This window comes from Vibrio sp. 2304 (assembly GCF_033339475.1).
Classification (GTDB): Bacteria; Pseudomonadota; Gammaproteobacteria; order Enterobacterales; family Vibrionaceae; genus Vibrio; species Vibrio alginolyticus.
Genome location: NZ_JAWOUQ010000004.1, coordinates 152436 through 267778 on the forward strand (window position 1 = coordinate 152436; position 115343 = coordinate 267778).

Annotated in this window: 98 protein-coding genes, 1 tRNA gene, 1 pseudogene and 1 riboswitch (1 of these 101 only partly in view); of the genes and pseudogenes, 63 read left to right on the forward strand and 37 right to left on the reverse strand. The window is 44.6% G+C overall.

Translation table 11 applies throughout. The features are described 5' to 3' along the window. From rsxC to R7P64_RS10180, 5 genes and pseudogenes are all read right to left on the reverse strand, one after another. The coding region (gene rsxC / locus R7P64_RS10160) for an electron transport complex subunit RsxC (RefSeq protein ID WP_318123454.1) at positions 1–2234 on the reverse strand (2234 nt) is incomplete at its 3' end. An 8-nt stretch (positions 2235–2242) separates the two neighbouring features. Further along, positions 2243–2839 (reverse strand): electron transport complex subunit RsxB, encoded by a 597-nt coding sequence (rsxB, locus tag R7P64_RS10165; protein ID WP_005380760.1) that lies wholly within the window; start codon positions 2837–2839, stop codon positions 2243–2245. A gap of 3 nt (positions 2840–2842) precedes the next feature. Continuing rightward, positions 2843–3421: an electron transport complex subunit RsxA gene (rsxA, locus tag R7P64_RS10170; RefSeq protein ID WP_005380762.1), complete on the reverse strand. Its 579-nt coding sequence runs from the start codon at positions 3419–3421 to the stop codon at positions 2843–2845. 305 nt (positions 3422–3726) lie between these two features. Continuing rightward, a pseudogene (gene pflB, locus R7P64_RS10175) lies at positions 3727–6024 on the reverse strand (formate C-acetyltransferase). Between the two features lie 351 nt (positions 6025–6375). Further along, positions 6376–6451, reverse strand: a tRNA-Asn gene (locus tag R7P64_RS10180). 559 nt (positions 6452–7010) lie between these two features. On the opposite strand from R7P64_RS10180, the gene uvrB reads away from it, so the two are divergent. From uvrB to luxU, 3 genes are all read left to right on the forward strand, one after another. Further along, positions 7011–9041: an excinuclease ABC subunit UvrB gene (uvrB, locus tag R7P64_RS10185; protein ID WP_017636056.1), complete on the forward strand. Its 2031-nt coding sequence runs from the start codon at positions 7011–7013 to the stop codon at positions 9039–9041. A gap of 290 nt (positions 9042–9331) precedes the next feature. Beyond that, a complete protein-coding gene (gene luxO, locus R7P64_RS10190; protein WP_318123456.1) occupies positions 9332–10738 on the forward strand; it encodes a quorum-sensing sigma-54 dependent transcriptional regulator LuxO in 1407 nt (468 codons plus the stop codon). Then, positions 10735–11079, forward strand: a complete 345-nt coding sequence (gene luxU / locus R7P64_RS10195) for a quorum-sensing phosphorelay protein LuxU (protein ID WP_054576229.1) — start codon at positions 10735–10737, stop codon at positions 11077–11079. The genes luxO and luxU overlap by 4 nt, the downstream gene beginning before the upstream one ends. Before the next feature lie 138 nt (positions 11080–11217). On the opposite strand, the gene R7P64_RS10200 is transcribed toward luxU, so the two are convergent. Continuing rightward, positions 11218–12114, reverse strand: coding sequence for a YvcK family protein (locus tag R7P64_RS10200; RefSeq protein ID WP_005388931.1), 897 nt, complete (start codon positions 12112–12114; stop codon positions 11218–11220). Between the two features lie 175 nt (positions 12115–12289). Then, a riboswitch (molybdenum cofactor riboswitch) is annotated at positions 12290–12424 on the forward strand. Between R7P64_RS10200 and moaA the strand changes: the two genes are divergently transcribed. From moaA to R7P64_RS10255, 11 genes are all read left to right on the forward strand, one after another. Then, positions 12413–13402 (forward strand): GTP 3',8-cyclase MoaA, encoded by a 990-nt coding sequence (moaA, locus tag R7P64_RS10205; protein WP_017636052.1) that lies wholly within the window; start codon positions 12413–12415, stop codon positions 13400–13402. It overlaps the preceding riboswitch by 12 nt. A 101-nt stretch (positions 13403–13503) precedes the next feature. Next, on the forward strand, positions 13504–14016 hold the full coding sequence (gene moaB / locus R7P64_RS10210) for a molybdenum cofactor biosynthesis protein B (protein ID WP_005388935.1): 513 nt from the start codon (positions 13504–13506) through the stop codon (positions 14014–14016). A gap of 26 nt (positions 14017–14042) precedes the next feature. Then, positions 14043–14522, forward strand: coding sequence for a cyclic pyranopterin monophosphate synthase MoaC (moaC, locus tag R7P64_RS10215; protein WP_005380779.1), 480 nt, complete (start codon positions 14043–14045; stop codon positions 14520–14522). Further along, positions 14519–14776, forward strand: a complete 258-nt coding sequence (gene moaD / locus R7P64_RS10220) for a molybdopterin synthase sulfur carrier subunit (RefSeq protein ID WP_005388938.1) — start codon at positions 14519–14521, stop codon at positions 14774–14776. The genes moaC and moaD overlap by 4 nt, the downstream gene beginning before the upstream one ends. A 1-nt stretch (position 14777) precedes the next feature. Then, on the forward strand, positions 14778–15233 hold the full coding sequence (gene moaE, locus R7P64_RS10225) for a molybdopterin synthase catalytic subunit MoaE (protein WP_262644293.1): 456 nt from the start codon (positions 14778–14780) through the stop codon (positions 15231–15233). 531 nt (positions 15234–15764) lie between these two features. After that, positions 15765–17441: an ABC transporter substrate-binding protein gene (locus R7P64_RS10230; protein ID WP_017633862.1), complete on the forward strand. Its 1677-nt coding sequence runs from the start codon at positions 15765–15767 to the stop codon at positions 17439–17441. 128 nt (positions 17442–17569) lie between these two features. Next, positions 17570–18490 (forward strand): oligopeptide ABC transporter permease OppB, encoded by a 921-nt coding sequence (gene oppB / locus R7P64_RS10235; RefSeq protein WP_005380786.1) that lies wholly within the window; start codon positions 17570–17572, stop codon positions 18488–18490. Positions 18491–18505: 15 nt separating this feature from the next. Further along, positions 18506–19408, forward strand: a complete 903-nt coding sequence (gene oppC, locus R7P64_RS10240) for an oligopeptide ABC transporter permease OppC (RefSeq protein WP_017633861.1) — start codon at positions 18506–18508, stop codon at positions 19406–19408. A gap of 27 nt (positions 19409–19435) precedes the next feature. Continuing rightward, positions 19436–20407 carry an ABC transporter ATP-binding protein gene (locus R7P64_RS10245; protein WP_005380792.1) on the forward strand — a complete coding sequence of 324 codons (972 nt, stop codon included), beginning with the start codon at positions 19436–19438 and terminating at the stop codon, positions 20405–20407. Beyond that, a complete protein-coding gene (gene oppF / locus R7P64_RS10250; protein ID WP_005387265.1) occupies positions 20386–21399 on the forward strand; it encodes a murein tripeptide/oligopeptide ABC transporter ATP binding protein OppF in 1014 nt (337 codons plus the stop codon). Before R7P64_RS10245 ends, oppF begins: the two co-directional genes overlap by 22 nt. A gap of 167 nt (positions 21400–21566) precedes the next feature. After that, complete coding sequence (locus tag R7P64_RS10255; RefSeq protein WP_262638645.1) at positions 21567–22514, forward strand: glutathione S-transferase family protein; 948 nt, start codon at positions 21567–21569, stop codon at positions 22512–22514. A 114-nt stretch (positions 22515–22628) separates the two neighbouring features. On the opposite strand, the gene R7P64_RS10260 is transcribed toward R7P64_RS10255, so the two are convergent. The 3 genes from R7P64_RS10260 to R7P64_RS10270 all read right to left on the reverse strand — a co-directional run bounded on the left by R7P64_RS10260 (position 22629) and on the right by R7P64_RS10270 (position 26872). After that, positions 22629–23051, reverse strand: a complete 423-nt coding sequence (locus tag R7P64_RS10260) for a hypothetical protein (protein WP_005387269.1) — start codon at positions 23049–23051, stop codon at positions 22629–22631. A 343-nt stretch (positions 23052–23394) separates the two neighbouring features. Next, positions 23395–25539 carry a phosphate acetyltransferase gene (gene pta / locus R7P64_RS10265; RefSeq protein ID WP_005380805.1) on the reverse strand — a complete coding sequence of 715 codons (2145 nt, stop codon included), beginning with the start codon at positions 25537–25539 and terminating at the stop codon, positions 23395–23397. Between the two features lie 136 nt (positions 25540–25675). Beyond that, positions 25676–26872, reverse strand: a complete 1197-nt coding sequence (locus R7P64_RS10270; protein ID WP_005380807.1) for an acetate kinase — start codon at positions 26870–26872, stop codon at positions 25676–25678. 346 nt (positions 26873–27218) lie between these two features. On the opposite strand from R7P64_RS10270, the gene yfbV reads away from it, so the two are divergent. From yfbV to R7P64_RS10300, 6 genes are all read left to right on the forward strand, one after another. Beyond that, the gene (yfbV, locus tag R7P64_RS10275; protein ID WP_005380809.1) at positions 27219–27671 is read left to right on the forward strand and encodes a terminus macrodomain insulation protein YfbV; all 453 of its coding nucleotides are present in this window, start codon (positions 27219–27221) and stop codon (positions 27669–27671) included. Between the two features lie 329 nt (positions 27672–28000). Continuing rightward, positions 28001–28966 carry an ABC transporter substrate-binding protein gene (locus R7P64_RS10280; protein WP_017633858.1) on the forward strand — a complete coding sequence of 322 codons (966 nt, stop codon included), beginning with the start codon at positions 28001–28003 and terminating at the stop codon, positions 28964–28966. Positions 28967–29140: 174 nt separating this feature from the next. Beyond that, complete coding sequence (locus tag R7P64_RS10285) at positions 29141–30076, forward strand: ABC transporter permease (protein WP_318123458.1); 936 nt, start codon at positions 29141–29143, stop codon at positions 30074–30076. Beyond that, positions 30073–30867 (forward strand): ABC transporter ATP-binding protein, encoded by a 795-nt coding sequence (locus R7P64_RS10290; RefSeq protein WP_005387275.1) that lies wholly within the window; start codon positions 30073–30075, stop codon positions 30865–30867. Before R7P64_RS10285 ends, R7P64_RS10290 begins: the two co-directional genes overlap by 4 nt. 141 nt (positions 30868–31008) lie before the next feature. Then, positions 31009–32835, forward strand: a complete 1827-nt coding sequence (gene malZ, locus R7P64_RS10295; protein ID WP_318123460.1) for a maltodextrin glucosidase — start codon at positions 31009–31011, stop codon at positions 32833–32835. A gap of 174 nt (positions 32836–33009) precedes the next feature. After that, positions 33010–34470, forward strand: coding sequence for a sensor domain-containing diguanylate cyclase (locus tag R7P64_RS10300; protein WP_005387278.1), 1461 nt, complete (start codon positions 33010–33012; stop codon positions 34468–34470). Between the two features lie 50 nt (positions 34471–34520). On the opposite strand, the gene dusC is transcribed toward R7P64_RS10300, so the two are convergent. Further along, the gene (gene dusC / locus R7P64_RS10305; RefSeq protein WP_005380816.1) at positions 34521–35480 is read right to left on the reverse strand and encodes a tRNA dihydrouridine(16) synthase DusC; all 960 of its coding nucleotides are present in this window, start codon (positions 35478–35480) and stop codon (positions 34521–34523) included. Positions 35481–35650: 170 nt separating this feature from the next. Between dusC and R7P64_RS10310 the strand changes: the two genes are divergently transcribed. Continuing rightward, positions 35651–36268: a YecA family protein gene (locus tag R7P64_RS10310; RefSeq protein WP_005380818.1), complete on the forward strand. Its 618-nt coding sequence runs from the start codon at positions 35651–35653 to the stop codon at positions 36266–36268. Positions 36269–36347: 79 nt separating this feature from the next. On the opposite strand, the gene dsbB is transcribed toward R7P64_RS10310, so the two are convergent. Both dsbB and nhaB read right to left on the reverse strand, forming a co-directional pair. After that, complete coding sequence (dsbB, locus tag R7P64_RS10315; protein ID WP_017821379.1) at positions 36348–36884, reverse strand: disulfide bond formation protein DsbB; 537 nt, start codon at positions 36882–36884, stop codon at positions 36348–36350. A gap of 83 nt (positions 36885–36967) precedes the next feature. After that, positions 36968–38554 (reverse strand): Na(+)/H(+) antiporter NhaB, encoded by a 1587-nt coding sequence (gene nhaB, locus R7P64_RS10320; protein ID WP_005380822.1) that lies wholly within the window; start codon positions 38552–38554, stop codon positions 36968–36970. Between the two features lie 639 nt (positions 38555–39193). Here nhaB and fadR point away from each other — a divergent pair. Further along, positions 39194–40033 (forward strand): fatty acid metabolism transcriptional regulator FadR, encoded by an 840-nt coding sequence (gene fadR, locus R7P64_RS10325; RefSeq protein ID WP_005380824.1) that lies wholly within the window; start codon positions 39194–39196, stop codon positions 40031–40033. A gap of 110 nt (positions 40034–40143) precedes the next feature. On the opposite strand, the gene R7P64_RS10330 is transcribed toward fadR, so the two are convergent. Beyond that, positions 40144–40953: a hypothetical protein gene (locus R7P64_RS10330; RefSeq protein WP_262602151.1), complete on the reverse strand. Its 810-nt coding sequence runs from the start codon at positions 40951–40953 to the stop codon at positions 40144–40146. Between the two features lie 210 nt (positions 40954–41163). After that, a complete protein-coding gene (gene metG, locus R7P64_RS10335) occupies positions 41164–43239 on the reverse strand; it encodes a methionine--tRNA ligase (protein WP_053306621.1) in 2076 nt (691 codons plus the stop codon). Between the two features lie 162 nt (positions 43240–43401). On the opposite strand from metG, the gene apbC reads away from it, so the two are divergent. The 3 genes from apbC (at position 43402) to R7P64_RS10350 (ending at position 47576) form a co-directional block, all read left to right on the forward strand. Beyond that, complete coding sequence (gene apbC, locus R7P64_RS10340) at positions 43402–44478, forward strand: iron-sulfur cluster carrier protein ApbC (protein WP_005387292.1); 1077 nt, start codon at positions 43402–43404, stop codon at positions 44476–44478. Between the two features lie 180 nt (positions 44479–44658). Further along, positions 44659–45300 (forward strand): uridine kinase, encoded by a 642-nt coding sequence (gene udk, locus R7P64_RS10345; protein ID WP_005380833.1) that lies wholly within the window; start codon positions 44659–44661, stop codon positions 45298–45300. Between the two features lie 188 nt (positions 45301–45488). Continuing rightward, positions 45489–47576 (forward strand): AsmA family protein, encoded by a 2088-nt coding sequence (locus tag R7P64_RS10350; RefSeq protein ID WP_025767218.1) that lies wholly within the window; start codon positions 45489–45491, stop codon positions 47574–47576. Between the two features lie 62 nt (positions 47577–47638). Here the strand turns inward: R7P64_RS10350 and cobO are convergent, their stop codons facing one another. Beyond that, positions 47639–48244: a cob(I)yrinic acid a,c-diamide adenosyltransferase gene (gene cobO, locus R7P64_RS10355; protein WP_005380837.1), complete on the reverse strand. Its 606-nt coding sequence runs from the start codon at positions 48242–48244 to the stop codon at positions 47639–47641. A gap of 117 nt (positions 48245–48361) precedes the next feature. On the opposite strand from cobO, the gene R7P64_RS10360 reads away from it, so the two are divergent. Beyond that, positions 48362–48811 (forward strand): low molecular weight protein-tyrosine-phosphatase, encoded by a 450-nt coding sequence (locus tag R7P64_RS10360; RefSeq protein ID WP_025767219.1) that lies wholly within the window; start codon positions 48362–48364, stop codon positions 48809–48811. A gap of 60 nt (positions 48812–48871) precedes the next feature. Here R7P64_RS10360 and R7P64_RS10365 read toward each other — a convergent pair whose 3' ends face one another. Both R7P64_RS10365 and rne read right to left on the reverse strand, forming a co-directional pair. Continuing rightward, positions 48872–50431 carry a SulP family inorganic anion transporter gene (locus tag R7P64_RS10365; protein ID WP_005380840.1) on the reverse strand — a complete coding sequence of 520 codons (1560 nt, stop codon included), beginning with the start codon at positions 50429–50431 and terminating at the stop codon, positions 48872–48874. A 332-nt stretch (positions 50432–50763) separates the two neighbouring features. Next, positions 50764–53853, reverse strand: a complete 3090-nt coding sequence (rne, locus tag R7P64_RS10370) for a ribonuclease E (RefSeq protein ID WP_318123463.1) — start codon at positions 53851–53853, stop codon at positions 50764–50766. Between the two features lie 639 nt (positions 53854–54492). Between rne and rluC the strand changes: the two genes are divergently transcribed. After that, positions 54493–55437 (forward strand): 23S rRNA pseudouridine(955/2504/2580) synthase RluC, encoded by a 945-nt coding sequence (gene rluC / locus R7P64_RS10375; protein WP_021033985.1) that lies wholly within the window; start codon positions 54493–54495, stop codon positions 55435–55437. Positions 55438–55495: 58 nt separating this feature from the next. Here the strand turns inward: rluC and R7P64_RS10380 are convergent, their stop codons facing one another. Then, positions 55496–56077 carry a Maf family protein gene (locus R7P64_RS10380; protein WP_054729223.1) on the reverse strand — a complete coding sequence of 194 codons (582 nt, stop codon included), beginning with the start codon at positions 56075–56077 and terminating at the stop codon, positions 55496–55498. Between the two features lie 149 nt (positions 56078–56226). On the opposite strand from R7P64_RS10380, the gene yceD reads away from it, so the two are divergent. From yceD to R7P64_RS10455, 15 genes are all read left to right on the forward strand, one after another. Next, entirely contained in the window at positions 56227–56751 is a 525-nt protein-coding gene (yceD, locus tag R7P64_RS10385) for a 23S rRNA accumulation protein YceD (RefSeq protein ID WP_258656864.1), read from the forward strand. Between the two features lie 59 nt (positions 56752–56810). Continuing rightward, on the forward strand, positions 56811–56981 hold the full coding sequence (rpmF, locus tag R7P64_RS10390; protein ID WP_005396978.1) for a 50S ribosomal protein L32: 171 nt from the start codon (positions 56811–56813) through the stop codon (positions 56979–56981). Positions 56982–56991: 10 nt separating this feature from the next. Further along, positions 56992–58017, forward strand: a complete 1026-nt coding sequence (plsX, locus tag R7P64_RS10395; RefSeq protein WP_017633846.1) for a phosphate acyltransferase PlsX — start codon at positions 56992–56994, stop codon at positions 58015–58017. Between the two features lie 5 nt (positions 58018–58022). Beyond that, positions 58023–58973 (forward strand): beta-ketoacyl-ACP synthase III, encoded by a 951-nt coding sequence (locus tag R7P64_RS10400; protein ID WP_213876355.1) that lies wholly within the window; start codon positions 58023–58025, stop codon positions 58971–58973. 76 nt (positions 58974–59049) lie between these two features. Next, on the forward strand, positions 59050–59973 hold the full coding sequence (fabD, locus tag R7P64_RS10405) for an ACP S-malonyltransferase (protein ID WP_318123467.1): 924 nt from the start codon (positions 59050–59052) through the stop codon (positions 59971–59973). A 45-nt stretch (positions 59974–60018) separates the two neighbouring features. Continuing rightward, on the forward strand, positions 60019–60753 hold the full coding sequence (gene fabG, locus R7P64_RS10410; protein WP_031781117.1) for a 3-oxoacyl-ACP reductase FabG: 735 nt from the start codon (positions 60019–60021) through the stop codon (positions 60751–60753). A 246-nt stretch (positions 60754–60999) separates the two neighbouring features. Then, the gene (gene acpP, locus R7P64_RS10415; RefSeq protein WP_004406112.1) at positions 61000–61233 is read left to right on the forward strand and encodes an acyl carrier protein; all 234 of its coding nucleotides are present in this window, start codon (positions 61000–61002) and stop codon (positions 61231–61233) included. 93 nt (positions 61234–61326) lie between these two features. Next, entirely contained in the window at positions 61327–62577 is a 1251-nt protein-coding gene (gene fabF / locus R7P64_RS10420; RefSeq protein WP_005372948.1) for a beta-ketoacyl-ACP synthase II, read from the forward strand. Between the two features lie 107 nt (positions 62578–62684). Then, positions 62685–63500, forward strand: coding sequence for an aminodeoxychorismate lyase (gene pabC, locus R7P64_RS10425; protein WP_213876359.1), 816 nt, complete (start codon positions 62685–62687; stop codon positions 63498–63500). Then, on the forward strand, positions 63497–64513 hold the full coding sequence (gene mltG / locus R7P64_RS10430; RefSeq protein WP_213876361.1) for an endolytic transglycosylase MltG: 1017 nt from the start codon (positions 63497–63499) through the stop codon (positions 64511–64513). Before pabC ends, mltG begins: the two co-directional genes overlap by 4 nt. Continuing rightward, complete coding sequence (gene tmk / locus R7P64_RS10435) at positions 64510–65142, forward strand: dTMP kinase (RefSeq protein WP_005387350.1); 633 nt, start codon at positions 64510–64512, stop codon at positions 65140–65142. The genes mltG and tmk overlap by 4 nt, the downstream gene beginning before the upstream one ends. 24 nt (positions 65143–65166) lie before the next feature. Further along, entirely contained in the window at positions 65167–66129 is a 963-nt protein-coding gene (locus R7P64_RS10440; protein WP_213876363.1) for a DNA polymerase III subunit delta', read from the forward strand. Beyond that, positions 66120–66887: a TatD family hydrolase gene (locus R7P64_RS10445; RefSeq protein WP_213876365.1), complete on the forward strand. Its 768-nt coding sequence runs from the start codon at positions 66120–66122 to the stop codon at positions 66885–66887. The genes R7P64_RS10440 and R7P64_RS10445 overlap by 10 nt, the downstream gene beginning before the upstream one ends. A 444-nt stretch (positions 66888–67331) precedes the next feature. Then, a complete protein-coding gene (ptsG, locus tag R7P64_RS10450) occupies positions 67332–68762 on the forward strand; it encodes a PTS glucose transporter subunit IIBC (protein ID WP_005372959.1) in 1431 nt (476 codons plus the stop codon). A gap of 213 nt (positions 68763–68975) precedes the next feature. Continuing rightward, entirely contained in the window at positions 68976–69377 is a 402-nt protein-coding gene (locus tag R7P64_RS10455) for a hypothetical protein (RefSeq protein WP_005372960.1), read from the forward strand. Positions 69378–69445: 68 nt separating this feature from the next. Here R7P64_RS10455 and R7P64_RS10460 read toward each other — a convergent pair whose 3' ends face one another. From R7P64_RS10460 to R7P64_RS10470, 3 genes are all read right to left on the reverse strand, one after another. Next, a complete protein-coding gene (locus R7P64_RS10460) occupies positions 69446–69541 on the reverse strand; it encodes a MetS family NSS transporter small subunit (protein WP_005372963.1) in 96 nt (31 codons plus the stop codon). Beyond that, the gene (locus R7P64_RS10465) at positions 69538–71004 is read right to left on the reverse strand and encodes a sodium-dependent transporter (protein WP_005372966.1); all 1467 of its coding nucleotides are present in this window, start codon (positions 71002–71004) and stop codon (positions 69538–69540) included. Before R7P64_RS10465 ends, R7P64_RS10460 begins: the two co-directional genes overlap by 4 nt. Before the next feature lie 569 nt (positions 71005–71573). Continuing rightward, on the reverse strand, positions 71574–72164 hold the full coding sequence (locus R7P64_RS10470) for an outer membrane protein (RefSeq protein WP_054574791.1): 591 nt from the start codon (positions 72162–72164) through the stop codon (positions 71574–71576). A 127-nt stretch (positions 72165–72291) separates the two neighbouring features. Between R7P64_RS10470 and R7P64_RS10475 the strand changes: the two genes are divergently transcribed. Together R7P64_RS10475 and R7P64_RS10480 are read left to right on the forward strand one after the other, a co-directional pair. Continuing rightward, positions 72292–72384, forward strand: coding sequence for a YnhF family membrane protein (locus R7P64_RS10475; RefSeq protein WP_005372970.1), 93 nt, complete (start codon positions 72292–72294; stop codon positions 72382–72384). A 44-nt stretch (positions 72385–72428) separates the two neighbouring features. Continuing rightward, positions 72429–73580: a patatin family protein gene (locus R7P64_RS10480; protein ID WP_005385837.1), complete on the forward strand. Its 1152-nt coding sequence runs from the start codon at positions 72429–72431 to the stop codon at positions 73578–73580. Positions 73581–73687: 107 nt separating this feature from the next. Here R7P64_RS10480 and pyk read toward each other — a convergent pair whose 3' ends face one another. After that, positions 73688–75130, reverse strand: a complete 1443-nt coding sequence (gene pyk, locus R7P64_RS10485) for a pyruvate kinase (protein ID WP_005372972.1) — start codon at positions 75128–75130, stop codon at positions 73688–73690. A gap of 407 nt (positions 75131–75537) precedes the next feature. Here pyk and R7P64_RS10490 point away from each other — a divergent pair, with 407 nt between their 5' ends. Further along, entirely contained in the window at positions 75538–76755 is a 1218-nt protein-coding gene (locus R7P64_RS10490) for an ROK family protein (RefSeq protein WP_005372973.1), read from the forward strand. Positions 76756–77118: 363 nt separating this feature from the next. Beyond that, positions 77119–78072 (forward strand): chemotaxis protein CheV, encoded by a 954-nt coding sequence (locus R7P64_RS10495; protein ID WP_005372976.1) that lies wholly within the window; start codon positions 77119–77121, stop codon positions 78070–78072. A 72-nt stretch (positions 78073–78144) separates the two neighbouring features. Here the strand turns inward: R7P64_RS10495 and R7P64_RS10500 are convergent, their stop codons facing one another. The 4 genes from R7P64_RS10500 to R7P64_RS10515 form a co-directional block, all read right to left on the reverse strand. Then, a complete protein-coding gene (locus R7P64_RS10500) occupies positions 78145–81219 on the reverse strand; it encodes an error-prone DNA polymerase (protein ID WP_025767229.1) in 3075 nt (1024 codons plus the stop codon). A 27-nt stretch (positions 81220–81246) separates the two neighbouring features. Continuing rightward, complete coding sequence (locus R7P64_RS10505; RefSeq protein WP_206970736.1) at positions 81247–82650, reverse strand: Y-family DNA polymerase; 1404 nt, start codon at positions 82648–82650, stop codon at positions 81247–81249. Between the two features lie 4 nt (positions 82651–82654). Further along, positions 82655–83347: a translesion DNA synthesis-associated protein ImuA gene (imuA, locus tag R7P64_RS10510; protein WP_213973253.1), complete on the reverse strand. Its 693-nt coding sequence runs from the start codon at positions 83345–83347 to the stop codon at positions 82655–82657. 129 nt (positions 83348–83476) lie between these two features. Further along, complete coding sequence (locus R7P64_RS10515) at positions 83477–84223, reverse strand: YciK family oxidoreductase (RefSeq protein ID WP_213905694.1); 747 nt, start codon at positions 84221–84223, stop codon at positions 83477–83479. Between the two features lie 254 nt (positions 84224–84477). On the opposite strand from R7P64_RS10515, the gene sohB reads away from it, so the two are divergent. The 8 genes from sohB (at position 84478) to R7P64_RS10555 (ending at position 93596) form a co-directional block, all read left to right on the forward strand. Continuing rightward, on the forward strand, positions 84478–85539 hold the full coding sequence (gene sohB / locus R7P64_RS10520) for a protease SohB (RefSeq protein ID WP_005385819.1): 1062 nt from the start codon (positions 84478–84480) through the stop codon (positions 85537–85539). Between the two features lie 208 nt (positions 85540–85747). After that, positions 85748–86428: a (d)CMP kinase gene (cmk, locus tag R7P64_RS10525; RefSeq protein WP_021033981.1), complete on the forward strand. Its 681-nt coding sequence runs from the start codon at positions 85748–85750 to the stop codon at positions 86426–86428. Between the two features lie 110 nt (positions 86429–86538). Beyond that, on the forward strand, positions 86539–88209 hold the full coding sequence (rpsA, locus tag R7P64_RS10530) for a 30S ribosomal protein S1 (protein WP_005385817.1): 1671 nt from the start codon (positions 86539–86541) through the stop codon (positions 88207–88209). A gap of 213 nt (positions 88210–88422) precedes the next feature. Continuing rightward, positions 88423–88704 carry an integration host factor subunit beta gene (ihfB, locus tag R7P64_RS10535; protein WP_005385816.1) on the forward strand — a complete coding sequence of 94 codons (282 nt, stop codon included), beginning with the start codon at positions 88423–88425 and terminating at the stop codon, positions 88702–88704. Between the two features lie 277 nt (positions 88705–88981). Continuing rightward, positions 88982–89278 carry a LapA family protein gene (locus R7P64_RS10540; RefSeq protein WP_005376663.1) on the forward strand — a complete coding sequence of 99 codons (297 nt, stop codon included), beginning with the start codon at positions 88982–88984 and terminating at the stop codon, positions 89276–89278. 18 nt (positions 89279–89296) lie between these two features. Beyond that, positions 89297–90472: a lipopolysaccharide assembly protein LapB gene (gene lapB / locus R7P64_RS10545; protein ID WP_005376665.1), complete on the forward strand. Its 1176-nt coding sequence runs from the start codon at positions 89297–89299 to the stop codon at positions 90470–90472. Positions 90473–90556: 84 nt separating this feature from the next. Then, positions 90557–91258, forward strand: coding sequence for an orotidine-5'-phosphate decarboxylase (gene pyrF, locus R7P64_RS10550; protein ID WP_017821659.1), 702 nt, complete (start codon positions 90557–90559; stop codon positions 91256–91258). A gap of 499 nt (positions 91259–91757) precedes the next feature. After that, positions 91758–93596, forward strand: coding sequence for an extracellular solute-binding protein (locus tag R7P64_RS10555; RefSeq protein WP_005376669.1), 1839 nt, complete (start codon positions 91758–91760; stop codon positions 93594–93596). Positions 93597–93656: 60 nt separating this feature from the next. On the opposite strand, the gene R7P64_RS10560 is transcribed toward R7P64_RS10555, so the two are convergent. The 10 genes from R7P64_RS10560 to dsrO form a co-directional block, all read right to left on the reverse strand. Further along, positions 93657–93896: a hypothetical protein gene (locus tag R7P64_RS10560; protein WP_005376679.1), complete on the reverse strand. Its 240-nt coding sequence runs from the start codon at positions 93894–93896 to the stop codon at positions 93657–93659. Between the two features lie 206 nt (positions 93897–94102). Beyond that, positions 94103–94876 (reverse strand): hypothetical protein, encoded by a 774-nt coding sequence (locus R7P64_RS10565; protein ID WP_017633868.1) that lies wholly within the window; start codon positions 94874–94876, stop codon positions 94103–94105. A 110-nt stretch (positions 94877–94986) separates the two neighbouring features. Further along, positions 94987–95565 (reverse strand): membrane integrity-associated transporter subunit PqiC, encoded by a 579-nt coding sequence (locus R7P64_RS10570; protein ID WP_318123472.1) that lies wholly within the window; start codon positions 95563–95565, stop codon positions 94987–94989. Next, positions 95565–97211: an intermembrane transport protein PqiB gene (gene pqiB / locus R7P64_RS10575; RefSeq protein WP_213970712.1), complete on the reverse strand. Its 1647-nt coding sequence runs from the start codon at positions 97209–97211 to the stop codon at positions 95565–95567. The genes R7P64_RS10570 and pqiB overlap by 1 nt, the downstream gene beginning before the upstream one ends. After that, complete coding sequence (locus tag R7P64_RS10580; RefSeq protein ID WP_318123473.1) at positions 97204–98535, reverse strand: paraquat-inducible protein A; 1332 nt, start codon at positions 98533–98535, stop codon at positions 97204–97206. Before R7P64_RS10580 ends, pqiB begins: the two co-directional genes overlap by 8 nt. A gap of 301 nt (positions 98536–98836) precedes the next feature. Then, a complete protein-coding gene (locus tag R7P64_RS10585; RefSeq protein WP_318123475.1) occupies positions 98837–99889 on the reverse strand; it encodes a c-type cytochrome in 1053 nt (350 codons plus the stop codon). 8 nt (positions 99890–99897) lie between these two features. Then, on the reverse strand, positions 99898–100461 hold the full coding sequence (locus tag R7P64_RS10590) for a c-type cytochrome (protein WP_411979337.1): 564 nt from the start codon (positions 100459–100461) through the stop codon (positions 99898–99900). 277 nt (positions 100462–100738) lie between these two features. After that, entirely contained in the window at positions 100739–103831 is a 3093-nt protein-coding gene (locus tag R7P64_RS10595) for a tetrathionate reductase subunit A (protein ID WP_318123479.1), read from the reverse strand. A gap of 17 nt (positions 103832–103848) precedes the next feature. After that, positions 103849–104979: an NrfD/PsrC family molybdoenzyme membrane anchor subunit gene (gene nrfD, locus R7P64_RS10600; protein ID WP_318123480.1), complete on the reverse strand. Its 1131-nt coding sequence runs from the start codon at positions 104977–104979 to the stop codon at positions 103849–103851. After that, on the reverse strand, positions 104976–105743 hold the full coding sequence (dsrO, locus tag R7P64_RS10605; RefSeq protein ID WP_318123482.1) for a sulfate reduction electron transfer complex DsrMKJOP subunit DsrO: 768 nt from the start codon (positions 105741–105743) through the stop codon (positions 104976–104978). Before dsrO ends, nrfD begins: the two co-directional genes overlap by 4 nt. Positions 105744–105921: 178 nt before the next feature. Here dsrO and R7P64_RS10610 point away from each other — a divergent pair, with 178 nt between their 5' ends. From R7P64_RS10610 to R7P64_RS10630, 5 genes are all read left to right on the forward strand, one after another. Next, the gene (locus R7P64_RS10610; protein WP_318123484.1) at positions 105922–107754 is read left to right on the forward strand and encodes a sensor histidine kinase; all 1833 of its coding nucleotides are present in this window, start codon (positions 105922–105924) and stop codon (positions 107752–107754) included. Positions 107755–107779: 25 nt separating this feature from the next. After that, positions 107780–108382, forward strand: coding sequence for a response regulator transcription factor (locus R7P64_RS10615; protein WP_172563548.1), 603 nt, complete (start codon positions 107780–107782; stop codon positions 108380–108382). 102 nt (positions 108383–108484) lie between these two features. Continuing rightward, positions 108485–108883: a hypothetical protein gene (locus R7P64_RS10620; protein WP_005376702.1), complete on the forward strand. Its 399-nt coding sequence runs from the start codon at positions 108485–108487 to the stop codon at positions 108881–108883. A 65-nt stretch (positions 108884–108948) separates the two neighbouring features. Further along, positions 108949–111060 carry a protein-disulfide reductase DsbD family protein gene (locus tag R7P64_RS10625; RefSeq protein WP_318123485.1) on the forward strand — a complete coding sequence of 704 codons (2112 nt, stop codon included), beginning with the start codon at positions 108949–108951 and terminating at the stop codon, positions 111058–111060. Further along, entirely contained in the window at positions 111057–111572 is a 516-nt protein-coding gene (locus R7P64_RS10630) for a protein disulfide oxidoreductase (RefSeq protein ID WP_054729250.1), read from the forward strand. The genes R7P64_RS10625 and R7P64_RS10630 overlap by 4 nt, the downstream gene beginning before the upstream one ends. A gap of 49 nt (positions 111573–111621) precedes the next feature. Here the strand turns inward: R7P64_RS10630 and R7P64_RS10635 are convergent, their stop codons facing one another. Then, on the reverse strand, positions 111622–111843 hold the full coding sequence (locus R7P64_RS10635; RefSeq protein ID WP_005385790.1) for a hypothetical protein: 222 nt from the start codon (positions 111841–111843) through the stop codon (positions 111622–111624). Between the two features lie 425 nt (positions 111844–112268). On the opposite strand from R7P64_RS10635, the gene R7P64_RS10640 reads away from it, so the two are divergent. The 4 genes from R7P64_RS10640 to R7P64_RS10655 all read left to right on the forward strand — a co-directional run. Then, positions 112269–113081, forward strand: a complete 813-nt coding sequence (locus tag R7P64_RS10640; RefSeq protein ID WP_115386178.1) for a TIGR02594 family protein — start codon at positions 112269–112271, stop codon at positions 113079–113081. A gap of 2 nt (positions 113082–113083) precedes the next feature. Further along, positions 113084–113518 carry a hypothetical protein gene (locus R7P64_RS10645; protein ID WP_017633884.1) on the forward strand — a complete coding sequence of 145 codons (435 nt, stop codon included), beginning with the start codon at positions 113084–113086 and terminating at the stop codon, positions 113516–113518. A 227-nt stretch (positions 113519–113745) separates the two neighbouring features. Beyond that, a complete protein-coding gene (locus R7P64_RS10650; RefSeq protein ID WP_005385784.1) occupies positions 113746–114879 on the forward strand; it encodes an efflux RND transporter periplasmic adaptor subunit in 1134 nt (377 codons plus the stop codon). Next, positions 114872–115343, forward strand: partial view of a TolC family protein gene (locus tag R7P64_RS10655; protein WP_005385783.1) — the 5' end (the start) only. It continues 800 nt past the right edge of the window; the window shows 472 of its 1272 coding nt (coding positions 1–472); it begins with the start codon at positions 114872–114874; its stop codon lies off the right edge, out of view. The genes R7P64_RS10650 and R7P64_RS10655 overlap by 8 nt, the downstream gene beginning before the upstream one ends.

Below are 115343 nucleotides of genomic sequence, written 5' to 3' on the forward strand. Positions count from 1 at the left end.
CGAGCAATTGCAGCTGCAACTGCGGCTTTTTTCGGATCGTCGGTTTGCTCGGCAGGTGCGTCAGCTTCTTCCGCTTCGGTTGAGTCTGCTTGCTTCGCTTTGCGCGCTTTGGCTCGAGCAATTGCAGCTGCAACTGCGGCTTTTTTCGGATCGTCGGTTTGCTCGGCAGGTGCGTCAGCTTCTTCCGCTTCAGTTGAGTCTGCTTGCTTCGCTTTTCGTGCTTTGGCACGTGCAATCGCAGCAGCCACGGCGGCTTTTTTCGGATCGTCGGTTTGCTCAGTAGGTGCTTCAGCTTCTTCCGCTTCAGTTGAGTCTGCTTGCTTCGCTTTACGTGCTTTGGCACGTGCAATGGCAGCAGCAACCGCGGCTTTCTTCGGATCGCTGTCTTGCTGTGCAGACGTTTCCGATTCTACAGATTCAGTTGAATCTTCTTGTTGTGCTTTTTTCGCTTTAGCTCGGGCGATGGCGGCCGCAACTGCCGATTTTTTATCATCAGCGTTATTGTCTGGCGTTTCGCCTTGTTCTTTTTGCGCTTTACGTTCGCGAGCAAGACGTTTGCGTTCTTCGCGCAGTTTTGCCATTTCTGAGTTATCAGGTTCACTAGAGCCTGCTTTAGCTGCTGCAGCTTGTTTCGCCTTCGCTTTGGCAATGGCTGCCGCTACGGCGGGTTTTACTGCTGGCTCTGCTTTTTCTGTGGTTTCTGTCTTTTGAGCTTTCACTCGTGCGATCGCTGCTGCTATCGCATCATCGCTACCAGAAGACTTCATCTCTTTTCGGCGTTGATCGGCAGCTTTCTTGAAGCGATTTTCACGTTCTGCTTTTTCGCGTTCCATACGCGCTTTTTTCTCTTCAAAACGCAGTTTTGCTCGCTCTGCAGCTTCCGCTTCTTGTGTTCTAGTTCGAATTTCTGCTTTCGCTTGGCGGTAGTACTGTACGAGCGGAATTTCACTTGGACATACAAACGCACAAGCGCCGCACTCGATACAATCCTTTAAGTTTAATTCTTCGAGTTTGTCATACTCTTCAGCTTTCGCATGCCATTGCAGTTGTTGAGGCAGCAGCGAAGCAGGGCATGCTTCGGCACATTGGCTACAGCGAATACATTCCATCTCATACTGGTGCGGAGAGATCTCACGACGAGTCGGAGCAAGGATACAGTTTGCTGTCTTGGTAATCGGCACTTGGGAGTGAGGAAGGGTAAAGCCCATCATTGGCCCACCCATAATTAAACGCTGTAACTTCTTATCTGCTTTATAGCCAAACTCATCCAACAGTGCTTGTACTGGTGTCCCTAATAATGCCCAAACGTTGCGTGGTTGTTTGAAGGTTTTACCAGTGAGAGTCACGATGCGTTTTATCATCGGCTCACCGTCGATGACTGCGCGTTTTATAGCGTAAAGAGAACCAACATTCTGAACCAAAATACCAATATCGGCTGGAATCGCGCCACTTGGCACTTCTTTATTGGTTAAAATTTTGATCAGCTGTTTTTCACCGCCAGAAGGGTATTTAGTTGGGATAACGCGAATAACGATATCTTTGTTTATAGCCGCAGCTTCTAGCGCTTTGATTGCTTCTGGTTTGTTGTCTTCAATGCCAATAATCGTGAGCTTTGGTGTCAGGATATGTTCGACAATTTCGATACCTTGAATAAGCTCTTCGGCATGTTCTTGCATGAGCTTGTCATCAGACGTGATGTATGGCTCGCACTCTGCTGCATTAACGATAAGAATCTCGGTACGAGCAAAACCTGATTGGATTTTTTTTGCAGTAGGGAAGCCTGCGCCACCCATACCAGAAATACCAGCGAGACGAATAACATCAATCAGTGCGTCAGGGGTTTCTTGTTGGTAATCTGCGACGGGGTTTCTTTCACACCATGCATCGTTACCATCAGGCGTGATGACAGCGCACAATTCACTTAACCCAGAAGGGTGCGCGACAGTTCGTGGCTCAATCGCGGTGAGCGTACCTGATGTTGGAGCATGCACTGGAACCGTAAAGCCGGTCTCCGATTGCGTTAATGGCTGACCTTTTAATACGTAGTCACCTTCGGCAACCAGTAGGTTACCCGCTTTACCAATGTGCTGTTTTAGCGGCAATACAATTTCTGACGGGATAGCCGCATGAGCGAGTTCAGTTTTGTTGGACTGCTTTTTATTTTCTGCCGGATGCACACCACCTGGGAAATCCCAAAGCGCGCCTGTACGAATTTGTTCAATCAAAGACAACATGTGAAACCTTACTTAATTGAATCTTTCACGTTCGCTGCATTGTCGGCAGCATCCGTAATGTTAAGTACCGGAATGGAGTGAAGTTGCCACTTCCAGCTTTCTGTGGTCGTTGCCACAGGAATCATTTCAATACAATCAGTCGGACATGGGGCAACACACAAGTCACAGCCCGTACATTCGTCTTTGATTACGGTATGGACCGCCTTTGTTCCGCCTACAATTGCATCCACCGGACACGCCTGAATACACTTAGTGCAGCCAATACACATGTCTTCATGAATAAACGCAACGGTTGGAATTTTGCTGTCGAGATCGTGCGCAGATTCCTCTGGCTCAACACCCATTAAGTCGGCGAGCTTTTCGATTGTTGCCTGACCACCAGGTGGACATTTGTTTATGTGGTCGCCATTTGCAATTGCTTCAGCATAAGGGCGGCAACCAGGGTAGCCACATTGACCGCATTGAGTTTGCGGTAAAATGGCGTCGATTTGATCCACAATAGGGTCCGCTTCAACTTTAAAGCGAATAGAAGCAAAACCAAGTATCGCGCCGAAAATCGCAGCCAGAACCGCTAACGCGATAATCGCAATTAAAATCGTACTCATCGCTTACTTCACCAAACCTGTAAAGCCCATAAAGGCGAGTGACATTAAACCTGCTGTAATCATTGCTATTGATGCACCTTTAAAAGGTACAGGAACGTCGGCGGCGGCTATGCGCTCTCGCATGGATGCAAAAAGTATCAACACCAATGAGAAACCAACAGCGGCGCCGAAGCCGTAGATGATCGATTCAATAAAGTTATGGTTTTCATTAATGTTAAGAAGTGCCACGCCCAATACTGCGCAGTTTGTTGTGATCAGCGGTAAGAAAATGCCAAGCAAGCGATAAAGCGTCGGGCTGGTTTTGTGCACAACCATTTCGGTGAACTGCACCACAACGGCTATCACCAAAATAAAGCTCATGGTTCGAAGGTACTCAATACCTAGTGGACGAAGGATGTAGCTTTCCACTAAATACGCACACACTGACGCGAGCGTTAGCACAAAAGTTGTCGCTAAGCCCATACCTATTGCTGTTTCCAGTTTTTTGGACACACCCATGAAAGGACATAGGCCCAAAAACTTCACCAGTACAAAGTTGTTCACCAGCACAGTGCCGACCAACAACAAAACATATTCGGTCATAGTTATTACGTTCTTAAAATCCGATCTTGATATTATCGTGTTTTGTGACACCAATAACAACCAGTGAACGATGTGGTTTTACATACACGATGGAAAAATAGTCGTCTAATTGATGTATTTTGATGAATCAATAAGAAATTGAATCGTTTGCTGAATGTATTGTTAGCGAGAGGATACTACCTATTAATTTTCATCTAATGTGTGATTTTAAAAAAAGCCCGCCTCTCCCAGGTAGAAAAGAGAAGCGGGCAATGCATATTTACAAGCTAATTATTTAAATCTTCTGAGTGCTTGATGGACTATGTTTATATCTTACTTGTGAAAGTACGAGTGATGACGTCTTGCTGTTGCTCTGTCGTTAGAGAGTTAAAACGTACCGCATAACCAGACACTCGAATCGTCAACTGAGGGTATTTCTCTGGATGTTCAACCGCATCCAATAACATCTCTCGGTCTAGAACGTTGACGTTAAGGTGTTGACCACCTTCAATCGCAATGCCCTCGTTGCTTGCTTCGTGATGGAAGTAACCATCCATTAGCGCGGCTAGGTTTTTCTTCTGACTTAATTCATCTTTACCCAATGCGTTCGGCACAATTGAGAAAGTGTAAGAAATACCATCTTTAGCGTAAGCGAACGGTAATTTAGACACCGATGCCAGAGACGCAACTGCCCCTTTTTCATCACGACCGTGCATTGGGTTTGCACCCGGCCCAAAAGGCATACCTGCGCGACGGCCATCAGGTGTATTGCCCGTTTTTTTACCGTAAACCACGTTAGATGTGATTGTTAAAATCGATTGAGTTGGCACTGCTTCGCGGTAGGTGTGCATCTTCTGAATTTTCTTCATGAAGCGCTCAACTAGATCACAAGCGATGTCATCAACACGGGCATCGTTGTTGCCAAATTTTGGATAATCACCTTCGATTTCAAAATCAACGGCGATGCCATCTTCATCACGAACAGGCTTTACCGTTGCGTATTTAATTGCCGCCAAAGAGTCAGCGACAACAGACAGACCTGCAATACCACACGCCATGGTGCGGTGCACGTCGCGATCCATCAATGCCATCAGTGACGCCTCGTAGCTGTAACGGTCATGTGAGTAATGGATGATGTTCAACGCTGTGACGTATTGCGTTGCTAGCCACTCCAACATATTGTCGAAACGAGGCATCAAAGCGTCAAAGTCGAGAATTTCATCTTGAACTTTGTCCACTACCGGACCCACTTGCGCTTTCGATTTTTCATCGATACCACCATTGATGGTGTAAAGCAGTGCTTTTGCAAGGTTGGCACGTGCACCAAAGAATTGCATGTGCTGACCAACAACCTGCGGGCTCACACAACAGGCAATCGCGTAGTCGTCATTGTCGAAATCAGGACGCATTAGATCGTCGTTTTCGTATTGAACCGAAGAGGTATCAATCGACACTTTTGCAGCATATTGTTTGAACGCTTCAGGCAATTGCTCTGACCAAAGAATCGTCATATTTGGTTCAGGAGCAGGGCCCATAGTATGTAGCGTATGTAAGTATCGGAATGTCGTTTTAGATACTAGTGTACGGCCATCAACACCCATACCTGCCATGGCTTCGGTTGCCCAGATTGGGTCGCCAGAAAACAATGAATCGTATTCTGGTGTGCGTAGGAAGCGAACCATGCGTAGCTTCATGATGAAGTGGTCAATCATTTCTTGCGCTTGTGATTCATCAATCAAACCGTTTGCGATATCGCGCTCTAGATAGACGTCTAGGAAAGTCGAAGTACGGCCCAGTGACATTGCTGCGCCGTTTTGCGATTTAACCGCCGCTAGGTAGCCAAAGTAGGTAAATTGGATCGCTTCTTGTGCAGTTTTTGCAGGTAGCGACATATCAATGCCGTATTTCAGACCCATTTGACGAATGTCTTCAAGCGCTTGAACTTGATCGGCTATTTCTTCGCGAAGACGAAGTGTTTTCTCAAGATCGTTGCCTTGTTCTAAGAACGTTTGTGTTGAATTGTATTGTTCTTTTTTGTCTGCTTTTAAGAAGTCGATACCGTATAGGGCGAGACGGCGATAGTCACCAATAATACGACCACGGCCATAGGCATCAGGAAGACCCGTAATGATGCCGGATTTACGACACGCTAGGATTTCTTTGGTGTAAAGGTCGAAACACGCTTTGTTGTGAGTTTTACGGTATTCAGTGAAGATTTTTTCAACCGTTGGATCCAGCTAGCGGCCATAAACTTCGCAAGAGTTTTTGACCATGCGAATCCCGCCATTGGCGATGATTGCACGTTTTAGCGGTTGATCAGTTTGTAAGCCAACGATCTTTTCCAGCTCTTTGTTGATGTAGCCTGCATCGTGGGAAGTGATTGTTGAGGGCAAGTCTGTGTCAAAATCAATAGGGGCGTGTGTGCGGCTTTCTTGTTTTATGCCTTCAAGCACTTGGTTCCATAATGCTGAAGTGGATTCGCTAACCTCGGCTAAGAAAGACTCGTCTCCCTCATAGGGTGTATAGTTTTTTTGGATGAAGTCACGAGTGTTGACAGAGTTTTGCCATTCACCAGCAGTAAATCCAGCCCATGCATCTAGCATGTCAGTTGTCGGAATAGTCATAAGTAAATCCCTAAGTTATTGATAATTAGAATGGAGGCGACGAGTAGGACGGAACCATTCTTAACCCTTTTAATCGTATGGATTTATTTGGTATGAGTAAAATGAATGCTTTTCATTTTTTCAATGATTAAATTGCATTAATAATAGATTCAATTGGTTATGATTGTTTTTTGCTAGAAAAGAGACAGAATTAAATGTGTGGTGCTGTGAGAACACTATCTATGACAATGTTATGAGTTCTGTAATTTGAACTTATTTCGGTGTGATTTTATGACGCCTAGATTGGCTTAGATTTCATGGCGATTAAGATACAAAAAAAGCCGTGTCTTGCGACACGGCTTTTCTCTAATCTGGCTCCTCCTGCTGGGCTCGAACCAGCGACCTGCGGATTAACAGTCCGTCGCTCTACCAACTGAGCTAAGGAGGAATTGCTTTGCTTCAAAGCGGGACGAATCTTACCGAGCACTCAAACTACTGTCAACAGTAAAAAAATACATTTTTAGCAAAAAATATTGAGTTAAGGGCTTTACTTTTCTGTATGGCTTGCCAGTAAAGGCTCGAGGTTAGTTATCCACTAAATTTGTGGATAAGTATGTTGATGAGATCTGGGTAAAGAAAATTGATATGCAACTAAGTTTTTATTTAATGAATCTTTAGTCAGAGTTATGCGTAAAATAAGCAAATAAAACAGAGATTTATCGATGTTAATCAAAAGGTATTCAAAGTGGATAAAAATCAATCTTTTGGGGATAAGAAAGTTTTAAGCTAATTTTTGGGGAAAAGTTGTGGAAACTATAATGTGAAGAATGTGTGTAGCTCTTCAACTAGGGCGAAGTACTATATCAGAGTCACTTTTGTATGGCTATAGCATTCTAGACAAACAAGAAAATTTATTAACAATGATGGTTAAATTCTCGATAGACGTAGATTTCATTAGCTAAGGTGTATATATATACAGCCAAAGCGCAGTAAAATTGAGGAAGGGTATGAGTAAAGTCTATGAATTGGTCTCCGATTATCAGCCGTCGGGCGATCAACCAGGAGCGATCAATCAGTTGCTTGAGGGGCTCGATGCTGGGCTAGCACATCAAACCTTGTTGGGGGTCACAGGCTCAGGTAAAACCTTCACACTAGCGAATGTGATTGCTCAAGCCCAACGACCTGCAATATTACTTGCGCCAAACAAAACGCTTGCTGCTCAGTTATATGGTGAGATGAAGTCATTCTTTCCTAATAATGCGGTTGAGTATTTTGTTTCTTACTACGATTACTACCAACCTGAAGCGTACGTTCCGACCACGGATACCTTTATAGAGAAAGACGCTTCAGTTAACGCGCATATAGAACAAATGCGTTTGTCTGCTACAAAAGCACTACTAGAACGTAAAGATGCCATTATTGTTGCATCGGTATCGGCTATCTATGGCTTGGGTGATCCTGAATCGTATCTACAAATGATGCTGCACCTACGTCGCGGTGATGTGATTGACCAGCGCGATATGCTACGCCGTCTTGCAGAGCTGCAATACTCACGCAATGACGTTGCATTTGAGCGTGGCCAATTCCGTGTTCGAGGTGAAGTGATTGACATCTTCCCAGCCGAATCAGACCAAGACGCTGTGCGCGTTGAGATGTTTGACGATGAGGTGGATTGCATCAGTGTGTTCGACCCATTGACAGGCGTGGTCAAACAACGAGACTTGCCGCGCTATACCATCTATCCCAAGACGCACTATGTCACGCCAAGAGATCGCATTCTTGAAGCGATTGAAAATATTAAAGTCGAACTAGAAGTGCGCAAAAAGCAGCTTCTAGATAACAACAAGCTACTGGAAGAGCAGCGAATTAGCCAGCGCACTCAATTCGATATCGAAATGATGAATGAGTTGGGCTTTTGCTCCGGTATCGAAAACTATTCTCGTTATCTCAGTGGACGCTCGGAAGGTGAGCCGCCACCAACCCTGTTTGACTACTTACCTCATGATGGCTTGTTGATCATCGATGAATCTCACGTGACAGTACCGCAGATAGGTGCCATGTATAAAGGTGACCGTTCGCGTAAAGAAACGCTGGTGGAGTTTGGTTTCCGGTTACCTTCAGCTTTGGATAATCGTCCACTGAAGTTTGAGGAGTTTGAAGCACTAGCGCCACAAACGATTTTCGTCTCTGCTACGCCCGGAAATTACGAACTAGAAAAATCGGCGGGTGATGTGGCGGATCAAGTCGTTCGTCCAACAGGCTTGCTTGACCCTGAGTTGGAAGTTCGCCCAGTAGCGACCCAAGTCGACGACCTATTGTCTGAGATCCGTATTCGCGCTGCTAAAGATGAACGAGTTCTGGTTACAACACTGACCAAACGAATGGCTGAAGATCTCACCGAATACCTTCACGAACATGATGTTAAGGTACGTTATTTACACTCAGACATTGATACTGTTGAGCGTGTGGAAATTATCCGTGACCTTCGTCTTGGGGAATTTGACGTGCTGGTGGGAATAAACTTATTGAGAGAGGGCCTGGATATGCCAGAGGTCTCGTTAGTTGCAATTTTGGATGCGGATAAAGAGGGCTTCTTGCGGTCTGAACGCTCACTCATTCAGACCATTGGTCGTGCTGCACGAAACATCGAAGGTAAGGCGATTTTATACGCTGACCGAATCACCAACTCAATGAAAAAGGCGATGGATGAAACTAACCGTCGTCGCGAGAAGCAGGAAGCGTACAACGAAGAAATGGGTATTTCGCCACAAGCGCTCAAACGAAATATCAAAGACATCATGGAACTTGGCGATATCACTAAGTCTAAACGCCAGCGTAACACTAAACAGGTACCATTATCGAAAGTGGCGGAGCCTTCGCAAACTTACGAGGCACTGTCCCCTCAGCAGCTAGAAAAAGAAATCAGTCGACTGGAGGCAGCGATGTATCAGCATGCGCAAGATTTAGAATTTGAGTTAGCGGCACAAAAGCGTGACGAGATTGAAAAACTACGAGCGCAGTTCATCGCAAATAGTTGAACAAACTTACCGATTTAACTATCCAAGCATTTTAGGTCGCTTGTAAAAAAAGAAGCCAATAGGCAGTCGGGTCTATTGGCTTGTTTTGTGAACATATCGTTCACTAACAACGTCAGTTGGCTAGGTGACCCGAGGGGTCACTATTGTTACAGCATGGTTTGTGCCACTTTTTAAATAATTGATATTATTTTTGAATTTTTTCCTTTGCCCATAATTTAGCTAATGTTATTTGCAAAATGCAAAGCGTAATGCGATTATTGTTTAAAACACAACAAAATAATAGCTAGGTTATGCAACAAAAACCCGAAGGCCCAAAGTCTCGTTACCTTTTAATGGTCGAGGACACCGCATCTGTTGCGGCTCTGTACCGCTCATACCTGACACCGCTTGGCATAGATATCAATATTGTCGGCACAGGTAGGGATGCCATTGAGAGCCTAAATCATCGAATTCCAGATCTTATTTTACTCGATCTCCGTCTGCCAGATATGACGGGGATGGACGTTTTACATGCCGTTAAAAAGAGTCATCCCGACGTACCTATAATCTTTATGACAGCGCATGGTTCTATCGATACCGCTGTCGAGGCCATGCGTCATGGCTCACAAGACTTTCTAATTAAACCGTGTGAAGCAGACAGTTTACGTGTCACGGTTAACAATGCAATTCGTAAAGCGACCAAGCTAAAAAATGAAGCCGATAATCCAGGCAATCAGAGCTATCAGGGGTTTATCGGCAGTAGCCAAACCATGCAGCAGGTTTACCGTACGATAGATTCAGCGGCGAGCAGTAAAGCGAGTATTTTTATCACAGGTGAAAGTGGTACTGGTAAAGAGGTATGTGCTGAGGCTATTCACGCAGCAAGTAAACGTGGTGACAAACCTTTTATTGCAATTAACTGTGCTGCAATTCCAAAAGATTTGATTGAGAGTGAACTGTTTGGTCACGTAAAAGGGGCCTTTACTGGCGCTGCGAATGATCGTCAAGGGGCAGCTGAGTTAGCGGATGGCGGCACACTTTTTCTAGATGAGCTTTGTGAGATGGACTTGGATTTACAAACCAAGTTGCTACGATTTATTCAAACGGGCACATTCCAAAAAGTGGGTTCCTCAAAAATGAAGAGCGTGGATGTGCGCTTTGTTTGTGCCACTAACCGTGATCCCTGGAAAGAGGTACAAGAAGGTCGATTCCGTGAAGATTTGTACTATCGTTTGTATGTCATTCCTTTGCATTTACCGCCTTTACGCGAACGAGGCGAAGATGTTATTGAAATTGCATACTCACTGCTAGGTTACATGTCACACGAAGAAGGAAAAAGCTTCATACGTTTTGCGCCTGATGTCATCGAGCGATTCAACAGCTATGAGTGGCCGGGTAACGTTCGTCAGTTACAAAACGTGCTACGCAATATCGTTGTTCTAAACAACGGTAAAGAGATTACGTTGGACATGTTACCGCCACCGTTGAATCAACCGCTTGACCGTCCGTCGTCTGTGGCTAAATTAATTGAGCCGAAAGCGATGACCGCATCTGAGATTATGCCATTATGGATGACGGAAAAAATGGCAATCGAGCAAGCGATTGAAGCATGTGATGGCAATATTCCTCGAGCGGCGGGATACCTTGATGTCAGTCCGTCGACGATTTACCGCAAGTTACAGGCATGGAACGGCAAGGAAGAGCGGCAAAAAGTATGAGTGTAAATGTATTAAATCAGCAAAAAATAGATGAACTGTCGATGGAAATTGGCAGTGACAACGTACCTGTACTGTTCGATATCTTCCTAGGAGAAATGGATACCTATATCGAGAACTTATCCCAACTGCAGGGGGCAGAGCGATTAGCTTACTCAAAAGAAATCAGCCACGCGTTGAAAAGTAGTGCTGCGAGCTTTGGGGCAGATCGCCTTTGTGAACTGGCGATGTCCATAGACAAAAAAGCGAAAGCCGGTGAGTTGACTGCGGAGTCTGAGGAGTTAGAGGTTATGTTCGATCTTTTGCACGAAACTCGAGATGCTTATCGCTCTTGGCGACAGTAACTATTTATTCCTATTAACCATTTTTTCTTAGTAAACATCTGTTCTTACTGGATGCCTGAACTAAAACCCTTCGATGACAGAAGGGTTTTCATTATCAATAAACACCTTAAAAGAGGGCGCTAGCCAGGTAACGTGCTCTTAAATAGAAAGTTGTAGCTGATTTTCAATCGCTAGTTTGAGCTTGTTTCTATCGTGACGCCAGTCTCGGTTAGAGGAGGCGAGTGACTCCGTCACTACATTCCATTGACTTAAGACGTCTTGCTCGGTTTTCTCTGCTAGAACCACGTCTATTTTTCTTCCTTGACAGGCACGTTCACACCATTCTAATTTTTGAGCCATCGTCATACGTCCCGCTGGGCCGTATTCTGGACTCAGGTTAGCAACAAAAATGACTTTTGCTTTTGTGTTTGCTGCAATCGCTTTGCCGAGTTCAGGCAGCAATAAAGGAGGCATGATACTAGTTAAAAAACTGCCAGGGCCAAGAATAATCGCGTCCGCTTCCGCCAAAGCTGTGATGGCTTCTTTGGTAGCAGGCACTTCTGGTGAAAGATCCAAACGTCGCAAGTCTGCTTTCATTTCGTCGACATTTGTTTCTCCCGTAACCCACTTCCCATCTACGGATAACGCGGAAAGATCCGAAGGGTGTTCGGACATAGGAAGGATGTTAACGTCGACTTTTAACATATTGCGAATCAGATTAATGGCATCTAAAGGTCTGACCGATAAGTTATCGAGTGCAGTAAGCATCAAATTACCAAGATTATGACCATCAAGTTCGCCAGTGCCTTTGAAGCGATATTCAAACATCATAGAACTGATCGAAGGCTCTGTAATGAGCTGATTAATACAGTTACGTGTGTCTCCCCAAGCGATTCCTCCTTGGCAGTGACGAATTCTTCCTGTTGAACCACCATTGTCAGTCGTGGCAACAATCCCAGTTGCATTGCTGCCAAAATCTCGTAATGCGGCCAGCATTCGACCTAAGCCATGACCACCGCCAACAGCGACCACTTTTTTATCTGTGTAGATATTCATTATGTTCTTCTAATAATCTAATAAAAAACGGCTACAATTTATCTTAAGGAGTGTCTTAAAGGTACTCACTTAGCGGTAAATTGTGTCTCTAGAGAGTTTTTTATCACTCAAGTCTGGATTCCATTACAAATATTAAGTATTTTACACCGCAAAGCTATCAGAGATTTCATATCTCTGGTTGCCATAACTCCGAGCTCACTATTGCTAAGTCCTTGGATAAGCGTTTTGAGCCAGTGGCATACTGTCACAAGGGCATGATTGGAAATGGCCATGCCTCCCGTGTTTGGAAAGGTGTTCCGTGGCGCAACAATTCGAAGACAAATTTCATCGTAAGTTTTATTACTTGCGTCTGTCTGTGACCGACGTATGTAATTTCAAATGTACCTATTGCCTTCCTGATGGCTATAAGCCTTCGGGCAATAAAAACTCGTCTTTTTTATCTCTCCCTGAAATCAAACGGGTCGTAAAAGCATTCGCTGATTGTGGCACGTCAAAAGTGCGCATCACTGGTGGTGAGCCTAGCTTACGCAAAGATTTTACCGACATTATCCATTCAGTAGCGGCGACGCCTGGCATTCAAAAAGTTGCAACGACAACCAATGGCTATCGCATGGCAAAACAAGTCGCAGATTGGCGTGAAGCGGGTTTAACCCACATTAATGTCAGTGTGGATAGCCTTGACCCGCGTATGTTTCATCAAATCACAGGTGAAAATAAGTTTACTGAAGTCATGAATGGTATCGAACGTGCGTTCGAGGTCGGTTATGAGCAAGTAAAAGTTAATGTGGTGTTGATGAAAGATCTGAACCATCACGAGCTGCCAGCGTTTCTTAACTGGATAAAAGATCGTCCAATCCAACTGCGTTTCATTGAGTTGATGCAAACGGGTGAGATGGATGAGCTATTTAATAAGCACCATGTATCCGGAGTGGCAATTCGTAACCAGCTAATTGCAAATGGTTGGTTGCTGAAAGTGCGCTCGCATAATGATGGTCCTGCGCAAGTATTTGTTCATCCTGATTACAAGGGTGAAATAGGTCTTATCATGCCTTATGAAAAAGACTTTTGTGAAAGCTGCAACCGACTGCGCGTTTCGGCGATGGGTAAGCTGCACCTATGTCTGTTTGGAGACCACGGTGTAGAATTGCGTGATCTTTTGGAACGTGATGAGCAAGAGAGTGAGCTTATTGAACGTATCCAGGCGCAGTTACAAACCAAGTCGGTAAGCCATTTCTTGCATGATGGCAATACTGGTATGACGCCACACCTCGCGTCTATCGGCGGCTAACTTCATTCAATTTTTAGAGCGAGTTCACTGATAAGCTGGCTCTAACTTTTTCCGAATCGATACCAAGCGTATCAAAGCTAATTAAGAGAATAGGTGAACAAATGGGTCACGCTGAAAGCAAATTCCAACCTGCAAATATTGCCGTTCTAACGGTATCTGACACTCGTACTGAAGAAAACGATACCTCTGGTCGTTACCTTGCTGAACATGCTCAAGAAGCGGGTCACAACGTAGTAGACAAGCAAATTGTTATTGATGACATGTACAAGATCCGCGCGATTGTTTCTCAATGGATTGCTGATGAAAGCGTACAAGCGATCATGATTACTGGCGGTACAGGTTTCACCTCACGTGATAGCACGCCAGAAGCACTTAAGCCTCTATTTGATAAAGAAGTTGAAGGTTTTGGTGAGTTGTTCCGTATGGTGTCGTACGAAGAGATCGGTACGTCTACGATTCAGTCTCGTGCGATTGCTGGTTTTGCTAACCACACCGTGATCTTCGCAATGCCAGGTTCAACTGGTGCGTGCCGCACAGGCTGGACAAAAATTATTAAACAGCAGTTGGATGCAAGTCATCGCCCTTGTAACTTCATGCCACACCTATCTGTATAACCTTTCCTAAAAGCGAAGGAAAAACAATGACCCAATTTACACATATCAATGCTTCTGGCGAAGCAAACATGGTTGACGTGTCAGCAAAAACGGAGACGGTTCGTGAAGCTCGTGCTGAAGCATTTGTTCACATGGCCCCAGAAACACTTCAACTGATTGTCTCTGGCCAGCACCACAAAGGTGATGTATTTGCGACGGCTCGTATTGCTGGTATTCAAGCTGCGAAGAAAACCTGGGATTTGATTCCACTTTGTCATCCGCTACTACTCTCTAAAGTTGAAGTTCAACTGGAAGCTATCGAAGCAGAAAACAAAGTTCGCATCGAATCAGTATGTAAACTTGCGGGTAAAACTGGTGTGGAAATGGAAGCGCTCACGGCAGCTTCCGTTGCTGCTCTAACGATTTACGATATGTGTAAAGCAGTACAAAAAGACATGGTCATTGGTCAAGTTCGTCTACTAGAGAAAACGGGTGGTAAATCTGGTCACTTTAAGGTGGAATCATGATTAAAGTACTTTTCTTTGCTCAAACTCGCGAGCTGATTGGCATCGACAGTGTCGAGTTAGACGGGCCGTTTGAAACGGTTGAATCCATTCGTGCACATCTAGTGGAAGAAGGCACTAAGAAAGATGGCAAGTGGGATTTAGCGCTCGAGCCAGGAAAGCTACTTGCTGCAGTGAACCAATCCATCGTCCCTCTGGATACACAAGTAAAAGCAGGTGACGAAGTTGCGTTTTTCCCGCCGGTAACTGGGGGTTAAGATGGATTCTCGTGTTTCTGTACAAATTGAAGACTTTTCGGTTGAGCAAGAATATCAACGTCTATCTGAAGGGACGGCTGCCGGCGCTGTCGTTACATTCGTTGGTAAAGTTCGAGATATGAACCTTGGGGATAATGTCATTGGTTTACATCTAGAGCACTATCCGGGGATGACAGAGAAGAGCTTGAGCGACATTTGCGATCAAGCTGAGTCTCGCTGGCCACTATTAGGTGTACGCGTGGTTCATCGTGTCGGAGACATGGATAGCGGTGATCAAATTGTATTTGTGGGCGTTTCCAGTGCGCACCGCGGCGCGGCATTTGATGCGTGCGAGTTCATCATGGATTATCTGAAAACCCAAGCTCCATTTTGGAAAAAAGAGCGTACGACGAATGAAGATCGTTGGGTTGAGTCGCGCGACACCGATCATCAAGCTGCACAGCGTTGGGAAAAATAGAACTAACCCGCATTCTAGTGAAAAAAGCTAAGTGCTAATGGTACTTAGCTTTTTTTGTATTTATCTTCATTGTATTGCTCACTTTGTTTCAATATTTCCTATCTTTTGTCTGGTGATATTCTTCACAATAAAAGTTTTTTGCCCAATATATAAACAATTATTTGTTAGACTTGATTTGTCATAAATGTTAAATGATGTGTAAATATCTAGCATAAGATGCTAGTAAATGGTTTAAACTCAGATTAATCGAAAGTTTCGCCTGTTAAATGTCGCTTCTGGTCTTTATTTGGCTGGTGAATGCTTTGGGGTTGGAGTTTACTGCTAGATATGTGTGGTTTAGTCAGCATTATTGGTTTTTTTGCTACATTTTTATGGCAAATTACTTCAATGATTGCTAATGTGTGCCGCAGTCTTTGTAAGGTTTTAGACTTTTGTGCTCAGAAAGTGCACTAAAAAAATCTAAAACTCTGACCGTTCCAGGCCCTTACAAAGAAGTCATGGATGCTAACGAAAAAATTTGGAGTTTTACGCATGTATAAGAATAAAATCACGCGCGCTTTATTTATTGGTGCTGGTCTTTCTCTCGCTCTAGCTGGTTGTGGTGAAAAGCCTGCGGAGAAACAAGCTGCTGAGCCTGCTCCGGCTCCAGCCCCTGAAGCTAAATCTGATTCTAAAGAGCCAAAACTTGCTGCTGTTCAAGAATTGGTGCGTGGTAACGGTACAGAAGTTGCGACAATAGACCCTCATAAATCTCAAGGTGTTCCAGAATCCCACGTGATTCGCGATCTTCTTGAAGGCCTTGTAAACCAAGATGCGGACGGTAACACTATCCCTGGTGTTGCAGAATCTTGGGAAACTGAAGACAACAAAACATACACTTTCCACTTACGTGAAGACGCAAAATGGTCAAACGGTGATCCTGTCACTGCAGGTGATTTCGTTTACAGCTTCCAACGCGCAGTCGATCCAGCAACCGCCTCTCCATATGCTTGGTACATGGAATACACCAAGATGAAGAACGCAAAAGACATTGTTGCGGGTAAAAAAGATAAGAGCGAGTTAGGTGTTAAAGCGGTTGACGATCACACGTTAGTGGTTGAGTTAGATACTGCAGTACCATATTTTGTAATGATGATGGGCCACACGACAGTGAAACCTGTTCATCAAGCAACTGTTGAAAAGTTCGGCGATCAATGGACGAAGCCAGAGAACTTTGTAGGTAACGGTGCTTATGTTGTTGACAACTGGGTTGTAAACGAGCGTTTGGTTCTAAAACGTAACGAACAGTACTGGGACAACGAAAACACGACGCTTGACCAAGTTACTTTCCTACCAATCGAGAACCAAGTAGCGGAAATGAACCGCTTCCTAGCGGGTGAAATCGACTTCACGAACGAGCTGCCTACAGAGCACTTCAAGCGTCTGAAGAAAGAGCACCCACAAGAAGTGTCTGTAACCGGTAACTTATGTACTTACTACTACATCTTCAATACGAAGAAAAAGCCGTTTGATGATGTTCGTGTGCGTAAAGCGATTTCTTATGCTATTGACCGTAACATTGTGACCGATGCGATTTTAGGTCAAGGTCAAAAGCCAGCTTACTTCCTAACACCTGAAATTACGGCAGGTTTCAACCCAGAAATTCCTGCATACGGCAAAATGACGCAAGAAGAGCGTAACGCAGAAGCTGCGCGTCTATTGGAAGAAGCGGGTTACGGCGCAGACAACCCTCTTGAATTTAACCTTCTATACAATACATCAGAGAACCACAAGAAACTTGCGGTTGCACTGGGTTCAATGTGGAAGAAGACACTTGGTCTAGACGTTACGCTAGAAAACCAAGAGTGGAAAACTTACCTATCTACCAAAGATTCTGGCAACTTTGAGGTTGCTCGTGCAGGTTGGTGTGGCGACTACAACGAAGCTTCATCTTTCCTAACGCTGATGATGAGTAATAACACTACTGGTGGTATTCACTACGACAGCAAAGAGTACGATGCGATCATGAACAAAGCATTTGCTTCAACTTCTGACGAAGAGCGTCAAGCGCTTTACCTAGAAGCAGAGAAGTTGATGGCAAAAGATATGCCAATCGCACCTATCTACCAGTACGTGAAATCACGTCTACTATCACCGAAAGTTGGTGGCTTCCCAGTAAATAACGCGGAAGACAAGATTTACTCTAAAGATCTCTACATCACAGAGTAATTCGTAACTCGATAGAACTATAAAAATGAGGCTCTACATGTGAGAAATTGCATGTAGCGCCTATCTTTAGTCCAAAAGAATTGGACGACTTCTTTAATTTAACTGTCACAGACTGAAAGAGTGAGTTTATGCTTAAATTCATCGCAAAAAGGATATTTGAGGCGATCCCAACAATGTTGGTTTTGATCACCGTATCTTTCTTTCTTATGCGCTTTGCACCGGGAAACCCTTTCTCGACAGAGCGTCCATTGCCACCCGAAGTAATGGCAAATATCGAAGCTAAATATGGCTTGGATAAACCTGTATTTGAACAATACACCACGTATTTGACCAATGTTATCCAAGGTGATTTCGGACCGTCATTTAAATACCTTGATTACTCAGTAAACGAGCTGATCGCGGTTGCCTTACCTGTTTCGGCTAAAGTGGGCTTCATCGCCTTTATCTTTACTTTGATAATGGGGGTTACCGTCGGTACCATTGCTGCGCTCAAGCAAAATACTTGGATTGATTACACCATTATGTCGACTGCGATGCTTGGTGTGGTAATGCCATCCTTTGTATTAGCGCCTGCGCTTATTTACATATTCTCGCTTCACTGGAATATCTTCCCTGCGGGCGGTTGGCAAGATGGTAGCTGGCAGTATTTAGTGCTTCCTGTTATTGGTATGTCGCTACTGTATGTTGCTACCTTTGCTCGTATTACGCGTGGTTCGATGATCGAAACCCTAAACAGTAACTTTATTCGTACGGCACGTGCTAAAGGTTTAAGTTACCGTTATATCATTATCAAACACGCTCTTAAGCCGGCACTTCTCCCTGTTGTTTCTTACATGGGTCCAGCTTTCGTAGGTATCATCACCGGTTCCGTTGTTATCGAAACCATTTTTGGTCTGCCTGGTATTGGTAAACTATTCGTTAACGCTGCGTTTAACCGTGACTACTCGCTAGTAATGGGGGTAACCATTCTGATTGGTTTCCTATTCATTCTATTCAACGCGATTGTAGATATTTTACTTGCAATGATTGACCCGAAAATTCGCTACTAACAGGGACGTTTGGTTATGTTAACGAAAAAAGAAAACCTAGAAGCGATTGAGAAATTCTCCGAAAACTTGGAGATTGAAGGTCGCAGTCTTTGGCAAGATGCTCGTATCCGTTTCATGCGCAACAAAGCGGCGATGGTGAGCTTATTCCTTCTTGTCCTAATGACGTTGGCGGTTATTATCCTGCCAATGATCGCACCGTACACATTTGATGATACTGACTGGTACGCGATGCACGTTGCACCGAATGCTGACCATTGGTTTGGTACTGACAGCTTAGGCCGTGATTTATACGTGCGTACGCTAATTGGAGGTCGTATTTCGTTGATGGTAGGTGTTATGGGTGCATTTGTAGCGGTACTGATTGGTACGCTCTACGGCGCAGCATCTGGTTTCATCGGCGGTAAAGTTGACCGCGTAATGATGCGTATTCTAGAAATTTTATACGCGGTACCGTTTATGTTCCTGGTGATTGTACTGGTAACATTCTTCGGTCGTAACATCATGCTGATCTTCGTTGCGATTGGTGCTATCGCATGGCTAGATATGGCGCGTATCGTACGTGGTCAGACTCTTAGTCTACGTAGCAAGGAGTTTATCGAAGCGGCACATGTGTGTGGTGTAAGCAACTGGAAAATCATTACTCGTCATATCGTACCTAACGTACTGGGTATTGTAGCGGTATACTCTACGCTGCTTATCCCAAGTATGATTCTAACGGAATCATTCCTATCATTCCTTGGTCTTGGTGTTCAGGAACCAATGACAAGTTGGGGCGCTCTTCTACAAGAAGGTGCACAGACAATGGAAGTAGCAATCTGGCAGCTGGCATTCCCAGCAGTGTTCATGGTTGTGACGCTATTCTGCTTCAACTACGTTGGTGACGGCCTGCGCGATGCGCTGGATCCAAAAGACAGATAATTAAAAGATAAGATTAAGGAAGCAATGATGAGCTTATTAGATGTCAAAGATCTGCGCGTCGAATTCACCACGCAAGATGGTATCGTAACCGCAGTAAACGATTTGAACTTCTCTCTCAACCAAGGCGAAACCTTAGGTATCGTTGGAGAGTCGGGATCAGGTAAATCTCAAACCGTATTCGCAATCATGGGCCTTTTGGCTAAGAACGGTATTATTTCTGGTAGCGCAAAGTTTGAAGGCAAAGAAATCCTAAACTTACCAGAAAAAGAACTGAACAAAGTGCGTGCGGAACAGATCGCAATGATCTTCCAAGACCCAATGACATCACTGAACCCTTACATGAAAGTGAGTGATCAGTTGATGGAAGTGCTTATGCTGCACAAAGGCATGGGCAAAGCGGAAGCATTTGAAGAATCAGTACGCATGCTGGAAGCGGTAAAAATCCCTGAAGCGCGTAAGCGTATCACGATGTACCCGCATGAGTTTTCAGGCGGTATGCGTCAGCGTGTAATGATCGCGATGGCGTTGTTATGTCGTCCTAAACTGCTTATTGCCGATGAGCCAACAACAGCACTTGATGTGACGGTACAAGCACAGATCATGGACTTGTTGAATGAGCTGAAATCTGAGTTCAACACAGCGATCATCATGATCACGCACGACCTTGGTGTGGTTGCAGGTTCGTGTGACAAGGTGCTGGTGATGTATGCAGGCCGTACTATGGAGTACGGCAACGTAAACGAAATTTTCTACAATCCAAGCCATCCTTATGCGGAGGGGCTGCTGAAGGCGATTCCTCGCCTCGATACTGAGGGTGAAATTCTGCCGACCATTCCTGGTAATCCACCAAACTTGCTTCGTCTACCGCCGGGCTGCCCTTATCAAGAGCGCTGTCACCGTGTGATGGATCGTTGTAAGCGCGAGGCGCCAATTCTGACACCATTTGGTGATGGTCGTCAGCGTGCATGTTTTTCTGAATGGGAGGCTTGGAACAAATGAACGCAGTAGACAAAAAACTAATTCTGGACATTTCTGAGCTGAAAGTTCACTTCAGCATTGCCTCAAAGTCGGCATGGCCGTGGTCAAAGCCTTCGAGCCTGAAAGCGGTAGATGGCGTGAACGTTCGACTATACGAAGGGGAAACGCTTGGTGTAGTAGGTGAATCAGGTTGTGGTAAATCGACGTTTGCTCGTGCCATCATTGGTCTGGTTGAAGCTACTGACGGCCAAGTAGTTTGGTTGGGTCAAGACCTTACTAAAATGAAAAGCGTTCAGCGCCGTGAGACGCGTAAAGAAATTCAGATGATTTTCCAAGACCCATTGGCATCGCTGAATCCGCGTATGACTGTTGGTGATATCATTGCTGAACCTCTTGAGACATTCTATCCAGAACTGTCTAAGCAGGAAGTGAAAGATCGCGTTAAAGAGATGATGGCGAAAGTTGGCCTATTACCTAACGTGATTAACCGTTACCCACACGAGTTCTCGGGTGGTCAGTGTCAGCGTATCGGGATAGCGCGTGCGCTTATCCTTAAGCCTAAGATGATCATTTGTGACGAGCCAGTATCGGCGCTTGATGTATCTATTCAAGCTCAGGTGGTTAACCTACTTAAAGAGATTCAAAAAGAGTTAGGGCTTTCTCTGGTATTCATTGCGCATGACTTGTCTGTCGTTAAACACATTTCAGATCGCGTTTTAGTTATGTATTTAGGTAATGCCGTGGAACTTGGCGAGGCCGAGGCTCTGTTTGCTGATCCTAAGCACCCATATACGCGTGCGCTGATGTCTGCGGTTCCGATCCCGGACCCGGATATTGAGCGCAATAAGAAAATCCAAATGCTAGAGGGTGATCTTCCTTCACCTATCAACCCACCGTCGGGTTGTGTATTCCGCACTCGTTGCCCACAAGCAACCGAAGAGTGTGCGAAGACAAAGCCAACCATTTTAGGTAATGACGTTCACGCGGTATCTTGTTTACACGTTAGTGTATAAATTCAGCCTGTGACGGGCTTAAGCGCGACACCTTCATCGGGTCGCGCTTTTTTTATGTGTCTGATTTATACATTCGAATTTCTTGAACATGATGTCCTAAGTTCGATGATTCTCTGTTTGATAGGAAACGCTAATATAGACACAAACAGAACGAGAGGAGAGCAATCATGGGTAAGTTGGTTGAAGGTGTTTGGCAAGATGTCTGGTATGACACAAAATCAAATGGTGGCAAATTTGTGCGCGAAGATGCCGGATTCCGTAACTGGGTTAAAAACGACCCTGATGCGGAGTTTACACCAGAGTCCGGTCGATACCATTTGTATGTCTCTCTTGCTTGTCCGTGGGCACATCGAACCCTCATTTTCCGCAAGCTGAAAGGTTTAGAACCACATATTGATGTCACGGTCGTTTGCCCTGATATGCTCAGCCAAGGTTGGCAAATGGGGCTTCCTGAGCCATTGTTTGGTCACACGCGCATGTATCAAATTTACACGCAGGCCAAACCCGATTACACGGGCCGCGTAACCGTGCCTGTACTTTGGGATAAAAAGACCAATACTATTGTGTCAAACGAGTCGTCAGAGATCATTCGCATGTTCAATTCGGAATTCAATGCGTTAACAGGGAATCACGACGACTACTATCCAGATCATCTAAAACACGTTATTGATGAGTGGAACGATTTTGTTTATCCAAATGTCAACAACGGAGTGTATCGTTGTGGCTTCGCGACTACACAAGAGGCGTATGAAGAAGCGTTTGATTCTTTGTTTAATGCGTTAGATAAAATCGATGCTCACCTAGCTACGCATCGTTACTTAGCAGGGAACACAATTACTGAGGCGGATTGGCGTTTGTTTACGACTCTTATTCGTTTTGATGCGGTGTATGTGGGGCATTTCAAGTGTAACAAGCAGCGCATCGCAGACTACGAAAATATACAAGGCTACTTAAAAGAGTTGTATCAAGTAAAAGGCGTCGAAGATACGACGGATTTCTATCACATTAAACGCCACTACTACTTCAGCCACACTGGGATTAATCCGACGCAAGTTGTACCAAAAGGGCCTGATTTAGACCTAAATACTCCTCATGGAAGAGAAAGGATTGGCTAGTTTGCTGCTTCCATCGCAAATGAAAAAGTACTTAACGGTTAGCAATGCCGTTAAGTACTTTTGTGTCATCTAAATACCGGGAGTAGGAAGTTTACTTTTTCATTCATCGCCACCTTACTTAGCGCGTACGATGTCCATCACTAGCTTTCCGTCCACTTTTACAGGACCGTCCTCTTTAGCGCCGAGCGTATACTCAAACACACCAGTCTTCATGCCACCTTTCTCTCCGTGGACCATTAACATCAGCATATCGCCTGATTCTACTGGTTCCATCAAAATTGCATTTACGTTTTCATTCTTTCCCATTTTTAACGGAGCGTAGCCGATAACAGGACCAGGCTTCATTGATTCGTCTGTTCGGTGGACAACCATCCACCCATTGTCATCAGCATGAGCCATTTCAGCGGTCACCGTTCCTCCGGACATATCTTGATCGACGCCTTTAATACTCGAGGCGGAAAAGCTGAATGAAGAAAAACTAATCAGAAACGCAGCTAAACCAAACTTTATCAGTGATGTATTGATGAAATCCTTCATATATATTCCTTAGCAGTCAATGAGTTTGTGCATTGCAGTAGCTTTTACGTATTTCCTAGCAAAAAAGTTTAGCTAAAACGTAAATAATGCCGATAAATTGAACAGGGGCCGTGCTGCCTTGGAGCCAATGTATTTTGGGGAATGGGTCAATCGGTGTAAGAACAAGCGCGAGCATTGTCGATTAGGTGTGGTGGGGCGATAGGGAGAAAAGCTTTGCGCACCAGTAATTATAGGTTGTGCAGTGATTGGTATAAAAAACAAATAAGTGTTCTGGCCAGCAATAGAAAAAGCCCTCGACGAATCGAGGGCTTTGTATCTATATCTAACTAGATGTCAGAAGCGATTATTTAGCTTCTTGGTCTGCTTGGATAGCTGTTAGAGCGATGGTGTACACGATGTCGTCTACTAGCGCTCCACGAGACAAGTCGTTTACAGGCTTACGCATACCTTGCAGCATTGGACCGATAGATACTAGGTCAGCTGAACGTTGTACCGCTTTGTAAGTTGTGTTACCCGTGTTTAGGTCTGGGAATACAAATACTGTCGCTTTACCTGCAACTGGAGAGTTTGGTGCTTTAGAAGCAGCAACGTTTTCCATAATAGCAGCGTCGTACTGTAGAGGACCGTCAATGATAAGATCAGGACGTTTCTCTTGAGCCAGTTTTGTTGCTTCACGTACTTTATCAACGTCTGCACCCTTACCAGATTCACCAGTAGAGTAAGAGATCATTGCAACGCGTGGTTCGATACCGAATGCTGCTGCAGAGTCGGCAGATTGGATAGCGATTTCAGCAAGCTGTTCAGCAGTTGGATCTGGGTTGATTGCACAGTCACCGTAAACCAGTACTTGATCAGGCAGAAGCATGAAGAATACTGAAGATACGATAGACGCATTTGGTGCCGTCTTGATGATTTGGAACGGAGGAACGATAGTGTTCGCCGTAGTGTGAACAGCACCAGAAACTAGGCCGTCAACTTCGTCGTTCTCAAGCATCATTGTGCCTAGGAATACTGAATCTTGTAGCTTCTCACGAGCCACAACTTCAGTCATGCCTTTAGCACCGCGCAACTCAACTAGGCGAGCAACGTAGTTTTCACGAACAGCATCTGCATCAATGATGGTTACACCAGTACCTAGCTCAACGCCTTGTTGAGCCGCTACGCGACGGATTTCATCTGGGTTACCTAGAAGTACACAGTCTGCAATGCCGCGTTCAGCACAGATTGCCGCTGCTTTAACTGTGCGTGGTTCGTCACCTTCTGGAAGAACGATACGCTTACCTGCTTTACGAGCAAGTTCAGTTAGCTGGTAACGGAACGCTGGTGGGCTTAGACGACGAGACTTCTGAGTGCCTTCAGTCATAGACTCGATCCAGTTACCGTCAATGTGGCCAGCAACGTGTTCGTTGATGAACTCGATACGCTCTTTATCGTCTGCAGGTACTTCGATGCTGAAGCTCTGTAGGTTTAGAGACGTTTGCCAAGTGTTACCTTGTGCTTTGAAGATAGGTAGACCAGTGTCGAATGCTGGTTTACATAGGCCTTCGATTTCGCTAGGGATATCGTAACCGCCAGTTAGCAGTACTGCACCAATATCCACACCGTTCATTGCAGCAAGAGAAGCAGCAACGATAACATCAGGACGGTCTGCAGAAGTAACAAGTAGAGAACCCGGTTTGAAGTGCTCAATCATGTTTGGCAGAGAACGTGCACAGAAGGTGATGCTCTTGATGCGACGAGTGTTGATGTCACCTTCGTTGATGATATCTGCTTTCAGGTGTTTAGCCATGTCGATTGCACGAGTCGCAATCAGATCAATGCTCCATGGCACACAACCTAGTACACGAATTGGAGAAGTGTTGAAAATTTCCATCACTTTCAATTCGTTTTGTTTCGCGCTGTCTGCATCGTCAAAGATTTCAGATAGGTCAGGGCGAGTACGGCCAGCTTCGTCAACAGGAGCGTTTAGCTTGTTGATGATAACACCAGAGATGTTTTTGTTTTTAGTGCCGCCGAAGTTAGAACATGCTACTTCGATACGCTCTTTCAGTTGCGCAGGGTTATCAGTACCTGGAGTCGCAACTAGCACGATTTCTGCACCAAGTGTTGCCGCGATTTCCGCGTTTACTTGGTTTGCAAATGGGTGCTTACGAGTAGGTACAAGACCTTCGATTAGCGTAACGTCTGCGTCTTTGTTGATTTGGTTGTAACGTTCAACAACGGTTTCTAGCAGCTCGTCCATGTTGTCGTTACCGATTAGGCTTTCAGCAACAGACATCGCCATTGGTTCACCGATCTTCATATCGCTGTTACGACCAACGATAGTTGAAGTCAGATCTGGCTGATCACCACCTGAACGTGGCTGACAGATTGGCTTGTAGAAAGAAACTTTAACGCCTTTACGCTCCATAGCGCGAAGAACACCCATGCTAACGCTTGTTAGGCCAACGCCTGCGCTAGTAGGGATAAGCATAATAGTACGAGACATTCGTAGAGTACCTTTAGCTATTTGGGGGATAAAAGCTCAACTCTTATTCCATGAAGCTCGAAGAATAGGAGTTGAGCCCCTAAGAAATTCGTTTGAATGAAAATCTGGCTAGCCGAGTGGCTAGCCAGGAATTCAATTAAAGACCTGTCAGGCGAGCAGTGTCTTCAGCGATGACTAGCTCTTCGTTAGTAGAGATAACCATTGCAGGGATACGGCTGTTTTCAGTCGTGATAACGCCTTCGCCGCCGAAGCGAGCTTTAAGGTTAGCTTCGCTATCTACTTCGATACCGAAGATGCCAAGACGGTTTAGAACCATTTCACGGATAGGGCCAGAGTTCTCGCCGATACCGCCAGTGAAAGTGATTGCGTCTAGACGGCCTTCCATTGAAGCAGTGTAGCCAGCAACGTATTTAGCTAGACGGTGGCAGAACACGTCCATTGCGCGTGTTGCTTCTTCTTTTTGACCGTAGTTGTCTTCAACGAAACGACAGTCAGAAGTCACTTCAGTTAGACCTTGAAGACCAGACTCTTTAGTTAGCATCGTGTTGATTTGATCAACAGAGTAACCTAGAGCGTCGTGTAGGTGGAAGACGATAGCAGGGTCGATGTCGCCACAGCGAGTACCCATTACCAGACCTTCAAGTGGAGTAAGACCCATAGAAGTGTCTACAGATTGACCGTTCTTGATCGCACATACAGATGCGCCGTTACCTAGGTGACAGTTGATGATGTTTACTTCTTCAACTGGTTTGTTTAGTAGGCCTGCAACTTCACGAGTGATGAACAAGTGAGAAGTACCGTGCATGCCGTAACGACGGATACCGTGTTCTTTGTATAGGTTGTATGGAAGAGCGTATAGGTAAGACTCTTCAGGCATAGTTTGGTGGAACGCAGTGTCAAATACAGCAACGTTTTTCAGCTCTGGGAAGTTTTTCTTAGCCGCTTCGATACCGATGATGTGAGCAGGGTTATGAAGAGGTGCAAATGTTGCAGCGTCTTGAATACCTTTTAGAACTTCATCAGTAATTAGTGCAGATTGAGTGAACTGCTCGCCGCCGTGAACGATACGGTGACCGATTGCGCCTAGGTTAGCTTTAAGCTCTGGCTTAGAAGCAAGAATAGTTTCTACCATAAACGCTAGTGCTTCTTCGTGAGCTGCACCATTGCCTAGTTGAGCTTCGTGCTTGCCATCAAGTTTCCACTTGATGCGAGCTTCAGGAAGGTGAAGACACTCAGCAAGACCTGACAAGTGCTCGTCGCCGTTCTCGGCATCAACAACGGCAAATTTAAGAGAAGAACTACCGCAGTTTAAAACTAAAACTAGCTTAGACATGTATGACTACCTGTTATTCGTCTGATAAAAAATCAGTTAAAGAATGAAAAATTAATCACAAGAATAGCCGATACCCAGAAGGCTGCGTACTAATCCTGGTCAAAAATTGTTCTAATTCCATATAAAGAAATAGTGATGAACCCTTCCATCACTATGATGCGATCCGTGCAGATAGATATCTCGGAGTTGCTTAAATTGTAAATAACAGCAACAATGAGATTGAGGGTCTGCAAAGGATAGCGATAATAAGCAATGATAACAAAAAAAATTTGAAAGAATATTAACTTTCATCAATTTTTTGTACCTTCAGTTGAAATGTTCAACTATTTTTTAGTGAGAGAGCGGTATGAGTAATAAAGTCGGATTGATCCATAGCCTGAAAGATGGCCAGAATTACATGGAGATCTGGCCGGTTCGTAAAGAGCTAAGCGCCATATTTCCGGAACAGCGTATCATTAAGGCGACTCGCTTTGGCATTAAAGTCATGCCGGCCGTTGCTGCGATCAGCGTACTCACTCAAATGGCATTCAACAATTACCACGCGTTACCTCAATCCATTGTTGTCGCCTTGTTTGCGATTAGCTTGCCACTTCAAGGCATTTGGTGGCTTGGTGCTCGATCCAACACGAAATTGCCGCCTTCTTTGGCCTCTTGGTATCGGGAGTTGCATCAAAAAATTGTGGAAACAGGTTTTGCATTAGAGCCTGTCAAAGCTCGCCCTCGTTACAAAGAGCTTGCGATAATACTGAACCGAGCGTTTCGCCAGCTCGATAAATCGTCATTAGAGCGTTGGTTCTAATTTAAATTGTTTGAAATGGAGTGTGCACTGGCTGCTCCATTTTTGATCCTGCCTCTATTACCTACTTTGACGGTCGTTGATGAAGCGAGCGAAGCTTTGTTTACCAAAGATTCTTTCCGGATGAAGAAGTCCCCCGATCACAAATGTTGCTTTAGTGTTAAATCTTTCTTTTCTTTACTAAGACTTAGTAGTAATAATAAAAACAAGATGCGCAAGAAGTGCACAGTTATACGAACACAACAATACCGCCTTCAAACATTTGAATTCACGAGTCGATACACATATTGAAAGCTCGTGAAACAAGGACGAAGTCACATCAAGGAGTTATGATGAAAACGAAACGTTTATTAGCCACCGCCGTTCTATCTGCTACTGCTATTTTCTCTTCTACCAATGTACTGGCCGCCACTGCAACTGTCGCAGTTTCACAGATTGTCGAACACCCGGCGTTAGACGCGACGCGCCAAGGATTACTTGATGGTTTGAAAGCGAAAGGCTACGAAGAAGGCAAAAATCTAGAATTTGATTATAAGACCGCACAGGGTAATCCAGCGATTGCGGTGCAAATTGCCCGTCAGTACGTCGGCGAAAATCCTGATGTGTTAGTTGGCATCGCGACACCTTCGGCACAAGCCTTGGTGTCGGCTACTCGCTCTATTCCTGTTGTCTTTACTGCGGTAACAGATCCGGTTGGTGCGAAATTGGTTAAGTCGATGGAACAACCAGGCAAAAACGTAACTGGCCTGTCTGATCTTTCACCCGTTGCTCAGCATGTCGATCTCATCCAAGAAATTCTTCCTCAGGTGAAAAGCATCGGGGTTGTATTTAATCCCGGTGAAGCTAATGCCGTGACTTTAGTTGAATTACTAAAAGAAAGCGCAAAAGCAAAAGGCATACAAGTGGTTGAAGCGACCGCACTAAAAAGTGCTGATGTTCAGTCTGCGACTCAAGCGATTGCAGCGAAATCAGACATTCTTTACGCCCCAACAGACAATACAGTTGCAAGTGCTATTGAAGGGATGATTGTGGCAGCGAATCAAGCGAAGAAACCTGTATTTGGTGGCGCGACGTCGTATGTGGAAAAGGGTGCAATTGCAGGCTTAGGTTTTGACTACTACCAGGTTGGTGTACAAACCGCGGATTACGTGGCGGCGATTCTTGATGGTCAAGAACCAGGCAAGCTAGATGTAAAAGTCGCGACGGGCTCTGACCTTGTAATTAATGAAAGCGCAGCATCTAAGCTCGGTATCAAGCTGCCAAGTTCTGTGGTTGAACGTGCGACAAGCATGCAATAAGTAACGCTTTTTGGGGTTAAGCCTGTCACGTTGGTTGATAGAGGCTTGCCCCAAAACTGATACTCTCCAGGTTTCTCGTGTAAAGCATTCTGCTAGAGAAGAAGGGGAGTATACGTTAGAAGTCTTAAGTTCAGGTTGGTATTAGCCAGCCTGAGCATGCAGAAAGGAGCAGTTATGTCTGCATTTGCTTTTTTTGGCGCACTCGAAATTGGCTTGATTTATGGCCTAGTCGCTCTGGGTGTGTATCTTACGTTCCGTGTTCTCGATTTCCCCGATTTGAGTGTGGATGGCAGTTTTCCAATGGGAGCGGCGGTGGCTGCAACGGCGATTGTCGCTGGTATTAATCCTTGGCTTGCGACAATAATGGCGATGATAGCTGGTAGTATGACGGGGTGGGTAACCGCTTTTCTGGCTGTTCGGTGTGGCATTTTACACCTGTTAGCTTCCATTCTTACCATGATCGCTGCATTTTCAATTAATATTCGTATTATGGGCAAACCTAATATGGCGTTGCTTGGAGAGGATACGATTCTCACTCCGTTTGAAGCATTGGGCGATGCGATGTTTATTCGCCCTCTGGTTGTTGGGGTCTTAGTTCTTCTTTCCGCTTTCTTTGTCATTCGCCTGCTGAACAGCGACTTTGGTCTTGGTTTACGAGCCACGGGTGTGAATGCGCGTATGGTTTCTGCGCAAGGGGCGAGCACTGGCTTTTATACCTACTTTGGCTTGGCTTTATCCAACGGGTTTGTGGGATTCGCAGGCGCGTTGTTTGCACAAACGAACAGCTTTGCGGATGTGACCTCTGGCGTGGGCACCATTGTCGTTGGTTTGGCAGCTGTGATTTTGGGGCAGACCCTTATTCCCGGGCGCAAGATTTGGGTTGCGGTATTTGCGGTCATCATCGGTTCGGCACTTTATCGCCTTGCAGTGGCTTTCGCTTTGAGCTCTGGCATGTTTGGTTTACAAGCTTCAGACCTCAACCTTGTTACCGCAGTATTGGTGGCTGTGGCGCTTATTGCTCCAAAGCTAAAACAGAGCATGAGAGCGAAACAACGCGTTACTGATGCTAAACAAGCGGCATCAAAAAATGGTTCTGGGGAGGCATTATGATCGAACTAAATAATATTCAGGTCACGTTCAACCCTGGGACGATTTTGGAAAATCGTGCATTGAAAGGCGTCTCTTTAGAGGTTCCAGAGCATCAATTTCTTACCGTGATTGGTTCTAATGGCGCAGGGAAATCGACGTTGCTTGGTGCGGTGACAGGTGAGACGCCGATGATAGGTGGTCAGGTTATCATTGACGGCAAAGACGTCACCAAGCAGACGGTAGCCCAACGTGCGACGCAATGTGCCCGAGTGTTTCAAGATCCATTGGCCGGGACTTGTGGTGAACTGACGATAGAAGAGAACATGGCTCTAGCGCACATGCGTGGTAAAAAACGCAGCTGGGGGTTGGCGCTCTCTACTAAACGTCGCAAGCTGTTCCAAGAGCGAATTAGCATCCTCGGTCTTGGTTTAGAAGACCGCTTGGGCGATAGCATTGGGTTGCTGTCTGGTGGACAACGACAAGCCGTTAGCCTTGTGATGGCGACGTTATCGGAGAGTAAGCTGTTATTGCTTGATGAACACACGGCTGCGCTTGATCCTCGTATGGCGGCGTTTGTTATCGACTTAACTAAACGTATTGTCGATGAGTTCGATTTAACAGTGATGATGGTGACGCATTCGATGAAAGACGCATTAGCATGTGGCGATAGGACCGTAATGCTTCACCAAGGTGAAATTGTGCTTGATGTGGCTGGAGAGCAGCGCGCTAACATGCAAGTACCAGACTTGTTGGATATGTTCTCCAAAGTGCGTGGTGAAGAGCTGGCAGATGACAGTCTCTTGTTGAACTAAGCGGTATCCGACAAGTCACTACGCCTACTAAGTGTGATCCTCCTTGGGAAAATTGGCTGATATGTCAACTCGCAGGGAGGATTTCTTGTCTCTAATTCTTCAATAACATAGTGGCATATCCGATGACGAGGAGTGCCCATAATGAACCTGCCATTTATTTTTCATAGTCAAACTATTGATGGTTTAGCTTTTAATGACGAGCAAGTTACAGTCAGACTGAAAACCGAGACATTGGGTTTTGATTCCGTCTATGTGCGTATTGAGCCGGACAATGAAGAATATCTGGTCGACATGGCTCAAGTAGGAACGGCTGGTGAATTATTACTATGGGAGGCATCGTTTCGACCAAATCAAGATCGAGATGTCACACATTATGTGTTTAAGCTCCTCAAAGACGGACAACAATACTGGCTCGATGCACGAGGCGTACAAAAGCGTATTCCACCCAAAGAGTTCCACTTTAAGTTGAATGTAGAGCATCAACCACCAAACTGGGTCCAAGAGCAAGTTTTCTATCAAATCTTTCCTGACCGTTTTTCTGCTAGTAAAAGTGAGTCTGATATTCGCCACGCTTATGCTCAGTATGATTCTGCATCGATCGTCAAGCCGTGGGGAGACGCGGTAGGCTCTCACCAAAATACCGGGGCACGTGAATTCTTTGGCGGCGACCTCAAAGGTGTGGAGCAAAAGTTGGACTATCTTGAACAGCTCGGCGTTACTGCGCTTTATTTTAATCCGATCTTTTCTTCACCAAGTAATCATAAATACGACACCACTGATTACTTCACTGTTGACCCTATGTTCGGCACCAACGATCAGTTTGCTGAACTGTGTGAGAAGATTCGTGGTAAGAATATGAAGATTGTCTTAGACGCGGTGTTTAACCACACGTCAGTGCATCATCCTTGGTTTGATATCCAACAAAAAGGAGAAGGAGCATATGGCAATCCGCAGTCAAAGCTCCGTGATTACTACTTTTTCGAAGGCGAAACCAATCACTACATTGGTTGGAAAGGCATTGGTAACTTACCGGTTCTGAACTTCGAAAATGAACAGGTGCGCGACTACATCTACCAAAGTGAAGATTCTGTCATCAAGTATTGGCTGAAGCCACCGTACTTGGTTGATGGCTGGCGGTTTGATGTAATCCATATGCTTGGCGAAGGGGACGGCGCGAAAAACAATGCTCATTATGTGGCAGCGTTTCGTCATGCAACTAAGTCAGTAAACCCGAATGCTTATGTGTTAGGTGAGCACTTTTTTGAAGCAACGCAGTGGTTGCAAGGTGATCAAGAGGATGGGGCGATGAACTACTACGGTTTTGCTCATCCAGTCCGAGCTTTTATCGCACGACAAGACATTATGTACGATCCAATCAACATTGATGGTTTGGAGTTTAAAGTATGGTTGGACGAAGCCAGAGCAAAAATCCCATTTTCGAATCAGCTATCGCAGCTAAATCAACTCGATAGTCACGATACTGCTCGGTTTATCACATTGGTTGATGGTGATAAGCGTAAAATGAACATCGCGCTAGCAATGCTTATGACTTACGTTGGCACGCCTTGTATTTACTATGGGAGTGAAGTCGGTCTAGAAGGAGGGCTAGACCCGGATAATCGTCGTTGTTTTCCTTGGAATGAAATTGAAAGTTCACAATGGCTATCGCTTTACCAACAATGGGTCAAGATACGTAAACAATGTAAGCCTTTACAGTCGGGCTGTATTCAATGGCTGCATTGCACTAACAACCAGTTGGCGTACGCACGTGTACTGGGTCGTGAAGCAGTCGTTGTTATGATTAATCTCAGTGGTAATGAATGTTCAATCGATTTACCTATGTGGCAACTGGGCTTGGAGGTTAGCCAAGTTATATCGTTGTTAGATGACACAGAACAGGTTGATTATAAAGGTCATATCTCTGTCAATATGTCGGCACAGAGCTGCAAATTATGGCGACTAAAGTGACACCACACTCTATATTGATTAAACTCCTTTAATATATAAACGGTCTCAAACAGCGCGCACACATTTGTTTGGTCTCTTGTTATCTGGTGCTGCATTGCATGCGTCACCAGATAACGAGTATCAATTTAATAGCAGTCATAAGAGACTATTGACCTTTCATATGCATGGTACTCAATGGTAAACCAAAGGCGATTTAGCCTCTCATTTGTCATCTTTTTTCCTCTGGCGTTATTTGTAGTGGTTTTACTCGTGACAACGAAAAATTACTATGATGCGGTTAACCGCTATATCGATTCTGAGTATTCGCGTATCGAGCGTGCAATGTCTCGCGGTATTAAAGTACTCACGGCTTTAGATTACAGCTTCACCAACTATACCAATTACGCTAACCCACTGTTTGAAGAACATAATTCTTTAGTCAAAGAAGGGCTTTGTTATCTTTGGCCTATAGATGTGTTATTACTCGAAAGTGTTTATAGTGAAGGGTTACCTGCGGTTGACCTTGATTATATGATCGTAGGGGATGAAAGCTTATGTCAGCAAGGTTCAACGATTAACCAGTTAGCTGAACAAAAGGCGGGTTTTGCGCCGTCATTGTCATTTCTGCACGATATTGAATCGCACATTGTTGGAATCCATTACATTGACAAGCGCGGTTACGTTATCTCCTCACCCGATACCTACGCAAAAAATTTCACTAGAGAGCTTTTGTCAACGCTAAAAGCCCGACCTTTTTGGCAAAAAACCGCGCAAGATAAAGTGAACATTACCTTGGCTGGACCAGGGCCTGTGTTGGACTCGATGGAAGGTCAAGTCATTAGTATGACGGTACCCGTCTATGAGAAAGGAGAACATCAAGGTGTTTTGTCTATTGATTTCGACATCAATACGCTCATGGCTTCGTCGCTAGGTCTTGTTGGTCAGTTTCATTTGGTTTCCAATTTACAATCCATTCCTTCAAACAGTACACGAATCAAACCTGTCGAATTAGAGCGATTGAGTGCGAATCACAGCATGTACTACGAGTACAACCTTTGGGATGAAGCTAAGAACCTAGCGGTTTTTGAAAAATACAGCCTTATTGTCGCACTATTTATTTACGTGCTGAGTACCGTCGTCTTGTTCTATGTGAATATGCATAGCGAGCGACGTTACTTTAAAGAACTGGCAGCAAGAGACCCAATGACCAGTTTATTGAATCGTCGAGGTATGCAAACCGTGTGGCGTAATAAGATGACAAAAAAACAGGTTGCTTTGGCAGTGTTCGATATTGATAACTTCAAGAAGATCAACGACACCTATGGTCATGATGTCGGTGATTCTGCAATTCAGCTTGTTGCAAAATGTATACGTGAAAATATTCGCCATACCGATGTTGCCTCAAGGTTTGGTGGCGAAGAGTTCGTTTTAGCTATTTATGACGAAGATTCAGAAGGCATTAAACTCATTTTAGACAGAGTAAAAAAAGCCATAGATGAGCGCTCGATACGCGTAACGAAAGAAGGCTTTACGATCTCTGGCGGTGTGGTGTTTAGTAAAGAGAGCCGAGTAGAAAACTTTGATGAATTGTTTAAAGCGGCGGATGAAAAGTTATATCAAGCCAAAAGTACCGGCAAAAATAAGATCTGTTACTAGGATTTAGGTACAAAAAAGGACGAGATATTCGTCCTTTTTGTGTTCGGGAATTATGCAACCTGAGAGTTTAAGTCATCGCGGTAGCGTTGAATATGCTCAACAATTGGTGCGGCTTTGTTGAACGTTCTGATTTCTCTAAATAGGTCTTTTGCTTCAGGATAAGCCTGACGTAAGTAAGAGAACCATTGTTTTACGCGGTTTGGGTAATACAAGCCTTTATCGCCTTTCATCTCAAACTTGGAGTAATAGATGAGCAACTCAACCACCTCGGGCCATGACATTGGCTGGTGGTTATGTTTTACCATATTGCCTAAGTTAGGGATATTGAAAGCGCCTCGGCACACCATCAAAGAGCTAACGCCAGTCGTTTCAATGCAACGTTGACCGTCTTCATAATTCCAAATTTCGCCATTCGCAATCAGTGGGATATCAAAACGTTCACGAATTTGGTTGATGTAATCCCATTTTATCTCAGAAGCTTTATAACCACCTTGTTTAGTACGTGCGTGTACGGTCAATTCATTTGCGCCAGCAGACTGAATGGCATCGACAATTTCAAAGCAATCTTCAGGGTTCTCCCAGCCAAGACGAATTTTTGCAGTTACGGGAATGGCTTCTGGAACGGCTTCTCGACAAGCTTTAACAACACGGTGAATGAGCTCTGGATGTTGGAGTAGCGCTGCTCCACCTTTACTTTTGTTGACCATTTTGGCTGGGCAACCAAAGTTTATATCAATACCTCTGGCGCCAAGATTTGCCGCTTTAATTGCGTTCTCAGCCATCCAGTTTGGTTCTTGTCCCAACAATTGCACATGTACTGGCACACCAGATGCAGTCTGAGAACCTTGCAACAGCTCCGGGCATAAACGGTGAAATACATGATCGGGTAATAGCTGGTCGATTACGCGAACAAACTCCGTAACACACAGGTCATAGTCGTTTATCTCGGTCAGGATTTGGCGCATCAAATGATCTAAAACGCCTTCCATTGGGCCTAGTACAACTCGCATAGCTTGCCTAATACAGTTTGGTGGTAAAAAGGAGGGCGATTGTAGCGATGTAAGTTAAGTTTGTCATTAAAAGAGTCGAAGCGCCCAATGCAGTCAAACACACAACGTTAGGTTACGTGCTTTTGAGCTCTGAGGTATAATGCCGCCAAATTTATGGGAAACCAGATGTCATGCAATACACATTGATTGAAAAAGGTGAAGTTCACGTCGATGAATCTTGCCTATTTATCGAAGGCGCAGTGTTAGCTGCGAATCTGACGACAAAACCACTCGCTCCTGAAAAGTGGTTAGAGCCGCTATTAGGTGAGGGATTCAAAGCGATTCAACCAGCTGTGGAAGAGCAAATTCACAAGCAGCATAACCGAATTCAACGAAACGAATATTCCGTGCTAGAGCTAACAGGCAAAGAACCTGAACAACTTGCTGATTTTGCCGAAGGCTTTATGTCTGTTTGGCCAATGATTGAAGAACAGTGGCAAGACGTTGAGCTCAATGATGGATTACAGCGTATGCTGCAAGCATTACTGACCACTTTGATGCTGGCGATCGATGAGCCAGCAACGCAGCAACAGATGCGTGACGCAGGTATTGAAACGCCACCGGCCCTGACAGATTTAGTCGACCAGCTTGATTTAATGGTCGGTGAAGTCGCGCTGGGCGCGGATGAGTTGATGGTAGGCAATAAAGCTCAAAGCCTAAACCCATTCAAAGGTATCGGGCGCAATGATCCCTGTCCTTGTGAGAGCGGAAAAAAATTCAAGCAGTGCTGTGGTCAATCACGCGGCTAAGTCGAATCGCCGCGCTATCCACTTAACAAAAAGCCGACCAGATGGTCGGCTTTTTGTTAATTTTTACGCGTCAGTAGGATTAACGAATTGGATTAACGCGTTTTGCAGGGAAGAATTGTGCAATTACAATTAATGCCAAAGCGATTAAATTGCCTGCAAAAATTACGACTAACCATTGTGGCATTGATAAATCAAGGAACTGCCATACAACCTTAGAGCAATCACCATATGCTTCAAACATCCAAGGAACCCACTGATTGAGCGGAGCCCAGCTAGGGAATGTGACGAATAAATCGCAAGTCGCGAATGGTGATGGATTAAACTGGTAGTCAACGTGCTGCATCGCAAGTAACAAACCCTTGTAAGCACTTAATCCCCAGCCTATCAAACCTAGCCAGCGGAAAATTGGGTTCTTGGGTGCCAATATACCAACCATTGCAGCGACGCCCACTCCCATCATCGCGACTCTTTCATAAATACACATGACACATGGTGCAAGCATCATGACGTGCTGAAAATAGAGGGCACATGCTTCAAAGAAAACGACGAATAGCAGAAGCAGTAGCCACGATAAACGTCCCTTTGAAAACTGGTTAAGTGAATTTAAAATAGTCACGTTTTTGTTCCTGTCTGAAATAGAAAAAGCTCTGAATACTCAGAGCTTTTTATCGTGGATAAGTTTCCTAATCAACTCAAATTTTAGTGACCACCGGATACTACGGGAGTCAGATCACCACTATGAGGTAAAATCCAACCAGCTTCGTAGAAAGAAGCTGTTGCAGGCTCTAGGAAGAACATGATTCCCATCAGACCGACAATCGCAAGAACGACGGTGTAAGGCAGCGCCATGATAACCATTCGACCGTAAGACAGACGAATTAATGGAGCGAGAGCCGATGTGAGTAAGAATAGGAATGCCGCTTGACCGTTTGGCGTTGCAACAGAAGGCAGGTTAGTACCAGTATTGATTGCCACCGCCAGTAAGTCGAACTGATCACGAGTAATGAGACCCTCAATGAGTGCAGTTTTTACTTCATTGATGTAAACCGTACCAACGAACACGTTATCCGACACCATAGATAATAAGCCATTCGCCACATAGAACAGAGCTAGCTGAGTACCTTTATCTTCAACGGCAAGCACCGCATCGATGACTGGTTTAAACAGCTCTTGGTCAATGATTACGGCAACGATCGAGAAAAATACTGCAAGCAGTGCAGTGAAGGGCAGGGCCTCTTCAAACGCTTTCCCCATGGAGTGCTCTTCAATGACACCAGTAAATGCGGTCGCTAATATGATCACAGAAAGGCCAATTAAGCCGACAGCCGCTAAGTGCAAAGCGAGTGCAACGATCAACCAAACCGCAATAAGACCTTGAACCCAGAGTTTTGCGACATCTTGATTTGTTCGCGTTTTACGCTCTTCACGGTCAAAATCGACGAGGATCTGACGAACGTTATTAGGAAGCTTCGCGCCGTAGCCAAACACTTTAAGCTTTTCAACTAAAGCACAAGTGATGAGACCACAGAAAAATACAGGTAGTGTCACTGGAGACATACGGATTAGGAATTCACCAAATAACCAACCCGCTTGGTCTGCAATAATTAAGTTTTGAGGTTCACCAACCATCGTGGTTACGCCACCTAAGGCAGTACCTACACCAGCATGCATCAACAAAGAGCGCAAAAACGCACGATAGTTTTCTAAGTCATCACGCGTTAGTTCAGTGATCGTGTCATCTTGTGTATGGTCATGGTCACCGATAGGGTTACCAGACGCCACTTTGTGATAGATAGAGTAAAAGCCGATCGCCACGCTGATAACAACGGCGATAACCGTCAAGGCATCCAAAAATGCAGACAAAAATGCCGCAGCAAAGCAGAACGCGAGTGATAGTAGGGTTTTAGAGCGAATGCCAAGTAAAATTTTGGTAAAAATGAACAGCAATAGCTGCTTCATGAAGTAGATGCCCGCAACCATAAATACCAGAAGTAGCAGTACTTCGATATTTGCTACTAATTCGTGCTTAACTTGCGCAGGGCTAGTCATGCCGATAGCAATGGCTTCAATAGCAAGTAAACCGCCAGGTTGTAATGGGTAGCATTTTAATGCCATTGCTAGCGTGAAAATAAATTCAGCGACCAACAACCATCCAGCTACAAATGGGTTTATTAGGAAGAATACAATCGGGTTAATTATTAAGAAGGCTATAATGGCAACTTTGTACCAATCAGGCGCTTTACCAAGGAAGTTCTTGATAAAAGCGTTTCCGAGCGATATCGGCATGATAATTCTCTTTATAACAAAATTATGAATAGACACTACAATAGTGCTTAAGTATCTGTTTGTTAGACTTATTAACTAGTCTTTAAAAACAATAACTTAGTAAAACAACAATCCTTTGTTTATTGTAGTCTTGCCAAGTTACTTCCCCTGAACTCAAGCACCGCTCACTTTCGACCGCAAACTCTACACTCAGGCATTTATTAGTCAATAACAAAACGTGATGCTACCGACTAAAATGACTTTTTAAATGTAATAACGCGATCAAAACGGCGTTACTATACCATGAAAGTCTTAAAAAAATCCTCTTGGATTTTAAATGACGGTCAGTGACGAGAAAAGGCAAATTAAGAAAGAATATTAACTGTGATATACAAAGTAATTTTTCATATTTTGAATATAAAAATGTGACACGGTTGTCTTTATTTCTCCGAGATTTGTGAGCTGTTTAATTAAATGAAAATTCATATTTTACTGCTTTCGCTCGCATGTTAGAGCCTCTTAAATTGACACAACATATAGAGTATTAACTCTATATTATGGAGTCGTTTCCACTATTGATCGTAAATTTTCTCAAACCGCTAAGTAGTGGTATGATGAGTAGTATCGACCCTCAGAAATCAATATTGGATAAAAAGTAGAATGGTCATAAAGGCGAAAAGCCCTGCGGGATTCGCAGAAAAATATATTATCGAGAGCATTTGGAACGGCCGTTTTCCTCCAGGCTCAATTTTACCTGCTGAGCGCGAGCTGTCCGAACTGATTGGTGTTACTCGAACGACTTTAAGAGAGGTTCTTCAACGACTAGCCCGTGATGGATGGCTGACTATCCAGCACGGCAAACCTACGAAAGTTAACCAATTTATGGAGACCTCTGGTCTGCATATTTTGGATACTTTAATGACGCTAGACGTTGATAATGCGACAAACATTGTAGAAGATCTGCTTGCGGCACGTACTAACATCAGTCCTATCTTTATGCGCTATGCATTTAAAGCGAACAAAGAGAGCTCTGAGCGTACAATTAAGAACGTAATCGAATCTTGTGAAGCTTTAATGAATGCGGCTTCCTGGGACGAATTCATCGCTTCTTCGCCGTATGCTGAAAAAGTTCTGCAGAATGTGAAAGAAGATAACGAGAAAGATGAAGCGAAGCGTCAAGAAATCTTGATTGCTAAAACGTTCAACTTTTACGATTATATGCTTTTCCAGCGCCTAGCATTCCATTCAGGAAATCAAATTTACGGTTTGATCTTTAATGGTTTGAAGAAGCTCTACGATCGTGTCGGTAGCTACTACTTCTCAAATCCAGCTTCTCGTGAGCTAGCTCTGAAGTTTTACCATCAATTGCTCGAAACTTGTGAAAGTGGCCAGCGTGAGCAACTACCAGTAGTGATTCGTCATTATGGTATGGAAAGTGCGTTGATCTGGAACGAAATGAAAAAGCAATTACCAACGAACTTCACGGAAGACGACAGCTAAGCGCTGACAAGTTGAATAAACGAAAACCGCAGTGCCTTAGGCCTGCGGTTTTTTTGTTTTTATTTATAAGTCGGCGACGAACCAAGCACCAATAATAAGGTATGGAACGTTTATCCTGCTAGTGAGAGTCTGGGTAACGGTAGATATAATGACTCTACGACATCTGAAAGGACATGGTCGTAAGTATTGAAGATGGTCAATGACAAGTCCGATGTGACGCCATAAAGCTCTGCTTCTGTTAAGTCGACATGACTCCCTGTCACGTATTCATTTAGCGTCTGTATTGAGCGCGTGGAAGCAGGAGAGGTAATGCTAAGTGGAGCGATAACCGCTAGTTGGTTTAGCTTACGCATCATGACCGATGCATAATTTTTGAAACGCTCATTTCCGCCTTGCTCTCCTAAATCTTGAATGCTGATTCGTAACTGAGTCAGGGTCTCCAAGCTATCCATAATGTTTTGCCAGTTCATGTGATACTCATTATGCAAGTCATCTCTTTGCTCAACCGCTAGCCATGCGATGGTTACTTCATCCATCAAAAACAAGCAATGACGAATCAACTTACCATGCTCCATCTGGTTTCTTGCAACACTATGGGCATCCCATTGTTCAAGTAGTTTCCCTACTTTAATCTGTAATACGCGATACATGGGTTTGTTTTCAAACCGTGAGGTTTCGACTAAAAGATGCAGCTTGTTAGTCAGAGCATCATGAAGAGCGTCCAATTTTTGTTGATCGTTTTGTTGGAATTGAAGCGAGTAGTGAGTAGCAGCTCGGTGGTGTCTCAGAAGGTGAACAACATCTCGCAACAATGTTAACAGCTGATATTTGCGCGCATGTTGCTGCTCTCGTTTAGAAGATAAGTGATATATTCCAGCTAAAATAGCGATGGACAATAGTGTGGAAATCAAAACAAACATAACCAACTCCTTGTTAGTGTTTGGACCTAACAAGGAAGATTGCAGTTTTGATGCCACTAATTAAATTCTATTAAAACAGTAATTTAGGATTGTGATGGGAGAGGTGCTGTACAAGTTTGGTGCACAAATTCCCCAAAAGTGTGAATTCAGTCAAAAAAAGTCCCCGCTGAACTGGCGAGGACTTTTTAAATTTGATTGTAAAGCTACAACTTACATTACGCGCATGCCAGGTTGAGCGCCTTCGTGTGGCTCAAGGATCCACAGGTCACTACCACCAGGGCCTGCCGCTAGGATCATACCTTCAGACATACCAAACTTCATCTTACGAGGTTTTAGGTTTGCTACCATTACCGTTAGCTTGCCTTCTAGCTCTTCAGGTTTGTAAGCTGACTTGATGCCAGAGAATACCTGACGAGTTTCACCACCGATGTCCAATTGGAACTTAAGCAGTTTGTTGGCTTTTGGTACTTCTTCACAAGAGATGATACGAGCGATACGCATATCTACTGCAGCAAAAGCATCGAACTCAATCTCTTCAGCGATTGGTTCTTTGTCTAGCTCGGTTTGGCTAGCCTTGTTCTTTTCCGCTTCAGCTTTCTCTTTCGCCGCCATTTCTACCGCCGCATCTTCTTTAGACGCTTCGATCATCGCTTCAACATTCTTCGGATCGATACGGTTGAACAGTGCTTTGAACTTAGTGATCTCGTGGCCTGTTAGTGGAGCAGCGATGTTTTCCCAAGTTAGCTCTTGGTTTAGGAACGCTTCAGTACGCGCAGCTAGCGATGGCATTACTGGTTTCAGGTAAGTCATCAGTACGCGGAACAGGTTGATACCGACAGAACAGATGTCTTGTAGTTCCTGATCTTTGCCTTCTTCTTTTGCTACAACCCACGGTGCTTTTTCATCAACGTATTGGTTAGCTTTGTCTGCCAATGCCGTGATTTCACGGATTGCACGACCAAACTCACGCGTTTCGTAAAGCTCAGCGATACGGTCAGCAGCAGCAACAAATTCGTTGTAAAGTTCAGGCTCTGCAAAGTTGTCAGACAGTTTGCCTTCAAAACGTTTCGCGATGAAACCTGCGTTACGAGATGCCAGGTTAACGATCTTGTTAACAACGTCAGCGTTTACGCGCTGAGTGAAGTCTTCAAGGTTAAGATCTAGATCATCGATACGGCTGTTTAGCTTCGCAGCGTAGTAGTAACGTAGACACTCAGGGTCTAGGTGCTCTAGGTAAGTGCTTGCTTTTACGAACGTACCTTTAGACTTCGACATTTTCGCGCCGTTTACGGTTACGTAACCGTGTACGAATACGTTGTTAGGCTTGCGGAAGCCAGAACCTTCTAGCATTGCTGGCCAAAATAGGCTGTGGAAGTAAACGATGTCTTTACCGATGAAGTGGTACAGCTCTGCTGAGCTGTCTTTTTTCCAATACTCGTCGAAATCTAGGTCGTCGCGCTTGTCACATAGATTTTTGAAAGAGCCCATGTAGCCGATAGGCGCGTCTAGCCACACGTAGAAGAATTTGTTTTTCTCACCAGGGATCTCGAAGCCAAAGTATGGTGCGTCACGTGAGATATCCCATTGCTGCAAACCAGATTCGAACCATTCTTGCATTTTGTTCGCTGTTTCAGCTTGTAGCGAGCCAGAGCGAGTCCACTCTTTTAGCATGCTTTCAAACTGAGGCAGGTCGAAGAAGAAGTGCTCTGAATCTTTCATTACTGGCGTCGCACCAGAAACCGCAGATTTAGGATTGATCAGTTCTGTTGGGCTGTAAGTCTCACCACAGTTGTCACAGTTGTCACCGTACTGGTCTTCAGACTTACATTTTGGACAGGTACCTTTTACGAAACGGTCCGGTAAGAACATCTCTTTTTCTGGATCGAACAGCTGAGAGATAGTGCGGCTAGAGATAAAGCCATTTTTCTTCAACTCAAGATAAATGTGTGACGCTAGCTCACGGTTCTCATCTGAGTGTGTGCTGTGGTAGTTATCAAAGCTGATATCAAATCCAGCGAAGTCTTTTTGGTGCTCTTCGCTAACTGCGGCAATCATTTCTTCAGGAGTAATACCCATCTGTTGCGCTTTAAGCATGATTGGCGTGCCGTGAGCATCGTCAGCACAGATGAAGTTTACAGTGTTGCCGCGTAGGCGTTGGTAACGAACCCAAATGTCCGCTTGGATATGCTCAAGCATATGACCAAGGTGGATCGAACCGTTAGCGTACGGAAGGGCACAAGTTACCAGCATTTTCCTTGACGGAAAGTTTTTTGGATCGTTTGCCATACTTAATATTCGCTTTTCTTGATAGGTATAAATAAATTTTGATGGATAATACTACCCCATGAACTGACTAACTCCAAGGTGTCAAACTGCGGAATGCCTTAGTTTTTTTGGGGTTCTGGTTGAGCCTGGACGGTGGTAGCATGACATCTAAAAGGAGGGCTTATGCATCAGTTCACTTCAAAACAAGATTTTTGTCACTGGTTTAACCAATTCCAACATCTACATTTGGTGGAAAACTGGGCAGATATTCATGGCGCAATTTCGATTACGACACAGGGTTCTATTGATATAACGTTGCCATTCGCAAGTAATGAGCTTCAAACCGTACTGCATGACTGGATCAAACAGCAGCAAGCCTCGGGTAAAGTGGCTGAATTCCCATTTAATATTCGCCTTGGAGTTAAAGCTTTAGAAACTCAAGTGGCTAACTCGGTTAAGGGTGTTAAGAACATCATTGCCGTCAGTTCTGCGAAAGGTGGCGTTGGTAAATCTACTACCGCAGTTAACTTAGCGTTGGCGATTGCTCAATCTGGGGCGAAAGTGGGATTGTTGGATGCAGATATCTATGGTCCGTCTGTACCTATGATGTTGGGGCAAGAAGATGCTAAACCAGAAGTTCGTGATGGCAAGTGGATGGAACCCATTTTTGCTCACGGCATCTATACTCATTCTATCGGTTATTTGGTGGATAAATCAGAAGCGGCGATATGGCGCGGTCCAATGGCTTCAAAAGCATTGTCGCAGTTATTAACTGAAACAGATTGGCCAGATTTGGATTATTTGGTGATTGATATGCCGCCAGGTACAGGGGATATTCAATTGACTCTGTCACAACAAATTCCGGTAACAGGTAGCGTGCTAGTCACAACACCGCAAGATTTAGCCCTTGCCGATGCAAGGAAGGGAGCGGCAATGTTTAACAAAGTCCATGTCCCGGTTATTGGTGTTGTGGAAAACATGAGTTATCACATTTGTAGTCAATGTGGCGCGAAAGAGCATATTTTTGGTATGGGCGGAGCTGAAAAAATGTCGCAAGAATTTGGCTTAGCATTGTTAGGACAAATTCCGCTTCATATCTCTATGAGAGAAGATATTGACGCTGGCGTGCCAACGGTAGCAAGACGCCCAGAAAGTGAGCATGCAGGGTATTATAAGCAACTTGCCGATCGCGTATGTAGCACGATGTTTTGGCAAGGCAAAGCAAAACCAGATGCGATTAGCTTTACAATGGTGAACTAAGTTTACTATGCCTGTTGGTTGATAATTGCACATTTTAACGTTTGCTCGGAGGTTAATCCTCTGAGCAGGCAGAAACTTATGACTAAACCCTAATTCCAACTAGTAACTATGGGGTGAACTCCCTATAATCAGGCAGTTTATCTTTTTATGTGACTAGAAATCATCATCGGGTGCAAACTAATGTCTGATAATAATCAATGCGTCATCGTAGGTATTGCTGGCGCTTCTGCTTCTGGAAAAAGTCTGATCGCGAGCACTATTTATAATGAGCTTCGCGCGAAAGTAGGCGATCATCAAATCGGTGTCATCACGGAAGATTGCTACTACAACGACCAAAGCCACCTAAGCATGGAAGAGCGAGTAAAGACGAACTATGATCACCCGAGTGCGTTGGACCACGACCTACTGTGTGAGCACCTAGAAAAATTGGTACGTGGTGAAGCAGTAGAAGTGCCTGAGTACAGCTACACTGAGCACACAAGAACAATTAACACCACCACAATGACACCTAAAAAGGTGATCATTCTAGAAGGTATCCTTCTTCTTACAGACCCTCGTCTTCGTGATTTGATGCATGCGACAGTATTTATGGACACACCGTTAGATATTTGCTTGCTTCGCCGTGTTAAGCGTGATGTGGAAGAACGAGGCCGAACTATGGAGTCTGTTCTTAAGCAATACCAACAAACAGTACGTCCGATGTTCATGCAGTTTATCGAACCTTCTAAGCAATATGCGGACATTATTGTTCCTCGCGGTGGTAAAAACCGTATCGCAATTGATGTATTAAAAGCTCACATTGCAAGACTTTTGAAAGCTTAAGCCTATAGACGGCTATATCGCTTTATTTTTAGGAGAAGAAGTGGCACCTTAAGTGCCACTTCTTTTTTTGTTTTTAAATTAGTCAGTTGCAGGTTAAAACCAGACACTTTTCACGCTTTTGTGGAACTGTCAGCGGCAAATGGAGTCTGCGCTTATAATTGTAAAAACACTCGAGCAAGGAAAAACAAATGAAGAAACTGCTCTTAATTCTAGCAATACCGATTGTGGTCATTTTGGTCGCAATTTTAGCGTTAACCATCTTCGTCAATCCGAATCAGTTTAAACCCCTTATTGTTGAGCAAGCGCAAAAGCAAACGGGATTAGAGTTGGTGATTGAAGGGGATATCAGTTGGCAATTTTTCCCATCAATTGGCTTTGAGTTGGGACATACAGAATTGCGAAACCCACAAGGCTTTAGTAAACCCAATTTATTCAAAGTTGATACCGTTGGTGTAGACATCTCTGTTATGCCACTTTTTAGTCAACAGCTTGAAATTGGAAACGTCACGCTTGATGGTGCTGAGTTCTACATTGAAACCAAGAAAGATGGCAGCAAGAATATTGATGCATTGACGAAAGCCCAAACACAACAAGCAGAACAAGAGAGCAATGCTGCGCCTACGCAAAATGGTGAAACGCAAACTTCTGGTTCTGATTGGAGTATTAATCTTGCTGGCGTTACGGTTTCTAACGGTTCATTAGAAATGCAGGATAAGCAAGCCGGTAGTTACACCAAACTTTATGATATTTCATTAAACCTTTCCGAATTCGCTTTTGACAACTGGACAACGGCTGATTTTGGCGTGAAGGGCGAAATGAACGACCAAAAGTTCACCGCGAAAGGTCAGGCAGACTTTAAGCTAGAAAAAGGTTTGGCAAACTACGCGCTAAAGAACATCAACTTTGATGCGACATACTCTGACCCTGCCAATAAAATTGAATCGGCAACGATCGGTTTAGACACGTTTGAATTCGATAAAGTAAATAACCTGACTTATGCCATTAAGGGTGTCGCTGGTGGTATGAAGTTAGATATGCAGGGTGCTGGTCAACTTAGCGTGGACAAGGCTATCAGCAAAGTACAGTTGGATAAGTTAACTCTTAAATCGACTTTTGAGGGTGATGCTTTACCTCAGTCCCCGATGAAAGTCGACATGGTGTCTGATCTGTCTTTCGACCTAACGAAAAACCATCTGAGTTTTGTTCTAGAGAAGTTAACAGCGAATGCTATCGCCCTAGATGGTAAGGCAGATGTGACACTCGGTGATATTCCTAAAGTACGCTTTGCTCTCCATAGCCCCAATATCGATCTTGATGAGTTTTTAGGGTTAGATAAGCAAGCTGCCGAAGGTAATAAGCCTGCTTCTGGTGGCGAGAGTGCTCCTGCCGGACCTGAGGTTGAGCCTGATTTGTCTGCGTTGAAAACGTTAGATGTAAAGGGTGACATTACCATCGACAAATTCAAAGCGGCAAATGCGAAGATGGAAGCGGTAAAAACGAGCTTCACTGTAAATCGTGGCGTGTTTGAGCTTACATCTTTTAGTTCGAAGTTGTACCAAGGCTCAATCTCAGCGACAGCGAAGTTAGATGCACGCCAATCACCAGCGACTTACAGTGTTAAAAAGTCAATCAAAGGCGTGAAAGTTCAACCGCTACTTATAGACGTTGCTGAAAACGACAAACTTGAAGGGACAGGTAACATTGATGTGAATGTTACAGGTAAGAGTCTCACGCCTACCGGTATCAAGAAGAATCTATCTGGTACGGTTGTTATCAATTTTGCTGACGGTGCGGTGAATGGCATCAACGTTGCTCAGTTGATTCGTGAAAACTATGCGAAATTTAAAGGGCAAAAAGTTGAAGGCACCAATGAAGCTAAGAAAACAGACTTCAGTGCGATGACGGCGACATTGAAACTCAACAAAGGTGTTGTATCAACGGATAATATGCAAGCTCAGTCTCCATTGTTACGTGTTCGTGGTAAAGGTACCGCAAACTACATTAATGAAACAGTCGACTTTACTATCAGCACGTCAGTTGTAGGCAGCCTAGAAGGCCAGGGCGGTAAAGATATAGATGAGCTGAAAGACATCACGATTCCAATCAATGTGTCTGGTAAGTGGGCAGAACCTAAATTCAAGCTCGTATTCGATGATGTTCTGAAGCAGAAAGCTCAGAAAGAAATCGATCGTGGCGTAGAGAAGCTAACGGACAAAATCAAAGACGAGAAAACCAAAGATGCGGTCGATGGTTTATTGAAGAATCTTTTCAACTAACCGTGCGTGAAAATCAAAAGGGTTGGCATTTTGCCAACCCTTTTTAAATTACTCTGCGAGTGTTACCAATCGACGCCTTTGAGGGCTTTTACGCCAGATTCAAATGCGTGCTTTACATTTTTCACTTCAGAAACGGTATCGGCCATTTCAATCAGGGTTCGATGTGCGCCACGCCCAGTAATAATAACCGACTGCATTTTAGGTCGGTTGCTCAGCGCTTCGACCACTTCGTCTAAGTCGATGTAGCCGTAGCTCACCATATAAGTTAGCTCGTCAAACAAGATGACATCGATAGAGTCGTCTTGCAGCATGCGCTTACATTCTTGCCATACGCCTTGCGCTGCTTCGGTATCAGCGGCTTTGTTTTGAGTTTCCCACGTAAAGCCGGTTGCCATTACTTGGAATTCAACGCCGAGTTTCTCAAGTAGGTTGCGCTCACCGTTGTCCCAAGTACCTTTAATAAACTGCGCGACAGCACAATTCAAACCATGACCCACTGCGCGTGCGATCGTACCGAATCCTGATGTCGATTTACCTTTACCATTTCCGGTAATGATCAGTAGCAGACCTTTTTCCTCTTGAGCAGCAGCGATTTTTGCGTCTACCTGTTCTTTGACTTTTTGTTGGCGAGCTTTATGGCGTGCTTCTTTATTTTCTTCGATAGACATAATACTTCCTCAATTCCTTTTCGTGCTGTGCCCAAGTTAATTTGGGTTCATTGATTTATCTCGCTATGATAGACCAACATATCGTGAAGAAAAACCACCGATAATTCAGGGAATAAAATGAAGAAAATACTTGTTGTTTGTATGGGAAACATTTGTCGGTCACCAACTGGAGAGGCAGTGTTAAGAGCGAAAGCTCAAAAGCTAGGCGTTGAAGTAGAGGTTGATTCGGCAGGTACAATTGGCTACCACGCAGGAAACCGACCGGATTCAAGAGCGATGGCAGCAGGAAAGCAGCGAGGTTATTCTTTTAAAGGAATGCAAGCGCGCCAAGTCACCATTGATGACTTTGAAAAGTTTGACCTTATATTAGCCGCAGATAAAGCAAATTTGGCCGATTTATTGGATATTTGTCCGTTGAAGTATCGACACAAAGTATCGTTATTTTTAAGTCATTCTGAGTCAGGTTACGACGAAGTCCCGGACCCATATTATGGTGGGGAAGATGGCTTTGAACTGGTGCTTGATTTAATCGAAGAGGCATCAGACGCAATTTTGAAGAAGCTATAATCGCCGTGCTTGAAGACAATAGAAAAAGGGATGAGCTCAGCTCATCCCTTTTTATTCGTGTTAACCCGCTAGTATGTCGGTTGCGACTTTGTAGCTTGGGTCTTCCTTCACGTTAATTTCAACCAAGCTGCCAGCTTTGTCCAAAAGTTTACGACAATCTGGGCTTAGGTGACGAAGGTGCAGCGTTTTACCTTGAGCATTGTAACGCTCAGCCAGTGTTTCAATGGCTTCAATTGCAGAGTGATCTGTCACGCGAGAGTCTGCAAAATCGACAATCACATCTTTTGGATCTTCAGGCGCGTTAAACAACTCCAGGAAGTTAGCCGCAGAGCCAAAGAAAATAGGGCCGTGAATCTTGTACTCTTTTGAACCTTCCTCGTTTAAGCACGTGTCGGCATAGATGTGCTTAGCGTGTTGCCATGCAAACATTAATGCAGAAACGATAACACCAACCGCTACGGCAACAGCAAGGTCAGTAAGAACAGTAACAACGGTCACAAGAACAATAACGAAGAAGTCTTGCTTCGGTACGCGGCGTGCTAGCTTAAATGTTGCCCATTCGAATGTACCAATGACAACCATGAACATCACACCAACCAGAGCAGCGAGTGGGATCATTTCAATTAGCGAAGAAGCGAATAAGATAAACATCAATAGAGCGATAGCCGCAACGATACCAGATAGACGGCCGCGACCACCTGAGTTTACGTTGATCATCGACTGACCAATCATCGCACAACCACCCATTGCGCCAAACACAGAACACGTCATGTTTGCCATACCTTGACCGATACATTCGCGGTTAGATTGACCACGAGTATTCGTCATCTCATCTAAAACTGTCAGTGTTAGTAGAGATTCAATTAGACCAATGGCCGCGAGAATGATCGCGTATGGAAGAATGATTTGTAGTGTCTCTAGTGTAAATGGTACCGCAGGAATAGAGAAGGTTGGTAGTGAACCTGCGAGTGTTGCAGCTTCATCACCAGACATTGTACGCAGGAAGTCAACAACAGTGCGAGTTTCCAGATCCAAGCCAACCACTAAAGCCGTCACCGTTACGATCGCAACAAGTGAAGAGGGTACAGCTGTTGTGATTTTTGGTAGAAAGTGAATGATTGCCATAGTCAGCGCAACCAAACCAAGCATTAGCAGCATCTGGTCTTGTGGTAGCCAAGTAAGCATGCCGTTGATGTCTGGCGCTTTAAACTGACCCAACTGAGCTAGGAAGATAACAATAGCCAGACCGTTCACAAAACCGATCATCACAGGGTGAGGTACGATACGGATGAACTTACCCAATTTAAACATACCAGCGGCAATTTGAAGAATACCAGCGAGCATGATGGCTGCGAATAGGTACTGGACACCGTGAGTCGCGACAAGCGAAACCATTACGACTGCCATGGCACCTGTTGCACCAGAGATCATGCCAGGACGACCACCGAAAATGGAAGTAATAAGACCAACGATGAATGCAGCGTAAAGACCGACCATCGGATCTACGCCTGCGACGAACGCAAATGCGACAGCTTCAGGAACCAATGCTAGCGCAACGGTTAAGCCTGATAGCACATCATTTTTTACGGAGTGCTTAGAAAATTGGGGAAATTCGAACATGTTTGTTTTTAAGTTCTCTTTGCAATGAGTTAAACCCGACACATATTCGTATTTGCACAAGCCACTGGAAGGTTGAATTTTAATCAAACATTGCAGTGTAAACCGTAGTATTAAAAGAGCAGCATCAGAATGGTGTCGAAAACTTGAGTCGGCGCATGCTACCGAAAAGTGTGATTAAGTTCAAGAATGATACGAATAATGGCGTACAAATGTGATCACGAATTGGTATTTATATGAACAATTTTTTGGGCAAATATGAAGATAAAAAAGGCTACCAGATGGTAGCCTTTAATTTATTTATGCCGTTAAGCAGTTGAACGTAATGATTTAGCCTAGTTAAAGTTAGGCTTTGTCATCTCTGCCGATGCACGGTTTTTAGCCACTTGGCTACCAGCACCTTTAGCTTGGTAACGTTCGGTTTTGAACGGTGCTGCTGCAACCGTGATTTCGCGTAGCTCTTGAGGGCCAGGTGCTTTCGTCATCGGTGCGCTAGCGTTTAGCTTAGCCGCAACTTTAATGGCTTCGACTTTAGGCTCTGGTTTATCTACTGGCGCTTCGGCCGGAATCTCTTTTTCTGCTTCAACGATAGGCTCTTCAGTAGGTGCCGTTTCTACAATGGCATCAACCGGTTCAGCATGTTCAGTTACAGGAGTTTCAACGATAGGCTCTACCGAGGCTGTTTCTATTACTGCTGATTCAGCTTTTTCTGTGATTACTGTTTCCACAGCAGGTGCTTCCACAACGGGTGCTTCTACTACTGGAGCTTCCACTTTCGCTTCAACGGTTTCTTGAACCTTGTGTTCAACAACTGGCGCATCTGTTACGACAGGCTGCTCGCGACGAATAATCACTTTACCCATTGCCATTTCTGGACAAGCAAAGCCACCTTGGATTGCAGGTACTGCTGCTACAGCTTCTTCCTTAACTCGCTCTTCCTTCTTAGGTGCTGGTTTCGGAATGTAACGTGGCATTACTTTACCCATAGCCATTTCAGGAGAAGCGACACCTCCCTTACGTAGGCGGAATGGGTTAGGGCGGCGATCACGGCCACGGCGACGACGCTGGCCGCTTGCACGCAGGTGACGTGGTGAACGACGATTACGACGTTGCTTAGACTCTGCTTGCTTGTTGTCTTGCTGTGCCTCTACCGCTGCTTCTGTTGGCTTTTCAACTTTAGCTTCAACCGTTTCTTGAGTCTTAACCGCTGTTTCTTCGGCTTTCTTCTCAATAGCTTCTTGGTCCTTAACGCGTACAGACTTGTTCAATTTGCGACGTTGGCGGCGCTCTTTCACTTTTTCTGCTTTCGCATTTTGCTGCTTCGGTTTGCTCTCTTCTGGTTTTGTTTCAGTACGAGCTTCCGCTGCTAGCTGCAGACCTTTTTCCGCTACTTTTGCGTTTGCTTTCTGCTCTTGGGCTTTATCAGCCTGTTGAGCTTTAGGTTTACGCTTTTGGTTACGGTTTTGCGGTTTATTTGTTTGTTGTTGAGCTTCGTTTTGCTCATTAGCCTGCTCATCACGAGGCTTACGACGACGTCGGTTATCGCGATTGTCGCGGTTATCACGATTATCACGCTGGTTGTTATTGCGACGACGATCGTTGCGATCACGTTTGTTACGTCGATTATCGCGATTTGGTTTTTTCTCTTCCTGAGGTTTCTGTTCTTCTTTTGTTTCTTCAGAACCACCGAATAGGAAGCTACCAAGTGCTTTAAACAGACGGCTGAACAATCCAGGTTTCTCTTCTTGTTCAACGTTTTGTTCTTTCTTCTTCGCCTCAGGAGCTGGTTTAGCTGCTGGTGCAGGTGCGGTTTGAGACGGAGCAGCAAAGCCTTTAAGAACTGGCTCTTCAATTCGTTTTGGTTTTACGTCAACTTCCGCTGGCTCTTTACCTTCTGCTTCTTTCATTGCTTCCAGTTTCTTAGGAAGTAAGTAAGAAATCAGATCGAACTCTTCGCCTTCACGAACACGGATAACTTCAAAGTGCGGTGTTTCCATATCAGAGTTAGGAACAACCGTAATTTTCACTTCTTGAATGCGTTCGATATGGTTTACTGAACGACGTTTTTCGTTCAATAAGTAAGAGGCGATTGGCACAGGTACGACTGCAAGTACTTGTGCTGTGTTGTCTTTTAGCGCTTCCTCTTCAATTAAACGAAGTACAGAAAGTGCTAGAGATTCGTTGTCGCGAACGACACCAGTTCCGCTACAGCGAGGACAGATGTGATGGCTTGCTTCTGCAAGAGAAGGGCTCAAGCGCTGGCGTGACATCTCCAACAAACCAAAGCGAGAAATACGACCGATTTGTACACGAGCGCGATCAAGACGAACGGCTTCACGTAGACGGTTTTCTACTTCTCGTTGGTGACGAACTGGGGTCATATCGATAAAGTCGATAACCACTAAGCCACCCAAGTCACGTAGACGTAATTGGCGAGCAATTTCGTCGGCTGCTTCTAGGTTCGTGTTTAGAGCTGTTTCTTCAATATCGCCGCCCTTGGTTGCACGAGCAGAGTTGATATCGATAGACGTTAGTGCTTCAGTCGGGTCAATAACAATAGAACCACCAGATGGCAGACGCACTTCACGTTGGAAAGCCGATTCAATTTGGCTTTCGATTTGGTAGTGGCTGAATAGTGGAACTTCGCCTTCATATTTCTTAACGCGGTTAAGGAAATCAGGGCGCACCAATTGAATGTGCTCTTTTGCACGTTCGTAGATGGTGTTGCTATCAATTAAGATTTCGCCAATATCACGACGCAAATAGTCACGGATTGCACGAACGATAACGTTACTTTCTTGGTGGATTAAGAATGGAGCAGGGTTAGAGTCCGCTGCACCTTTGATTGCACCCCAGTGGTTAAGTAGTACATTCAAATCCCACTCAAGCTCTTCAGCACTCTTGCCAACGCCAGCAGTACGTACGATTAGGCCCATGCCCTGAGGCAGTTCCAAAGTACTTAATGCGGCTTTTAGTTGAGTACGCTCGTCACCTTCGATTCGACGAGAAATACCGCCAGCACGAGGGTTGTTAGGCATCAGAACAAGGTAACTACCAGCAAGAGAAATGAAAGTAGTAAGAGCTGCGCCCTTGCTTCCACGTTCTTCTTTTTCCACTTGAACGATAACTTCTTGGCCTTCCGTTAGCACTTCTTTGATGCTTGGACGACCTTGGTAGGTGTAACCTTCAGGGAAATATTCGCGGGCAATTTCTTTGAGAGGGAGGAAACCGTGACGCTCGGCGCCGTAATCAACAAATGCGGCTTCTAAGCTTGGTTCGATACGTGTGATACGTCCTTTGTAGATATTCGCTTTTTTAGATTCATGACCTGGACTCTCGATATCAAGATCGAAAAGTCGCTGGCCATCAACCAGAGCGACACGCAACTCTTCTTTTTGAGTTGCGTTAATTAACATTCTTTTCATTGAAAATTCTCGTTGTCTTTTCTTTTATATCTTTCTTGTCGACTTGCCACTGTTTTTTCGCTCTTTCACGGTGCCTGATCCCATGGCTTGTATTTTGCAGCCTCCCGGCTGGAAGGGGATGCTCTCGGGCACTTCAGTCATCACAAGCCTCTTGTGGTTTCTGTTGGAAACGTAGACTTGTGACCCGCTATTTGGGCGGTAGGTACTCAACGTGAATATGCGAGGAGTAGGGTGGCAAGAGTGTTGAATTCGATGTGTCTCACGCCAATGCTGCACTCGACCTTCAACGATCTACTCACATTGCTTGAGGATAAATGATTGGTAATGAATAAAATGTAACCAAACCTTCCTTAGCAGCTGTGAACTATAGCAGTGCGCGTGGCTATCAGCAATCTGCTTTCACGCAAACGATAGAAAATTTGCCGCTAAACTCAAAATTTCTAATTTATAACAGGTTGTTTCATAAGCAATTGAGATGTGCAAACTGTTCAGGACAGAAAACAAATTGAGAACTTGATTGAGAGTTTTAATAATTTAAACAAAAGCTTGGCGAAATTTAGACCAGTATGTGCCACCGAGTGTTTCTTTTACGACAAGAATAATGTGAAGTCGCACGAAATTGAGTTTACAATACCGCCCATGAACGAAATAAGAACAAAAGTCCAGTTCGTCGACATTGACGAAGATATGGCGGGTCAGCGCATTGATAATTTTTTGCGCAACCAATTAAAAGACATTCCTAAAAGCATGATTTACCGAATTGTGCGTAAGGGCGAAGTGCGCGTAAATAAAAAGCGTATAAAAGCAGAGTACAAGTTAAAAGCAGGCGATCTCGTTCGTATTCCACCGGTGACCGTCGAGAAAAAAGATGACGATGTCGCACCAAGTACGAAACTTAACAAAGTCGCTGAGTTGGAAAATATGATTATCTTCGAAGATGATCATATGTTGATTCTAAACAAACCATCTGGCACCGCTGTGCATGGTGGCAGTGGTTTAAAGTTTGGTGCGATTGAAGCGCTTAGGGCTCTGCGTCCTCAAGCTCGCTTTCTTGAACTTGTGCATCGTATTGACCGTGATACTTCAGGGATTTTGCTGGTTGCTAAGAAGCGTTCTGCACTTCGTCACTTGCAAGCCCAGTTTCGTGAAAAGACAGTAAAGAAGTTTTACTTAGCTCTTGTCATGGGGCAATGGAAAAGCAGTTGTAAGGTTGTGAACGCGCCACTGCTCAAAAACGAAGTGAACAGTATTGTTCGTGTTAACCCTAATGGTAAGCCGTCAGAAACGCGTTTTAAGATTTTGGAAAAGTTCGAACAAGCTACATTGATTCAGGCGAGTCCGATTACTGGTCGAACTCACCAAATACGAGTTCATACGCAATACACTGGTCACCCAATCGCTTGGGATGATCGCTACGGTGATCGTCGCTTTGATGCTTACACAGGTCAAGTTGGTTTAGATCGTTTGTTCCTACACGCGGCAAACATCAAGTTCCAACACCCATCAAATGATGAGTGGATGGAAATCAACGCACCGATGGAACCGAAACTAGAAAAAGTGTTGGCGGGTTTAAGAAACGCGTAACCATGTTTTCCTCGCGGATGCAAAAGGGAGCCTGTGGCTCCCTTTTATCGTATTTGGGTTAAAGGACATCGAGTCCTTGAACATGCAACATATCAATCAAATCAATCAATGGTAGTCCGACAAGTGTGTTCGGGTCTTTACCGACTAATTTCGTAAACAAGCAAATTCCCATGCCTTCGCTTTTAAAGCTGCCTGCGCAGTAAAAAGGTTCTTCCCTGTCGACGTAGCGTTCGATTTGTTCAAGTGTTAAATCTCTAAAGTGCACCTCGAAAGAATCAAAGCCGACTTCTGTATGGTTTGTGACGGTGTTATGTACCGCAAGACCAGTATAGAAAGTGATGACTTTTCCACTTTGAGCCAAAAGTTGATTTATCGCGTTATCTCTATTTAAAGGCTTGCCAACGATTTCACCATTAATGACACAAACTTGGTCACTGCCGATAACTAAACTTGCTTTATCCGTCTGGCAAGATATTGCTTTCTCTTGGGCCAGTCTCTGTACAAGTTCAGTTGGCGTTTCTTGGTCAAAAGGTGTTTCATCGCAATCAGGTGGTAAACAAACGAATGGTAGTGAGAGCTTTTCAAGCAGTTGTTTACGAAAAGGGGAAGTTGAGGCTAAAACCAGTTGGTAATTTTTCATTTTGAATTACAATTCGTGGGAGCATTTCCAATAGGATAATCGATCAAAAATGATTCTGGCTAATGCTCTGTATGTTAAGCGTAAAAAAGTACAACTTTTTTGCCTTTTTCTTTGACTAATTTTGATTTGGAAGATAATATTCGCGCCCTATGCAAAAGGTAAAAATACCGCGAACGGTTGACCCAGCTAAAGCTGCACAGAAACGATTGGATTACGATGGCATCATCCAAGCTAGTCTTTTCAAGCGCTTAGTGGAAACAACTGAAGGCGTAAAACGCGACGCAGAAGTCTCATTGTCATTTGGGATGGATGAACAGCGACTCGTTGTTATCTCTGGTAAAGCTAACATCGAAGTCGATTTAGAGTGTCAGCGTTGTAATGAGGTATTCGCACATGAGTGCGAAGTTGAATTCCTTTCTACTCCTTACTACGGTGAGAAAACAGAACAGGAAGCACCAGAAGTTTATGATTTGGTAGATCTAAATGAATATGGTGAATTAGACCTCATACAACTTGTTGAAGACGAGTTCATCTTAGCATTACCTCAAATTGCGATGCACGATGAAGCGGATTGTAGCGTTGATTCAAATAACATGGTTTTTGGTGAGATTCCTGAAGAAATTGAGGAAGAAAAACCGAATCCATTCGACGTTTTGAAAAGTCTGAAAAAGTAATAGGTGTGGTAGCCGATTCTTCTTCAGGTTTTTAACCCAATAGTATAGGAGTAGGGTCAATGGCCGTACAGAAAAACCGTAAAACTCGTTCTAAGCGCGGTATGCGTCGTTCACACGATGCGCTAACTACAGCTGCTCTATCTGTAGACGCGACTTCTGGTGAAACTCACCTACGCCACAACGTAACTGCTGAAGGTTACTACCGTGGTCAAAAGGTTATCAACAAGTAAGGTTGAACCTTTGCAAAGTATTACCGTTGCACTTGATGCAATGGGCGGGGATTTCGGTCCACGCGTAACAGTGCCTGCCGCCGTGCAGGCACTGTCTCATTTCCCAGAGCTAAAAGTGATTCTTATTGGTGATCAATCTCTGATCACGTCTCAATTATCTCAACTCGGTACCTCGACCAGTTCCCGCTTGACTATTCTTCACAGCGAGAAAGTTATCTCGAACTCAGAAAAACCTTCATTGGCGTTACGTAATAGCCAAAATAGCTCTATGCGTATGGCTATCGATTTGGTTTCTGAGCAGAAAGCGGATGCTTGTGTTAGTGGTGGCAACACCGGTGCATTAATGGCACTATCGCGTTTCATTCTTAAGTTACTTCCTGGCATTGAACGTCCTGCTTTAGTTTCCGCTTTACCGACGATTACCGGAAAGCGCACTTGGATGCTAGATCTGGGGGCGAATGTATCGTGCGATGCTGATAGCTTGTTCCAATTTGCTGTAATGGGCAGTGCATTAGCTGAAGAACACTTGGGTCGTCCTCCTCGCGTTGCTGTGCTCAATATTGGCGCAGAAGAGATTAAAGGTAACGATTTAGTCAAACGTTGCGCAGAAATGCTTTCTCAGACCGATGCGATTAACTTTGTCGGTTATATTGAAGGTAATCAAATTTTGCATGATGTTGCTGACGTCATTGTTTGTGATGGATTTGTCGGCAACGTATGCTTGAAAGCCAGTGAGGGAACAGCTCAACTTTTTATCGAAAAAATTAAAACCAGCATAATGGCATCAACGATAAAGGGTTGGATAGCTAGAAAGTTGTTTTCTAGGCTGTTTAATGAACTAAAAACACTGAACCCCGACCAGTATAACGGCGCAAGTTTGCTAGGATTGCGCGGCATTGTCATAAAAAGCCATGGAAGTGCGGATGTATCTGCGATTGTCAATGCACTTGGCGAGGCAGTACACGAGGTCAAACGACAAGTACCAAGCCGTATTAGCGATCGTTTGGAAGCGGTTTTACTCGAGAGGCATTATTAGTCTTCATGTATAGCAAAATTTTAGGTACTGGCAGCTACCTGCCATCTCAGGTGCGTACAAACGCAGATCTAGAGAAAATGGTAGATACAAGTGATGAGTGGATCGTTGCTCGCACGGGTATTAAAGAGCGTCGAATTGCTGCAGAAAACGAAACTGTAGCAGACATGGCATTCTACGCAGCTGAAAACGCTATCGATATGGCGGGTATTGATAAAAACGATATCGACCTGATTATCGTAGCCACAACGAGCAGTAGCCATACTTTCCCTTCATCTGCGTGTCAGGTGCAGGCAAAGCTTGGCATTAAAGGTTGTCCAGCTTTTGACTTAGCCGCTGCTTGTTCTGGTTTTGTGTACGCATTATCTGTTGCAGACCAACATATCAAATCTGGTATGTGCAAAAACGTACTTGTGATTGGTTCAGATGCTTTGTCTAAAACGTGTGATCCGACAGACCGTTCAACCATTATCCTATTTGGTGATGGTGCCGGAGCCGTTGTCGTAGGCGCTAGCCAAGAGCCTGGCATTATCTCTACGCATATCTACGCGGATGGCCAATTTGGTGATTTATTAAGTCTACCTGTACCAGAGCGTGGTAAAGATGTTGATAAATGGCTTCATATGGCTGGTAACGAAGTATTCAAAGTTGCGGTAACTCAACTGTCTAAACTCGTTAAAGATACGCTTGAAGCAAACGATATGCACAAGTCTGAGCTAGACTGGCTAGTGCCGCACCAAGCGAACTACCGTATTATTTCAGCGACGGCGAAAAAACTGTCAATGTCACTAGACCAAGTTGTTGTCACATTAGACAGACACGGTAACACGTCGGCAGCAACAGTTCCGACAGCGCTTGATGAAGCGGTTCGTGATGGCCGTATTAAGCGTGGACAAACGTTGCTACTTGAAGCATTCGGTGGCGGTTTCACATGGGGCTCTGCTCTGGTGAAATTCTAAGTTTCGCGAGAATTCAAAATTTAAGGTGCACTCACGTGCATCTTATTTCTTTTTACATTGCTTAAAGGAAAACAACATGAGCAAGTTTGCTATCGTATTTCCAGGTCAAGGTTCTCAAGCTGTAGGTATGCTTGCTGATCTAGGCGAACAATATGACGTAGTAAAACAAACATTTGCAGAAGCATCTGACGCACTAGGTTACGATCTATGGGCGCTTGTTCAAAATGGCCCTGCTGAAGATCTAAACCAAACTTTCCGTACTCAGCCTGCATTGCTTGCTTCTTCTGTCGCTATTTGGCGCGTATGGCAAGAGCTTGGTCTAGAACAACCAGCAAACCTAGCCGGTCACAGCCTAGGTGAGTACTCAGCACTTGTATGTGCGGGTGTTATTGACTTTAAAGAAGCCATCAAGCTGGTTGAATTACGTGGTCAACTTATGCAAGAAGCAGTACCAGCTGGTACTGGCGCAATGTACGCGATTATCGGTTTGGCTGATGATGCGATTGCAAAAGCGTGTGAAGACGCAGCGCAAGGCGAAGTGGTCTCTCCAGTAAACTTTAACTCGCCTGGTCAAGTCGTTATCGCTGGTAGCAAAGACGCAGTAGAGCGAGCTGGTGCGCTATGTAAAGAAGCTGGTGCGAAGCGTGCGCTTCCTCTTCCTGTTTCAGTACCTTCACACTGTGCACTTATGAAGCCAGCAGCGGAAAAACTTGCTGTAGCTCTTGAGTCTATCGAATTTAACTCACCACAGCTGCCAGTTATCAACAACGTTGATGTGGTTGCTGAGACAGATCCTGCAAAAATCAAAGATGCGCTTGTTCGTCAGCTACATAGCCCAGTTCGTTGGACTGAAACAGTTGAACTGATGCACGAACAAGGCGTAGAAAATCTTCTTGAGCTTGGCCCTGGTAAAGTTTTAACAGGTCTAACAAAACGTATCGTGAAAACGCTAACTGCAGCAGCAGTGAATGATATCGCATCGCTAGACGCTGCGAAGTAATCCATCAAGCGATAAATTTGCGATAAGAAAAGGAAACACAACATGATGAATCTAGAAGGTAAGATCGCGCTAGTTACCGGCGCAAGCCGTGGTATTGGCCGCGCGATCGCGGAACTTCTTGTCGAGCGAGGTGCTACGGTTATCGGTACTGCTACTTCTGAAAGTGGTGCGGCTGCTATCAGCGAGTATCTTGGTGATAACGGTAAAGGCTTAGCGCTTAACGTGACTGATGTCGAGTCTATCGAAGCGACATTAAAAACGATCAACGAAGAATTTGGTGTGATCGATATTCTGGTGAATAACGCTGGTATTACTCGTGACAACCTATTGATGCGCATGAAAGATGATGAGTGGAACGACATCATCGATACCAACCTAACGCCTATCTACCGCATGTCTAAAGCGGTTTTACGCGGTATGATGAAAAAACGTGCGGGTCGTATCATCAACGTAGGCTCTGTTGTTGGTACCATGGGTAATGCTGGTCAAACTAACTACGCAGCAGCGAAAGCGGGCGTGATTGGTTTTACTAAATCAATGGCTCGTGAAGTTGCGTCTCGTGGTGTAACAGTGAACACTGTTGCTCCTGGTTTCATCGAAACTGACATGACTAAGGCGCTAAATGATGACCAACGTGCGGCAACTTTGTCGAACGTGCCAGCAGGTCGTTTAGGTGACCCACGTGAAATTGCATCAGCAGTAGTTTTCCTTGCTTCTCCTGAAGCAGCGTACATTACTGGTGAAACTTTGCATGTAAATGGTGGCATGTACATGGTTTAATGCGACAGTTTATGCAAAATAAGCTATTTTACATTGTGAAAAATAGCCTATAGTTGCAGTTAACTGTCATGAACTTGTCATGCTTATGCGCAAGATTTGTGCATGATTTAAGTCAAAAATGTATTGAAATTCGGTTAAATTCGCTAATTTTGTGGTTTGACCAGCAAGGACCCCCTTGCAACTTTCAATAGTTCGAATAAACTACGGAATCATCGCATTAGGCGAAATCTGTAAAGGAAAAGAAAAATGAGCAACATCGAAGAACGCGTAAAGAAAATCATTGTTGAACAGCTAGGTGTAGACGAAGCAGAAGTTAAAAACGAAGCTTCTTTCGTTGACGATCTAGGTGCTGATTCTCTAGACACTGTAGAACTAGTTATGGCTCTAGAAGAGGAATTCGACACTGAGATTCCTGACGAAGAAGCTGAGAAGATCACTACTGTTCAAGCTGCAATCGACTACGTAAACAGCGCTCAGTAATTAGCTCTCCCAGGCGGTCTCCTAGACCGCCTGTGTTCTTTCTAACTTCTTCTATCCTCTCATAGAAATATTCAATTCCCGGAGAATTATATCGTGTCCAAGCGTCGTGTAGTTGTCACTGGCATGGGTATGTTGTCACCGGTAGGCAACACAGTAGAATCATCTTGGAAAGCCCTGCTAGAAGGTCAAAGTGGTATCGTAAATATCGAGCACTTTGATACTACGAACTTCTCAACTCGTTTTGCAGGTCTTGTTAAAGATTTCGATTGCACAGAGTACATGTCTAAAAAAGATGCTCGTAAGATGGACCTTTTCATCCAGTACGGCATTGCAGCGGGTATTCAAGCTCTTGATAACTCTGGCTTACAAATTACCGAAGAAAATGCGGCTCGAGTTGGTGTTGCTATCGGCTCAGGCATTGGCGGTCTTGACCTTATCGAAACTGGCCATACTGCATTAGTAGACAAAGGCCCTCGCAAAGTTAGCCCATTTTTTGTTCCTTCGACCATTGTAAACATGGTTGCAGGTAACCTATCTATCATGCGTGGTCTTCGTGGTCCAAATATCGCGATTTCTACCGCATGTACTACTGGCCTGCATAATATCGGCCATGCAGCACGTATGATTGCCTACGGCGATGCAGATGCGATGGTTGCTGGTGGTGCAGAAAAAGCTTCTACGCCTCTTGGCATGGCTGGCTTCGGTGCAGCTAAAGCGCTATCTACTCGTAATGAAGAGCCTCAAAAAGCGTCTCGCCCATGGGATAAAGGCCGTGATGGTTTTGTTCTAGGTGATGGTGCTGGCATGATGGTGCTTGAAGAGTACGAACACGCAAAAGCACGTGGCGCGAAGATTTACGCAGAACTGGTTGGTTTTGGTATGTCTGGTGATGCTTACCACATGACATCTCCAAGCGAAGACGGCTCTGGTGGTGCACTTGCGATGGAAGCGGCGATGCGTGACGCTAACATCACAGGTACTCAAGTAGGTTATGTGAATGCTCACGGTACTTCTACTCCAGCAGGTGATGTTGCAGAAATCAAAGGCGTGAAACGTGCTCTTGGTGAAGAAGGTGCGAAGCAAGTTCTTGTGTCTTCAACTAAGTCGATGACGGGGCACCTATTAGGTGCTGCTGGCTCTGTTGAAGCAATTATCACGGTTATGTCTTTGGTTGACCAAATTGTTCCGCCAACCATTAACCTTGATGATCCAGAAGAAGGTCTAGACATCGACCTTGTGCCGCATACAGCGCGCAAAGTTGAAGGTATGGAGTACGCTATCTGTAACTCGTTTGGCTTTGGTGGTACAAACGGTTCTTTGATCTTCAAAAAGTTCGCTGAGTAACGCTATCTAACCTAATTTAGATAAGCGAAACTTGTATTCTAACGGCTCGATGCTTAGCATTGAGCCGTTTTGTTTTATTTGTTGTCTGCTAATTTGAAGGTACGTGAATGTTTTGGGTAAATGGAGTTCCGCAAACGCATGTAGAGCTAGGTGATCGCTCATTCCAATACGGTGATGGAGGCTTTACCACCATCCTGACCCAAAATGGAGAGTTGGTTTACTGGCAGGAACATACTGAGCGCATGAGTGCTTGCCTTGACGCTTTGAAGATCTCTTCACCTGACTGGAAAGTTGTGCATGATTGGGCAAGCAAAGCGGTTTTATCTGACGCACGAGCGGGGGTGAAGATTCACGTTAGCCGCGGTATTGGCGGGCGAGGGTATAGCCCTAATGGGATTAAAGGCCCTATCGTGACGATTTCCAATTTTGCATTTCCTTCTCATTATTCATCTTGGCAAGAACAAGGTGTGGACTTGGGCGTTTGTAATACTCGTCTAGGGATTCAACCTTTACTTGCGGGACATAAGCACAACAACCGTTTAGAGCAGATTCTCGCCAAGGCTGAAATCGACAATACAGAGTTTGCAGATGCAATAACGTTAAATGTGCAAAACCATGTCATTGAAACTACAATGGCCAACCTTTTTTGGGTTAAAGGTAATAAAGTATTTACGCCGGAGCTGACCTTATCAGGCGTTACGGGCGTAATGCGTCGTAAGGTGCTTGAGTTACTTAAAGTAAGTCATATTGAAGTCATCGAGGGGCGTTTTATACTTCCAGATTTGCTGAGTGCTGACGAGGCTTTCATGTGTAACTCAATATTAGGTGTCGCACCTATTAGCAGCATAGTGACATCGAACTCTAAGACTATATTTCCGATAGGAAAATTGACTCAACGACTGCAAGGGAATTTAACTACGTGATTAAAAAACTGTTGGCTTTTGTTGTGCTGATCGCAGTGATAGGTGCAGCAGCTGTTTTTTATATAATTTCACAGGCTAAACAATACGTTGAAAAGCCTATTCTATTGGAACAACCTCAGCTGTTTACTGTAGAAAGTGGTACAAGCTTTCATCATGTCATGCGCGCCTTAGTTGAAGATGAGGTGATTGAAACATCGGAGTACATCCGTTTAATTCCTCACTTATATCCAGAATTGTTGCAGGTGCGAGCGGGTACTTACCAACTTGAGCCTGGTATGTCGCTTTCGCAAACATTGGAGCATCTGAATACTGGAAAAGAATACCAGTTTGCGATCACTTTTGTTGAAGGCAGCCGCTTTTCTGAATGGGTAGATCAACTAAAAAGTGCTCCTTATTTAAAGCATGATTTAACCGATCTTTCAGAAAAAGAAATGGCTGCGAAGCTCGGAATTGAGAGAGAAAAGCTAGAAGGGTTGTTTTTAGCAGAAACCTACCATTACACAGCGGGTGCGAGTGAAAGCCAGTTATTAAAACGAGCGCATCGAAAACTCAATAAAATACTGGATGATAGCTGGGAAGCTCGTCAAGAAAAGCTGCCATTACAGGACAAATATGAAGCCTTGATTCTCGCGTCTATCATAGAGAAAGAGACGGCTATTGATTCTGAGCGTGAGCGCGTCGCTTCTGTGTTTATCAACCGATTGAACAAACGCATGCGGTTACAAACTGATCCGACAGTTATTTATGGTATGGGTGACGCCTACGATGGCAACATTCGTAAGAAAGATTTGCGTACGCCGACACCATATAACACCTATACCATCAATGGTTTGCCACCAACACCGATTGCGATGGCTGGTGAAGCTTCCATTGAAGCGGCTTTGAATCCAGAAAGCAGCAACTATTTATATTTTGTAGCAAGTGGAAAGGGCGGACATGTATTTTCGAAATCCCTTGCTGAGCACAACCGTGCTGTTCGTGCCTATTTAAGAGAACTAAGAAAGAACAAATGATGAAAGCAAACTTTATTGTCGTTGAAGGCCTAGAAGGCGCGGGTAAAAGCACTGCGATTAAAACCGTTTTAGATACGCTAAAAGCGGCCGGTATTGAGGATATCGTAAATACCCGTGAGCCAGGAGGCACACCGCTAGCAGAAAAAATGCGCGCTCTGGTGAAAGAAGAGCACGAAGGCGAAGAACTTAAGGACATGACGGAGTTGCTTCTTCTGTACGCTGCACGTGTTCAGTTGGTTGAGAACGTGATCAAACCAGCTTTGGAAAACGGTCAGTGGGTGGTTGGTGACCGACACGATATGTCGTCGCAAGCTTATCAAGGTGGTGGCCGTCAGATTGACGCATCGTTAATGAAAAATCTCCGGGATACAACGCTTGGTGATTTTAAACCTGCTCTCACTCTCTATATGGATATTGACCCTCGTGTTGGGCTTGAGCGTGCACGTGGGCGTGGTGAGTTAGATCGTATAGAGAAGATGGATATTAGTTTCTTCGAGCGTACACGTGAGCGTTATTTGGAGATTGCTCATGCCGATCCTTCCATCGTTATCATTAACGCAGAACAGACGATTGAAGGCGTGTCGCGTGATATTCGGGACGCTCTAAACGAGTGGCTAGCTCGTCAATAAGTGAAACGTAAATTTAGGTGACTCATGTTAAATGATTATCCATGGCTACAGCCAATATGGGATAACCTCAAAGTAGGGTTAGAGTCGGACAGAATACCAGGTGCGCTTTTATTACAAAGCGAGCAGGGCTTGGGCATCGAAAAACTTATCGAGTTTTTTAGCCAAGCACTTCTTTGCCAAAATTACGCGAGTGAAGCATGCGGTTTTTGTCATAGCTGCCAGCTAAATCAATCTCAAAACCACCCTGATTTACACTGGATCAAGCCAGAGAAAGAAGGAAAGGCGATAACGGTGGACCAAATTCGCGCTTGTAACCGTCTTGCTCAGGAATCATCTCAGCTTAATGGTTACCGCCTATTTGTAATAGAACCGGCGGACTCTATGAACGAGTCGGCATCGAATGCGCTGTTAAAGACGCTAGAAGAGCCTGGGGAAAAGTGCTTGTTTTTGCTCGTTACCCACAATCAGGAGCGTCTGCTCCCAACGATTCGTAGCCGTTGTCAACACTGGGTTGTTGCGCCTCCGTCAGCGGAACAAGCAATGCAATGGATGCACGAACAAGGGGCGAAGCAAGTTCCTGCTTATGCCTTAAAACTGAATATGGGCTCTCCAATAAAAACATTGGATGCGTTAAATAATGGTGAGCTCGAAGCTTACTTGGCTTTTGAACGCAGTTTTATTAAGGCAATGTCTTCGCCTGTTTCAGACGTTTCTGAGTGTGCTTCTTTAATCGCTAAACACTCAGAGCAATCACTAGACTGGGCATGGTATTTACTGACAGATGCTCAGAAAGCGCAGTTTGGTGTATCAGAAGCTCAAATGCTTCCGGGCGCGACAAAGTTTCAACCGGACAACTATAACGGTTTGTACTCATCAGCGAAGGCGCTGATGAACCTGAAAGCTCAGGTGCAAGCCTTTCCTGGCCTGAATCTTGAGCTACTATCAATGAATTGGTTAATTGAATCACGAGAGGCATTATGTTCGTAGATTCTCATTGTCATTTAGACAAATTGAATTACGACGATCTCCACATCAATGTGGAAGACGTTATTAACAAAGCTAAACAAGCAAACGTAACTGAACTACTTTCTGTTGGAGTAACGCTGGATTCTTTCCCGAAAATGATGGAAATGATCGAGCCTTATGACAATGTTTATGCTTCGTGCGGTGTGCACCCACTTGATGTTGAAAGCGACTTTTCGATGGACGTATTGCGCCACCATGCGTCGAATGCAAAAGTCGTCGCTATTGGCGAAACGGGTTTAGATTATCATTACAAGCCCGAAATGGCCGCGTTACAGAAAGAGCGCTTTGAGCAACACGTTGATCTTGCAGTGGAGCTCAACAAACCTTTAATTATCCATACCAGAAACGCACGTGCGGATACTCTAGATATTTTGCGTAAGGGTGGGGCAGAGAAATGTGGTGGTGTTATCCACTGTTTTACAGAAGATCTTCCATTTGCTGAAGCTGCACTGGAGCTGGGGTTTTATATTTCTATCTCGGGGATTGTTACTTTCCGTCAAGCTACAGAGTTAAAAGAAGTGGTGAAGACTCTACCTTTAGAGAAGCTTCTTATTGAGACAGATTCTCCTTACTTGGCTCCTGTCCCCCATCGTGGCAAAGAGAATCAACCCGCTTACGTTGTCGAAGTCGCTTCTTATATTGCGCAACTCAAATCGTGCTCTCTTTCTGAAGTGGCACAAAAAACCACCGAAAACTTCCGAAATCTTTTTTTGCGATGAAAAAATAATAAGAGCATAAAAAAGGAGCTTAGGCTCCTTTTTTGTTGATAAAAACAACAGATACGCTCACGAGTTTAATGTTTACTAAAAATGTTGATTTAATAACATTCAAAAATCACAAATGTAATTTTGTTACTAAAAATAACATTGAGGCGTATTTTATTTACGCCTTAAAATTAATTATATAAATAATTAATTCTTTATAAAACAGTAATATAAGTGCAATGCAAACCTTTTCATCGGCTGTTTTTGGGTGTGATCCAAGACTTGTTTTGAAACTAAATTTCGTAACTGTGTGGAAAGTTTGAGGGTCATCAATATATATTTAGAGCCGGAAAATATAATGCAGTTGTGGTTACATTTTCATTGGGTGCTAACCTTTAGGCTACGGGGGTGTGCCGTTAGTGCCCAAATAATACTTATAAATTTATCAGGAGCATAAACATGTTTAAGAACCTTTTTGCTAACCTGCAAAAAGTTGGTAAGGCTCTGATGCTTCCAGTATCAGTTTTACCAGTTGCAGGTATTTTATTAGGTGTGGGTGCTGCCCATCTAAGCTTTATTCCAGAGATCGTTTCTAATCTTATGGAACAAGCTGGTGGTTCAGTATTCGGCCAAATGGCACTTCTATTTGCAGTAGGTGTAGCTCTAGGCTTCACTAACAACGACGGTGTTGCAGGTCTTGCAGCTATCGTTGGTTACGGCATCATGACGGCAACGCTAGGTGTAATGGCGGGCGTTATGGGTGTTGAGAAAATCGATACAGGTGTACTAGGTGGTATCCTTGTCGGTGGTGTGGCTGCTTGGGCATTCAACCGTTTCTTCAAAATCCAACTTCCAGAGTACCTTGGCTTCTTCGCTGGTAAGCGCGCAGTGCCAATCATCACTGGTTTTGCTGCGATCATCCTAGGTGTTATCCTTTCTGTTATCTGGCCACCAATTGGCGGTGCAATTTCTGCATTCTCTGATTGGGCTGCACACCAAAACCCACAGCTAGCATTCGGTATCTACGGTGTTGTTGAGCGTTCTCTAATCCCATTCGGTCTACACCACGTATGGAACGTACCGTTCTTCTTCGAAGCAGGTTCTTGTGTTAACGCTGCCGGTGAAGCTCAAAATGGTGTACTAACTTGTTACCTAGTTGCTGATGAAGCATCTCGTGCTGCTGGTAATGGCTTCGGTCAGCTAGCGGGTGGTTACATGTTCAAGATGTTCGGTCTACCAGCTGCAGCAATCGCAATTGCTCATTGTGCTAAACCAGAAAACCGTGCAAAAGTAATGGGTATCATGGCGTCAGCTGCACTGACTTCATTCCTAACTGGTATTACTGAGCCAATCGAATTCTCATTCCTATTCGTTGCTCCACTACTATACGGTATCCACGCTCTACTAGCTGGTTCTGCATACATCGTTTCGAACACTCTAGGCTTTGTACACGGTACTTCTTTCTCTCACGGTCTGATCGACTTCCTAGTTCTATCTGGTAACGCTCAGAAGATGGTGCTAATGATTGCCGTTGGTCTAGTTTACGCAGTAATTTACTACGTAGTGTTCCGTGGTGTAATCACAGCGCTTGACCTAAAAACACCTGGCCGTGAAGATGAAACGGAAAGTGCAGCTGTAACTTCTGGCTCTGATATGGGCGGTGAACTGGTTGCAGCGTTTGGCGGTAAAGCTAACATTACTGGTCTAGATGCATGTATCACACGTCTACGTGTAGCAGTTGCAGATACAGCAGCTGTTGACCAAGACAAGCTAAAACAACTAGGCGCTGCTGGTGTTGTAGTTGTAGCTGGTGGTGTACAGGCTATCTTCGGTACTAAGTCTGATAACCTAAAAACTGAAATGGATGAGTGGATTCGTAACCACGGTTAATCGCAGTCATTCATAGTAATGCATAAAAGGAGGCTTCGGCCTCCTTTTTTAGTTCCTATTTTATTAACTGACAGTTCCTTTTTTAGTGTGATCCTAAACTCATCTTTACTTTTGTCAGCTTTTTCATACATCGAGCTTACCCATCGTTGACATATTGATATGCCATTATGTTTGAATAGCGAATAATGTTTTTTTGAATAATTGATAACGTGTATGAAGAACAAATTCATTTTAGTTTTGGGACTAGTTTCTAGTACGGCAATGGCGGCAAGCGAACCAACGGATCTATCAGTTGGTATGGCTGTCGATCAACAATTAAGTGTTGTTGTAGAGTTAGATAACAAATATCGTGGCATTATCGGAAACGATGGTATGGCGTTTGATTACATCGCTAAGCGTGGAACATTCGATCAAAACATGCCTGTGACTTGGTATGTCGGCGTTGGTGGCTGGTATGAATGGGATGACGAGTTTGGTGTGAGAGTACCACTTGGTGTGAACTGGGATTTATCACGCGGCTGGGACCTTTATGGCCAAATACACCCAGAGCTAGATCTTTACAAAGGTGCTGACTTGCAACTTGGCGGCGCCGTTGGCATCAAGTACAGTTTCTAGAATTGAACTAATGTATGTATAAAAAAACGCCGGTAACTACCGGCGTTTTTTATATGGAACTTAACGTTCTATTGTTTATCCATGGCTCGCTTGATGCAAACGGCAGCGCCGCCCCAAGTGATACCTAAACCAATAACCATCATAATAATTGCGCTGATTGTCATTTTGCTGTCTCCTTGCGGTTCACTGCGTTGATCACTAGACCAAAGATAAAGAGTGCGGCGATAAGTGCCCAGCCTAAAGTTAGATCATAGCCACCGTAGCCTTCAGTAATTAGGGCGTATAGCTTGGTCGCTAAGATAATGGCGAGCATGATTGGTGTAACGAAGCGTAAGCAGATCTCGAACCATTGACCAACAGAGAAATCAGAGCGCTCGTTAACGTAATTACGTACTTCTGGCACGCGCTTCAATAGCCACGCCATCAAGACAATCTCAACCAGACCACCAACCATGATGCCAACGTTGTTTGCAAAGTGGTCTACTAGATCGAGTAGCAGCAGACCGCCATTGGTAGCAAACGCCATAGAGACAACGAAGCCAATACCAATCACAACATTTGCAGCTTTTTTACGGCTCCACTTCAGCTTGTCGATAATGGCTGAAGTTACGGCTTCCATAATTGAAATATGCGAACTTAGACCAGCAACCACCAGTGCAAAGAAGAACAGTGGACCAAGAATATATGGGGCAGGTAGTAGGTTAATTGCCGCAGGTAAAGTAACAAAAGCCAAGCCAACGCCTGCAGATACCACCTCTGTTAACGGCTTACCTTGCTCTTGAGCCATGTAACCCAATACTGAGAAGATCATGATGCCGGCTAGGATCGAGAAGCCACAGTTGATCAACACGGTCATAAACGCGTTATTCGTTATGTCTGACTTTTCTGGTAGGTAGCTAGAGTAAGCTAGCATGATGGCGAAGCCGATACTTAGCGTAAAGAAGATCTGACCATATGCCGCTGCCCATACTTTCACATCCCAAATTTTGCTGAAATCGGGTTCGAACATGTAGTTCACGCCATCTAGAGCTCCTGGCAAGAAAATCATACGTCCGATTAAGAAAATCACCATCAAGAATAGGATTGGCATCATAATTTTAGATGCTCGTTCAATTCCTGATTTCACGCCTTTGGCAATGGCGGTGTAAGTAATTGCCCAAGCAATTACCATGGATAAAGCAATCTTCCATTGAATACTGCCTAAGTCTGTTGGTGAGTTGTCACCTAGCTTTAGGTATTCACTAAAGAAAAATGCGTTGGTATCGGTTCCCCAACCTTGAGTGAACGACAACCCAAAGTAAGAAATCGACCAACCGATAACAGCCACATAGTAAACGGCAATAACTGCAGCCACACCAACTTGGAACCAGCCAAGCCATTCAAATTTAGAATGAATTTTCGCTAGTGTTTTTGGTGCCGAGCCTCGGTATTTTTGTCCCATACTGAACTCAAGGATCATAAATGGAATACCGGCAGTGATCATGGCAAAAATGTAAGGAATAAAAAATGCGCCGCCACCGTTTTCATAGGCCATGTATGGGAAACGCCAAATGTTTCCCAAACCGATAGCAGACCCAACTGCTGCTAAGATGAATCCCGCCCGGGATCCCCATTGTTCTCGCTTCATATTTGACTCCTATAAGACTCCCTGAGGAATGAAGCTCTCTACGTAACACAGTAATAATTGCGCAAACAGTTGGAAGAAAGGACCGCTGTTATCCATCAGCTTTTCTATCCTTAATTCTAACTTTTTATAATTTTATAGAGCTATATTCTGGCTACTGTAAGAGAAAGTAGATTATTAATCTTAAAATTTTGATGTGTGTTTGATAAAACTGAAATATTTATCTGTTTTCACTGATCAGACTAACTTCTAATAATACTTAGCGCAATAGAATCTAAATGTTAATTCAGATGCGTTGTCTGGTTTTAATCTTGTTAAATTTGAGTTTGATTGTGGTTTTGTGTGGGTGGTTGGTTGTTTGTCTGGAATAAATGACTGGGATCTAATAATTGCTTTGGTGTTTAAGACTATTTTGATGAATTAGGGCGTACGGCTATCTTTTGTGCACCTATCTAGATGATGCTTCGTTACTTTGCCAAACAATGGTGTTTAGACGATGTCCTTTATCGGCTCTGTGCAGGACTCGTTCAGCGTTCTTTGTGACGAGCCCTACAGAGGAACATGCATAAAAATTAGAAGCGGAAACTAAAACCAACATTTGATTGGAATTGGTTCATCCAATCAGTATCGAACTTAATGATACAGTTTGAGCCGTCATTAGGTAGAGTACAGGCGCCAGATGTATCGTTATCAACGACCGTTCCTAACCATCTCAGTTGGGCTGTTAACGCAAAGTTCTTTGAAAATTCATATTCCAGCCCTGCAAAAGCGCTAGCCGAAAATCCGTATTTTTTGTCTACCCAATCCACATCGGCGTAAGAAGCCCCCAAGCCTACACCGATATAGGTTTGCCAATTTGCTGCGACAGGATAGTACATGCTGCTTTGGAAGTGCAGATAATGGATATCTGCCGAGTTGGACAGCTTTTCAAGTTCCGTCGATTGATTGGAGTAAAACAATCCGATCCTTCCTTTTTCTAAGGGAGTCTCGACTGAAAGAGCGTAATTCACTGCGGGGTCGAGATCGTATGTATTACCACTTTCATCCTCTACTTGGCCGCCTCCTGTATAGCCTATGTATGGCGTAACGATGATATTCGCTTGTGCATTGATAGCAGTACTCATCATCATGATTCCTACTAGCCAGCTGAGTTTTTGGTTCATGCCCTATCTCCTTATTATGACTAAGCTAATTGTGATGGGTTAGTCAAAATTGCGCGACTAAATTAAGCAAATCTTGAACATATTTCACACCGGTGTTATTAATTTGTTACATATTAAGGAGGTGTTTATGGAACACGATCTAAAATCCGCATTAATCATTGTGGTGACTGTTTTTGCAGTGCTTTTGTCATTTGGCATCATTGCTATTACAACAGCTTAAGATAACCACTTTTACCAAACGTTTTAACAAAATGGCGTGAGCCTATGATACGTAACAGCGGTATAATCACAGAAAGCCATGCAGAGCTTGATGTAAAAGTTTATGAGCACTTTAGGCATGGTAAAACTGCTTTAGTCACGCAAGGTGGAGGGCAGAGAGGGATTTTTACCGCTGGCGTTTTAGACGCCTTTTTACTTTCCAACTTCGATCCTTTCGATGAATTCTATGGCACCTCTGCCGGAGCACTTAACTTATGTTCTTACTTGTGTCGTCAACATGGCATGGGCAAAGCTTTTATTACCGAGCTGACAACGTCTCCTGAATTTTTTAATCTGTTTCGCTATATCCGAAAGCAGCAGTACTTAGGTTTAGAGTGGGCATTAGAACGGATTCAAGATTTCCCATACAAGCTTGACCTTGATTTAGGTCGCACTGCATTGGGAAAACGAGGAGCGTTTGCTGCGGTAACGAATATAGAGACGCTATCAGATCAATATCTACCAATCTTGGATGACTCGTGGTTTAACACTATGCTAGCGACATGTGCGATTCCCAAGTTGTACCACGGACCTGTCGACGTAAATGGCAATAAGTTTGTTGATGGCGGCGTGTCTGCCTCTATCCCTGTTCAAGAAGCGTGGCGTCAGAATGCTCGCAACATTATTGTCATTCGCACAGAGCCGTTTTCAGAGATTGAAGCGAGAGCCCAAAGTGAAGTGGGGGATGTGCCTGTCGAATGGTATCGAGAGTCTATCAACTCAGTACAGCAATCATGGCAGCAAAAAGTGAATCAGTGGAAGCTGGATTGGGCGTCGTTCTTCCAACAAAAAATTAATGCAGCACATCAATCGAAGCTTGCAGGGAAAATGCTGTTAAATGGAGGTCGTTGGTTGTTCGGTGCCGATAACTTGTATCGTTTAAGTCATCTGATTGGTGAGAATTTTGATTCAGGTTTAGCCGACATGCTGATGATTCATTATCAAACATTTGAGCTCACTCAGGCCTTTATATCTGCTCCACCTGACGACACTTTTATTTTACAAGTTGCGCCTAAAGAGGGACTTCGTTCTTCTTCTTTGTTAAGTGACCAAGAGTCACTAGAGCATGACTATCAACTTGGGCTTCAAGCTGGGTTTAACCTAGTTCAACTCTATGACCAGCTGGATGTTGAAATTGATGGTAGAGAGAGTGCATAAACCTTCTTACGTTCACGATGTGCGCAATATACAAAGCATATAAGTAAGGCTCCATTTTCGGAGCCTTATTTGCGGTTCTTGTGGTTAATTCCAGTTAGGTATAACGACTACGCTTGTAGAATGCGCATGCAGTTGGTTGAGCCAACAACATCCATTACATCGCCTTGAGTAATAATGACTAAATCACCTTTGTGCAAGAACCCTTGCTCTTTAAGGCTAGTAATCGCTGCTTGAGCCGTTGGTAAACCCGCATCACTTTTTGACTCGAAATATACAGGTGTCACGCCTCGGTATAATGCTGCTCGATTTAGTGTCGATTCATTCCGTGATAAGGCAAATATTGGCAAGCCAGAGCTTAAGCGAGACATCATCAACGCAGTCCTGCCGGACTCAGTTAACGAGATCATCGCTTTAATTCCTTCCATGTGATTCGCAGAGTACATGGTTGCCATTGCGATGGTTTCTTCAGCGGTTTCGAAGGTTCTATCTAAGCGATAGGTTGATAGACTTGCCTCCGACATTTTTTCTGCCCCCACACATACTTCGGCCATGGATTTGACCGTTTCTACAGGATATTTACCTGCAGCAGTCTCTCCAGACAGCATCACCGCGTCAGTGCCGTCTAGAACCGCATTGGCTACATCCATCACTTCAGCACGCGTTGGCATTGGGCTAGTAATCATGGATTCCATCATTTGTGTCGCAGTAATCACGATACGGTTTAAACTGCGTGCGCGGCGAATCAGTTTTTTCTGGACACCAATGAGCTCAGGGTCACCGATTTCTACACCAAGGTCACCACGTGCAACCATCACCACATCGGATGCGAGAATAATGTCGTCAATAGACTCATTGGTCGCGACGGTTTCTGCTCGTTCGACTTTAGCCACTAACATGGCTTCAAGGCCTGCATCTCTGGCTAAGCGTCGAGCGTAATGCATGTCTTCGCCGTTACGCGGGAATGAAATAGCAAGGTAGTCTACTTGAATTGCTGCGGCGGTAAGAATGTCGGCTTTATCTTTCTCTGTGAGCGCATCGGCTGACAATCCGCCGCCTTTTTTGTTGATCCCTTTATTGTTGGACAGTGGACCACCGACAATCACACGGGTATGAACTTTATTACCCTCTACTTTGGTAACTTGCAGCTGAACGCGTCCATCATCGAGTAATAAAATGTCATTTGGTGAAACATCTTGCGGTAGTTCTTTATAATCTAACCCTACAGATTCTTGATTGCCTTCACCTTTTGGTAAATCACTATCTAATGTGAATTTATCGCCCACATTCAAAATGACTTGGCCGTCTTTAAACGTTGATACACGGATTTTAGGGCCTTGTAAATCACCAAGAATTGCAACCTGACGCCCAAGTCTTGCTGCAATGGTACGGACTTTGTTCGCACGTTGAATGTGGTCTTCACTGGTTCCATGTGAAAAATTCATACGGACAACGTTTGCACCGGCTTTGATGATCTCCTCAAGTATATTGTCCTTATCCGTTGAAGGACCCAGCGTAGTGACAATTTTTGTTCGTCTTAATTTGGAAGTCATAGATTCTCCGATGAATGTGTGTGTACAGGTAACTTGAACTCTATCCTTACTTTACGTAATCGCTCTCAAGGTTAGCCTCGCTTAGCCCACACCTTAAAGCTACTTGAATATAAGTATATGCACAGAATGTTTACATTAAGAGTAACCCCGGTAAAACAGACAGATATTCGACAGGCAATGGCCTTATTGATAAAAATACGCTGCTTTAAAGGCATTACTTCATAATTTAGTGAATAAAAATAAGTTATTTTTCAAACAATTTAACAGGAGTAGATTCTTCGTTATTTGATTGAATACACAAACAAACAGGTTTATACGTGATGCTTGTCACGGGGATTTATTAATTCACTTCACAATTAGTTCGCAAAGTAAAAAAATTGTCCCGTTATAGAATTTCGGAGTGCAAGATGTACATGGCTCAACCGGGCCATATTGATCATATCAAACAGGTCAATGCTGGTCGTGTATATAAACTAATTGACCTAAAAGGTCCTATTTCTCGAATTGATTTGTCCAAGCAGAGTGAGCTTGCTCCTGCTAGTATCACCAAAATCACTCGAGAATTAATTGAAGCGCACTTGATTCATGAAACGACAGTACAAGAAGCGACGAGTCGTGGTCGACCTGCTGTCGGTTTGCAGGTCAATAATGAAGGCTGGCAATTTTTGTCAATGCGTTTGGGGCGGGGTTATTTAACCATTGCTTTGCATGAGTTAGGCGGTGATGTACTAATCGATACTAAAATCGAGATACACGAGCTTGATCAAGACGATGTGCTTGAGCGCCTGCTTTACGAAATTGATGAATTCTTTCAGACTTACGCGGATCAACTTGATCGTGTTACCAGTATTGCCCTTACGCTGCCTGGTCTCGTGAACTCAGAGCAAGGTGTCGTTTTGCAGATGCCTCATTACAATGTCGAAAATCTTGCTCTTGGACCAGAGATATACAAAGCAACAGGCTTGCCAGTTTTCATTGCCAATGACACGCGAGCTTGGGCATTAGCAGAAAAGCTTTTTGGTCATTCTCAAGATAATGACAACTCCGTTCTTATCTCTATCCACCACGGTTTAGGTGCGGGCATCATTCTGGATGGGCGCGTTTTGCAAGGCCGTCACGGTAACATTGGTGAACTCGGGCATATTCAAATTGACCCAAATGGAAAACGTTGTCATTGCGGCAATATTGGCTGTTTGGAAACCGTTGCCAGTTCTCAGGCAATTCGTGAAGAAGTCGTAAGACGAATCGCTGATGGCGAAGACTCTATTCTTGCTAAACAAGAGGAAATGAGTATTGAGAGCATTTGTGAAGCCGCTGCAAACGGTGATCCTTTGGCCGTCGATGTGATTGAAAAACTTGGAGGCTACTTAGGCTCTGCAATTGCTATTGTGATCAACTTATTTAACCCTGAGAAAATCTTGATCGGTGGTGTGATTAACCAAGCAAAAGATGTGCTTTATCCTGCGGTTCGTCGCTGTATCGAAGAGCAGAGTTTACCTGTTTATCACCAAGATCTTGAGCTGGTGGAGTCTCGTTTCTATAAGCAAGCCACAATGCCTGGTGCCGCGTTGATTAAGCAAGCGTTGTACGATGGTCAACTATTGATGAAGGTTGTGGAAGGTTAAGTACTTTTTAACATGATGATGTGCCTGGCTGTTGAGACTGCATTTGTAGGTGATTTAGGGTGAGACTTAACGGCTCACCCTTTTTGATCGCCTATTACTAGAAAGGGAATTTGAGTTATGCTGCATTGCTATATCTGCGCCATTCATGTAATTTCCTAAAAAGCTCAAGTAAATAAACAAAATGGCTTTCAATGTGCTGCGTGACTTTGCGTCTGATGCAAAGAGAAGTAATACGCTAAAACTGTTGTACTTTAAAGCTGTGCTCGAAAAGCCAAATATTTTAAGGTTATTTGGTTATATAACCTTGCTGTGTCTGTACTGATTTCGAGTAAAATAAGAATTATCCATAATTTAGGTAGTAGTATGTCCGGAGTGTTAAATACGGTTGACCAGCGTACAAACTTGGTTGGTGAAAATCGACTAGAGCTTCTGCTGTTCACTTTAAATAGTCGCCAATTGTTTGCGATTAATGTGTTCAAAGTGAAAGAGGTCATCAAGCTGCCACCGTTAACCAAGCTTCCTGGCTCACACTACAACATTCGTGGGGTCGCTTCTTTACGAGGTGAAGCAGTGCCAGTGATTGATTTGCGTGGCGCGATAGGTTTCCCAGCTTTGCGTGGTGAAGCGGAAGAAGAAAATTTGATCGTGACAGAGTACAACCGCACGGTGCAGGGCTTCTTAGTCGGTCCGGTTAAAAACATTATTAATACGGCATGGACTGAAATTCAGCCGCCTCCTTCCACGTCTGGTCGCTCGAATTACCTCACGGCTATCACGCAAATTAAAGAGGGGGATGCCTCTCAAATTGTCGAAATTATTGACGTTGAAAAAGTTTTAGCAGAGATCGTACATTACGACGTGACTATCTCGGAGGATATTCTCGATCAAGAATTGGCCCAAGCAATGGTCGGGCGTAATGTTCTGATTGTGGATGATTCCTCTACAGCTCGTAATCAAGTTCGCGATACGCTTTCTCAATTAGGTATGAATATCATCGAGTGTCGTGACGGGCTAGAAGCGTTAACGGTTTTAAAACGTTGGTGTGATGAAGGTAAAGATGTAGAAAAAGAGCTGTTGATGATGATTACGGATGCTGAAATGCCTGAAATGGACGGTTATAAACTGACCCATGAAGTGCGCCAAGATCCACGTATGTCTAAGTTGTTTATCACATTGAACACTTCTCTGAGCGGTAGTTTTAATGAAGCCATGGTACAAAAAGTAGGCTGTGATCGCTTTATATCTAAATTCCAACCGGATCTGCTGGTTGAAGTTGCTCAAGACCGATTACGCCAGATGCTTTCTAAAAGTGCATGATTAGATCTAGTGAAATCAGAGGGAGCGCACCTCTCTCTGATTTTTAACATCTCTCTCCTTAATTCCTCTGTACTAATGGAAATCCCGAGATTTACTTTGTAGATTGTTCAAGTAGTGCGTGCAATCAATCAACTTACCAGCAATGACGTGCGTGACTTCTCCCTCTCTTTCAAGAATGCCTTTCACCATTAATACTTTAGCGCCTAAATACGCTTGCTTTTGGGCTCGTGCTGTAGCTTGCCAAACGACCACATTAATGTTGCCCGTGTCATCTTCTAACGTAAAAAATGTCACGCCAGCGGCGGTGCCTGGAGATTGTCTTCCTGTTACCACACCTACCACTGTGACCAGTGACTTATGCGGTTTCTCTGTCAGTTGCCTCATGCGGGTAAAGTGAGGGAGTTTGCCCGTTTCTTCTAATAATTTAATTGGATGGCGGCTAAGAGATAGTCCCGTGCTTGCGTAATCCTCAATTAAATTTTCATATTCAGAGGGTTGAGTCTGGTAGCTAACATTGGGTTCTTCGACCTTGTGAAACAATGGTAGGTCAGATAAGGAATCCATTGCTGCCCAGCGAGCGTTATAACGATTTCCCGATAAGGCTTGAAATGCATTGGCTGAAGCCAATAATTCAATGTCACTTCGGCTTCTTAATATCTGCTTTACTTCTTGAATCGATCGGTAACCATTAAGTGGTTTGCGCTCAATAAGCCTTTGTGCGCTTTCTGCGTTAAAGCCTTTCACCAAGCGAAAACCAAGTTGCACGCCGAGCCTGCCATTCGGACGTGAGACGAGATGATGTTGATATTTTGAATGATTGACGCACACCGGCAATACTTCGACGCCATGTCGGCGAGCATCTTGTACTAATTGCGATGGGCTATAAAATCCCATTGGTTGGCTGTTCAACAATGCAGTGTAAAATTCGGCTGGGTAATAATATTTTAACCATGCAGAACAATATGCCAGCACTGCGAAAGACGCTGAATGACTTTCAGGGAAGCCGTACTCACCAAAGCCGCAAATCTGATCGAAAATGCGCTCAGCAAACGCTAAGTCATAACCTCTCTCTTGCATACCATTGATCAGTTTTGGTCTGAATTTAGCGAGATCGCCATTCTTTTTCCATGATGCCATCGCTCGACGGAGTTGATCGGCCTCGCCGCCGCTAAACCCTGCGGCTACCATGGCTAGCTTGATGACTTGCTCTTGGAAAATAGGGACGCCCATAGTCCGCTCAAGAACGCTTTTTACTTCTTCCGATGGATAACTGACAGGCTCTTTGTGATCTCGTCGTTTTAAAAAAGGATGCACCATATCACCCTGAATAGGGCCTGGACGAACAATTGCAATTTGAATCACTAAGTCGTAATAACAAGCAGGCTTTAGGCGAGGAAGCATGCTCATTTGTGCACGAGATTCTATTTGGAATACGCCTATCGTGTCAGCTTTTTGGATCATGCGATACACGTGTGGATCATCTTGTCGGCGAGTGATTTCGGAAATAGAGAGGGATCGCTGGTGATGTTTCTCGACCAGCTGAAAGCACTTTTTGATGGCGTTTAACATGCCGAGTGCGAGCACATCGACTTTTAGTAGCTTCAAGCTTTCTAAATCGTCTTTATCCCATTGAATGATAGTGCGATCTTCCATCGAGGCATTTTCAACAGGTACCAACTCATATAAAGGGCCAGATGAAATTACAAAGCCACCTACGTGCTGAGATAAATGGCGTGGGAAGCCAATGATCTCGTTGACCAATTGGATAAACTGCTGCCCTTTGAGAGATTCTGGTTGTAAGCCAAGTTCAATAATTTGAGCTTGCCAGCCTTGGCTGCGATCTCGGCGATTAACATTCTTAATGAAAAAATCTAATTGGGTCTCTTCAATCCCTAGTGCTTTACCGACTTCACGCACGGCACTTTTAAAGCGATAGCTGATCACTGTTGCAGCAAGTGCTGCACGCTCACGGCCATATTTTTTGTAAATATACTGGATAACTTCTTCACGGCGCTCGTGTTCAAAGTCCACATCAATATCCGGCGGTTCCTTACGTTCTTTACTGATAAATCGTTCGAATAAGACAGCGATTTGTCGAGGATCGACGGCGGTAATTTCCAGGCAATAACACACTACAGAGTTTGCAGCGGAACCTCGCCCTTGGTAAAGAATACCTTGCTGTTTCGCAAACATTACGATGTCGTGAATAGTAAGGAAGTAGTAGTGGTATTTAAGCTCTTGAATAAGCGCCAGTTCATTCTCGATGGTTTGATTGACTTCTGCTGGCACGCCTTCAGGAAAACGCAGCTTTTTACCACGTTCGACCAACATACGTAAGTAAGAGTCGGGTGTATAACCATCTGGGATCAGCTCGGTAGGATATTCGTATTTTAAATCGGAGAGCTTAAACTCGCATAAATCGGCGATGTAAGTACTTTCTTCCAGCCATTCTGGTTTGTAAATCCGAATCAACTTTTTAAAAGGACGAAGCGCTCGCTCAGTATTCGAAATACGGTCAAAACCGAGTTTATCGACGCTACACCCATGTTTTATAGCAGTAAGTACATGCTGTAATGGCAAGCGTTCAACGTCATGCATGAGAACGCCTCCGCAGGCAGTTATAGGTAATTGAAATTCATGTGCTAACTGCTCGCAGTGCGCAATGTACTCAGTATCGTTGTTACTCAAATGGCGCTGAATCGCTACCCACAAACGATTAGCGTGGTGTTGATTGAGCCAGCGCCCCCAATAGTGATCACTCTCTTGATGTGTGGGCAGCCACAATACCAAACAATGTCGAACCGACATCAAATCCCATTCGAACAGTTGATAGTTGCCTTTTTCACTGCGTCTTCTTGCGTTTGTGATGATACGACACAACTCGGCATAAGCCTTGCGACAAGGGCAAAGCAGTACGATTTGGCATTCATCATTTAACCAAAACATACTTCCAACGATTTGTTTGATATCGAGTTTATGTTGTTCGATGGTCGCATGGGCTTTGACAACGCCCGCGACTGAACATTCATCCGTTATAGCTAGAGCTTGATAGCGATAGAAAGCAGCTTGGAGTACCAGCTCTTCTGCATGAGAAGCTCCAGTCAAAAAAGAGAAGTTAGACTGACAAAATAGTTCCGCGTAACTCATAATGACCCAACAAAAATAACTGTCGATTTAACAAAAATAGCCATGAAGAAACCAGTGCTTGTGCTGATCACGAAATATCCATAACCAGCGGCCTTGCTTGGTGTGTGCAATGTAGTAATCACGCATGATCTCATCACCATCCCACCACCCAGAAACTATTCGCTCAGGTCCGTGGACCAAAGAAACTTGCTCTTGCAATACAATGGGAGTCGGTAATTGCATTGCTGGGCGTAGTATGGATGGTATGGCGTGCCCCTTTTCATCCGTAGCATCAGCAGGGCGATACTGACTGGCCTTTTCTGGTCTAGGATCGCAAGCAATATTGGGTTTTAAAACGGCACTTTTCCCCAATTTAGCTTGCAGTAAAGAAAGCAACTCTAAAGCATTCATGTTTCCTTTCTGCCCAGCAAAGAGATCGCGTGATGCACTAAGAGGCTCACCTTGACGGATGACTTTTAACGTTAGCCCTGTGACTGGGCCATTAAGCGAGAGTGACTCTAAGCTCAAACTCGCTAACTGTTGCCAACGCTGACATAGGTAATCACCTTGCGCAGAAGTGAGTTGAAGGTGTTGCTCTTGTTTCTCACGCTGGTGGAGTGTTAAACACAGTTCAAAAGCGACCTTATCTCTTAATTTAAGAAAGATTTCGAGTTGACGAAGTAATTTGGCCAACGGCTTTTCAATCCACTGAACGTTTTCGATCTCAAACAACAGCTCTAAATAAACTTGGAAGGATTCGGTAGGGTGATAAAAGTCGACAGGGTGTTTAAACTGCCCAGTCAGTCGACCAACGTAGTTCACCAAATCGATATCAAAGCGTCGTGCGATGTCTTGCAATGGCAGTTCAAGCAGGTTTTGCAATGTGGTGACACCTACACGTTGTAACTTCTCTACGGTAGCGTTTGATAAATCTGTCAGTTTTAACGGTAGTGGTGATAAAGCTTTTTGTATGGCAGATTTGTCTTCACTGATGACGTTCGCTCCTGATATTGCCATCAATTTGGCAGCAAAAGGAGAAAAACCACATCCGAATTGAAAACTCAGTTTCAGCTCCGATAAGTGAGCTCTGACTTTATTCCAATAGTTTTCAAGCCCTTCATACAGAGCGAGCATTGGAGTAGCACGCAGTAAAATACCTTGGTTTGGCATCAACACAACGTCAGATGTGATCAAATACAACCACTGAGCTACCTCTTGTAATTTATTTAATTCGGTTTGTGGATGATAAGGATGCACTTGTAAATCTCGACACAAGGACGCAGCACTGCCTAGGCCCATACCTGGCTTAATGCCTTGTTGTTCGGCAATCTCGTTGTATTGAATAATCTGGCAACGTTGGCTTTCGACAATCACCACGGGTTGTTCTTGGTTATCACCAAAGAGTGCGTCTAGCTGTAGGCGAGGGAAGTGCAAGTAAATCCACAGAGCCATATCACTAACCTTGGTTCGCCAGTGGGAAATTGACCACAGTCGAGTGCACAGTTTCAGATGATGGTTTCACCAGTTGCGGGTAATGGTGTTGGAAGCCGATACTAACGCTACCTCTATTCCAGCCTCCTTTCCTTTTCAGCACTTCAACATTAATCCCTTGCTCGTCGCCTTTCAGTTTTAAACTGAGTGACACAGGCAAAGACAAGCGGTTGATAGTATCTGTTTTAAGCATAAAGAGCGGGCAACTCCCTTGTTCACTTGCTACCTGTAAGCGTTTCACTTGATGTATTTCAAGCTCTTCTTGCCATAACAAAACATTACTGCATACCCCACTTTTCAGACATTGCTCTGCAGCCCAAAGAGCATCTTTGGGGTGAGTTGGAGTAACAACCCACACTTGGTTTATATCCAACCCGATGTAGTGTAAAAACAGAGAATTCACTAGCGCAGGTGGTTGAATAAATGCGGTTATACCATTGGTCTGAGTGGCTTTTAAATAGGGAGCGAGCAAACGCAATTCACCAATACTACCAATAGATTCCATCTCCACTACGCCATGAGGTGGAAAGCCTCCGCCGAGCAAATCATCTAATTCAGAAAAACCGGAACTAGTCTGCAACTGCTGAGGATCTGCTTTCGTTAAATTTGCTTGCCAAACAAGGTGTTGGCTTTTTAAGTTCTGAATAATATCTTGCATAATAAACACCTGTATATATGTACAGTATATTTCTGTGGGAGAAAGTCGCAAGATTTTTATGAAGAGAGAAATGAAAAAAGGCAGCGTTTGCTGCCTTTTCAATCGATTATGTGAGGTAACCTGAATGAGTTATTTACGCTTCGGTTGAGCGTCGATGCACTGACCGTTCACATCGGTAACCGCAGGATCCATTAAGTGCAAATATAGCGGCATGATATCCAGTGGCGTTTTGAGAGTATTCGCATCTTCACCCGGATATGCTTTTTCACGCATGCGAGTACGAGTGGCACCAGGGTTAATTGCGTTAACGCGGATCGGTGTATCACTCAGCTCGTCAGCCAAAACTTGCATCATGCCTTCTACGGCAAATTTAGAGATAGCGTATGGCCCCCAGAATGCGCGGCCAGAGTGGCCGACGGTTGAAGAGGTAAAGATAATACGCCCAGCTTCTGATTTACGCATCACAGGCAGTAGTGCTTGAGTCATTAGCACTTCGGCTTTCACGTTGATCTGCATGATATCGTCGAAGTCTTCCTCTTTGATTTGATCAAATGGACACAGCGAACTCAAGACACCTGCGTTGTGTAATAGACCATCCAAGCGACCAAACTGTCCTTCGATTGTCTCTGCCATATCAATGTAATTCTGCTGAGTTGCGCCCTTGAGATCCAATGGAATGATAGCTGCTTGTGGGTAGCCAGAAGCTTCAATCTCATCATAGATAGATTCAAGGTTTTGCACATTTCTACCCAAGAGAATAACAGTTGCACCGTGCTCGGCATAAGAAAGCGCGGCTTGACGGCCGATGCCATTACCAGCGCCAGTAACAAGAATGACTTTACCTTTTAGAGCATCAGCTGAAACGGAGTAGTTCACGGCGATAAATCCTTATTATTGTAAGAGGGTCCATGATAGTTAATTGACGCTAAAAAACGCCTGTTTCTCAATGGAAAATCTTGGTAATCGTGACAAGATGGTTACAATACACCAATTCATGTGTTATACCAATTCCAGAACTTTCGTTAGGTATGCTATCAATCAGAACAAGTGGTTACAAACCGCGCTGCCTTCTCGCTGATGTTTCTGCGTAACATACTAACGTCATCTGAAATGAGATAAAGGAGCTCTCGTTGGAATTTTTATTAGATTATGGTCTGTTTCTGGCCAAAATTATCACGGTGGTTGCTGCGATAATTGTTCTGCTCATTATTGCAAAATCGGCTGGTGGCAAATCGGGTGCGGCGAAAGGGGAGTTAGAGATTACCAACCTTTCAGAGCAACACAAACAATCTGTTGAGCAGTTAGAGCATCATTTGCATGACGATGCTTTCATCAAGGCTCGAGATAAAGCCGTCAAGAAAGAAGAAAAAGAGAAGAACAAATCTCGCGAGAAAGAAATCAAACAAGCGAGCAAAGACGGTTCATTAGATAGCAAGCGTGAACCACACCTATTTGTTCTTGATTTCAACGGTAGCATAGACGCAAAAGAAGTCGCGTCTCTACGTGAAGAAATCACCGCTATTTTGGCTGTCGCACGTGAAGGTGATGAAGTGTTACTTCGCTTAGAGTCTGGCGGTGGTATGGTTCATGGTTACGGCCTTGCCTCTTCTCAACTGGACCGAATCAAAGCTGCGGGTCTTCCTCTGACCATCTCTGTTGACAAAGTTGCGGCAAGTGGCGGTTACATGATGGCATGTGTAGCAGATAAGATTGTTTCTGCACCATTTGCAATTGTGGGGTCTATTGGCGTTATCGCACAAATTCCTAACTTCAACAAACTGTTGAAGAAACATGACATTGAGTACGAACAACTAACAGCGGGTGAATATAAACGCACGCTAACGATGTTCGGTGAGAATACCGATAAAGCGCGCGATAAGTTTAAGCAAGAACTTGAAGAAACACATGTCTTGTTTAAAGACTTCATCCGTGAGCGTCGTCCTAGTTTGGACCTAGACAAAGTAGCCACTGGTGAGCACTGGTTCGGTACACAAGCGAAAGAGCTTGGTTTGGTGGATGACATTAGTACATCTGATGATATCGTTGTTGCAGCATGCAAAGATAAAACTGTACTTTCTGTGCATTATGTACAAAAGAAAAAACTGGCCGACAAGCTAGCAGGTGTGGCGGGTAAAGTCGCTGATAGTGTGATTTTAAAGTTAGCTGAGCGTGGTCAAAAGCCGATTGTTTAATCGAGCTTAAGTTCATGACATTTAAAACGGCGAGGGCAGAAGCTCTCGCCGTTTTTGTTGAACTTTATGTTTATTTATGAATCCAATTACGCATTAGGTGTAATGCTTTACACGACATTTTTCCTCGCTCCAAAGACTGATTACCCGTATAATGTGCGCCTCGAAAACCGAGCAAATTGCTGAAAAGAAACTATTGGTGGAGAAGAACATGTCCTCTCAAACTCCGGTTGTAACCGTAGATGGACCTAGTGGTGCAGGTAAAGGCACTTTATGTATGTTGCTGGCGAAAAAGTTGGGTTTCCAACTCTTAGATTCTGGCGCAATTTATCGTGTACTTGCACTCGCTGCGATTCACCACGGTGTCGACACCGAGTCAGAAGATGCTCTTGTCCCACTAGCAACCCACCTAGACGTTCAATTTATCGCGGAAGGTGACTTAGTTAAGGTCATTCTAGAAGGCGAAGACGTGTCAGGGGAGCTTCGTAAAGAAGAAACGGGTATGGCAGCATCTAAAGTTGCGGCTTTGCCACGTGTTCGTGAAGCATTACTACGTCGTCAGCGTGCATTTGAGACCGCTCCGGGTCTGGTTGCTGATGGTCGTGATATGGGCACAATTGTATTCCCGAGTGCGCAAGCAAAAATCTTCCTTGATGCAAGTGCTGAAGAGCGTGCAAATCGACGCCTTAAACAGTTGCAAGAGAAAGGGTTAGATGTTAGATTTGCTGACCTTTTAAGCGAGATCCAAGAGCGTGACGACCGAGATCGTAACCGCCCAGTGGCGCCATTACGCCCTGCTGAGGATGCGCTTGTGCTAGATTCTACGTCGATGACTATCGACGAAGTAGTAGAAAAGGCACTACAATATATCGAATCGAAGCTAGCTGAGTAATAATACTCGACTAGGCTAAGAGCGTTGGTCGCAAGGATGATGACTGGCGAATTTAATAACCCCATGCGGTAGGATACCCGTGGAAGTTTAATTTATTGAAGATTAATTAAATGACTGAATCTTTTGCTCAACTCTTTGAAGAGTTTCTAAACGAAACAGAATTCCAACAAGGCAGCATCGTTAAAGGTACTGTAGTAGCTATCGAGAACGGTTTCGTTCTTGTTGACGCTGGTCTTAAGTCTGAATCTGCTATCCCTGCTGAACAGTTCAAGAACGCTGCTGGCGAACTTGAAGTTGAAGTTGGCGCTGAAGTAGACGTAGCTCTAGACGCTGTTGAAGATGGTTTCGGTGAAACTCAACTTTCTCGTGAGAAAGCTAAGCGTCACGAAGCTTGGATCGTACTTGAGAAAGCTTACGAAGAAGCTGAAACTGTTGTTGGTATCATCAACGGTAAAGTTAAAGGCGGTTTCACTGTTGAACTAAACGGTATCCGTGCTTTCCTTCCTGGCTCTCTAGTAGACGTACGTCCAATCCGCGACACTGCTCACCTAGAAAACAAAGAGCTAGAGTTCAAAGTTATCAAACTTGACCAAAAACGTAACAACGTAGTTGTTTCACGTCGTGCAGTTATCGAATCAGAGAACAGCGTTGAGCGTGACGAGCTTCTAGAAACTCTACAAGAAGGTTCTGAAGTTAAAGGTATCGTTAAGAACCTTACTGACTACGGTGCGTTCGTTGACCTAGGTGGCGTTGACGGTCTTCTACATATCACTGATATGGCTTGGAAGCGCGTTAAGCACCCATCTGAAATCGTTAACGTTGGTGACGAGATCCAAGTTAAAGTTCTTAAGTTCGACCGTGAGCGTACTCGCGTATCACTAGGTCTTAAGCAACTAGGCGAAGATCCATGGGTAGCAATCGCTAAGCGTTACCCAGAAGGTCACAAACTAACTGGTCGCGTAACTAACCTAACTGACTACGGCTGCTTCGTTGAAATCGAAGAAGGCGTTGAAGGTCTAGTTCACGTTTCAGAAATGGATTGGACTAACAAGAACATCCACCCTTCTAAAGTTGTTAATGTTGGCGACGAAGTTGAGGTTATGGTTCTTGAAATCGACGAAGAACGTCGTCGTATCTCTCTAGGTCTGAAACAGTGTAAAGCTAACCCATGGCAGTCATTCGCTGAAGCACAAGCTAAAGGCGACAAAGTTACTGGTAAGATCAAGTCTATCACTGACTTCGGTATCTTCATCGGTCTAGAAGGCGGCATCGACGGTCTAGTTCACCTATCTGACATTTCTTGGAATGTTGCTGGCGAAGAAGCTGTACGTGAGTACAAGAAAGGCGACGAGATCTCTGCAGTTGTTCTAGCAGTAGACGCTGAGCGTGAGCGCATCTCTCTAGGCATCAAGCAAATGGAAAATGACCCATTCAATGCTTACGTTGCTGACAACAAGAAAGGTGTTCTAGTTAACGCTACTGTAACTGCTGTTGACGCTAAAGGCGCTACTGTTGAAATCGCAGAAGGCGTTGAAGGTTACATCCGTGCTTCTGAAGTATCACGCGATCGCGTAGAAGATGCTTCTCTAATCCTAAGCGCTGGTGATGTTGTTGAAGCGAAGTTCACAGGTGTAGACCGTAAGAACCGCGTAATCAACCTATCTATCAAAGCTAAAGACGAAGCTGACGAGCAAGAAGCAATGGCATCTATCAACAAGCAAGATGACAATGCATTCGGTAACGCAATGGCTGACGCTTTCAAAGCTGCTAAAGGCGAATAATATACTCGCTTAAGCAAAAAAGGAGCCGCAAGGCTCCTTTTTTATATTTGGTCATATTTAAGTAGTAATACTAATGACAGTAAACTATCTTAATAAAAGGCATTTCTTCATTGCGCATTTTGCATAAAATTTGTCTAGAATTGTCAGCAAGTGTTTGTTGGAATTAGTATTACTTACTATAATAAGTGATAAAGATACTCAAAGAGGGCAACTATGACTAAGTCTGAACTGATTGAAAGACTCTGCGCTGAGCAAACACACTTATCAGCGAAAGAGGTAGAGGATGCTGTAAAAGATATTTTAGAGCACATGGCCTCTACACTAGAGAGCGGTGACCGTATCGAGATCCGCGGCTTTGGTAGTTTTTCTCTTCATTACCGCGAGCCTCGCGTAGGTCGTAACCCTAAAACGGGCGATAAAGTGGAATTGGAAGGTAAATACGTTCCACATTTCAAACCTGGTAAAGAACTTCGTGAGCGTGTAAATATTGGTTAATGCACTCTTATTAGTTTGAAAAAAGCGGCATACGTTTGTGTATGCCGCTTTTTTGTAATGTATCCAAGTTATACATCCAAGATCGTTTACTAATCTAATTGTGGATTCAACTGTTTTCCTTGCTGCTTTCTATACCCAAATAACTTTAACTTCTAAGCATGTCTACAAACTAAGCATCTTGAGGTTACTTGGGTATAGATTATTGCTAATATACGTAGTCTGAAGAAGCATTTTCCTGCATAATCTTACCGACTTACTCCTAGAAGGGTGATGTAACATGAAAATTATAAAAATCGTTGCTGTTTTAGCTCTCTTTTTAATTGCATTGGCGTTAGGTTCCCAAAACCAAGAGCTCGTGACTTTTAACTATCTTCTAGCAAAAGGAGAGTTCCACTTATCTACGCTATTAGGTGTAGTATTTGTGGTTGGCTTTGCTTTAGCGTGGGTTATCTTTGGTAGCATCCAACTGAAAACTCAGCTACAGGTCCGTCGTTTAAAGAAAAAACTGAAAAAGTACGAACCAACTGAATCAAACAACGCTGCTGATAAGCCAGCCATTGAAAAACAGGCATAAGGATAAGGCTTAACTTTAATGCTTGAACTACTCTTCTTGTTGTTGCCTATAGCTGCTGCCTATGGCTGGTATATGGGGCATCGCAGCGCTCAGCAAGACAAGCAGAAGCAATCTCATCAAATCTCTCGTCAGTATATGACGGGTCTTAATCTGCTGCTCTCTGACCAATCAGATAAGGCTGTCGATCACTTTATTGAATTGCTCCAAGTTGATAACGAGACCATCGATACTCACCTTGCGTTGGGTAACCTGTTCCGGTCTCGTGGTGAAGTCGACCGCGCAATCAGAATTCACCAAAATCTTATTTCTCGTTCAGGCTTAACACTGGACCAAAAGAACCTCGCCCTTCAACAGTTAGCGAAAGACTACATGGTCTCAGGTTTTCTTGATCGTGCAGAGAAAATCTTTGAACAGTTAGTCGAAGAGCCAGATTACAAAGAGGCGGCTCTTCAACAATTAGTGACCATTTATCAGCAAACACGAGAATGGGAAAAGGCGATTTATTACGCGAACCAATTGGCTAAGTTAGGTAATAAACGCTCAAGGATGCGTGCAAATATTGCCCATTTTTGGTGTGAAATAGCCATGCTCGACCAAGCTGATGGGAATACTAACAAGGCAATACAGCATTTTAAAAAAGCATTAGCGGAAGACCCAAAGTGTGTTCGAGCGAGTATTGCTTTGGGACGAATTTATCTAGAGTCTGAAGACTATAAGCACACCATCAAATATCTGACAGGGGTACTTGAGCAAGATAAAGACTTTATCAGTGATGTCTTGCCAACTATTGCAGAATGCTATCATCATCTGGGTCAGGAAGATGAACTTGTCGAGTTTCTGCGAGCTTGTATTGATAAGAAAGCAGGCGTATCAGCCGAGTTGATGTTGGCTCAATTAGTTGCTCATCACGAGAACGTTGGGGCTGCTCAAGAGTTACTGACGAAACAATTGCTGAAAAACCCAACCATGAAGGGCTTCTACCGTTTAATTGACTACCACATTGCAGAAGCAGAAGATGGTCGAGCGAAAGACAGCCTATCAACACTACAAGCGATGGTGGGTGAACAGTTAAAAGTGAAACCACATTACCGATGCCGGAAGTGTGGATTTTCTACCCATTCCCTTTATTGGCATTGTCCGTCCTGTAAAGGATGGGGGACGATCAAGCCAATCCGCGGATTGGATGGTGAATAATTCTTAATGCAGCTGGCAGAGTTTCTGTCCGCTGCATTTTTTTAACTTTTTATTTAATAAGAACCAAAACAGTTAGGAGATGAAATGATCGACCAAAAAGTTATTGTCGCACTGGATTATGATAACCAAGCAGATGCACTTGCGTTTGTAGATAGAATTGATCCTGCGTCATGCCGACTAAAAGTTGGCAAGGAGATGTTTACGCTATTTGGTCCTGATTTTGTACGTGAACTCCATAAACGTGGTTTCTCTGTATTCCTAGATTTAAAATTTCACGATATTCCAAACACCTGTTCGAAAGCAGTTCGCGCTGCGGCTGAAATGGGTGTATGGATGGTGAACGTACACGCGAGCGGTGGTGAGCGTATGATGACGGCATCACGTGAAATTCTTGAGCCATATGGTAAAGATCGTCCACTTCTTATCGGTGTAACGGTACTAACCAGTATGGAACAAAGTGATTTAGCTGGTATTGGTTTGAATGTTGCGCCTCAGGAGCAAGTTATTCGTCTAGCAACCTTGACCAAAAACGCAGGCTTAGATGGTGTCGTATGTTCAGCGCAAGAGTCCTCATTACTGAAGAGCGAACTAGGCCAAGAATTTAAATTAGTGACCCCTGGTATTCGACCTGCTGGCTCAGAACAAGGTGACCAACGCCGTATCATGACGCCAGTAGACGCTATCCAATCAGGTTCAGATTATCTTGTGATTGGTCGCCCTATCACTCAAGCGTCAAATCCTGCAGAAGTGCTGAAGTCGATCAATGAGAGCTTATCTAAAATGTAAGCACTGTCTCGATTGTATGGAGAAAAGTGAGGCTAAGATGCCTCACTTTTTATATCGAATGAAAATACTAATCGCGGTAAAAAACCATTCCTTTTAACCAGCTATGTCTGATCATTTACTCGCTGTAACTGGTATATCGGGGCCAATTGAGATAAAGGTTCTGCGGTTTATTCTGAGTAAAGTAGGGCTTGGTACTATGCCGATCACACTTTTGTAACATAACTCACTGTGATGCCTCGAAAATGCAACCATGTGTTATTGATGGCTTGCGTTACAAATGTCTAAAGAATACTATGGCGAAGATGCATTCACTGCGTTGTAAGGTCTAGGATGACCTAGTGAAACTCTTTGAAATTAATATAGAAGCTGGCAGGACGTCACTTCATATTACGTTCCTATTATTTCCTATCTGCGTATTTTAAATCGCAGCTTTCTGTGAGCTTTCACACGCTGTCTTCCTTGTTACGACCTTAGTGCGCAAACACAACAAGGAAGAAACATGACTAAAAAACTGCCATTTTCAGTACTAGCAACACTGACCGCTGCCAGTTTTCAACTGAGTGCGGCAGAATTGCCAGCTGATATCGAATGGATTTCAAACAACAACGAACCTCTATTTGCCTCTGAAGAGGCGGTACGAGGTGGCACCTATCGCACTTACATTCAGAGCTTTCCGCAAACATTACGAAGTGTTGGTCCAGATGCGAACTCAGGTTTGCGCCAATACTTAATGGATGGTTCACCAAAACTGGCTCAGCGTCATCCAAATACTGGCAAATGGATCCCTCAACTTGCTAAGTCATGGGCATTTGGAGAGGACAACAAAACCGTATTCTTTAAACTCGACGAAACGGCCGAGTGGTCAGATGGTGAAAAAATTACAGCAGATGATTACGTCTTTATGATGAAGTACTACACGTCAAAAGACATTATCGACCCGTGGTATAACGACTTCTTCACAAACAGTATTGTGAGTGTTGAAAAAATTGATGACTACACGATCAAAGTCAATCTTGCTGTAGCTCAAAGTCATGACTCACTTATGGTTATGATTAACATGCCAAGTAATGGTTTTCAGCCTCGTCCTGAACACTTCTTTGAAGGAGAAAAGGACGCAAATAACGATGGCATGCCTGATAACTTCGTCAGAAAGTTTAACTTTAAATCTGAGCCAACCGCAGCGCCTTACTACATTGATCAAGTGAAGAAAGGTAAGAGCGTGACATTCAAACATGTCGGTGAAGATTGGTGGGGATACAACAACCGCTACTATAAAAACCGTTATAACGTTGAAAAAGTTCGCATTAAGGTAATTCGCGATCCTGATATTGCCATGAAGCACTTTGAGAAAGGCAACTTAGACTACTTTGAGATGGTGCTACCAAGCTTTTGGCATGACAAAACCAATAGTGATGTGTACAAAAAAGGCTATATCCAAAAGTACTGGGGCTTTAACGAAGCACCGCAAGGAGCTGGTGGTCTTTGGATGAACACAGCGATGCCGATGTTGGATAACCTAGAAGTGCGTAAAGGTGTTATGGCAGCCACTGACTATGACGGCATGATTGAAAACATCATGCGTGGAGATTATTCACGTAAACCGCATGGACTCGGCTTTGGTCATGGCGAATACGATGATCCTAACAATACACCACCAAAGTTTGATGCTGATGCGGCGGTTAAACACTTCGAAAAAGCGGGCTTTGACAAAGTGGGCGCAGATGGTATTCGTATTAACGACAAGGGCCAACGCTTGAGCTTTGCTATCACCTATGGATACAACTCTTGGACACCGCGTATTGCATACCTGAAAGAGCAAGCGAAACTTGCTGGTCTTGAGTTCACGTTAAACTTGGTGGATGGCTCATCTGCGTTTAAATACATTCTTGAGAAAAAGCATCAGCTAGCGTTTTTGAATATGGGCTCTGGTGAGATCCCTGCGTATTGGGAATACCTACACTCGGATAATGCAAATCGACCACAAACGAATGCTCACACCAACTACAGCAGCCCTGAGCTAGACAAGTTAATTGAAGCGTATGATTCTGAGTTTGATCAGGAGAAGCGTTACGACTTGTCGCATCAAATCCAAAACTATGTCAGCAAAGCGAACATCATCGTTCCTGGCTACATGGTGCCTTATTCTCGAGTTGCTCATTGGCGCTGGGTTAAAATTCCTAAAAACGGCATGACAAAAGCGACAGAATGGGTGCTTCATCCAATGGATATCGGTAATTTCTGGATTGATAACCAAGTAAAAGAAGAGACAGAAGAAGCGATGGACGAGGGTAAAACCTTCCCAGAATTAACGGTAATTGATGATCGTTACAAATTGTAAATCAGTAGTTTAGATAGAAAATGATAGCCCCGGTAATGAATTTTATCGGGGCTTTCTTTTTTACTTAATAAGGTAAGACGCTTCTAAAAGGTAGGTTTTTGCATCACCAAGCAAAGAGAACGCTTTATCGATGGTTTTAAATCGATCATCAAGCGAGTCGCTTGATATCAGCTGGCTGAATGTTTGCAACGAGAAAGCTTCGTTTGCTTTGAAGAACTGATGTACGTTTTCAAGCTGCACTTTATGAATATGCTCCACCTTATTTAGGGCGGTGGTTAAATCGGAAATGTTAATCGACATTGCTACTCGGGAACCTTATCAACAAGACCTATATGAGGTCATAGAGTGGGGTTTTATATTTTGTGACAGAGAGTAGCACCGAAGAGCAATTTATAGTCTGATGAAGATCAATTTGCCTTATTTAAGCATCTGTAACGTGGCACTAGACGTGTACCTAGAGTTGGTACAAGTTACAACGCTTGAATATAGGCTAGGGTTCAACCTAATCAAAAGTAAAAGCCAAGTCCGACTAAAAGCCCTTGAGAAGCCGTATCATATTCAAATACCTCTTCATTTTTGTAATCGACCCAGGTCGACTTGTAAGCTAAGTTGAGATCAGACCATTCGTTAAAGCGATAACGAACACCAGTTTGAATGGCATAAGTGAAGTGAGTATCGTTGCCAAGTCCGGCGTCGATGCTGGCATGAAATCGCCAGTTTTCGCTCAATTCATCAATGAGTCGCAAGCCAACTAAAAAATCGACCCAATCTTCTTGTAATGACAGTCTATCTTCTAGTACCCGGTTGTCATTACGATACAGCTTGCCGGTGATGTCATTGTCCCACCAACGTAATCCAAACATATAATCCAGTTTACCAAATGAATATTGTTCGCGTTGGAATGCCTTTGCTTCTAGAACACCTTGCCGTATTTCGATGTCCGCACGATAACGAGCGTTAGGCAGAGCGCCCTTGATATTATTAACATCACCACTTAAGTTCATGAAACTATAATCTATGTAGTAGCCCCACTTACTTTGGTAAATACTCTCGAATCGCAACATCGCCCCAATATCGAGGTGGTCTACGATGAACTTAGGATCGACATCCACCTCTGATGAAAAGCGACCAATACTGGTATCCCCGTGGATATTCAGTCCTAGCATGTACACTTCTATGCTATTTCGCCAACGAGATTCTTGTGTCTCGGCTGAGAGCGCTACTGATGTAGGTAATACAAGAATGAGTGAGGAGAGTGATAGCAGGTTACATGGTTTCATCCAATTTCCTTTTCGGCTGTTCGGCTTTTCGTCAGCTTTCAGCTTAGTAGAAGTCGCTACACTCTGCATAAAAAAGGGAAGCAACTTGCTTCCCTGTAATTAACATTGACTTAGAGTTGTTTGGCAATGTCTGAGGTTAGGCTTTCTAAGCCTATGGATAAAGCGTTGACGAGCGCTTCATAGCCTTCATCTTGAAGCGGCTTTGAGATTTGTATTGGCGCACTGTTTTCGACCTTACCTTCGGCATTAATGAGTAACCATTCTCCCTCAATTTCGATATTACCTTTGTAGCTGCCATTAAATTTATTTAACGTAAGCTGTAGTTTGGCTTCACCGCTTTGATCCAACAGATTATTCATTTCAGTCGGCCAGTAATGACTTTGCTTGTGGCGTAGTTCCGCGACGACTCTCTGAGTGATTTGCTCAGAAATACTGTGCGCCCATTGATTGTGTTTCGCCTGAATAACTTGGGTCTCAGAGGTTCGATAAACAATGCCATTATCATTCAAATAACTCGCCAATGTCACTGGACGAACAACTAAAGTTGGGGGCTGAGCGATATCAGAAGAGCTCAGCGTCACTGGTTCCACCTTAGGTAGAAGGTACATAGCTCCTTTAGTTTGCGGAGCGCTACTGCAACCCGTTAGGCCGACAAATAGCGCGATAGACAGAAAGAATACTCGTTTCATTAGTTTTGGCCTTTAATTGGTATTGGGTCACTGATTTCATCTTCTCCAAACACAAGAGAGTTTGGCTTTTCGTTTAGCTGTTTAAGTACGGGTTTAAACTCTGTCATCACGCTTTCTAATTCTTTTAGCGTGGCTTCCATTTCGCTGTACATGGTTGAGTTGGGCCCATAACCATCGAGTGTTTTTTGTAATTGCTGTAAGCTTTGGCGAATATCTGTTGGGATCTCTTGCGTCTCTTTTTGATTCAAAAGTTTATCAATACTGTCCGCCACGCGTTCTGCTGAAGCTAACGTTTTTTCAGACGTTTTTAACGTTGAATTGAGAGAATCTAGCGTTTCTTCCATCGGTAAGTTATTAATCTTATTTAGGAAGTCGTTCACTTGGCGCTGAACCTGCGCAAAACCACCACGCATGGTTGGGAAAACATCTAAATCAGCAAACTTACTCGGTACGTAAGGCTCGTCATTTGGATAGAAGTCGGCGTCAACATACAGTGCGCCTGTTAATAAGTTACCTGTTTTTAAAGTACCACGTAGGCCTTTAGCAAACTCACTCTTCAATTTATCTTTTAACATTGGTAAAGATTGGGATTGGAAATCGCCATAAACACGGCCGAGCTCGATACGTACCAATACAGGGATTTTTTTCGCAGAAAAGTTCTCTTCTGGGGTTGGAAGTCGCATTGGTACACGCATCACAGTACCAATTCTCAAGCCTCGATATTCGACAGGTGCCTTACGTTTAAGTCCTCGTACCGATTCATCAAAAAGCATAACGAATTCAATATAATCATCGTACATACCTTCTCGAAGTTGTTTAATATCATCGTACAAGCGGAAGTTGACCATATTTTCAGTGAGCTGTTCACCGGATTCAAGACCTGGAACGGTATCGAAGGTAACACCACCCGTTAGCATGCTCTCTAATGAGCCAAACTTGACTTCGAACCCTTCAGCATTGAGCTGTAAATCTACGCCAGAATTCAGCCAGAACTTGGTACGAGTGCGCACTAAGCTGTCATAAGGCTTGAAAATAAAGAGTTGGTATAACGCTTTGCGAGTGTCAACATCAAAGCTGGTTTTCTCTACGCGACCAACCGTAAAGCCTTTATAAATGACGGGGTCACCAACGCCTAGCTTACCAGCCTCGCGGTGTGTTAACACAAGGCGTAACCCCTCTGCATCAGGAGAGGCGACTGGGGGAACATCTAAGACCGTAAAGCGCTCTTTCTCTATTTTAGATTTACCCGGCTGAAGTTGGATATAAGCGCCAGAGAGCAAGGTCTCTAAACCTGAAACGCCATCACGGCCAATACGAGGCTTCACCACCCAAAACATGGTGTCATCTCGCAGCATGCGTTCTGCATCCTTGTTCATTTGTGCCTTAGCGATGATGTGATCGTAATTTTCACTGAGAGTGACTTCAGTAATCAGTCCGACTTTTACATTCAATGCTCGGATTTCGGTTTTGCCAACCTCAATCCCATCTGCGGTTGGCAGTTGGAGAGTAATTTGTGGGCCTGTACTGTTGATATATTGGAACAGCATCCACGCTCCCATGGCTAGCGCAAGGATCGGGACAATCCATATCGCAGAAATCTGCTTTTGCGGTTTTATTTGAGCGGTTACGTTGTTCTCATCACTCATATTTGGCTTTCTCGTTTAAGTTGTCAGAAATCGGCTCCTGCACTTCGTTTTGTGGCAATTGCCACAACAAACGTGAGTCAAATATCATTGCAGAAAGCATAGTAAAAATGACCACTGCCGCGAAAGAGAGCGCAGCAGGACCTGGATAAATCGCCATTAAGTTTTGCAGTTGAACCAGTGCAACTAAGATCGCGACGACGAAGATATCGATCATAGACCAACGACCAATAAACTCAGTTATGCGGTAGATCTTTAAGCGTGAAATACTCTCTTCGTGCGGAAGATATCGCGCTTTTTGCGCATTGTAATACAGCCACGTGAGTGCCAGCATTTTCGCCATTGGAATAAATACGCTAGCAAAGAAAATTACCATCGCAATAGGGTAAGAACCTAAATGCCAAAGCAATATTACCCCCTCCATGATAGTTGAACCTTCTGCATGTCCAAGGCTTACGGTGTACATCATAGGGTAGAGGTTTGCAGGGATATAGAAAATGACTGAAGCAAACAAAAGCGCCCAAGCTTTTTGTAAATTATCTGCGGGGTTGTATTTGTGAATAGGGCTTTTACAACGAATGCAGTGTTGGTGTTTTTTAGCTTCAATAGGGTTGAGCTGGTGACACGTATGACAACCAATATGGTTGTGGTTATGGTGCGTATCACCCTCTTTTACATCAGATAGCTCGATAGCTGGAATAAAGTGTCCCCAGAGCCAGCTTTTGTCGACCATTGATATGCATTTGACTACCAGAACGGTATATACACAAAACGCCCAGAATGAAGTGCCCATTCCTATGTCTGCGAGGGAAGCGATTTTAATTAAGCTGACCAACACGCCAATCAAAAATACATCCACCATTAACCAGGGTTCGACTCGAAACAGAAGACGGCATAAAACTTTTGCCATTCGTTGCTGCTTTCTAGAGGGGGTATGTTTACGTGCTTTTAATGCTTCAAGGTGAAGAAAGAGAATGAGGCCAACATAGATTGCAGGCAAAACGATAACTGTTGCGAGTAGCAGCACACCCAAAAGCACATTTTGAAACTCAGCCAGCATTTTGGCGGCATGCAACAAGGTGATTTCTTGCGACAATCCTTGCACGCTGAACGACATAAAAGGGAAAGAAATGCTTAGCACTAACATGATCAAACATGCCGATGATATGGCGATCACGCTTTGGTAAGGCTTGGCATTCACTTTAGTCAGCGAATGCGAACATCGAGGACATTGTGCTTTTTGCCCCTGTTCGATATCGGGAATGCGAACAACAAGGCCGCACTCTTCGCATGAAATTAACTGACGGGAATTAGGTTGAATACTCATCGGGTAGGTTTTAGATTCATTTGCTTTAAGAATACTCTTTTTTCACTAGGCACGCTTGTTTTGATTCAGGAGTTTACGAGTTTCTTACTTTTGGCATTAGAGGATATGGGAGATCTAAGACATAAACGAAGTCGCGTTTGGTACAAGATTTTACGGCGAAGATGAGTATGTTGGAAGCCGAAAATAATGTGATATTGCTTGTCTGTGGAGGGGTAATTACTTGTTTTTAAGGGTAAGTAACCCTGCCCAGATAGTCTGAGCAGGAAAAAAGAGCATTTTATTTAAAGTGGTTAGTTGTACTTTACTTGACCGTTCCGCTCTTAAAGGCATTGGAGCCGACTTGCGTACCGTTGAGCGTTTTGCCGTAATAGCCTTGGTGCTGGTGATATTTCTCCGCGTTTGCGGTGACATTGCCTTTGAATCGAGGATCTTGTGGACGCTCATGGCTGTTGACGTATGCTGCGACATCCCAAGCTTCTTGCTCTGTCAGCTGCACACTTTTCCCAAGCGGCATGTTTTCGTAAATAAAATAGGCCGCAGTGTTAATCCGGTGCATACCTGCGCCCCAGTTATACGCATATTCGCCCCAAAGTGGTGGAATGTATGAATGGTCGTTGGTGTCTTTGATGCCTGAACCGTTGGCGCGATGGCAAGTTTCACAGTTTTTTTCGTAGACCAATGCGCCTCGCTCTATTGATGGTTCTTGCTCAGGGGCGGCGATTTTTGGGTAGCCACGCCCAGAGAGATTACCTCGATTTTCAATTGGTAATGCTTGTGCGATGGCTTCGGGCAACGGGAAGTCTTTTGCTTTTCCACCAATTTGCAACGCTTTTGCGTCTAGCTCTGGAATGGGTTCATCCGCCATACCATGTTTGTCAAGCAAGCCGCCCATCGCTAACCAGTAGGCGTAAGCACTAAGGGCAACAATTTCTGGCGAATCGTAAGCGGGCGCTTTACCATTCATGGAATACTCGAAACAACCTTGGATACGGTCAGCATAGCTGTTTACGCGATCGTTTTTCTTACGATATGCCGGGTATGCCATGTAAGCTGCCCACAGTGGCGCAGCGTTTGCTTTTCGTCCTGCCTCCATATGGCAGTTCACACAGTTTTGTTCGTTGCCAACGTATTTTCCGCGCATTTGTTGTGAGTTAACAAAGAGCGAGTAACCACGTTTTACTTGCTCACCAAATGCGGTGTTTGGAATTGTACTGAGATCACGCGGTTTTAAGTATTCACCGTGCTTTTCTTTTTCTATCGCAGGCAGCTCTTTCTGGCGGTCCGGTAACGGATCGTTAGCTAGTACGAGCGTAGAAATGAAAGGCAATGCGAACAAAGAATAGAAACGTTTCATGACTGCTCCTAGTAACGTAATGAGGCAAAGTAGTAAGCAAGATTTTCGATCTCTTTGTCAGTGAGATTTTTTGCGATGGTCCCCATCATATTGAGCGGGTCACCACTGCGAGTGCCGTTTTTCCATGCCATCAATTGCGTTTTTAAGTAATCAGCATGTTGGCTTGCGAGGCGAGGGACCTTGTCGACGCCCATTCCGCTGGCTCCATGACAAGTCGCGCAAGCTGGAATGTTTCTATCCCAATCACCTTGGAAGATCAATTTACGATACGGGTTACGAATGTCGGCTTGGTCGCCGCGTTGCTCTGGGTTAGTGAACTCGTAGCTCGGGAGGTTAGCAAAGTACTCCATAACTTCCTTACGGTCTGCGGGATCGTTGAGTTCCTTCGCCATGCCTTGCATGACCACATTTTGGCGTTCGCCACTAAGGAATAGTTCGATTTGAGTGTTGAGATAGTTCGCGTTTAAACCAGCGATCATCGGCGCGATATTTGGCTGTCCCATGCCATCTTGGCCGTGACAACCGCTACATACGCTGGCTTTTTCCGGAATAGAAGAGGCGCTTGCGCCCATAGTGGTTGCTAACAAACAGGCCACCACCACTGGAAGAATTTTTGACATGCTGACTCACTTTAATTTTGATTAATATGTCTAAGTGCTACTTGGTAGTCACTTGGACGATATTGTCGGCCTTGTCAATAATGAAAGGTATTGTGGATTTCCACATATTTAATAAGTGTAAATGGCCGTATTTGTTTTTATTGGTTGTTCTATAAGCGATAAAAACAAAGTGGTGAAGAGCTGCACAAATCGGCAGCTCTAAGTGGTAGAGACGTCTTAACGTGCGGCGTTACGCTTTGCGGATTTTGGCCGGCAGGGACTGACGTGCCGCCGCGCCCACGACCCAATCCAACAACACGCCTTTGCCTTCTCGAGTAGGGTCAATTAAGCCAATGTCGTTAATATTGACGCCATCTTGGCTGCGCGTTTTTACGGGTTGTTGCTTATCGCCGATCCAGTGCGAGCGTTGTCCTAGCTCGGTATGGCCAAACCCATGTTCAAATCCGAGTGTGCCAGGGCGAATCCCGCTGACTATCATCGCAAGTGCTTTGGTGCTTGCAGATGGTGTCTCGATAACAAACTCATCACCCGTTTTAATGCCTGCGCGCTCGGCATCGATTGGATGGATGTACACTGGGTTTACGCCTTTAATCGAGTTCAACCTTGGCGATAGGTTGGATACCGCACTGTGAATGTTGGATTTAAAGTTCGTCAGGCTGAAAGGCCATTCTGAGCTTGGGAACTGGTCTTCCATTGGTGTGCCATCGGCCAGCTTTTGTGGATGCCATGTTGGGCAACCCGTGTAGAAATCACCGGTCATGGTGTTTCTTGCGCTGCCGACACGTTCATTCCATATCGCGACAGGTCGTGTCCATTTGTGCTTCATTTGCTCACCTTGATACGCTTCGGTTGCATTTTCAAAACGTCCACCGCGAGCAAAAATAAACGCCACACGTTTCATCTCATCCGCTGTCAGCGTCTTCTGCATGGCTGGCATTAAACGCTCTAGGCCGGACCACGCAATGTCTTCTGCCGAAACTTCAGGTACCCCGCCTTTCACATAAGCCAAGTTTGCCGCGGAACGTAAGTAGAAATCTTCAGCGCTGTGGAGAGCGTGCCAATTCCCTTGCGCATCTTGAATCGCGTTGTCACCAAAGCCGCCTAGTTGCATTTTCTTGGCGACATCAATCAAAAAGTTTTCTAAGCAAATTGAACGACCATCGGCGGTTTTCTCTGTTCGCGCTCCCACAATCGGCCAGCGAGCGGTGACGGTTTTCACCGGAACGTCGTGCCAAGGCGTTGCCATACCCCAGCTTTCGTAGGTGACCGTGTCAGGTACAATATAATCCGACAATGCGGTGGTTTCGTTAATGAACGCATCAACAGACACAATCAAACCGAGTTGTTTTGGATCTTTAAGCTTGTCTTCCAGCAGCGTTTTCAAACCGGGCACACCATACATCGGGTTCGCCATGTGGTTGATCCACGCTTTAACGCGATATGGATAACCATCAATAGCCGCAGATAGGTGTTCTGTCAGCAGTGGCGCTGCAAACGGATACCAAGGTGCGCGAGTTGGGTAAGGGGATTTTCCTGCCTCAACGCGACGTTTGTATTCGCTGGTTTTGTGGTATGGGAATTTACTGCGCGATAAAAAGACGCCTTTCGGGCCGACTTTGCTAGCAAATTTGGTGAAGTCGTAACGAGGACCCGCAGCGGAAGTTGGATAGCCACCCGCTTTGGCCATCGCGCCGCCTTTCATGTTGATATTACCAATCAACGCATTGAGCATCATGATAGTAAACGAGTTATAGAACCCATTGGTGTGCATGTTGCCACCGTGGGTATCGACCACCGCTTTTGTTCCGTGGCTGGTAAAGCGCTTTGCTAGTTCAACAATTTGTTCGACAGGGATTTCACATTGTTGGCTGTAGAACGCAAGACTGTATTTGAACGCCTCTTCTTTGAGTCTTTGTAGAGACGATTTTACGCGCACTTCGCCCGATGCAAGCGAAACCGTTTTATCGACAAACAGTGCCGCTTCCTCAGCTTGGGTATGAACACCAAATTCGCCGCTTTGCTCATCCACGATGACGTACGGGTCGGAGTCAGACAACGCTTCGCCCTCGAATGGCAGATTCAAGTCCGACGCGCGTAAAAACGTGCCGTTTCTCGGGTGCTGATTATCGCTTATCACGAGATGCGTAGCATTACACCAGTGCGCGGTGCCGGCTCGCTTCATCGCATTTGCCCCCGGCTGCGCCAAGAAGGTTTTGTTGTAGCGTTGGTTTTCGATGATCCACTGGATCATGCCAAGCACGAGGGCAGAATCGGTACCCGGTTTGATTGGTATCCAGCGGTTGTTGTCACCGGCGGCCAAGCTCGATGAACCCGCAGGCAAACTTGGCGTGATGATGGTGTATTCCAAGTTACCTTCTGTTCGCGCATTGGCGAGTTGGCGCGCCTGGCGCTTAAAAGGGTTGCCAGCTTGCGCAGGCGACATACCGATGAAGATGATGTATTCCGCATTATCAAAGTCTGGCTTTAAGTGTGCGTTCTTATCTAAGTCGTTCATGAATGCGCCGCTGCCAGCACGAAATGCGTAGCCGCAGTAAGAGCCGTGATGCCCAAAGTTACGTGTACCATAGCTATTGAACGCGAAGCGTTTGAATATGTCGTCTCGGCCTTCGTTCCCGGCGTTGGTCATTAACAATTGGTTGGCTTTCGGTCCATATTCCGGGTTTTCAGGATCTACGGGCGTTGTTAAATCGCGGATGTCGCGTAAGCCATCAACATGGCCTTCACCAAATAAATCACCACCCTCTACGACTTCTTCTATCAATTGCTCGTAGCTGATCGGAATCCATTTCCCTTCGCCGCGTTTTCCAACTCGTTTCAGTGGCTGAGTTATGCGGTACGGGCTGTTGCGAATTTCTAGCATCCCATTGCCACGTGCGCATGCTGTTGAACGACCGTCAAGACCCGCTTCTCCTGCCAAACTTAAATAAGCATCTTTGACTGGCGTTTCGAACGGAATGTGTTGCTGATGAGAGAGTGGGTGATATGGGTTGCCAGTAATACGCAAAATCTCGTCGCTGCGGTTACCAATGCGTACACGCAATCCGCACAGTGACCAACAACCAAAACACATCGATGGCGCAACGCGCTGATTTGGATTAGGGATTAGGTTGCCTTTGCTGTTGACCGTGTACTCAGGTTCAAGCGAGTTACCGTGGTGAATATCACGCGTTTTTTCTCCCGCAGTGCCTTCGAGCGCACCCTCGACCATGTGTTTGGTGGTGGTGGCGTAACCCGCAGCGAATGCGCCAAGCCCACCCACTGCAATGCCTGATTTCAAAAACTGACGGCGTTTGTTATCCATGATGAAATCCTCTTTGATTAGCGTTCAGTTAAGGTGAGTGATGAGGCTTTTACTTCGATCTTTTGTTTTGGCTGAACCAGCTCCGAACCGAGCAGTGCCAGTGCAAGCCATAATCCGAGCATGCCGATAATGCCTATCCAGCCATTTCCATCCATAGTGAGTTGGTATGGATACAGCCCTGCATCGAACTTGGCGATGGTTTGCACTTCCATGATGGTAAACCAGCGAATCAGCCATGCACTTGCCAGTGCGGCAGCAGACACAACACAGAGCCCTATGACGTGACGAAATCTGGCTGATGCGGACTTTTTGGTATCGCGCAAGAAGATGAAAGCGAGCAAAACACAACCTAAAACGACAAAAGTGAGCAGGGCAATGTTGTGCATCCATTGTTCGCTAGAATAGAGCGAAAATGCGGAATTGTTGGATGCCCAAATCGGTAGCAGTATCAGCGTTAATACACCGCTGGTAACCACTGATTTTTTAAGTAAATTAGTATCGCCAGATGTCAGCGTCTTTGACTGACTAGGCAGCAAGAGCCAAATCAACAGAGAAAATCCGACCGCGCTCATAAACGCAGTGACAAACCAAAGAACCGGCGACGCGGGTTGGTGCCATAAAGAGCGCGATTTAACGACTGCAATTTCAGCGCCTGTGTAGACTGCAATGGTGATGCCTGATAGCACCGTGATAACAGATACCATAAGCATGACTCTACGAGAGCGCGCCCAGTCACCCAGTGACAGCTTTGAAATTAGAGGCAGTACTTTCCCTGGCTGATTACGTAAGTTGATCAGATCCTCGCGGAGATACAGCCATGCAGTCACTACCGCTAAACCTGAGAAAACAGGCAAGAAAAGCGACCCTAAAGACATCCATGACCACGGAGTGATGTGTGCGTAAAAATGCCATGCGCGTCCCGGTTGGTGAAGGTCGCCAGTTAACGCTAATGGCCCCACGATGGCGCCGATGGCCAGCGTCAGAACAAGCGCAGCGCGCAGTCTGTGACTGGTGTGTTTTTCAAATAATAGGGCGATTAGGAATAAAACAGCAGCCGCATAAGCCGAACCGATGTAGAAGAAATATTGCACCGCCCACGGGAGCCAAGCCATCGCTTGAGGTTGGACTAACACTTCGGTGATGTTCATGCGCGCTCTCCCTGTGGGTCGTAAATAGCAGGTTGTCCGTCGATGTGGCTGGTGAAGCGTTCATCCATGCCGATGTAAAACACGTGAGGCTTGGTGCCTTCATTGGGTTTTAGCACTTTGATATCGTCTTGGTGCTTCGCAATTAAGTGGCGGACTTCACTTGATGGATCATTCAAATCACCAATTACACGTGCACCGCCAACACAGGTTTCCACGCAGGCAGGCAATAGACCTTGTTCTAGACGGTGAGCACAGAAGCTACATTTATCTGCGGTGAGGGTGTCTTCATTGATAAAGCGAGCATCGTAAGGGCAAGCTTGTACACAATACGCACACGCTACGCAGCGACTGTTATCCACCATGACAATGCCATCTTCGCGCTGAAAGGTTGCTTGAACCGGACACACTGCCACGCAAGGCGGGTTGTCGCAGTGGTTACAAAGGCGCGGTAGCATAAAGGCTTTTGCTTCTCGCGTGGCTGTAGAGCCATCATCTAACGTAACTTCGTATTGCTTTACGGTGGTTCGGAATTGACCGATTGGCGCTTGGTTCTCGATGCTGCAACCCACAGTGCACGCTTGGCATCCGACACATTTACGCAAATCTATCACCATGGCATAACGCTTGCCGACTTGTCCTTTTCGGTCAGCGGACTGGTTATTTCGAATAATGTTTCCCGCAGTTGCCGTGCCAATGCCTGCGACTGGAATTAACGCGGCTCCGGCTGTGACCGCGCTGAGAAAGCGACGTTTGGTGGAATCCATAACTCACCTGCTTTTTTGTTGTATTTGAATTGAATGCTTCCATTGTGAGAAATGCACCGCGAGGCTTATATTGTGGATTTCCACATACCCAGATCAAACTTGATCTAAAACAAATGTGGTTTAGGGAAGGTAGCTGTTATTCTTGTCGTACTCTCTTGACGGAACGATTCGACTCATCATGAAAAAAGCACTGTGGCTTCAGCTTTGGATTCTTTGCTTAGTTGCCTTTGCATCTTTGGCTCACGGCGCAGTTTCTGAACAAGCAGATCTGCAAGGAATGCAAGAGCAAAAAGCAGAGCAGCCACAGGCCAAGCAAAAAGTCGAAGTGGGCGTGTTAGCGATACGTGGTCATCTTTATGCTGAGCAGAGATGGCAACCGACCATTGATTGGCTCAATCAGCAAATTTCCGATGTGCATTTTGTCCTTCATCCCCTTAACTTGGATGAAATGGGCGAAGCGGTGAAGTTTCAGAAGATAGATTTCATCTTAACCAACCCAGGTCAGGCAGTGCGATTGGGCAGGCAATACGCGCTGTCGTGGATGGCAACGCTAACCAGCAGAGCCCCACAAAACTCGAATTACGGCATTGGTTCGGCGCTTGTGGTTCGAGCCAATTCAAGTTATCAAACGGTGCAAGATGTCTCAGGACGTCCCGTTGCAGCGGTATCAGAAAAAGCCTTTGGTGGTTATCTCACGATGCGCTATCAAATAGTCAAAATGGGTCTTAATCCAAACGATTTCTTTTCTGATGTCCGCTATCTTGGTTTTCCTATTGATGCCAACCTGTATCAATTACGTGATGGCAATGTGGAAGCGGCCGTTGTCCCTGCTTGTTTATTGGAACAGATGCTAAGTGAAGGGCTTTTACAACCGAGTAATTACCGAGTTTTAAATCAACAGCCGAACGAGCGTTCGTTATGCGCTGTTTCCACACCGCTTTATCCGAACTGGTCATTTGCCAAAACAGAGCGCGGCTCATCTCAGATTGCCAAACAGATTGCGCAAGTATTGTTAGCGATGCCACCTGAACACCCTGCGGTTATTGCGGCAGGCGCGTCAGGTTGGACGTCCCCCGTCAGCTTGCTGAGTATCGACAAACTGTATCAGGCGTTGGATCTCCATCCGTTGCAACAACCTTGGTGGAGTGAGGCTCTACGCTGGCTGCGTAGTCATCAAGAATGGGCATGGGCGCTGTTCATGTTTGTGATTGTGTTGAACGCGTACCACTTTGGGCTTGAGTATCGATTTAGCAAGAGTAAGCAAGCGTTGGAGCAGACATCGTTACGATTAAAAGAGAAAAGTGAACAGTTAGAACATTCACAAAGGGTCGCGATTGTCGGAGAAATCGGCACTAGTCTTGCTCATGAACTCAATCAGCCATTGGCAGCCATTCGCAATTATAGTGAAGGCGGTTTACTTCGCTTGGCCAAAAAACGCCCACATGAAGATATTGTCCCTGTACTTGAGAAAATACAGGGCCAAGTTGAAAGAGCCGATGCAATTATTCAGCGATTAAGAACGTTGATTCGCAAGCGCAGTGTCGACAAAACGTCGTGCGATCTTCAAGTACTCATTGATGACACGATTGAGTTGCTCCATTTTAGAATGCAGAAGCAAAACATTTCTATTGTGGCCAGTACAGAAGGGAACATTCGTCCGTTACTTGTCGATGCAGTTGGCGTACAACAGGTTTTAGTTAATGTGATCAGCAACGCGATTGATGCGTGTACTTTGTTCCAAGAGAAATATCACTCATCAGGCTATCAAGGTAAAATTGCCCTGCATTGCGATTACCAAATCAATCAACTCTCTATTCGAGTGTTAGACAATGGTACAGGGTTGCAGCAAGAGAATCCGACTCAAGCGTTTGTGAGTAGCAAAGAAGAAGGGCTTGGGCTGGGGTTAGCCATTTGTCGCGATGTGATGGAAATGCATGGTGGCGAGTTTGTCATCAGCTCGACAGCACCACATGGTTGTTTGGTTGAGCTTGTGTTTCCATATCAAAACTAATCTGAACTAGGCATAGGAGCATTCAATGAGCAGCGGTGAAAAGCAGCTACCTGTTTTTGTAGTCGATGATGATGAATCGGTGCGTGACTCGCTCGCTTTTATGCTGGAAGAGCATGACTTCAACGTGACGACTTTTGCTGATGGGCAATCTTTTCTCGATAAAGTGAACATTCATCAGGCCGGATGCGTGATCCTTGATAGCCGAATGCCCAACCTTCGTGGTCAGCAAGTGCACCAAGTTTTAAATCAAGCCAACAGCCCGTTGGCCGTTATTTATCTGACAGGGCATGGTGATGTTCCGATGGCGGTCGATGCATTACAAGCTGGGGCGGTCAATTTCTTCCAAAAACCAGTCAAAGGCGATGAACTGGCACGAGCTATTTTGCAGGGACAGGCGCAGTCTGCCACAAACCTCGATATGGCAGCAGCAAAATCGGCTTATGAATCGCTCACACCTAGAGAAAAAGACATTTTACGTTTGATCATTGAAGGAAAGCGCAACATTCGTATTGCTGACGAACTTTGCATAGCAATGCGAACGGTTGAAGTACACCGAGCCAATCTATTGAAGAAGTTCTCGGCAAAAACCGTCGCAGAGTTGGCATATATTTATGGCAAGCTAGATTAAAGCTTAGCGAGTGAAGCCTCTTAAGGTTATTTAGGGGATACAACTTGAGCTTTATGACGACTCGCGTATTATCTTCTTCGTTCTTACTTTATCTGAATTCTTATGAGTTTGTTGACTAAACGACATCACACGCCACATAAGCGGGCAAAATGGCTACTGGCGATTATTGGCTGGGTGGTGGTTGTGTGTCTGATGCAAAATTCAGGCTTTGCATCGTCATGCTCTATGAAATATGAGACGGAATCGCCCGCGGTTTCACTTGCTGATGAGCGTTCGAGCGTCAAGTCGATTGATACTAAAGAAACTAGCAAGTGCGAATTGTCTGAAAAGTTAATTCAGTTTTCTCAACATCAACTCGATGTATTTATTGTTGTTCTGTTTGTCGGTCTTTTTGCTTCGGCAATTTGGTTGTGCAGTGCCTATATTGGTGCGCAACATTGGACGGAACCGATAGGCCGTAAGTATCGAGTCCATCTGACTTTCTGTGTGTTCCGAGAATAAAAGCGTGCTTTCTGACCACTAGCGTCAGTTATTTAGCACCTTTGTCTTTATAACTAGGAATCACTATGAATCAAATTACTAAACTGACTCAGTTTGCGTCCATGTTTTTTATGACGCTTGCTTTGAGTTTGCTCTCTCTGAGTGTTTCAGCTCAAACTACTGATACAGGTTGGCTGACCAACCCACAACATCCTCCAGTGCAAACGCGCTTTGTGCTCACTGGTCAACAAGATCCGCAAGCCAAAACAATCACTGGTTATCTGGACGTCAAGTTGGCTGGGGACTGGAAAACTTACTGGCGTTCACCTGGTGAGGGCGGCGTAGCACCATCTATTGATTGGCAAAATTCACAAAATTTATCCAAAGTGGATTGGCAATGGCCGCACCCACAAAAATTCGAACTATTAGGTATCGAGACTCTTGGGTATAAAGGCGACACTTTGTTCCCCATGACGCTGCACGTCGAAGACATGTCCAAACCTGTCACGATTGATGCGGTACTGACACTTTCTTCTTGTACGACGATTTGTGTGCTGACGGACTATCAAATTCAATTGACGTTCTTGCCTTCTGATCTAACAGTCGATGAAGGCGTGATGTTCAGTTACGCTCAAGCAGTGAGCAACGTGCCGCAGCCATCGCCGTTTATTGATGTTACTCAGGCGAGTTGGGATGCGAACCAATCGAAACTACAAATCAAGCTAAAGAACAGTCAGGGTTGGCAACAACCACAAGTGCTGGTGGATGGTGTCGATGAAGCAACGCGAGACTATAGCTTCAAGCTTGAAGGAATGCATCAAGAAGGAAACATCGTCACCGCGAGCTATATCGTTGATACTTGGCTGGGCGATGTGGAGTTAGATGATCAGTCGCTGTTTGTGACCATCAAAGACACCAATTTACTAGCAGAAGAAACCACTCAAGCAACTGCTGAGGCAATAGTTGAACCGTTGCCGAGCACGTCTCTAACGAGTGTTTTTCTATTCGCGTTGCTCGGCGGTTTAATTCTTAACATTATGCCTTGCGTTCTTCCGGTTTTGGGGATGAAGCTAAGTAGTATTGTTGCCGCTCAAGGTATCGAGCGTCGTCAAATTCGCGCTCAGTTTGTTGCCTCGTCACTTGGTATATTAACGTCGTTCTGGATTCTCGCTGGTTTTATTTTGGTGCTCAAGCTAACAGGTAATGCCATTGGCTGGGGCGTGCAATTTCAAAGCCCTTGGTTCTTAGGTTTTATGGTGTTGGTCACCACTTTGTTTGGGGCCAATATGCTGGGGCTGTTTGAAATCCGTCTATCATCGGGTACCAATACATGGCTGGCCTCGAAAGGTGATAACTCCCTAGTTGGTCACTATGTTCAAGGTATGTTTGCCACATTGCTTGCGACGCCTTGCTCCGCGCCTTTCCTGGGAACAGCCGTGGCGTTTGCCTTGGGTGCCGACGTATTAACGTTATTTGCAACTTTTACAGCATTAGCATTGGGTATGGCACTGCCTTGGATCTTAGTCGCTGTGTTTCCAAGTATCGCGCTGAAACTACCAAAGCCCGGTCCATGGATGAATGTCGTTAAAATAGCGTTTGGCATAATGATGTTGGCAACCAGCGTTTGGCTACTTTCATTAATGGCAAATCATGTACCGATGTTATGGATTGCACTTATAGCTGTGGTTGCTTTTGTTGTAATGATGGCAAGAGTTAAGAAAGTGTATGGTGAGAAAGCGCTTGCAGTATCCGGAACTGCGTCATTAGTGTTGATAGCTGGTGGCTTATTACTTGGTAGCGTCACTGCCGACCAATGGGCGACACCGCTTCCTGAGGACTTAGCGTGGCAGAAGCTTTCTAACTCGGCGATTGAAGATCACGTCAATAATGGGCGAGTGGTGTTTGTTGATGTAACGGCAGATTGGTGTGTCACGTGTAAAGCGAACAAGATCGGTGTGATCTGGCAAGATCCTGTCTACTCATTGCTGCAAAGCCCTAATGTAGCGACGTTAAAAGGGGATTGGACACATCCGGACGGCTCGGTAACTGACTTTTTACGAGCTCATGGGCGTTACGGTGTGCCGTTTAACATCGTCTATGGCCCGGCGGCGCCACAAGGTATCCCGTTACCTGTGATTCTGACTGATGATGTTGTTTTAAGCGCGGTGAAACAAGCGAGTGGGGGAGCCATTCAATGAGTTCGACAAAGCAGCGTAGAACATTCCGATATTGGCTCATTCAAATCGTACAGATGGTGCTCATTGTCACCGCGATTTCTATCGCGATGGATTGGTATCGCACCAAAGATATTCCTAAACAGGAGGCTCCACCATTGAGCTCCGTATTGAGCGATGGTGAATACTTCGATGCAATCGCGCAAAGTTATGAACAACCTGTCGTTGTTTATTTTTGGGCGACTTGGTGTCCCGCTTGTAAATTTGTAAGCCCAAGCGTGAGCTGGCTGAGTGATGACTACACCGTAGTTGGCGTCTCTGGCTCGTCGGGACCGAATGAGCGTGTGGCGCAGTTTATGAGGGCAAAAGAATATCGTTTCGAAAACATAAACGATCCTTCAAGCGATATTATGCGCGAATGGAAAATTAGCGTGACCCCAACCATTTATGTTTTAAGAAATGGTGAAATTTCCTCTGTAACAACTGGCGTTACCACTCCGATAGGAATACTAGCGAGAATTTGGTTAGCTCGATAACGCTATAAAAATCCGATATTCAAAATATTGAGTATCGGATTTTTTCTTTTTATTTTCTCGCTCTAACGGGAATAATAATGTGTGCGTATGGCATACCATTCCACATCACGTATGGGCCATCATAACTTGAACCGGTTGGTAGAGAGTCGAGCAACACTTGGTCTAGGGTAATAATCATCATGTGTGGTTCTTCCACAATCCATTGGTTATCGTCCGTTATTCCTTCTGAAAATGGGTCGGTGTTATTGGCGCCGCCATCACCCGCTAACATGCCAAAAAGTACAATTAACTGAAATGAAATTAGTTAAATAGTCAGATTAATAAATTAAAGCTCAATTTAATAAAAATTAAAGTTTGATAAATTTAATTATAGAGTGCCCTTAAAAAGGAAGTGTTATTTAAATTTAAAATAGTAATTGATAGTTTTACTATGTTAATTTAATTGTTTATTTATAAACATTTTTTCGTCTATTAATACGCATGGTTTAAAACATCTGGGCTGTCCTGCTTTGAAGCGTGACCAAAAGATGATAAATAGGTGTTTTTAGTGATATGAGCTGAGTTTATTTGTAATCTATATTTTCAACACCTAATTCCCTTCGTATGGCTAATCGTATAAAACAACATTTTATCTTTATTGTTGTCACGCTAAAGCGTACTTTCTTAATTATATGATTAGTTATAAAGGTAACGAGAATGGGATTAAAAATCCGTGGCTCTGTTGGTATAAATGGCACTAATTCGAAAAATGATGTGAAAGCAGTTCAACAATTTTTAAATGATAACCAAAAGAGAATAGGTTTTACCCGACTGTTGGTTGTTGATGGCTCGTTAGGGCGGAGTCCTCATTTGTCGAAAACAGTAGAGGCAATAAAAGTGTGTCAGCGTAAGCTACTTTATATGGTAAAGCCAGATGGTCGGATCGATGTAAATGGTAGAACTCATCGTAAGCTCAATGGATTACCATCCTATAGTTCAGTGAAAAATGATCCTCATGATGCTCAAAAACTAGTAACCAAAGTGCCTTGGATGAAAACAGCGTTGGGAGAAATTGGACAAAAAGAAGTTTCAGGCACTAAGGCCAATCCAAGGATTTTAGAGTATTTTACAGCATCTAAGTTCTGGGGCACTGATGACTCTGGAGGTCAAAATGCTTGGTGTGGTTCGTTTGCCGCTTGGGTTTTTAAACAACACGGAATCACTCCAGTAAAAGAAGCTTATCGAGCAAAGGAGTGGAAGGGTTTTGGTAAAAACATCTCAGAGCCTATACATGGAGCTCTAGGGATTAAATCGAGAAAAGGTGGTGGGCATGTTGCTTTTGTCGTGGGAAAGAGCCCTGATGGTAGGCATTTGTACATGTTAGGAGGAAACCAAAGCAACCAAGTCAATATAGCAAAGTACTCTATTGATGTCTGGGACAAGTTCGTAGTACCGAGTAACTACGATGAAACAAAAGGTACTTTACCTATATATACAAAAGGCTCTGCCTTAGCAGGAACGGAAAGTTAAATATGAAGAAATTTATAAGTTTGCTAGGCTGTGTGAGCTTATCAGCTTGTGCTTCACAGGGAGTGTACTCTCAGAATGAGGTACTCAAAGATGCGATATTTCAAACGCCCTATTCTGCAGTGGTGAAAATTACAGGTTTTGAAAAGTTTGCTGAACACGAGGAAGATGTTCTCTTTAAAGTTCAAGCAGAAGTGATTCAGAAACTTCGTGGAGACGTTGGGTCTGAGATTACTTTCAGTATGTATGGCGAGCTAGGAGATGAGCCCAATATACACAATGATCCTGTCATTCTCACACTATGTCGTGATAAAGATACATATTATTGGCCTGGAACGGGGGCTGAGTTTGGGGCTAATCAAGAGAACATATTAAACGCTCAAGAAACAGCCGCTCACTTGGATACAGAACAGCGCCATTTTGCACATTGTTCAGAATGAAATGGGTGGTGGTTGAAACGAGCGGTTACAGAGCTTGTTAGTCGCCATCGTAGACAGCGTCTTTGCTGAATGATTCGTCGAGATTTTTTAGTCTTTGATTGTCAGAGGCGACTGACAAAGCCTTACCAACTGTGACAACCAAACCGCTATTAAAGCAGGATATTATTCCTTCAACTTTGTGTTTTAGGAGTAGTCATTAGACTACCCAATAATTGTTGGAATAAATAATGACGAAACGTTGGCTTGTCTCCGCTGTGAGCATCGCGCTGCTCGGCGGTGGTACGTATTTCTATCTCCAATCTGCTGCTCAACCAGAATTGCTGCCTACATTGATTGTGGAAAAAGGCACGATTGAAAAACAAGCGGTGGCTGTTGGTAAAATTGTCCCTGCACACTCTGTGTCTATCAAGTCACAAATCGACGGTATCGTCGGTGAAATTTACGCGAAAGTTGGTGAAAAGGTGAAGCAAGGCCAGCCGCTGATCAAAGTGCGTCCAAACCCAACACCCCAAGCATTAACGGATGCATCGGCAGAACTCATGCGTAGCGAAGCCGATCTGGAATCCGCCAAACAAAAACTGTCCAACTTAGAAAGCTTGGTCAAGCAGGACATTATTCCAAGTAACTACGACGAATACGTAAGTGCGCGCTCGGCAGTCAAATCTGCGCAAGCGGACGTATTGCAAAAGCGCCAGAATCTCGAACTCATCCGCAGTGGTGAGGCGTCTATCGGTGATGCGCGTTTAACGTCGACGATCTACGCGCCAATTGATGGCACGGTACTCAACCAGAAAGTTGAGGTCGGAGAGCCGATCATCTCGACTCAATCAAGCCAAGCCGCGACTGAAATGATGTCATTGGCCGACATGAACAGTCTGATTTTTAAAGGTAGCGTCAGTGAGCATGATGCTGCGCAGTTGTCTCCGGGAATGCCCGTTATGTTGACGGTTGCGCCTTATCCTGATGTGGCGATTTCTGGTGTGCTAACCAAAGTAGCGATTCAATCTGAGAACCTTAACTCACCAGAAGGCAACGCTTCGGCTAAAAGTTTTGATAACGGTTTTGAGGTTGAAGTGGGAGAACTCAAGATCCCACAAGATGTGTTGCTTCGTTCTGGTTTTTCATCGACGGCTCAAATCATTCTGAAGACTTCTGAAAACGTGCTCACGCTACCGGAGCGCGCTCTGCAATTTGATGGTGACGCACCGAATGTTCTGATCCCCGATAGCTCAGAACAAGGGTTTCATAAACAACCTGTGAAACTCGGTCTGTCAGATGGCATCAATGTCGAAGTGCTTGACGGCGTGGAGCTTGATGAAGAGGTTATCGACAACAGTATGATGGGAGCGGCGCATGGTTAAGCTGCAACGATCAACAATCGCCTTTGCATTGTTGGCTGCCACGCTCAGTTTGCCGACCTACGCAATTTCTATTGAACAAGCTTGGCAACAAGCAAAGCAGAACGATCCAAATTACGAAAAAGCGAAAATCGGCGTCCAGCTTGGCGAGGTTGGCGTACAGAGTAGCCGCAGTGCGTTATTGCCGGGTTTAAGTGCCAGTGCGTCAGCGGATTGGAATGAGTCCTCAAGCCATTCCAACAGTTACGGCGCTACCTTATCTCAAACTATTTGGGATAGCAGTTTGTGGTCGGAACTGGATCAAGCGAATGCCAATTATCTCAAAGCACAGTTAGAGCTATCTCAATCACATAACGAGCTTGCGCAGAAGTTGCTCACCGCTTACCTAGATGTGGCAAGCGCACAGGGCGACCTCAAATTGGCGCAGTCCAAGCTGGAGGAGGGGAAGGAACTTCTCAACATCATCG

What these genes read in the sequence shown, in the direction of transcription:
- oppF (WP_005387265.1), top strand. Translation starts at nt 20,386, where the DNA reads ATGGGAGGCTTGGAACAAATGAACGCAGTAGACAAAAAACTAATTCTG.
- rsxA (WP_005380762.1), bottom strand. Translation starts at nt 3,421, where the DNA reads ATGACCGAATATGTTTTGTTGTTGGTCGGCACTGTGCTGGTGAACAAC.
- R7P64_RS10255 (WP_262638645.1), top strand. Translation starts at nt 21,567, where the DNA reads ATGGGTAAGTTGGTTGAAGGTGTTTGGCAAGATGTCTGGTATGACACA.
- R7P64_RS10630 (WP_054729250.1), top strand. Translation starts at nt 111,057, where the DNA reads ATGAGTTCGACAAAGCAGCGTAGAACATTCCGATATTGGCTCATTCAA.
- R7P64_RS10280 (WP_017633858.1), top strand. Translation starts at nt 28,001, where the DNA reads ATGAAAACGAAACGTTTATTAGCCACCGCCGTTCTATCTGCTACTGCT.
- R7P64_RS10565 (WP_017633868.1), bottom strand. Translation starts at nt 94,876, where the DNA reads ATGAAACCATGTAACCTGCTATCACTCTCCTCACTCATTCTTGTATTA.
- moaC (WP_005380779.1), top strand. Translation starts at nt 14,043, where the DNA reads ATGACCCAATTTACACATATCAATGCTTCTGGCGAAGCAAACATGGTT.
- R7P64_RS10615 (WP_172563548.1), top strand. Translation starts at nt 107,780, where the DNA reads ATGAGCAGCGGTGAAAAGCAGCTACCTGTTTTTGTAGTCGATGATGAT.
- metG (WP_053306621.1), bottom strand. Translation starts at nt 43,239, where the DNA reads ATGGCAAACGATCCAAAAAACTTTCCGTCAAGGAAAATGCTGGTAACT.
- R7P64_RS10490 (WP_005372973.1), top strand. Translation starts at nt 75,538, where the DNA reads ATGTACATGGCTCAACCGGGCCATATTGATCATATCAAACAGGTCAAT.
- R7P64_RS10245 (WP_005380792.1), top strand. Translation starts at nt 19,436, where the DNA reads ATGAGCTTATTAGATGTCAAAGATCTGCGCGTCGAATTCACCACGCAA.
- rsxB (WP_005380760.1), bottom strand. Translation starts at nt 2,839, where the DNA reads ATGAGTACGATTTTAATTGCGATTATCGCGTTAGCGGTTCTGGCTGCG.
- cobO (WP_005380837.1), bottom strand. Translation starts at nt 48,244, where the DNA reads ATGTCTATCGAAGAAAATAAAGAAGCACGCCATAAAGCTCGCCAACAA.
- pabC (WP_213876359.1), top strand. Translation starts at nt 62,685, where the DNA reads ATGTTTTGGGTAAATGGAGTTCCGCAAACGCATGTAGAGCTAGGTGAT.
- R7P64_RS10290 (WP_005387275.1), top strand. Translation starts at nt 30,073, where the DNA reads ATGATCGAACTAAATAATATTCAGGTCACGTTCAACCCTGGGACGATT.
- R7P64_RS10465 (WP_005372966.1), bottom strand. Translation starts at nt 71,004, where the DNA reads ATGAAGCGAGAACAATGGGGATCCCGGGCGGGATTCATCTTAGCAGCA.
- R7P64_RS10620 (WP_005376702.1), top strand. Translation starts at nt 108,485, where the DNA reads ATGAGTTTGTTGACTAAACGACATCACACGCCACATAAGCGGGCAAAA.
- R7P64_RS10555 (WP_005376669.1), top strand. Translation starts at nt 91,758, where the DNA reads ATGACTAAAAAACTGCCATTTTCAGTACTAGCAACACTGACCGCTGCC.
- luxU (WP_054576229.1), top strand. Translation starts at nt 10,735, where the DNA reads ATGAGTGTAAATGTATTAAATCAGCAAAAAATAGATGAACTGTCGATG.
- R7P64_RS10560 (WP_005376679.1), bottom strand. Translation starts at nt 93,896, where the DNA reads ATGTCGATTAACATTTCCGATTTAACCACCGCCCTAAATAAGGTGGAG.
- pta (WP_005380805.1), bottom strand. Translation starts at nt 25,539, where the DNA reads ATGTCTCGTACTATTATGCTTATCCCTACTAGCGCAGGCGTTGGCCTA.
- R7P64_RS10200 (WP_005388931.1), bottom strand. Translation starts at nt 12,114, where the DNA reads ATGAATATCTACACAGATAAAAAAGTGGTCGCTGTTGGCGGTGGTCAT.
- R7P64_RS10645 (WP_017633884.1), top strand. Translation starts at nt 113,084, where the DNA reads ATGAAGAAATTTATAAGTTTGCTAGGCTGTGTGAGCTTATCAGCTTGT.
- luxO (WP_318123456.1), top strand. Translation starts at nt 9,332, where the DNA reads ATGCAACAAAAACCCGAAGGCCCAAAGTCTCGTTACCTTTTAATGGTC.
- R7P64_RS10285 (WP_318123458.1), top strand. Translation starts at nt 29,141, where the DNA reads ATGTCTGCATTTGCTTTTTTTGGCGCACTCGAAATTGGCTTGATTTAT.
- fabD (WP_318123467.1), top strand. Translation starts at nt 59,050, where the DNA reads ATGAGCAAGTTTGCTATCGTATTTCCAGGTCAAGGTTCTCAAGCTGTA.
- R7P64_RS10400 (WP_213876355.1), top strand. Translation starts at nt 58,023, where the DNA reads ATGTATAGCAAAATTTTAGGTACTGGCAGCTACCTGCCATCTCAGGTG.
- moaE (WP_262644293.1), top strand. Translation starts at nt 14,778, where the DNA reads ATGGATTCTCGTGTTTCTGTACAAATTGAAGACTTTTCGGTTGAGCAA.
- moaB (WP_005388935.1), top strand. Translation starts at nt 13,504, where the DNA reads ATGGGTCACGCTGAAAGCAAATTCCAACCTGCAAATATTGCCGTTCTA.
- R7P64_RS10470 (WP_054574791.1), bottom strand. Translation starts at nt 72,164, where the DNA reads ATGAACCAAAAACTCAGCTGGCTAGTAGGAATCATGATGATGAGTACT.
- yceD (WP_258656864.1), top strand. Translation starts at nt 56,227, where the DNA reads ATGCAAAAGGTAAAAATACCGCGAACGGTTGACCCAGCTAAAGCTGCA.
- R7P64_RS10380 (WP_054729223.1), bottom strand. Translation starts at nt 56,077, where the DNA reads ATGAAAAATTACCAACTGGTTTTAGCCTCAACTTCCCCTTTTCGTAAA.
- fadR (WP_005380824.1), top strand. Translation starts at nt 39,194, where the DNA reads ATGGTCATAAAGGCGAAAAGCCCTGCGGGATTCGCAGAAAAATATATT.
- pqiB (WP_213970712.1), bottom strand. Translation starts at nt 97,211, where the DNA reads ATGAGTGATGAGAACAACGTAACCGCTCAAATAAAACCGCAAAAGCAG.
- R7P64_RS10480 (WP_005385837.1), top strand. Translation starts at nt 72,429, where the DNA reads ATGATACGTAACAGCGGTATAATCACAGAAAGCCATGCAGAGCTTGAT.
- rpsA (WP_005385817.1), top strand. Translation starts at nt 86,539, where the DNA reads ATGACTGAATCTTTTGCTCAACTCTTTGAAGAGTTTCTAAACGAAACA.
- malZ (WP_318123460.1), top strand. Translation starts at nt 31,009, where the DNA reads ATGAACCTGCCATTTATTTTTCATAGTCAAACTATTGATGGTTTAGCT.
- R7P64_RS10270 (WP_005380807.1), bottom strand. Translation starts at nt 26,872, where the DNA reads ATGTCTAAGCTAGTTTTAGTTTTAAACTGCGGTAGTTCTTCTCTTAAA.
- R7P64_RS10580 (WP_318123473.1), bottom strand. Translation starts at nt 98,535, where the DNA reads ATGAGTATTCAACCTAATTCCCGTCAGTTAATTTCATGCGAAGAGTGC.
- R7P64_RS10625 (WP_318123485.1), top strand. Translation starts at nt 108,949, where the DNA reads ATGAATCAAATTACTAAACTGACTCAGTTTGCGTCCATGTTTTTTATG.
- R7P64_RS10590 (WP_411979337.1), bottom strand. Translation starts at nt 100,461, where the DNA reads ATGGGCGCAAGCGCCTCTTCTATTCCGGAAAAAGCCAGCGTATGTAGC.
- R7P64_RS10635 (WP_005385790.1), bottom strand. Translation starts at nt 111,843, where the DNA reads ATGTTAGCGGGTGATGGCGGCGCCAATAACACCGACCCATTTTCAGAA.
- R7P64_RS10500 (WP_025767229.1), bottom strand. Translation starts at nt 81,219, where the DNA reads ATGAGTTACGCGGAACTATTTTGTCAGTCTAACTTCTCTTTTTTGACT.
- pyk (WP_005372972.1), bottom strand. Translation starts at nt 75,130, where the DNA reads ATGACTTCCAAATTAAGACGAACAAAAATTGTCACTACGCTGGGTCCT.
- pyrF (WP_017821659.1), top strand. Translation starts at nt 90,557, where the DNA reads ATGATCGACCAAAAAGTTATTGTCGCACTGGATTATGATAACCAAGCA.
- fabG (WP_031781117.1), top strand. Translation starts at nt 60,019, where the DNA reads ATGAATCTAGAAGGTAAGATCGCGCTAGTTACCGGCGCAAGCCGTGGT.
- nrfD (WP_318123480.1), bottom strand. Translation starts at nt 104,979, where the DNA reads ATGAACATCACCGAAGTGTTAGTCCAACCTCAAGCGATGGCTTGGCTC.
- R7P64_RS10350 (WP_025767218.1), top strand. Translation starts at nt 45,489, where the DNA reads ATGAAGAAACTGCTCTTAATTCTAGCAATACCGATTGTGGTCATTTTG.
- R7P64_RS10595 (WP_318123479.1), bottom strand. Translation starts at nt 103,831, where the DNA reads ATGGATAACAAACGCCGTCAGTTTTTGAAATCAGGCATTGCAGTGGGT.
- rpmF (WP_005396978.1), top strand. Translation starts at nt 56,811, where the DNA reads ATGGCCGTACAGAAAAACCGTAAAACTCGTTCTAAGCGCGGTATGCGT.
- rluC (WP_021033985.1), top strand. Translation starts at nt 54,493, where the DNA reads ATGAACGAAATAAGAACAAAAGTCCAGTTCGTCGACATTGACGAAGAT.
- R7P64_RS10570 (WP_318123472.1), bottom strand. Translation starts at nt 95,565, where the DNA reads ATGAAACGAGTATTCTTTCTGTCTATCGCGCTATTTGTCGGCCTAACG.
- R7P64_RS10445 (WP_213876365.1), top strand. Translation starts at nt 66,120, where the DNA reads ATGTTCGTAGATTCTCATTGTCATTTAGACAAATTGAATTACGACGAT.
- nhaB (WP_005380822.1), bottom strand. Translation starts at nt 38,554, where the DNA reads ATGCCGATATCGCTCGGAAACGCTTTTATCAAGAACTTCCTTGGTAAA.
- R7P64_RS10360 (WP_025767219.1), top strand. Translation starts at nt 48,362, where the DNA reads ATGAAGAAAATACTTGTTGTTTGTATGGGAAACATTTGTCGGTCACCA.
- R7P64_RS10455 (WP_005372960.1), top strand. Translation starts at nt 68,976, where the DNA reads ATGAAGAACAAATTCATTTTAGTTTTGGGACTAGTTTCTAGTACGGCA.
- udk (WP_005380833.1), top strand. Translation starts at nt 44,659, where the DNA reads ATGTCTGATAATAATCAATGCGTCATCGTAGGTATTGCTGGCGCTTCT.
- acpP (WP_004406112.1), top strand. Translation starts at nt 61,000, where the DNA reads ATGAGCAACATCGAAGAACGCGTAAAGAAAATCATTGTTGAACAGCTA.
- dusC (WP_005380816.1), bottom strand. Translation starts at nt 35,480, where the DNA reads ATGCGAGTTGTACTAGGCCCAATGGAAGGCGTTTTAGATCATTTGATG.
- R7P64_RS10460 (WP_005372963.1), bottom strand. Translation starts at nt 69,541, where the DNA reads ATGACAATCAGCGCAATTATTATGATGGTTATTGGTTTAGGTATCACT.
- tmk (WP_005387350.1), top strand. Translation starts at nt 64,510, where the DNA reads ATGATGAAAGCAAACTTTATTGTCGTTGAAGGCCTAGAAGGCGCGGGT.
- uvrB (WP_017636056.1), top strand. Translation starts at nt 7,011, where the DNA reads ATGAGTAAAGTCTATGAATTGGTCTCCGATTATCAGCCGTCGGGCGAT.
- R7P64_RS10495 (WP_005372976.1), top strand. Translation starts at nt 77,119, where the DNA reads ATGTCCGGAGTGTTAAATACGGTTGACCAGCGTACAAACTTGGTTGGT.
- yfbV (WP_005380809.1), top strand. Translation starts at nt 27,219, where the DNA reads ATGAGTAATAAAGTCGGATTGATCCATAGCCTGAAAGATGGCCAGAAT.
- R7P64_RS10540 (WP_005376663.1), top strand. Translation starts at nt 88,982, where the DNA reads ATGAAAATTATAAAAATCGTTGCTGTTTTAGCTCTCTTTTTAATTGCA.
- R7P64_RS10585 (WP_318123475.1), bottom strand. Translation starts at nt 99,889, where the DNA reads ATGAAACGTTTCTATTCTTTGTTCGCATTGCCTTTCATTTCTACGCTC.
- imuA (WP_213973253.1), bottom strand. Translation starts at nt 83,347, where the DNA reads ATGCAAGATATTATTCAGAACTTAAAAAGCCAACACCTTGTTTGGCAA.
- R7P64_RS10475 (WP_005372970.1), top strand. Translation starts at nt 72,292, where the DNA reads ATGGAACACGATCTAAAATCCGCATTAATCATTGTGGTGACTGTTTTT.
- R7P64_RS10310 (WP_005380818.1), top strand. Translation starts at nt 35,651, where the DNA reads ATGCAATACACATTGATTGAAAAAGGTGAAGTTCACGTCGATGAATCT.
- R7P64_RS10365 (WP_005380840.1), bottom strand. Translation starts at nt 50,431, where the DNA reads ATGTTCGAATTTCCCCAATTTTCTAAGCACTCCGTAAAAAATGATGTG.
- rne (WP_318123463.1), bottom strand. Translation starts at nt 53,853, where the DNA reads ATGAAAAGAATGTTAATTAACGCAACTCAAAAAGAAGAGTTGCGTGTC.
- R7P64_RS10440 (WP_213876363.1), top strand. Translation starts at nt 65,167, where the DNA reads ATGTTAAATGATTATCCATGGCTACAGCCAATATGGGATAACCTCAAA.
- oppB (WP_005380786.1), top strand. Translation starts at nt 17,570, where the DNA reads ATGCTTAAATTCATCGCAAAAAGGATATTTGAGGCGATCCCAACAATG.
- dsrO (WP_318123482.1), bottom strand. Translation starts at nt 105,743, where the DNA reads ATGGATTCCACCAAACGTCGCTTTCTCAGCGCGGTCACAGCCGGAGCC.
- R7P64_RS10610 (WP_318123484.1), top strand. Translation starts at nt 105,922, where the DNA reads ATGAAAAAAGCACTGTGGCTTCAGCTTTGGATTCTTTGCTTAGTTGCC.
- R7P64_RS10650 (WP_005385784.1), top strand. Translation starts at nt 113,746, where the DNA reads ATGACGAAACGTTGGCTTGTCTCCGCTGTGAGCATCGCGCTGCTCGGC.
- moaD (WP_005388938.1), top strand. Translation starts at nt 14,519, where the DNA reads ATGATTAAAGTACTTTTCTTTGCTCAAACTCGCGAGCTGATTGGCATC.
- R7P64_RS10230 (WP_017633862.1), top strand. Translation starts at nt 15,765, where the DNA reads ATGTATAAGAATAAAATCACGCGCGCTTTATTTATTGGTGCTGGTCTT.
- ihfB (WP_005385816.1), top strand. Translation starts at nt 88,423, where the DNA reads ATGACTAAGTCTGAACTGATTGAAAGACTCTGCGCTGAGCAAACACAC.
- R7P64_RS10260 (WP_005387269.1), bottom strand. Translation starts at nt 23,051, where the DNA reads ATGAAGGATTTCATCAATACATCACTGATAAAGTTTGGTTTAGCTGCG.
- cmk (WP_021033981.1), top strand. Translation starts at nt 85,748, where the DNA reads ATGTCCTCTCAAACTCCGGTTGTAACCGTAGATGGACCTAGTGGTGCA.
- R7P64_RS10300 (WP_005387278.1), top strand. Translation starts at nt 33,010, where the DNA reads ATGGTAAACCAAAGGCGATTTAGCCTCTCATTTGTCATCTTTTTTCCT.
- R7P64_RS10640 (WP_115386178.1), top strand. Translation starts at nt 112,269, where the DNA reads ATGGGATTAAAAATCCGTGGCTCTGTTGGTATAAATGGCACTAATTCG.
- lapB (WP_005376665.1), top strand. Translation starts at nt 89,297, where the DNA reads ATGCTTGAACTACTCTTCTTGTTGTTGCCTATAGCTGCTGCCTATGGC.
- R7P64_RS10330 (WP_262602151.1), bottom strand. Translation starts at nt 40,953, where the DNA reads ATGTTTGTTTTGATTTCCACACTATTGTCCATCGCTATTTTAGCTGGA.
- ptsG (WP_005372959.1), top strand. Translation starts at nt 67,332, where the DNA reads ATGTTTAAGAACCTTTTTGCTAACCTGCAAAAAGTTGGTAAGGCTCTG.
- apbC (WP_005387292.1), top strand. Translation starts at nt 43,402, where the DNA reads ATGCATCAGTTCACTTCAAAACAAGATTTTTGTCACTGGTTTAACCAA.
- oppC (WP_017633861.1), top strand. Translation starts at nt 18,506, where the DNA reads ATGTTAACGAAAAAAGAAAACCTAGAAGCGATTGAGAAATTCTCCGAA.
- R7P64_RS10505 (WP_206970736.1), bottom strand. Translation starts at nt 82,650, where the DNA reads ATGGCTCTGTGGATTTACTTGCACTTCCCTCGCCTACAGCTAGACGCA.